This window comes from Gulbenkiania mobilis (assembly GCA_004346645.1).
Classification (GTDB): Bacteria; Pseudomonadota; Gammaproteobacteria; order Burkholderiales; family Chromobacteriaceae; genus Gulbenkiania; species Gulbenkiania mobilis.
Genome location: SMDA01000002.1, coordinates 1 through 110,362, shown reverse-complemented (window position 1 = coordinate 110,362; position 110,362 = coordinate 1). Strand labels below are relative to the sequence as shown.

Sequence of the window (110,362 nt, the reverse complement as noted above, 5' to 3'; positions counted from 1 at the left end):
GCGCTCAAGCCGGCGCTGCTGCCGGTGGTGTCGGTGATCGGGCCGCTGGCCATTTCTTCGATCACCTCCGCAGTGGTGACCGAGTCGGTGTTCTCGCTGCCCGGTCTTGGCAAGCTGATCGTCAACGGCGCCTCCAACCGCGACTACACGCTGGTGCTGGGCCTGGTGGTGCTGGTGACGGTCGTGGCCGTCCTTCTCAACCTTCTGGTCGATCTGGCTTATGCCCTGCTCGATCCCAAGATCCGTTACTGACCGGGGGCCGACCGATGCTTTTCCGTTCCAAACAGAGCGCCCTTGCCGGCACGCTGGATAACGCGCTCAACAATGCGCCGGTGGAAGGCCGCAGCCCCTGGGTGGATGCGCGTCGCCGCTTCTTCCGCAACAAGGCGGCGGTTGCCAGCATGATCATCCTTACCCTGATCACGCTGGCCTGTATCTTCGGGCCGATGGTCCTGCCGCACTCGTATGAGGATACCGACTGGGAGGCGATGAGCATGCCGCCCACCACGCTCAACATGCACTTCTTCGGTACCGACGAGCTGGGCCGTGACCTGCTGGTGCGCTGCCTGATCGGCGGCCGCATCTCGCTGATGGTGGGGCTGCTCGCCACGATCGCCTCGGTCACGATCGGCATTGTCTGGGGGGCCACGGCCGGCTTCATCGGCGGCAAGGTGGATGCCTTCATGATGCGCCTGGTGGACATGATGTATGCCGTGCCCTACCTGCTGATCGCCATCCTGATGGTGACGCTGCTGGGCCGCGAGTTCTACTTGGTGGTGCTGACGATCACCGTGTTCTCGTGGATGGACATGGCGCGGGTCGTACGAGGTCAGACACTGTCGATCAAGTCCAAGGAGTATGTGGAAGCAGCCCGTGCCATCGGCGTGTCCACCCCAAAACTGATCTTCCGGCATGTGGTGCCCAACCTGCTGGGCATCGTGGTGATCTACACCACGGTCACCGTGCCCGGCGTGATTCTGACCGAGTCGGTGCTGTCCTTCCTCGGACTGGGGGTTCAGGAGCCGATGACGAGCTGGGGCGTGCTGATCGAGGACGGTACCGGCGTGATGGAAACCACGCCGTGGATCCTGCTGTTCCCCGCCGGCCTGCTGTCGGTCACCCTTTACTGCGCCAACTACATCGGTGACGGCATGCGCGACGCGCTCGATCCGAAGGACCGATGAGAGAGAGACCATGAGCCTTTTGAAAGTGAACGACCTGGGCGTGCAATTTCAGACGCACGACGGTTTCGTCTACGCCGTGAACGGTGTGAACTTCGAGCTGGACCGTGGCCAGACGCTGGGTATCGTCGGGGAGTCGGGTTCGGGTAAAAGTCAGAGCGTGCTGGCGATGATGGGGTTGCTGGCCAAGAACGGCCGTACCACCGGCGAGGCGCTCTACAAGGGCAAGAACCTCCTGACCATGTCGCCGCGCGAGATGAACCGGATCCGCGGTGACCGCGTGTCGATGATTTTCCAGGACCCGATGACCTCGCTCAATCCGTACCTGACGGTCGAGCGCCAGATGACGGAAGTGCTGGAACTGCACAAGAACATGACACGCAAGGCCGCCAAGAAGCGTGCCATTGAACTTCTGGAGGCGGTACGTATCCCGGAAGCGGCGCGGCGCATCGACATGTATCCGCACGAGTTCTCCGGTGGCATGCGCCAGCGCGTGATGATTGCCATGGCGCTTCTGTGCGAGCCGGAGGTACTGATCGCCGACGAGCCGACCACCGCGCTGGACGTGACGGTACAGGCCCAGATCCTCAGCCTGCTGAAGGACCTGCAGCGTGACTTCGGCACTGCCATCATCATGATCACCCACGACCTGGGCGTGGTTGCTGGCTTGTGCGAAAACGTGATGGTGATGTATGGCGGGCGCGTGATGGAGTACGGTTCGGCCAACGACATCTTCTATCACCCCAGCCATCCCTACACCATTGGCCTTCTGGGCGCCCTGCCGCGTCTGGATCATGAAGGTGGCGAGCTGATGAGCATCCCGGGCAACCCGCCCAACATGGCCAACCTGCCCAAGGGCTGTCCGTTCTCCGAGCGGTGCAGCTTTGCATCGGAGCAGTGTGTCAACGAATTGCCGCCGCTGGTGCCGTCCACGGCAGGCAGTACCGTTCTGCGGGCCTGCCACCGGCCGGCCGAGCAGCTGGCCCAGCTGAGCGAGGAGGTGGTGCATGGCTGAGATCAAGAAGCGCGAACCGTTGCTGTCGGTCCGCAACATGAAGGTGCATTTCCAGGTTTCGGCCGGTGACAAGGCTTGGCCGTGGGCGCCCAAGAAAACGCTGAAGGCGGTGGATGGCGTCAGCTTCGACCTCTACCCGGGCGAAACGCTGGGGGTGGTGGGCGAGTCCGGCTGTGGCAAGTCCACCCTGTCGCGGGCCATCCTTAACCTGATCCCGGCCACCGATGGTGAAATCGTATGGATGGGCAAGGACCTGCGCCAGGGCACGGAGAAGGACTGGCACGCCGTGCGGCGCGACATTCAGATGATTTTCCAGGACCCGCTGGCATCGCTGAACCCGCGCATGACCATCGCCCAGATCATCGGCGAACCGCTACGCGTGCATCGACCGGAGCTGTCCGAAGCCGATGTGATGAAGCGCGTGCGCAGCATGATGGCCAAGGTGGGCCTGCGCGAGCAGATGATCAACCGCTATCCGCACGAGTTTTCCGGTGGCCAGTGCCAGCGCATCGGCATCGCCCGCGCCTTGATCCTGGAGCCGAAGCTGATCATCTGCGACGAGCCGGTATCGGCGCTGGATGTGTCGATCCAGGCGCAGATCATCAACCTGCTTAAGGAGCTGCAGCGTGAGATGGGCCTGGCGCTGATCTTCATTGCCCACGACCTGGCAGTGGTGAAGCACATCTCCGACCGTGTGCTGGTGATGTATCTGGGCCGAGAGATGGAGTTGGCCGAAAAGCAGGCGCTGTACGAGATGCCTACGCATCCGTACACCCGCGCGTTGCTGTCCGCCATTCCGATTCCCGACCCGGCGCTGGAGCGCCAGAAGGAAATCCAGATCCTGCAGGGCGATCTGCCTAGTCCGATCAACCCGCCTTCCGGCTGCGTGTTCCGCACCCGGTGCCCGCTGGCGATCGAGGCCTGCGGCGGGGAGGTGCCCAAACTGCGGCCTATCACGGACCGGACACGCGCCGCGTGCATCCGCGCCTGAGTTTGTCACCCGTAACGCCCTGCCACCCCGCAGGGCATTTTTTCCGTACGGAGGCCCTGTGAGAAAGATGCTCCGCCTGCTGCGAGCCGTACTGCTGGCCCTGCTCCCGGTGCACACAGCGCTGGCCGCCCCGCTGACCGTGGCGGTGGGGTTGGCCAAACCCCCTTACGTGGAAGCGGAGGCCAAGGGCGGGCTGGAAGTGGAACTGGTGGAGACCGCCCTGCGCCGGGCGGGCATGGAGCCACGGCTGCTGCCGATGCCGCCTGCCCGTGCGCTGGCCGACTTGGCCGTGGGGCGCATTGATGCGATGACCTCGCTGGGGCCTCAGGCAGACAGTGCGCTGTTCTACTCGCAGCCGGTGGTGCAGTACGTCAACAAGGCGATCACGCTCGCCCGGCAGGACATCACACTGCGTGGTCTGCCGGACTTGGCACGCTACCGTGTGGCCGCGTTCCAGAATGCCAGCCGACTTCTGGGCAGAGAGTTCGAGGGGCTGGCGCGCCAGCTGCCGCAGTATACCGAGTACGCCGATCAGGCCACCCAGCTGCGACTGCTCTACCGTGGGCGCGTGGACGTTGTGCTCTTGGATATCAACATCTTCCGGGCGCTGCGGGCACAGGAAAAGCTGCCGGATGAGGTCGCCCAGCCGCTGAGGGTGTTCGACCTCTTTCCGCCGCTGCCGCGCCATGTAGGGTTCTACCGCGTGACCGACCGGGACGCTTTCGACCGGGCCTTCAGTGGCATGGTGCGCGATGGCACCGTGCGCCAGATACTGCAGCGTTACCGGCAGCAGGGCCGTTACGATTTCTGAGAACGGACGGGCTTGGCCAGTGTGCGCAGCGCTTCGGCGACCGCGATCAGGCCGAAGCTGGCAGTTACCGGCATGCTGGCGCCGAACCCGGCGCAGGACAGCCCCTGCGGTCCGTGATCGTCCAGGTCGCACGCGGCCCGCTCCGGATAGACGAGCTGTTCGGTGGAGTAGACGCACGGCACCCGCATCTTTCGTCCGGGCGTGCGTTCGAAACCGTGGTGGCGGCGCAGGTTGTAGCGCAGCTTGGAGAGCAGGGGGTCGTAGGTGACCTCGGACAGGTCGGCCACGCGGATGCGTGTCGGATCCATCTGGCCGCCGGCACCGCCGCTGACGATGAAGGGCTGGCGGGTAGCCACGAAGCGGGCTGCCATGCGGGTCTTGATCTTCAGACTGTCGATGGCGTCGATGACGAAGTCGAAAGGTTGGCCGAAGAGCTGGTCGAGGTTGTCCTCAGTGACGAAATCCTCCACCTCGGTGACCCGGCACAGCGGATGGATGGCACGCACCCGTTCGGCCAGCGCGGTGACCTTGGCCATGCCGTAGCAGGGGTCCAGCGCCGGCAGTTGCCGGTTAGTGTTGGATTCCGCCACATTGTCCAGGTCGATCAGCGTCAGCGCGCCGATGCCGCTGCGGGCCAGAGCCTCCACCGCCCACGATCCCACGCCGCCCACTCCCACCACACAGACATGCGCGGTCATGAAACGGTCGAGCGCAGGCTGGCCGTAGAGGCGGGCAATGCCGCCGAAACGGCGGGCAAGATCGGCTGTGTGCATGAAGAATCCGTCCTTTCCAGAAGCGCGAAGCATACTGCAAGCAGCCCGGCCCAACCAGCCGTCCGCAGGCGGCTGTCACGCTGGCAACTTCCCGGGGGTCGGCTATGGTGGGAGAAGGCCCCATGAACCCAACGGTTCCGCTGGGGCCGGCTTTATCGTTAACGGGAGCGACCGATGAAACAGCCGAGATTTGATCTGGACCTCGACAAGCACTGCAATGCCACCGTGGTCATCGCCTGCGGCAATTGCGGCAGCGAGACCCGCCAGCACCTGCGCAGCCTGCAGCCCGACCACACCCTCCGTTGCCGGTGCGGCGCCGACATCTCCCTTGGGGCCGGCGCGCTGCAGCGCGCGCAGCAGCAGGTGGCGCACCTGAGGGTGGCCTACCGGCAGTAACGCCGACACTGCTGTTGCCCCGGTCCGCTTGGATGCTGGCACAATCGGTCTGAGCGACCGAATCGCAGTCCGACCTGTTCGCGGCGGCCCTCGTGGCCGCCGCCGGCGTTCCAGGTCTATCCTTTATGCGGAGCCTTCCATGCATACCATCGATGTACGCAGCGACACCGTCACCCAGCCCACACCCGCCATGCGCGAAGCCATGTTCACCGCTACCGTGGGCGACGACGTCTACGGCGACGACCCCACCGTGGTCGAACTGGAACGGCAGGCGGCCGTGCGGCTGGACAAGGAGGCGGCGTTGTTCGTGCCTTCCGGTACCTTCGGCAACCAGCTGGCCCTCTACACGCACTGCAACCGCGGCGACGAAGTCATCCTGGGCGACGATTGTCACATCGTCTGGCACGAGGCCGGCGCGGCGGCAGTGATCGCCGGGGTGCAGCTGCGCACCGTGGAAAGCCGCAAGGGCGTGCTGGACGCCGCAGCCATCGAGCAGCGCATCCGTGTGGGCGAGGACATCCACTGGCCTCGCACCGGGCTCATCTGCCTGGAAAACGCCCACTCCAATGGTCGGGTGATTCCGCTGGAGGCGATGCAGGCGGTGTGCCAGGTGGATCGGCGCCACAAGGTACCGGTGCATCTGGATGGAGCACGCGTGTTCAACGCCGCCACTGCACTGGGCTGCGACGTGCGCGAGATCACCCGTTACGCCGATACCGTGATGTTCTGCCTCTCCAAAGGGCTGGCAGCGCCGGTCGGCTCCATCCTGGCCGGCCCGGCGGATTTCATCGCCCGGGCACGGCGGCACCGCAAGCTGTTGGGCGGCGGGCTGCGTCAGGCCGGTGTGCTGGCGGCCCCCGGTCTGGTAGCCCTCAATGAAATGACGCGTCGCTTGGCCGAAGACCATGGCAACGCGCGCTACCTGGCCGAACAGCTGGCCCAGCTGCCAGGCATCGAGGTGCAGCTGGACGACGTGCAAATCAACATGGTGTGGTTCCGCTTCAGCGGGCATGTCTACACCACCGCGCTGATGGCCAGCCTTGCCGACGCCGGCATCCTGGCCAACCCGCCCGAGAATGGCATGATGCGCTTCGTCACCCACTGGCAGGTCGGCCGCGCCGAGGTGGACCGCGTGGTCGCGGCCGTGGCGGCCTACCTGGCGGGGGCGCAGTAGCGTGTCGCCGGCCACCGCCGCATTGCTCTTCGGTGTGGGGGGTGTGGCCGGTGTGCTCAATGCCGTGGCCGGAGGCGGAACGCTGTTGACGTTTCCGGCACTGGTGGCCGCCGGCTTGCCGCCTACGGTTGCCAACGCCACCAGTGCGGTGTCGCAATGGCCCGGCTATGTGGCGGCGAGCTGGGCCGGCCGCCAGACATTGCGGCAGCAGCCGCAGCGTGCCGGACTGATGTGGGCCAGCGCCTTGGGCGGACTGGCCGGCGGGCTACTGGTCACAGTGGTGTCGAATGCGGTGTTCGCCGGCTTGGTGCCCTGGCTCATCCTGCTGGCTACCGTACTGTTCTGGGCTGGGCCCCAACTGCCACGGCTGACCGGGACCAAACAGACCGCGCGACCTTGGCCGGCACCCTGCGTGTGGACGGCGCAGTTTGTCGCGGCGGTGTACGGCGGCTTTTTCGGTGGCGGTATGGGAATCATGATGCTGGCCCTGTTCGCGCTGGCGCTGCCTGGCCCGCTGGCCAGCCTCAACGCACTGAAGAACCTGATGTCGGTGCTGATCGCCGGCGTGGCGGTGATTGCCTTCGTCGTAGCCGGACTTGTCCACTGGCCCAGCGGCCTCGTCATGCTTGCCGGAGCGGTCAGCGGCGGCGTCTACGGTGCCCGGTTAGCGCAGCGCCTGCCTCTGCGGCTGTTGCGGGCGGTGGTGGTCGCTCTGGGCCTGGTGCTGAGTGCGGTCTTCTTCTGGCGCACCCTGCACTAAGACGCGGGTTGGCCGAAGCATGCGCGGGCGTGCTAACCTCGCCGCCGTTTCCCCTTTCGGCCAACCTTGCCATGCACCCCGAACACAACGACCCCCATCTCTGGCTGGAAGCGCTGGACAGCCCCGAAGCGCTGGACTGGGTGGCTGCCCGCAACGCCGCTACCCGCGCTACGCTGGATGCCGACCCGCGCTTTGCGCCGCTGGCCGAGGCCATCCTCGCCAACCTGCGCGACACCCGCCAGATCCCCTATTTTTCCGAACATGACGGTTGGCTGTACAACTTCCACCAGGACGAGACCCATCCGCGTGGCATCTACCGGCGCATGCCACTGGACGCCTACCGTACAGCCAGCCAAGCCTGGCAGACGGTGCTGGATGTCGATGCCCTCGCTGCGGCCGAGGGCGAGGATTGGTATCTGGATGGCGTGTCGCATTACACCCTGGCGCCCTCGCGGGCGCTCGTCAGTTTCACCCCGGGTGGAACGGATGCCAGCGTCACCCGCGAGTACGACCTTGAGACCGGCCGCTTCGTCGAAGGCGGCTTTGCCTTCCCGCTGGGCAAGAGCCAGGTAGCGTGGCGGGACGCGGACAGCGTGTTTGTCTGTCCGGGCTGGGAGGGGGCGGCCCTCACCCGGGCGGGCTACCCGCGTGAAGTGTGGCTGCTTGAGCGCGGGCAGGCGTGGGCCGGGGCCCGTCGTCTGTTCGCCGCCGACCGCAAGGCGATGATGGTGGCGGCTTGGCGCTTCCTCGACACCGGCGGCGAGCCGCTGGACATGCTGGAAGTCTCCGACAGCTTCTATGCCAAGCGCAGCATGCTGGTCACTGCCGAAGGCAGCCTGCTGCCGCTGGCCCTGCCACCCAAGGCTGACATCGAGGCCTGGAGTCACGGCACCCTGATCGTGAAGCTGGCCGAAGACTGGATACAGCAAGACCAGCACTGGCCGGCAGGGAGCCTCCTTGCGGTGCCGCTCGACCAGCAGACCGGCGTGCTGGGGAAGGCACATAGCCTGGTGGCGCCCGGCAGCCGACGTTCGGTGGAGGCGGTGGAAGCCTCGCTGACGCGTCTGGCGGTTACCGTGCTGGAAAACGTCAAGACGCGGTTGCAGGTATTCCGCTTTGACGATGGGCGCTGGCAGCCGGTGCCGGTCGAGGCCCCGGTCGACGGCGTGCTGGAGTTCGTGGATCAGCCGTGGCAGAGCGACGTGCTCTACTACAGTTACAGCGACTTTCTCACTCCAGCCGGGCTGTACCGCCTGGATCTTGCCCAAGGGGGCGCTGCAGAGTGCCTGCGGCGGCAGCCTGCCGCCTTTGACCCCACGCCCTTCGTGGCCGAGCAGTACAGCGCCAGCGCGCCCGACGGCACGGCGATTCCCTACTTCGTCGTACGCCCGCGCACGCTGGCCTTCGACGGACAGGCCCCGACCCTGCTGTACGGCTACGGTGGCTTCGAAGTGTCGATGCTGCCTTATTACCTCGACAACTTCGGCCCTCAGTGGCTGGAGAAGGGCGGCGTGTTCGTGGTGGCCAACATCCGTGGTGGCGGCGAATTCGGTCCGGCCTGGCATCAGGCGGCCCAGGGTGCGGCCCGACCGGTGAGCTTCGACGACTTCATCGCCGTGGCCGAGGACTTGATCGCGCGTGGCATCACTTCGCCACGCCGTCTGGGCATTGAGGGCGGCAGCAACGGCGGGCTGCTCGTGGGCGCGGCCATGGTGCGTCGCCCCGATCTGTTCAACGCTGTGGTGTGTGAGGTGCCGCTCCTGGACATGCTGCGCTATACCGAGCTTCTGGCCGGTGCCAGCTGGATCGACGAGTACGGTGACCCCTCCGACCCGGCCGATCGTGCCGCCCTGGCCGCCTACTCGCCCTACCACGGGCTTTCGGCCAACATGCGCTATCCGCGGGCACTCTTCACGACCAGCCGGCGCGACGACCGTGTCCATCCGGCGCATGCACGAAAGATGGTCGCCCGGCTGGAGGCGCTGGGACAGGCGGCCCTGCTCTACGAAAGCGAGGCCGGCGGCCATACCGGCAACGCTGGCCAAGCCGAGCTGGCCGAAGAGCTGGCACGGGTGCTGGTGTACCTCTACCGGCAGTTGATGGACTGAGCGGCTAGCGCCCGGGCGGGGGCGCTTGAAAGGCAGCGGGCGGTGTGCAAGAGTGTGGGGATGCCCGGCGGCCCCAGGCGGGCCCGACGGGCGCATACAGAGGAGAAACCAGAATGAAAACCGCCCAGGACATCGTGCTTTTCGGCCGCAGCGTTGCCCAGACCAGCGACACCTTCTGCGCCCCGGCCGAGCGACGCATTTCCGGTGGCTGCCAGCAGTCGATGAACAACTTTTACAGCGACGAAACCGGGCAGTTCCATGCCGGACTCTGGTCGGGCGGGGTGGGCGCGTGGCGGGTGAAGTACACCGAGCACGAGTTCTGCACCCTGCTCGAAGGACGGGTGCGCCTGACGGACACCGCGGGCCGCAGCGTGGAGCTGGCTGCCGGCGACCACTTCGTGATCCCGGCCGGCTTCGAGGGCATCTGGGAGGTGCTGGAGCCGGCCCGTAAAACCTACGCGGTGTTCGAAGTCGACCGTTGAACCCTAGGGTGCCCCAAGCGGGCACCCTGCATCAGCCTTCCTGCTCCAGAAAGGCTTCCAGGGCGGCCAGCCGCGTCTTCAGCGCGGCGACCTCCGCCTCCAGCGCGGCCACCCGGCCCGGCAATCCCACTTCGATCGCCTCTTGCGGCTGATACTCGGCAAAGCAGCCGCCCGGCCCGCACAGCAGGTGCGTCCAGCGGGCACCCCGCTCGCCAGGCTGCCGCGCCATCCGTTCCACCAGAGGCGGATACTTGTCGGCCAGCGCGGTAAGCGCCGTTTCCACTTCCTCGATGCCGCTGAAGCCATAGAGGCGTCCTGCCTTGGCGCGGATTTCGGCCGCTGTCTGCGGGCCACGCAGCATCAGCACCGCCAGCGCGGCCAGCCGGGCCCCGTCGATATTCCACACATAGGGCAGGCGATGCTCGTACTTGGCTACGCGGCTGCCTCCGGGCTGCCGCTCGCCCACCAGCTTCTGTGCCATCAGGCCGTCCAGCGCGGTGATGACGTCCGTTTCGGACAGTTGCAGCACGGGTTCGCGATTGGTCAGCTGGTTGCAGCCAGCCACGAGCGCGTTGAGCGTCATCGGGTAGGTGTCGGGGGTCAGTGCCTGCTTCTCGATCAGTACGCCCAGCACGCGTACTTCATGCAGGGTGAGGGTACGTTCTTCCATTGCGGTCTCCTGCGCAGTCATTCATCGAAGGGAAGAGGGCGGGACGCACGTGGCGGTAGCGGTGCTTGACAAGGCCCCGGCCGCTCGCCACCCTTCCTTCCCGTTTTATCCAGGATACCTTCCATGATCCGTGTCGATCTTCTCCTTGTCGAGCAGGGACTGGCCGCTTCGCGCACCGCCGCGCAGAACCTGATAGCTGCCGGCCGGGTCAGCCGTGTGGAGGGCGGCCGGGCCGAGCCGGTGGCCAAGCCCAGCCTGAAGCTCCCGCCCGATGCTGTGCTGGTGGTCCGCCCCGACCCCTCGGACCGTTTCGTGTCGCGTGGCGGTCTCAAGATGGAGGGCGCGCTGGCACGTGCGGGGCTGGATGTGACCGGCCTGTGCGTGCTGGATGTAGGGCAGTCCACTGGCGGCTTCACCGACTGCCTGCTGCAGGCAGGCGTGGACCGCGTGGTGGGGGTGGACGTGGGACATGGCCAGCTCGCCCAGAGGTTGGCCGAAGACGCGCGGGTGACCGCTTTCGAGGGCGTCAATGCCCGTGCCCTTGATCATGCGGCGCTGCTTTCGGCCAACGGTGGGCAACCCTTCGACCTTATGGTCTGTGATGTATCGTTCATCTCGCTGACGCTGGTGCTGCCGTCGGCCCTGCCACTGGTGCGGCCGGGTGGATGGCTGCTCTCGCTTGTCAAGCCACAGTTCGAAGTGGGCCGGGAAGGCTTGGGCCGTGGCGGGCTGGTGAAGGATGCCCGCCACTACCCGCTGGTGGAGAGGAAGATCCGCGATGCGGTGGTCGAGCTGGGTTACGAGGTGCTCGACTGGTTCGACAGCCCCATCACCGGTGGCGACGGCAACCGGGAGTTCTTCATCTTCGCACGTCGCCTGGCGTACTCAGAGTAAGGGCGGCCGGTCGGCCATGGCGCTGTCCGCTTCTTCCTGATCACCCCGGATCACCATCACCGGGCAGGGGGCCTCGCGCAGCACGGCTTCGGCAAAACTGCCCATCAGCAGGTGGCGCAGCCCGGTACGACCATGGGTGCCCAGCACCACCAAGTCCGCGCGTTCGCGTTCGGCAAACTGCACAAAAGCATGCGCCAGCGCGCCCTTGCCTTCCCAGGTTTCGCCTGCATGCAGATGGATACGGTGGCACCCCTCGTTGAGTGCCACTTTCTCGGCGGCCTCCAGTAACGCCTGGGCCGCCTGCCGGCCCGCCTCATGCAACTGATGATTGTCGCTGGTGCCGACGGTCCGGTTGGCCAGCGCCTGCAGGTCCACCACATGACACAGCGTCAGCCGTGCATCGACAGCCGCCGCCAGCCGTCCGGCCTGGCGCAGGGCCTGGACATTGCCCTGATGGTCGTCCACCGCCGCCACGATATGCCTGAACATGCTTGCCTCCTTGCCTCTTCCGGTATTGATCTGCCCAATCAGCATACACCCCTGCCGCGATGCGAAAAGCCGTGACACCCGCCTCCCTTGACCTAGGGCAACTGACGGCGAGCCGTAATTTCCGTAGAATAGGCGGCTTTGTTTTATGACAGAAGAATCTAGCCGACCGGCTTGCGGAAAGGACGACAGCTAAAGATGTGGGCATTGATCGCGGGGGTCGGAATCGGAGTAGTGCTGGCGGTGGTGGCAGGCCGCATGATCGCGGGACGCCGGCAGCCCCCGGGGCAGCGTGCTGCCGGCCGCCAGGATGTCCGCCCCACCCTGGCCCAGACCCAAACTCGGCCCATCGGCATCATGGACCACTCCACCGGCGAGGCCTATGGCCGCCTGCTGCGCGCCAGCCGAGGAGACCGTGCGCTGGCCGAGCAGTGGATTCAGGCCGAGCAGTTCCGTCATCCTGGCCTGGGTCGCGAAGCGGCCATCGAGCAGGTCGCAGCGCGCTTGCAGGCGCAGCGCAAGGGTCCTGCAGGCGGCTGAGTCCGCCCGGGGCACCTGCAACGGGAAAGCCACCCTCTCGGGTGGCTTTCCTTTTGGTACTCACCGCGGATCAGGCAGTATTGCGCAGGTAGCGCCGCTCCCACGGGGTGATCTCCTCGCGGAAGCATCCCAGCTCCAGCTCGCGCAGGGCCAGCAGCGCGGCGGTGAACGCTTCGCCGAATAGCCGGGTGGGGGCGTGCGACCCCTGCATTGCCTCCAGTGCCGCCTCCATCGAGCAGGGCAGCATGTCGCAGGGGCTCTCCTCGCGAAACACATTGCCTTGCACCGGCTCGGAGGGCGCGGTTTGGTCCTGGATGCCCAGCAGTCCCGCTCCGAGACTGGCGGCCAATGCCAGGTAGGGGTTGGCGTCGCAGCCCGGCAGGCGGTTCTCCACCCGTCGCGCAGCGGGCGGGGCCACCGGGATGCGCAGGCCCACCGACCGGTTATCCACCCCCCAGGAAAGGTTCACGGGGGCGGCCAGGCCCTTGGTGAAGCGCCGGTAGGAATTGGGGTTGGGACAGAAGAGCGGCATCAGCGCGCCCAGGTGTGTCTGAAGCCCGCCGATGTAATGATGGAAGAGGGCGGTCGGTGTGCCGTCAGCGTCGCTGAAGACATTCTGGCCGTTGGCATCCACCACGCTCTGGTGCAGATGCATTGAGCTGCCGGGTGCGCCGGCCAGCGGCTTGGCCATGCATACTGCCGTCAGGCCGTGACGTAGCGCGGTTTCCTTCAGTACATACTTGAAGAGAAAGGTCTGGTCGGCCAGTGCCAGCGCCTCGCCGTGCTTGAGGTTGATCTCGAACTGGCTCACACCCATCTCGTGCACATAGGTGTCGGTGCCAATGCCCAGCACCTCGCAGGCACGGTACAGATCGTCGAAGAAGTCTTCCAGCTCGTTGAGGGCACCTAGTGCGAAGGCCTCCTGGCCGGTCTCCACCCTGCCGCCACGCAGCTCGGGCGGCTGGAAAGGTGCATCGGGGTTGGCCGAAGGCCGGAACAGGTAGAACTCCAGCTCCGGTGCCACCACTGGCTGCAGACCCAGTCGGGCATAGCCCTCTAGCACGCGCCGCAGGGCAGAGCGCGGTGCGATCGGAGAGTAGCCGCCGTCGTGGTCCACGCAGTCGCACAATACCAGCGCCCGCGGCGTCTTGGCCCATGGCACCGGCCGCAGCGTGGAAAGGTCGGGTTCCAGCGTGACGTCCGGGTCGTGCTCGCCGTAAAAGCGATAGTCGGGGAAGTCGCCCGTGTAGGACTGGATGGCCACGGCACGCGCAATCGCCAGCCGCTGGCCTGCGAGGAAGGCGGCAGCCGGCAGCGTTTTGCCGCGTGGTACGCCGGTCATGTCGGGAAAGATCATCTCGACATCACGTACGGGGGGGCTTCTGAGCCAGGCTGCTGCCTCATCCGGCAGCACGCGTTCAGACATGGTGTTTCTCCGTTTTTATCGATGGATGTGGCGGGGCCTGTCGTCCGATGTCTGTTGTTTTTCTGGAGCAAAAGCTCCGGCCGATTATGCCATGCGCGCCACGGGGGGCAAGACCGGGTAGGCGGGCTGTCGTTTTTTGCGTAAAATCTTGCGCTTCGAACAGGAGGACCGACCATGTACCAGTCCGAATTCACCGCCTTCATGAAAGACTTCCTCGAGAAGCACCCGGAGGTGGAACAGGAGCGCCGCGAACTGCGTCTGACCTGGTGGGACCGCAAGCTGAATCTGGAGGATCTGCGCCGCTGGAAAGAGTCGCGTCTGCCGCAGAAAGGCTACGCCTACCAGCCGGAGTGAGGTGTCCGCCGCGCAGTCGGCGCCCGAAGAAACGCCCCTCGCGGGCGTTTTTGCTTTCAGGAACGAGGAAACGCATGACCCACCGCTCACTGCCGCTGGATGCAGCCCTGCACGACTATCTGCTTGCCATCGGCCTGACCGAGCCGCCGGTGATGGCGCGCTTGCGCTCCCATACCGCCGGGCACCGTCTGGCCAAGATGCAGATCGCGCCCGAGCAGGGGCAGTTCATGGGCTGGCTGACGCGCCTGACCGGGGTGCGTCGCTATCTGGAGATCGGCGTGTTTACCGGCTACAGCACCCTGGCGGTGGCGCTGGCCATGCCGCCCGAAGGAGAGGTAGTGGCCTGTGACGTCAGCGAGGCCTTCACTGATATCGCCCGGCAGTACTGGCAGGAAGCCGGCGTGGCCGACCGCATCAGCCTTCATCTGCAGCCGGCCAAGCTTACCTTGGAGACCTTGCTGGCCGAGGGGCAGGCAGGCAGTTTTGATCTGGCCTTCATCGACGCTGACAAGCCCGGCTATCCCGATTATTACGAAGCCTGCCTCCAACTGGTACGGCCCGGTGGTGTGATCGCGATTGACAACATCTTCCTCTCCGGCCGTGTCATGCAGCCGCAGGCGGACGATCCGCCAGGCGTGCACCTGATACATGCCTTCAACGCCCGACTGAGGGAAGACAACCGCATCCACCTGTGCGTGCTGCCGGTCGGGGACGGATTGACCCTTGCCATCCGGCGTTAAGATGGCCCATCCTCAGAAACTTTTATCGCACAGCCGGCGTCTCACCGGCTGTGCTCAACCCGGCCGGCGGGGGGATGATATGATCGCCCCGTTGTCCTTTGGCCCATTCGCATGCTGAACCGTCGCCCACGCCGCCAGATGAACCAGATGAACGTCGTCCCTTACATCGACGTGATGCTGGTGCTGCTGGTCATCTTCATGGTGACCGCTCCCATGTTCACCCCCGGGGTGATCGAAGTGCCCTCGGTGTCCAAAGCCCCGGCACTGGCCCAGAAGCCGGTGGAAGTGGCCATCGACGCCAGCGGCGCCATGACCGTACGTGTCGGTGAGACGTCCCGTCCGGTGGAATCCGTGGACACCTTGGCCGAAACGCTGCGCACGGTGCGCACCGACGACGCGCCGGTGGTGATTTCTGCCCACCGCGACCTCAAGTACGCCGATGTGGTCCGCGTGGCGGATGCGCTGCACATGGCCGGCATCAACAAGGTGGCCCTGACGGTGAAGCAGCCGTAATGACCAGGCAGCCTGTCGGGCCGGGCCTGGTATCCTGGCTGATTTCCCTGCTGTTGCACGCGGTGGTCATCGCGGGGTTGGCGCTGAGCGCTTTTCATGAGCCCGAGTTCGAGAAGCCGGTGCCCATGGCGCTGGAGCTCTGGACGAGTGCGCCACCTCCACCGGTCGATGAAACTGTGGTGCCGCAAACGGTCCCTGTCCGGCCAAAAGCGCCCGCGCCTGAAGTGGCCGCGCCCCCTAAGGCCGACATTCAGCTTGGCGAGCGGACGCCCCCCGCACGCAGCAGCGCCTCTGCCCCGGTGGCGATGGCCAAGGCGCCCGCACCCAAGCTGCGGCCAGCGCCCAGGCCCGAACCCACGCCCGAGCCGAAGCCTGTGCCGGCCAAGGTTCCGCCCAAGACGGATAGCAAGCCCGAACCCAAGCCGGCCCCCGGGGAGCGGAAGCCCGCCACCAAGCAGGTCGACACGCCGGCCAACCGGGGCAAGCAGACGGCCCCGCGCTACAACGCCGACGCCGACGAACTGCTGGCCGATCTTGGGAGCAACAATACCAGCCGCAAGCCCAACGGCCGCAGTGACCAGCCCGGTTCGGCCAACGGTGTGATGGGGGGCAGCCCCAGCGGCAAGGGAGTGGATGACAGCGGTTACAGCAGCAAGGTGGTCGCCCGCATCCGGCCGCTGATCCAGATTCCGCCAGACATGGAGGGCAACCCCAGCGCGGAAGTGGAGGTCACCATCCTGCCTACGCTGGAGGTACGCACCATCCGGCTGATCAAGTCCAGTGGTCATGCGGGCTACGATCAGGCCGTGCAGCAGGCCATCCGAGAGGCGCGGACATTCCCGCCGCTGCCGTCCGGAGCAGACCCCGCTGAGTACCGACGTTTCCGGCTGGTGTTCCGGCCGAAGTAAGCCCAGAGGCATCGCCTGTTTTCGAGGAAAAGCATGAAACCCTTCAGACTGTTGCTGACATTGGCTTGGGCGCTCGCCGCGCTCTGCATGCTGCCGGCTGCGCGGGCCGAAATGACGATCGAGATCGTCGGTGGCGGCACCAACCGTCACCCGATTGCCGTGGCCGCCTTTCAGGACGAGGCCAGCCGCGTGGGTGGCAACCTGACCCCCATCGTGCGCAGCGACCTGGACATGACCGGCTTCTTCCGTCAGATCAGCCCATCCGCAGTGCCCATGGCGCCGGCCGACCCCGCTTCACCGCCACTACCCGCCTGGCAGGCAGCCGGTGCGCAGTCACTGGCGCTGGGCCGAGTGGAGGATGCGGGTAACGGACAGGTACGCATCAGCTTCCGCCTGTTCGACACTGCCCAGCGCAAGCAGCTCACGGGTGGCACCTTCACCGTGCCGGTGGCACAGACGCGTGACGTGGCACACACCATCGCCGACATGATCTATCAGGCGCTTACCGGCCACCGCGGCCTCTTCAACACACGTATCGCCTACGTGCTGAAGTCCGGCCGCGAGTACCTGCTGCAGGTGTCCGATGTGGATGGTGCCCGTCCGCAGACCATCCTGCGCTCGCGCGAACCGATCATCTCGCCGTCCTGGTCGCCGGACGGCCGCCGTCTGGCCTATGTGTCGTTTGAAAGCCGCAAGCCGGTGGTCTGGGTGCAGGACTTGGCCACCGGCCAGCGCCGCGCTGTGGCCAACTTCAAGGGCAGCAATTCGGCACCCGCCTGGAGCCCGGACGGCACCCGCCTGGCCGTGGTGCTCACCACCAGCGGCAACTCGCAAGTGTATGTGATCGACGCCGCTGGCGGACAGGCCCGCAGGGTGACGCGCAGCGACGCCATCGACACCGAACCGACCTGGACGCCGGATGGCAATACCCTGCTGTTCGTCTCCGACCGTAGCGGCACGCCTCAGATCTACAGTGCGCCTGCTGGCGGCGGTGAAGCGCGGCGCCTGACATGGGAAGGCAGCTACAACGTCTCGCCCAAGGTCTCGCCCGACGGTCGCAGCTTCACCTACGTGCGACGCGAGGGCGGACGCTTCCGCGTGATCGTGCAGGACTTCGGCAGCAGCGACAGCCGCACGATTTCCGATGCCGCCTACAACGAGCGCCCCAGCTTCGCCCCTAACGGTCGCATGGTGCTGTATGCCAGCGACGAGGGGGGGCGCAGCGTCCTCTATGCCGCCAATCCCGATGGCTCCAGCCGTGTCCGTCTTGCCGTGATCAACGGCGATGTGCAGGACCCGGCCTGGGGTCCCTTCAACCAGCCGTAACCCCTTCGTCGTTCAACCCAAGGAGACCCCAGAATGAACTGGAAACACGTACTCGTCAGCACCGCTACCGTCACGCTGCTTGCCGCCTGCGCCAGCAAGCAGGCTCCGGCGCCCGTGACCGGCTCCACCGGCATGGACGGCCAGGCTTCCACCGTCACCCCGGGCACCGCCGGCCAGAACACCGTGGACCCGCTGCGTGACCCGAACAGCCCGCTGTCCCAGCGCAGCGTGTTCTTCGACTTCGACTCCAGCGTGGTCAAGGGCGACGGCCAGACCGTGGTCAACAACCATTCGGCGTACCTGAAGTCGAACAGCCAGCGCAAGGTGACCATCCAGGGCAATACCGACGTGCGCGGCAGCCGCGAGTACAACCTGGGTCTGGGGCAGCGCCGTGCAGAGAGCGTGAAGCGCGCCATGCAGGTACTGGGCGTTCCGGAGTCCCAACTCGAGGCCGTCAGCTTCGGCAAGGAAAAACCGCGTGCCACCGGCAACACCGAGGCCGACCACGCCCAGAACCGTCGTGCCGACATCGCTTACGACGGCGAGTAAACCGTATCTTGTGCCGGGCCGAGTGCCCGGCGGAACCGACCGGACATTCCGATGAAAAGGCTCGTTCCCTGCACCCTGCTTGTGGCGCTGCTGGCCGGCTGTGCCAGCACCAGCGATCTTGAAGAAACCCGGCGCCAGCTGGACCTCGTCAACCGGCAGGCGTCCACACGTCTGAGCGAGGTCGAGGCCAAGCTCGCCAATGAAAAGCTCCTCGAGATGGTGGGGCAGGTGGAGGCGATGAAGGCGGAGGTCACCCGCCTGCGCGGCGAGCTGGAAACCCAGCAATACGCCTTGGCCACCACCCAGAAGCGCCAGAACGACCTTTACAACGATCTGGACGGCCGGCTGACCCGGCTCGAGGGCGGCGGCAGCGCCACTTCGGCCGACCCGGCCGCGCCCGCCGCCCCGTCAGGGCCAGCGGCGACCACGCCCCCGGCCGTGCCGGTGCTCACCCCGGCCGCGCAGGACTACGACCGGGCGCTGGGTATGCTGCGCAATCGCGAGTTTCCGGCTGCCATCGACCTGCTGCGTCGGATCAGCGCCCAGTATCCTGCTACCCAACAGGGCATCGAGGCGCAGTACTGGCTAGGTGTGGCGCATACCGCGCTGCGCCAGTACGATGCGGCGATCGATATCCACCGCCGCTTTGCGGAGCAGCATCCGGATCATGCCAAGGCACCGGATGCCCTGCGCAACGTGGCCAACTGCCAGCGCGACCTCGGCCAGAACGACCAAGCCAAGGCCACCCTGCGCAAGCTGATCAAACAGTACCCGACGAGTGCGGCTGCCCAGAAGGCGCGGGAACTGTTGCCGCGTCTGTGATCGTAAGTTCTTCTCGCAGCACCGCTGACAGGCCGGCTTTTGCCGGCCTGTCGCCTTTTGGGTGTCCGTATCGGGAAAGTCTTTTCAGATCAAGATATAAAACGGTTATGGGGCAACCGGCGCTTCGGGTAAAATCGCCGTTTTCCCTTCCTTTGCGAGCCTTACGCCATGATCGAAGTCGGCATCGTGATGGGTAGCAACAGCGACTGGGAAGTCATGCAGAATGCTGCACGCGTTCTGAAAGACTTCGGTGTCGCGTTCGAAACCCGTGTCGTCTCCGCCCACCGCACGCCGGACCTGCTGTTCGAATATGCCGCCACCGCCGAGTCGCGCGGGCTGAAGGCCATCATCGCCGGGGCGGGGGGCGCAGCCCACCTGCCGGGCATGCTCGCCGCCAAGACGCATGTGCCCGTTCTGGGCGTGCCGGTGCCGTCGCGTTACCTGCGTGGCGAGGACTCGCTGCTTTCCATTGTGCAGATGCCCAAGGGCGTGCCGGTGGCTACCTTTGCCATTGGTGAGGCCGGTGCCGCCAATGCCGCGCTCTTTGCCGTGGCGATGCTGGGCAATACCAGCCCGACCTTGGCCGAAGCGCTCAAGGCCTTCCGCAGCCGACAGGAAGAGACCGTGCTGGCGATGACCCTGCCGGAGGTGGAGTGATGGCTGCCATCCTGCCGCCGGCCATGCTCGGTATCTTGGGGGGCGGTCAGCTCGGCCGCATGTTCACCGTGGCGGCCAAGACCATGGGCTACCGGGTGACAGTGCTCGACCCGGACCCGCAAGCGCCTGCCGCGGCGTATGCCGATGTGCATCTGGCCGCGCCGTACAACGATCCGGTGGCGCTCCAGACGCTGGCGTCCACCTGCGCGGCCGTCACCACCGAGTTCGAAAATGTCGATGCCGAGGCCATGCGCTGGCTGGGCGACCGGGTGCCGGTGTCACCTTCGGCTGACTGCGTGGCGATTGCACAGGACCGCATCGCCGAGAAGGCATGGATCAACCAAGCCGGGCTGCCGACCGCCCCTTACCAGGTGATCCGCACCGAAGGCGACCTGGACGCTGATCTGTCGGCTTGCCTGCCAGGCGTGCTCAAGACGGCGCGGCTGGGCTACGACGGCAAGGGCCAGGCCCGGGTGGCCACGGTGGAAGAAGCGCGCGCGGCCTTCGCCGCCATGGGCAAGGCGGCCTGCGTGCTAGAGAAGCGACTTGACCTCAAGACCGAGATTTCGGCCATCGTCACCCGAGTGAGCCATGCGCAGATGGCAGTGTTTCCGGTAGCGGAAAACCACCATGCCCACGGCATCCTGGATGTGTCCATCGTGCCGGCCCGGGTGGACCCACCACTGGCGGCACTGGCCCAGCTGATGGCGACGCGCTTGGCCGACGCACTCGACTACGTGGGGGTGCTGGCGGTGGAGTTCTTCGTGCTGGAGGACGGCAGCCTTGTGGTCAACGAAATGGCACCGCGTCCGCACAACTCCGGCCACTACACGCTGGATGCCTGCCTCACCGACCAGTTCCAGCAGCAGGTGCGAGCGATGTGCGGCCTGTTGCCGGGCCGCACCGATCTGTTGAGCCCGGTGGTCATGGTCAACCTGCTGGGGGACGTGTGGAAGGAAGACGGTGCCGAGCCGAACTGGTCGGTACTGATGGAGGCCCCCAATGCCCACCTGCATCTTTATGGCAAGGCGCAGGCGCGTCCTGGCCGCAAGATGGGGCACTTCACCGTGCTTTCGGCCAAGGTAGACGACGCCCTAGAGCAGGCTGAGGCGCTCAAGGACACCCTGTAGTCTGTAAGTGTTGTCGGCCAGAGCCACTTTACTCAGGCCGCGGCGGATCTTGAGCATGCCTGACGTTTCTGCACCGCCTTCTCCGGCGTCATGCCAAAGATCCGGAAGATGCGGCCTGTGTGTCAGGTGCCTGATCTGGGCGGCGTCTGGCGCGGCCTGTCGTGGGATGTCGAGCGGCCGGCAGAGTGTGTGCGGGCAGCGCCGCCTGCCAGAGCAATTGCAGCGAAGCGGCGTCGCTCGGCTTCCGTAACGCCGACGGCTATCTTCAAGCTGCAACAGCTTCGCTGCAGAGCTGTCTGGTCGCTGCCCGGAAACGGCCTTACGAAGGCAGGCAATGGTTTGACTGAAGCGCGGCCGCAAGAGTGATGCCGCGCCAGGATCAAGACGATCAATTTGATGAGAGACGTGTCATGACCGGTACCCCTACCACCCTGAAAAGCCTGAAGAAGATCTACTCGGGCAAGGTGCGCGATCTGTACGAGATCGACGACAAGCGCATGCTGATGGTTGCCACGGACCGCCTGTCGGCGTTCGACGTGATCCTGGACGACCCCATCCCCGGCAAGGGCCAGATACTCACTGCCATTTCCAACTTCTGGTTCGACACGCTGAAGGATGTGGTCCCCAATCACCTCACCGGCGATAAGGTGGAAGCGGTGGTGGCCGCCGACGAACTGCCCTTGGTCGAAGGCCGTGCGGTGGTAGCCAAGCGTCTGAAGCCGGTGATGATCGAGGCGGTGGTGCGTGGCTACCTGGCCGGCTCCGGATGGAAGGAGTACCAGAAATCCGGAACCGTGTGCGGCATCGCGCTACCGGCCGGACTGAAGGAAGCCAGCAAGCTGCCCGAGCCGATCTTCACGCCCTCTACCAAAGCAGCCGTGGGCGACCACGACGAGAACATCACCTTTGCCCAGTGCGAGGCCATCGTCGGTCGTGAACTGGCTGCCCAGGTACGCGACACTGCCATCCGCCTTTACAAGACCGCAGCCGAGTTCGCTGCCAGACGCGGCATCATCATCTGCGACACCAAGTTCGAGTTTGGCTTGGACGAGGCCGGGACGCTGACCCTGATGGATGAAGCCCTGACGCCCGACTCCAGCCGCTTCTGGCCGGCAGACAGTTACGCCGAAGGCACCAATCCGCCATCGTTCGACAAGCAGTTCGTGCGCGATTGGCTGGAGGCCTCCGGCTGGAACAAGCAGCCGCCCGCCCCGGCCGTGCCCCTGGACGTGCGCGAGAAGACCGCGGCCAAGTACCGTGAGGCGCTGGAACGCCTGACCGCACAGGCCTGACCGCCACCTGCGGGCCGCTTCGGCCAACCCTGCCCAAGCCGGGCAGGGGGCTGTGGCCCGGTTCCCCACCTTCTTGTGTCCGTGGCCGCCATGACCCTTGCCCAGCCTGTGCTGACAACCCCGCGCCTGCAGCTGGTTCCCGTTTCGCTCGGCTGGGCCCGTGCGCTTCTGGATTACCACCTGCGCAACCGCGACCATCTTTCTCCTTGGGACCCGGTCAGCGGCGACATGTACTACACCGAGCTGAACTGGACCATGCGTTGCCGGCAGCGCATGCGCGACTGGAGCGACGGCCGAGGGGCGGCGTACGTGCTGGTGCGGCCGGAGCAGCCGGGCGTGGTGGCCGGTGTGGTGCAGCTGTCCAATATTGTTCGCGGGCCGCTGCAGGCGGCGCATCTGAGCTATAGCATCGACGCCACGCTGGAGGGGAAAGGCTACATGCGCGAGGCTTTGGAAGCCGTGGTCGCGCTGGCTTTCGGCCCGCTGCGGCTGCATCGCCTGATGGCCAACTACCAGCCGCACAACGACCGCAGCGGGGGCCTTCTCAAGCGCCTCGGCTTTGTCGTGGAAGGTCGCGCCCCGGCGTACCTCTTCCTCAACGGTGCCTGGCGCGACCATGTCCTCACTGCCCGGGTAAACCCCGACTTCGACCCGGCCCAGCTTCTGGCATGAGGTGGCAGGCTGCTCAAACCCTTTGAAAAATTGGGGTTTTTGTCGCGCCTGCTTCGGGTAACATGGAGTCTCCCGAACTTGGCATGAGGTGAACATGACGCTGGATCCGGTCGTGCTCTTTTTCCTGCTGGGCCTGGCTGCTGCGCTGGCCCGCTCCGATCTGAAGCTTCCCCCCGCTCTTTACGAAACCCTTTCCGTCTTCCTGTTGATCGCCATCGGCCTCAAGGGCGGTGTAGCCCTGGCCAAGCTGGGCAGTGCCACCGTCCTGTGGCAGGCCCTGCTGGTCATCGGACTGTCGGCGCTTCTGGCGCTGGTGGCCTTCGGTGTACTGCGCTTGCGGCTGGCACGGCCGGACGCTGCCGCCACAGCCGCTCATTACGGCTCGGTCAGCGTGGTGACTTTCGCCGTGGCCAGCAGTTACCTGACCCGCCAGGGCATCTCCTACGAACCGCAGCTCACCGTCTTCCTCGCCGTGATGGAAATGCCGGCCCTGATCGTGGGCGTGGTGTTGGCCCGGCTGGGCGCGCAGGGCCAGGTCGCCTGGGGCCGCCTGGCGCACGAGGTGCTTCTTGGCAAGAGCATGGTGCTGTTGCTGGGCGGACTGCTGATCGGCTATCTGGCCGGGCCCGAGGGCATGAAGAGCCTGTCACCGTTATATGTGGACCTTTTCAAGCCGGTGTTGTCGCTGTTCCTGCTGGAAATGGGCTTGGTCACGGCCGGCAAGCTGGCCGGGCTGCGCGCGCAGGGCGTGTTCGTCGCCCTCTTTGCCCTGCTGACCCCGCCGGTGTTCGCGGTGGTGGGCGCGCTGACCGGGCAGGGGATGGGCCTGTCCACCGGCGGTGTGATGCTGCTGGCCACGCTGTGTGCCTCCTCCTCGTACATTGCCGCACCTGCTGCCATGCGCATCGCAGTGCCTGAGGCCAACCCCGCCGTCTCCTTGGCGGCAAGCCTGGGTGTCACCTTTCCCTTCAACCTGCTCGTGGGCATCCCGCTGTATGCATGGCTTGCCCGCACGCTGACCGCATGAGGCCAAGCCGATGACCTTCCACAGCAAGAAGCTGCTCACCATCGTCACCGAGTCTGTACTGGAGGGCCAGCTCGTCGAGGACATCCGTCGCCTGGGCGCCCACGGTTACACCGTGTGTGATGCCCGGGGCGGCGGCACCCACGGCGTGCAGGGCGGCGCCTGGAGCTTTGACGCCAACATCCGCATCGACGTGGTTTGCGACGAGGCGGTGGCTGGGGCGATTGCCGAGCGCTGCCGGTCGCGTTATCTGCCGCATTACGGAATGATCGTGTACGTTTCCGAGGTGGGCGTTTTGCGCCCGGAAAAATTCTGACAGGAACCCCCATGCAGACTTGGACGCTGCAGCGCGACGACGGCCACCACATCCAGGGCCGTGCCTGGCCCGCTGTAGGCGAACCCAGAGCGGTGGTGGTGATCAGCCATGGCCTCTCCGAGCATGGCGCCCGCTACGCCCCCATGGCCGAGGCCTTGGCCCACGCCGGTTACACTGTCTATGCCTATGACCATCGCGGACACGGCACCGGCGCGGCTGTGCCGGGGTGGTTGGCGGCCGAGGGCGGTTGGCAGAAGCTGGTGGACGATCTGGCCGCGGTTTGCGCCCTGGCCGAGCGTCAGGTGCCCGAGCGCCCCGTGGTGCTTTTCGGGCACAGCATGGGCAGCTTCGTGGCACGTCAATGCTTCGTGCAGTACGGACGGCAGCTGGCGGCGCTGGTGCTGTCTGCCACGGGCTACCGCCAGGCACCGCTCGCGCATGCCCTGCGCGCCCTCTCCAGGCTGTGCGGCCGCTGGTCCGGCCCGCAGCAGCCCAGCGTCTTTCTTACCCGCCTTGTCTTCGGCAGTTTCAACCTCGGGTTCTGGCCGGCGCACACGCCGCTGGACTGGCTGTCGCGCGACCGTGCGGCGGTGGCGGCCTATCAGGCGGATCCGCTGTGCGGTGCGCCGCCTTCAGCCGGCCTCTGGGCTGACCTGTTCGGCGGAATCATCGAACTGGAGCGGCTGGAGCGGCGCCCGCTGCCCTTGCCGCGCATCCCGGTGTATCTGGTGGCGGGCAGCCGTGACCCGGTCAGCCTGGGCCGCTTCGGGCTGGGCCAGCTGGCCCGCCGCTACCGCAGCCACGGTGTGAGCGATGTCACCGTGCGCGTCTACCGGGGCGGGCGGCACGAAATGCACAACGAAACCAACCGCCACGAAGTATTGGCCGATCTGCTGGCCTGGCTGAACAGCCGGCTGCGTCAGCGGTAACGGGCGTCAGCCACAAAGGGGTTGTGGCGCTTCTCGGCACCGATGGTGGTGAGCGGTCCATGGCCCGGAACCACCGTGGTTTCGTCCGGCAGCACGAAGAGCTTGCGGCGGATGGCATCGATCAGCTGCGCGTGGTTACCCATCGGAAAGTCGGTGCGCCCGATCGACCCCTGGAACAGCACGTCCCCCGCGATCAGCAGCGCCGACGGCGCGTGATGGAACACCACATGGCCCGGCGTGTGGCCCGGACAGTGCAGCACGGACAGCGTTTCGGCCCCCACCCCCACCGTATCCCCTTCGGCCAACCAGCGGTCCGGGGTCAGCGGAGCGCTGGGCGGGAAACCGAACAGCCGACCCTGGTCAGGCAACTGATCCAGCCAGAATCGCTCGCTTTCCTGCGGGCCTTCGATCTTCACCTTGCGGGCCGAGGCGAGGGCTGCCGCGCCGCCTGCGTGATCGATGTGCCCGTGGGTCAGCAGGATGCGCGCCAGTGTCAGCCCCTGCTGGTCGAGGTAATCGGCAAGGCGGTCGGTGTCGCCGCCCGGGTCCACCAGCGCCGCCTCGCGTGTGGCGTCACACCACAGCACGGTGCAGTTCTGCGCGAAAGGGGTTACCGGAATCAGGTGGTAGTGCAGGGCCATCGGCGTGTTCCTGTTATCGGATGAAGGTGTCAGTTGCGGCTGAGGGTGCGGTTCACCGCATCGCGCCAGCCGTGATAGAGCGCATTGCGCCGGTTGTCGGGCAGTGAGGGCGAGAACGCGGCAGCCCGCTGCCAGAGGGTTTCCAGAGCGTCGAGCGAGTCGAACACACCAGCGCCCAGCCCGGCAAGCCCCGCAGCCCCAAGGGCAGTGGTCTCGATCACCCGGGGGCGCTCAACCGGCACCGCCAGCATGTCAGCCAAGAATTGCATCAGCCAGTCGTTGGCCACCATTCCGCCGTCCACCCGCAGGGCATCCGGCGCTTCGGTGCCGTCGGCACGCATCGCTTCCATCAAGTCGCGCGTCTGGTAGCACACCGACTCCAAGGCCGCGCGCACGATGTGCGCGATGCCCGAGTCGCGGGTCAAACCGATGATGGCCCCTCGGGCCAGCGGGTCCCAGTAAGGCGCCCCCAGCCCGGTGAATGCCGGCACCAGATATACGCCGCCGGTGTGGTCGATGCCGCGTGCCAGTGCCTCGGTCTCGCCGGCATGGCCGATGAGGCGGATGGCATCGCGCAGCCATTGCACCGCCGCACCGGCAATGAAAATGCTGCCTTCCACGGCATACGTCGGCTGGCCCTCCAGGCGGTAGCAGACGGTGGACAGCAGCCGGTGCCGCGAGGCCACCACGGTGTCGCCGGTGTTCTGCACCATGAAGCAGCCAGTGCCGTAGGTGGACTTAACCCGGCCGGGCCGAAAGCATGCTTGACCGACGGTGGCGGCCTGCTGGTCGCCGGCCATGCCGGTAATCGGCAGGGGTGGGCCGAAGAGAGTGGTCGTGCCAAAAGGGTGGGCATTGTCGTACACCTCCGGGAGCAGGGCTCGCGGAATGTCGAACAGCGTCAGCAGTGTATCGTCCCAGCACTGGGAGTGGATGTTGAACAGCATGGTGCGCGCGGCGTTGGTGGCATCGGTGGCGTGTACCCGCCCTTCGGTCAGCCGCCACAGCAGAAAGCTGTCCAAGGTGCCAAAGGCGATCTCGCCCGCCTCGGCGCGCTGGCGCAGCCCCGGCAGCGTGTCCAGCAGCCAGCGGATCTTGGTGGCGGAAAAGTAAGGGTCGAGCACCAGGCCGGTTCGCGCTGTCACGGTGTCGCCGTGTCCGGCAGCGGCGAGCGCCTCGCACAGGCCTGCGGTACGACGGTCCTGCCAGACGATGGCGTGATACACCGGCTTGCCGGTGGCACGGTCCCACAGCACGGTGGTCTCGCGCTGGTTGGTGATGCCGATGGCCAGCGGTCGCTCTGGCGATTCGGCCAGGGCGGTGCGGCAGACCGCCAGCGTATCGCTCCAGATCCGCTCCGGGTCGTGTTCCACCCAGCCGGCGGCAGGAAAGATCTGCGGCAGCTCGCGCTGTGCACGGGCCACGACCTGTCCGGTGGTGTCGAAGACGATGGCACGGGTACTGGTGGTGCCTTGATCGATGGCAAGAAGCGTTCGGGTCATGGTGGTGCAAAGCCCTCCATCGCATGCTTCGGCGGGCGGCTGCATTTGCCGCCGGGGCCGGAGTATGTTAATTAATTAACGGTGATTTTTCGTTTGCGAACTGCCATGAGCCGCTCACCCCGTCACGACAAGATCCTGCAGCTGGTCCGCGAAAACGGCTTCATGCCGATCGAGGAGCTGGCAAGGCTGCTCGATGTCACCCCGCAAACCATCCGCCGCGACATCAACCAGTTGTGCGAAGCCAACTTGCTGCGGCGATACCACGGCGGTGCGGCTCTCGGCAACAGCGTGGAAAACGAAGACTACTTCGCGCGCAAAGGAAAATTGCAGAACGAAAAAGCCCATATCGCAGACATGATCGCCGACAGTATCCCCGATCATGCCTCCCTGTTCATGAGCATCGGTACCACCATCGAGGCGGTGGCCCAAGCCTTGGCCAATACCCACAAGGGCCTGCGTGTCATCACCAACAACATCCATGTGGCCTCCATCATGTCGGCCAACCCGGATTTTAACGTGATGATCACCTCCGGCGTGGTGCGTGCCTCCGACGGGGGCATTACCGGGGTGGCGACGCTGGACTTCATCAACCAGTTCAAGGTGGATTACGCCATCCTTGGCGTGTCTGGCATCGAGACCGACGGCTCCCTGCTCGACTTCGACTACCGCGAGGTACGCGTGGCCCAGGCCATGATGGCCAATGCCCGCCACCGCTATCTTGCCGCCGACCACAGCAAGTTCGGTCGCAACGCGCTGGTGCGCATGGGGCACATCAGCGACTTTCACGCCATCTTCACCGACGAACAGCCGCCCGAACCGCTGGCCAATCTTCTCGAGGAGCATAACGTGCGCGTCTTCCGCGCCGACCGGGGCGAGTCTGCCGCGCCGGCTCGCTAACCGCCCCTCCGCCTTCTGCCAGACCCGGCCGCCCGCCGCAAGCGGGGCCGGGTCTTGCGTTATACTGTCCGTTTTCCGCGCCAAGTTGTGACGTTGATGAATGTTTTTTATGAAGAAAGCGGCAGCTTCAAGGTAGGCAGCATCGTTGCCCGCAATGATGCGAGCCTGCAAGTGGACACCCAGCACGGCAAGCGCGCCAAGATCAAGGCCGCCAATGTGCTGCTGGAGTTCTCCTCCGATCTTGGCGCATTCCTGCCGGCTGCCGAAGCGCTGGCCGGAGAGCTTGATCTGGATTTCCTCTGGGCCTGTGCCCCCGACGACGACTTCGACTACCAGACGCTGGGGGCCGAGTATTTCGGCCATCTCCCAACCGCCATCGAGTCGGCGGCGCTGCTGATGAAGCTGATGGGCGCGCCGATGTACTTTTACAAGAAGGGACGCGGCCGCTTCAAGCGTGCACCGGAAGAGGCCCTGAAGGCGGCTTTGGCCGGTATCGAGAAGAAAAAGCGCGAGCAGGCGCAAATCGATGCCTGGGTTGTCGAGCTGGAGGCGGGGCAATTGCCGGATGCCCTGCGCCCGCACCTGATGACGCTCCTGTTCCGTCCGGACAAGAACACGCTGGAGTACAAGGCTTTCGATGCGGCCTGCCGCTCCCTGAACCTGCCGCCACTGCGCATGGCCGCCCGGGTGGGCGGCATTCCCTCCGTGCCAGAGTACCTGCTGGCCGGGTTCCTGATGGAGCACTTTCCGAAAGGGGCTGGCTTTGGCCCGCTGCCGCCGGTGAACGCGCCCGCTGACCTGCCGCTGGCCGAGGTGGAAGCCTTCTCCATCGACGATGCCGCCACCACCGAGATCGACGACGCGCTGTCGCTGGTGACGCTGCCCAATGGCAACCGGCGGGTGGGCATCCACATCGCCGCGCCCACTCTGGGCATCGCGCCGGGCTCGGAGGTGGAGAAGCTGGTGTTCAACCGGCTCTCCACCGTGTACTTCCCCGGTGACAAGATCACCATGCTGCCCGACTCGGTGGTGGAGGTGTTCACCCTGCAGGAAGGGGCTGCCTGTCCCGCAGTCAGCCTCTACGTCGAGGTCACTCCCGATTTCGAGCCCGTGGGCTTCGAGAACCGCATCGAGCGCGTGCGGATCGCCGCCAACCTGCGTCACGATCAGCTGGAACAGGTATTCAACGAGGAAACGTTGGCCGCCGCCGATGGCGGACCCGACTATCCTTTCAAGGATGCGCTGACCTGGCTGTGGAATTTCGCGGTGGCACTGGAGAAGCGCCGCGGCAAGCACGACCCGACCCGCCCGGTGCAGATGGACTACAGCTTTGCCATTGAGGACGGACGGGTGCTGATCACCCCGCGCCGCCGCGGTGCGCCGATGGACAAGCTCGTCTCCGAACTGATGATCCTGGCAAACAGCGAGTGGGGCCGCATGTTGGCCGAAGCAGGCATTCCCGCGATGTACCGCGCGCAAAGCATGGGCAAGGTGCGCATGACCACCAAGCCCGAGCCGCACATCGGGTTGGGTGTTGCGCAGTATGCCTGGGCGACCTCGCCGCTGCGCCGCGCCACCGATTTCGTCAACCAGCGTCAGCTGCTGGCAATGATTCGCGGCGAAAAGCCGGAGTTCGAGGAAGGCAACGCGATGCTGTTCGCCATCCTGCGGGATTTCGACGCCGCCTACAGTGCCTATCTGGGTTTTCAGGACCGGATGGAACACTTCTGGTGCCTGCGCTGGTTCACCCAAGAGGGAGTGACCGAGCCGACCGCCACCTTCATCAAGGAAGATCTGGTCCGTATCGATGGCCTGCCCCTGCGCCTGCGCGTGGGCGGGCTGCCGGAACTGACGGCTGGCGAGCGCATCCGGCTGCAGGTGGTGCGCATCGATGAACTGATGCAGGAGATCGAACTGCGCTATCTGGGACGGCTGGAGGCGCCTCCAGCACTCAGCGAGACCGCAGTCGGCTGACGCGGCCGCTTCGTCCCGTAATATGCATAACGCCCGGCTGGTCCGGGCGTTATGTCAAAGGCCAGTCAGACAAGTTCGTGCTGCACCGTGCACGCTGCGCGCAGCGCCGGCATCGCTTCGGCCAACCTTGCCGGGTCCAGCCCCAGACGCTGCACCACTGCCTGTGGCAGGGTTTCCAGCATCTCCGACTCGCTCATCTCCACGCCGAAACCCGCCACAAGGAACGAGGCCAGGCTGATCAGCGCCGCGTAGGGCGTGGCTTCTCCAGCCTCCAGCGGGTCATGCTGGTGGCGGATGGCTTCCTGCAGCAGCGGCGGGAAGTTCCATCGCCGGGCCAGCTCCGCCCCCACCTCGGTCAGGTCGATCCCCAGGGTGAGGCGCTCCACGCTCAGACGGTCGCTGCCCCCGGCCACCAGACGGTCCACATGGCTGGCCTCCACCGGCAGCGCGGCATGCAGCACCAGTTCCCCGATCTGTGCCAGAAGGCCGCAGGTATAGCCCAGCTGGGGTCCAGCCCGGCCAGGCGGGCCAGACCCTTGGCGGCATTGGCCCGACCCAGGCTGTGCTGCCAGAAGGCGGGCATGTCGAAGTGGGGCATGCGTACTGCCGCGTCGGTGATGCCCGAGGCAATCACCAGCATGCGCAGGTTGTCAAAGCCGAGCAGCACCACCGCCTCGTCCAGAGAGCCCTCCCTGCCCAGTCCGCCGAAACGCGCGGTGTTGGCCAGACGCAGCACGCGTGCGCTCAGCACCTGGTCCTGCGCTACCTTGTCGATGATGCTGTCGATGCTGACGGCCGTGTCCTGGAAGCTGGAGATCAGTTCCTGTACCACTTTCGGCACGCTGGGCAGGCGGCCGGACGCGCGTTCGAAGAGATGTGCTGCATCCATGATGATCCCCTCCGTCGAGATGTCGTTTTTCTTGAAAGCCAAGTGGCTGATTCGAGTGTAGGACAATCCAACATGTTGAGGAGATTTTTTTGCGCCTCAGCCGTGTGCGAGGGCTGCAGCCTCGGCAGCCAGGCGCGTGATGCGTGCCCAGTCGCGGGTACCGATCGCATCGTCCGGCGTCAGCCACGATCCGCCCACCGCCATTACGTTGGGCTGGGCCAGGTACTCGGCGGCATTGCCGGCGTGAATGCCGCCCGTGGGGCAGAAGCGCAGGTCGGGCAAGGGACCGGCCAGGGCCTGCAGCAGACGCACGCCCCCCACAGCCTCCGCCGGGAACAGCTTCTGCACCAGAAAGCCTTCGTCCTGCGCATGCATGGCTTCGGAGGGCGTGGCCACACCGGGGATGAAAGGTACGCCAGCGCTACGCGCGGCCGAGGCGAGTTCCGGCGTCAGGCCGGGGCTGACGCAGAACTGTGCTCCGGCATCCAGCGCCGCCTCCATCTGGGGTCGGGTGCGCAACGTGCCCGCCCCCACGATGACCTCGGGCAGCTCGTCCCGCATGCGGCGCATGGCGGCGAGCGCCGCCTTGGTGCGCAGCGTCACCTCGAGCACGGTCATGCCGCCAGCAACCAGCGCATGCGCCAGATCCACCGCCACGGCGGCATCGTTGACCACGATCACCGGAATCACCGGTCCCTTTCGCATCAGTGTCAAAGCATCCATTGCATTTCCTAGGCTGGGCCCCGTTACGCGGGGCAGTGTGTCATTGTGTCATTGGCCGGGGGCCGAGGAGGAGACCCAGTCCGGCAGAAGAAAAGTACTGGCACCTTCTTCGGCGGGGCCGGCCAGGCTGCGCAGTCCGGCGAAGAGTTCGCGTCCCAGCCCTTGGGCTGACGCGGCAAGGTTGGCCGAAGCGGGCGTGCGCTGCGCCCACGCGTCCGCCGTCACCTCCACCTCCAGCCGGCCGGCGTGGGCATCGATCCGGATCGGGTCACCGTCGCGGATACGGGCGAGCGGTCCGCCCTCGGCGGCCTCTGGGGTGAGATGGAGGGCTGCCGGCACCTTGCCGGATGCGCCGGACATACGGCCATCGGTGACCAATGCTACCCGGTGGCCCTGCCGCTGGAGCAGCGACAGGGTGGGCGTGAGCTTGTGCAATTCGGGCATGCCGTTGGCGCGAGGCCCTTGAAAAGGGAGTACGGCGACAAAGTCGGTGTTGAGCGCCCCCGCCCGGTAGGCGGCAATCAGGGCTTCCTGACTGGCAAACACGCGTGCCGGAGCCGAAACCTGCCAGTGGGCGGGGTCCACGGCCGACGTCTTGATCACCGCCCGGCCAAGGTTGCCGGTGAGAAGACGCAGTCCTCCCTCAGGTGAGAAGGGCCGGTGGGCCGGACGCAGCACTGTCTCGTCGCGGCTTTCGGCTGGTAGCGGCTCCCACGTCAGCCGCCCGTCGGGCGCGAGTGCCGGCGTGCCCAGATGTCGCCCGAGTCCCGGTCCGGAAACCGTCTGTACCGCATCATGCAGGCGGCCCGCAGCCAGGAGTTCGCGCAGCACGAAGCCCGCCCCCCCTGCCGCATGAAAGGCATTGACGTCGGCTTCACCGTTTGGATAAACCCGCGCCAGAAGGGGTACCACGCGGGAAAGCTCGTCAAAGTCGGTCCAATCGATGCGGATGCCGGCGACGCGGGCGATCGCCACCAGATGCAGGGTGTGATTGGTTGAGCCACCGGTTGCCAGCAGGGTGACGATGGCATTGACGAGCGTCTTTTCGTCCACCAGCTGCCCCACCGGCAGGAAGGCTTCGGGGCGCGTCAGGCCCAGCGCGGTGCGCGCGGCGGCACGCACCAGAGCCTCCCGTAGCGGCGTACCCGGCAGGACGAACGCGCTGCCCGGCAGGTGCAGCCCCATCGCCTCCATCAGCATCTGGTTGGAGTTGGCCGTGCCGTAGAAGGTGCAGGTGCCCGGGGCGTGGTAGCTGGCGGCCTCACTCTCCAGCAGGGTGGCACGGTCCACCCTTCCCGCCGTGTAAGCTTCGCGGATGCGGGCTTTTTCCGCATTCGGCAGGCCCGACGGCATGGGGCCGGCAGGGACGAAAACCGCCGGCAGATGCCCGAACGCCAGCGCGCCGATCAGCAGCCCGGGGACGATCTTGTCACACACGCCGAGGTAGAGTGCCGCATCGAACATGTTGTGCGACAGCGCCACCGCGGTGGAAAGCGCGATCACGTCGCGCGAGAACAGCGAGAGTTCCATGCCGGGCTGCCCCTGCGTGATGCCGTCGCACATGGCGGGCACGCCGCCGGCAAACTGCGCCGTGGCGCCCGCTCGCTCGGCCTCGTCCTTGATCCAGGCCGGAAAAGCGCTCAGAGGCTGGTGGGCCGACAGCATGTCATTGTAAGCGGAGACGATCGCCAGGTTGGGCGCCTCCTCTGCCCTCAGGCGCAGCTTGGCCGAAGCGGGCATGCCGGCAAAACCGTGCGCAAGGTTGGTGCAGGATAGATCGGCACGGTGGACGCGGCCGGCCCGGGCCGCCGCGGCGATGCGCGCCAGGTAGGCGGTGCGGGTCGGACGGCTGCGGGCAATGATGCGTTCGGTGACGGCAGCCACCACCGGATGCAGAGACATGGCAGGCTTCTCCATAAGGCTTTTCCTGAGCGTAGTGGCAGCCCGCGTGCCCTGCAACTGCCGGCCGGGCAGGTCGGATGCTAGGATGAAGCATGAACCCGTCCCTTGCCTTGCCCGACCTCTCGGCCGAACCGCTTCCTGCCTTCGACATGGTGCTTTTCGGGGGAACCGGCGACTTGGCTGCACGCAAGCTGCTGCCGGCGCTGCTGGCTGCGCACGCGGCAGGTGTGCTGCCGCACGATGCCCGCATCCTTGCGGTAGGCCGACGCGCACTCAGCCGCAAGCGCTACCTGGCCCAAGTGGCCGAGGCACTCAGGGCGCATGCCCCTTCCTGTCCGGATGCGCACGTGCTGGAGGCTTTCTGCCAGCGCCTGAGTTACTTGCGCCTGCCGGCGGGCGATACTGCCGGCTATGCTCGCCTCGCCGGGCGCCTGTCTCCGGAGGCGCGAGTCACCGTCTGCTACCTTGCCACGCCTCCCGACCAGTTTGCCGACATCTGCGCCGGTCTGGCTGCGGCCGGACTCAACGGACGTAATGTGCGGGTAGTGCTGGAGAAGCCGTTGGGCCGTGATCTGGCTTCCTCACGCGCGATCAACGCTGCGGTGGGCGAGCACTTCGGGGAAGACCAGCTCTACCGCATCGACCACTACCTGGGTAAGGAGTCGGTGCAGAACCTGATGGCGATCCGCTTTGCCAACGTGCTCTTCGAGCCCCTGTGGCGCCGCGAATGGATCCACCATGTGGAGATCACCATTGCCGAAACGCTGGGTGTGGAAGGGCGGGGCGCTTTCTACGACCGCACGGGTGCGCTGCGCGACATGGTGCAGAACCATCTGCTGCAACTGCTCTGCATCGTGGCGATGGAGCCGCCGGCCAGCCTGGACGCGGATGCCATCCGCGACGAGAAGCTCAAGGTGCTGCAGTCGCTGCGGCCGTTTGCCTCCGCGGAGGAGGTGGCCCGGCACACCGTGCGTGGCCAGTACCACGCCGGTGCCATTGATGGTGAGGCGGTGTGTGCCTATACCGACGAGGAGGCAGTGCCGGACGGAAGCCGCACCGAAACCTTCGTGGCCCTCCGGGCAGAGATCGGCAACTGGCGCTGGGCGGGCGTTCCCTTCTTCCTGCGCACCGGCAAGCGCCTGGCTGCGCGCACGGCACAGATCGTCATCAACTTCCGCGATGTGCCTCACCCCCTGTTCGCCATCCCGGCGGTTTGTCCGCGTGCCAACCGGCTGGTCATTCACCTGCAGCCTGAGGAAAGCATTCGGCTTTACCTGCATGCGAAGGAGCCGGGCGACGCGATGCGCCTGCAGCCGGCCTATCTGAACCTGGATTTCTACGAGATGTTCCGCATGCGCCGTGCCGATGCCTACGAGCGGCTGCTGCTGGACGTGGTACGCGGCCGGCTGTCGCTGTTCATGCGTCGTGACGAACTGGAACAGGCGTGGCGCTGGGTGGAGCCGGTATTGGCCGCTTGGGAGGCTACCGATGCGCGGCCCCGCCCCTATGTGGCCGGCAGTTGGGGGCCTGCGGCGGCCAGCGCGCTGCTGTCACAGGAGGGTGTGACCTGGCAGGAGGAGTGCTGACCATGCTGCCTTTTCACGACTACCCGGACCGCGCCAGCCGGGACTGTGCCTTGGCCGTCGATGTGGCAGCAAGGTTGGCCGAAGCCCTGCGCCGGACGGGGCAGGCGCGGCTGGACGTTTCCGGCGGGCGCTCGCCCGCCGGCTGGTTGCGTGCCCTGTCGCGGCAGCCCCTCGACTGGGGGCGCGTCACGGTCGGCCTGGTGGACGAGCGTTGCGTGCCTGCGGATCACCCGGACAGCAATGCTGCCTTGGTGCGTCGGGCCCTGCTGCAAGGGCCGGCTGCCGCGGCCGGTTTTAGGCCACTGTATGACGGGCACTCGGTCGGGCGCTCCCTGGCCGAGGCCGGTGCCAGCTTTATCCCGGCCGATGTGACCGTGCTGGGCATGGGCGAGGACGGCCATACCGCCTCGCTGTTTCCGGGCGCGGCCGGTCTTGAGGCCGCACTGTCCGGGCAGGGCCCAGCCTTCACCGTTATCGAGCCGCCCGCTGCAGCGCACCGTCGCCTCACCCAAACGTTGGCTGCCCTGCGCCGCTCCGGCTGGGTGGTGCTGAGCCTGGATGGGGCCGACAAGCGTGCCGTCTGGCAGGCAGCGCAGCGGGGTTGCGACCTGCCGGTGGCGCGCGTGCTCGGGGCGGTGCCTGCTGCGGAAGTGCGCTGGGCGCCCTGACGGGGTTGGCCGAAACCGGGCATGCGTTGACAGCTTACTTATCAGTAAGTATCGTCGGCAGATACCAAAGCATGCCGACGTCACGACACGCCGGCCAACACGAGGACCTATCATGACCGCGTATCCGCACCTGCTCGCCCCGCTCGACTTGGGCTTTACCACGCTGAAAAACCGAGTCCTGATGGGCTCGATGCATACCGGGCTCGAGGAAGCCCCGGACGGCTTCGAGAAGATGGCAGCTTTTTATGCCGAGCGTGCGGCCGGCGGCGTGGGCCTGATCGTGACCGGGGGCGTGGGGCCCAACGAAGAGGGGCGCGTGGCCGAAGGCGCGTCGATGCTGGCCGATGCCTCGGAGGTGCCGCACCACCGCATCGTGACCGACGCCGTCCATGCGGCTGGCGGCAAGATCGCCATGCAGATCCTGCACACTGGGCGCTACAGCTTTCAGGAAAAGCTGGTGTCCGCCTCGCCGATCTGCGCCCCCATCAACTTCTACCGGCCGCGCGAGATGTCCGAGGACGATATCCGCCGCACCATCGAAGATTTTGCCCGCTGTGCCCGGCTAGCCCAGGAGGCCGGTTACGACGGTGTGGAAGTGATGGGCTCGGAGGGCTACCTCATCAACCAGTTCATCGCCCGCCACACCAACAAGCGCACTGACGACTGGGGCGGCAGCTTCGAAAACCGTATTCGCTTCCCGCTGGAAGTGCTGCGCGCGGTACGGGCGGCGGTGGGGCCGGCATTCATCATCATTTACCGCCTGTCCATGCTGGACCTGGTCAACGACGGCAGTACGTGGGACGAGGTAGTGCATCTGGCGCAGGAGGTGGAAAAGGCCGGTGCCACCATCATCAATACCGGCATCGGCTGGCATGAGTCACGCATCCCCACCATCGCCACCATGGTGCCGCGCGCCGGGTTCGCCTGGGTTACCCGCAAGCTGATGGGCAAGGTCGGCATTCCCCTCGTCACCACCAACCGCATCAACGACCCGGCCGTGGCCGAAACGGTCCTCGCTGAAGGCTGTGCCGACATGGTGTCGATGGCACGGCCTTTTCTTGCTGACCCCGATTTCGTCAACAAGGCCGCCGAAGGCCGGGCCGACGAGATCAACACCTGCATCGCCTGCAACCAGGCCTGCCTGGACCACATTTTCCAGGGCAAGCTCACCAGCTGCTTGGTAAACCCACGCGCCTGTCGGGAGACTGAACTCAACTTCGCCCCCGCGGCCGTGCCCAAGAAACTGGCTGTGGTCGGTGCGGGGCCTGCCGGGCTGGCCTTTGCCACGCTGGCGGCAGAGCGCGGCCATGTTGTTACGCTGTTCGACGCGGCCGACGAAATCGGTGGCCAGTTCAACATTGCCAAGAAGGTGCCGGGCAAGGAAGAGTTTCACGAGACGCTGCGTTATTTCCGGCGGCGCCTGGAGGTAACCGGCGTGTCGGTACAGCTCGGGCGGCGGGTAGAGGCCGACGATCTGACTGGGTTTGACGAAGTGGTGCTCGCCACCGGTATTGTGCCGCGCGTGCCGCCGATACCGGGTATTGACCACCCGAAAGTGCTGAGCTACCTGGACGTACTCAAGCATGGCAAACCGGTCGGTCGCAGCGTGGCCATCATCGGTGCCGGCGGTATCGGTTTCGACACCGCAGAGTTCCTCACCCACGAGGGCGTTCCCCCTTCTCTGGACACCGAGGCCTTCCTGCGCGAATGGGGGGTGGACAGTACGGTTGCCGCCCCCGGGGGGCTGGCGCCCACCGGGCCACAGCCGCACCCCAGCCCGCGCAAGGTGTGGCTGCTGCAGCGCAAGCCGGCCAAACCGGGCGAAACGCTGGGCAAGACCACCGGTTGGATCCATCGCGCCAGCCTGAAGATGAAGGGCGTGGAAATGCTCGGCGGGGTGCAGTACGAACGTATCGACGACGCTGGCCTGCATATCATCTTCAAGGGGGAGCAGCAGGTGCTGCCGGTGGACAATGTGGTGATCTGTGCCGGGCAGGAGCCGCTCAGGGCCCTGCAGGCACCGCTGGAAGTGCGCGGCATTCCGGTGCACCTGATCGGTGGCGCGGACGTTGCCGCGGAGCTGGATGCCAAGCGCGCTATCGACCAGGGTGCACGGCTCGCCGCGGCCCTCTGACAGCAGCCTGACAGTCCTGCGGCCTGCTTCGGCCAACCTTGCAAGGTTGGCCGAAGCAGGCCTTTGTATTGGCAGCGCTTACAGCAGCGGTTCCACCGCCTGCGTCAGCGTCTTTTCCGACAACTTGCCCAGTAGCTTGCCCACCGGCTTGCCGCTACGGTCGAGAATCAGCGTGTACGGCAGGCCCCCAGCGGGATTGCCCAGGGCCTTCATCGTCTCCAAGGTGTCGGCGTCGCCCATCAGTACCGGATAACGGATGTGAAACAGCCGCAGGAAGGTCTTCACCTCGGCCGGGTTGTCCAGCGCGATGCCCACCACTTCCAGGCCACGGCCGGCGAAGCGGTCACGCAGGCTCTGCATCATCGGCATCTCCTCCCGGCAGGGGGTGCACCACGTGGCCCAGAAGTTCACCACTGTCACCTTGCCCCGGTAGGGCGCCAGCGAAGCGGACCGGCCGGAGAGGTCGGTGAAGCGGGCCGTATCCAGTGGCCCCGCCAAGGCGGCAGAGGAGAGAAGCGCGGCGGTCAGGAGACTCAGGCAGGTCTTGATCATGTCGTCATCATGCGGAAATGCCCGCGATTTGTGGTTCAAAATGCAGCGTTTTGGCTACGGGACGAGGATGGGTTCGGTTCACCGGGCCCGGCCATGATAAACTGGCCGATTGATTTTCGGTGAAGTGCGCATGTCCATCCTCGTCTGCGGGTCGATCGCCTACGATACCCTGTTCAGCTTCGAAGACCGATTCGACAACCATATTCTGCCCGACCAGCTGCACAAGATCTCCACGACCTTCAAGGTGCCCAGCATGCGCCGTGAATTTGGCGGCTGCGGGGGCAACATTGCCTACAATCTGGCGTTGCTGGGCGAGCGCCCGATCGTGATGGCAGCGGTGGGAGAGGATTTCGAACCCTACCGCATGCATCTGCGCCGGGTGGGCGTGGACGACCGGTTCGTCCGCACTGTGCGGGGAAAGTTCACCTCGCAGTGCTTTGGTATCGCCGACCGGGACGGCAACCAGTTGATGGCTTTCCATCCGGGCTCGATGGACGACGCGGTGCTCAACCACATGGACGTGCTGGAAGAGGATGTCCAAGTGGCCATCGTCGCCCCTTCGGGCCATGCTGCCTGCCTGCAGCACTGCAGAGAACTGGCCGAGCGCGGCACGCCCTTCATCTTCGACCCCGGCCAGGAACTGCCGCTGTTCAGTCGTGAGGAACTGCATGAACTGGTAGACCTGGCCAGTTATGTCACGCTCAACGACTACGAGAGCGAGCTGATGAAGGAGCGGGCCGGTCTGCCGGTGGAGGTGTTGCGTTACCGTGTGGAGGCGCTGGTCGTCACCCGAGGGGCGCAGGGCGCCGAGATCTACGCCGGGGACAGCGTGCACCTGATACCCCGGGCCGACACCGGACGGCCGCCTGTGGACCCGATGGGCTGCGGCGATGCCTTCCGCGCCGGCCTGCTGTACGGTTTACGCCACAGGCTGGGCTGGAAGGAAACCGGCCGCATCGCCAACGTGATGGGCGCGGTGAAGGTGGCAAGCCAAGGGCCGCAGAACCACCACATCGACCCGGAAGGGCTGGCCGAGCTCTACGAACACGCCTATGGGGAACCTTGGCCGCTCTGAGTGTCATCCCCTGTGCATCCCGGCCGCCTCCAGGGGCGGCCTTTGTCATCTGCGCGGGCTTGAATAAGCGCGGTGCAAGCCCCACCATCCAAAAATTACACCGCAGAACCCGCATTCACAGCCAGACGCTGGAAGGAATATCCATGGCCGTACCGCACCTGACCACCGCCCTGACCGGACCGCTATTGGAACTGGAAAGCCGCATCCTCGCGGCCCAGCCGCAGATCGAGCACTGGTTCCGCAGCCAGTGGAACGCACATGCCGTGCCGTTCTACGGGTCGGTAGACCTGCGCAACAGTGGTTTCAAGCTTGCGCCGGTGGACATGAACCTCTTTCCCGGCGGTTTCAACAACCTCAACCCGGACTTCACCCCGCTGGCCGTTCAGGCAGCCCAGAGCGCTGTCGAAAAGGTTTGCCCCGAAGCCCGCAGCCTGCTGCTGATCCCCGAGAACCACACACGCAACACCTTCTACCTGCAGAATGTGGCTACCCTGGTACATATCTTCGAGCAGGCCGGGCTGAAGGTGCGCCTGGGCACGCTGAACCCCCAGATCACCGCGCCCACCGAGCTGGTGGCTGCCAACGGTGCGCTGGTGACGGTGGAGCCGATCGTGCGTCATGGCAACCGTCTGACGCTGGCCGACGGTTTCAACCCCTGTGTCGTGCTGCTCAACAACGACCTCTCCTCCGGCCTGCCCGAACTGCTCAAGGGGCTGGAACAGCATCTGCTGCCGCCGTTGCATGCAGGCTGGGCCGTACGTCGCAAGACTAACCACTTTGCCGCTTACGATCGGGTGGCGGACGAGTTCGCCCGCCTGATCTCGATCGACCCCTGGCTGATCAATCCGTACTTCGCCCATTGCACCGGCCTGGATTTCCACGCGCGTCAGGGCGAGGACACCTTGGCCGAAACGGTAGAGACCATGCTGGCGAAAATCGCTGCCAAGTACCGCGAATATGGCATCGATCAGGAGCCGTTCGTGATCGTCAAGGCTGATGCCGGCACTTATGGCATGGGCGTGATGACGGTGAAGCACCCGGACGACGTGCGCGGCCTGAACCGCAAGGCACGCAACAAGATGGCCGTGGTGAAGGAAGGGCTGGAGGTCTCCGAGGTGATCGTGCAGGAGGGGGTGTATACCTTCGAGAGCATCGAGGACGCGGTGGCCGAGCCGGTGGTGTACATGATGGACCGCTTCGTCATCGGTGGTTTTTACCGGGTACATACCGGCCGCGGGGTGGACGAGAACCTCAACGCACCAGGCATGCAGTTCTTGCCGCTGTCGTTTGAGACCGCCTGTCTGCCGGACCGCAATGCAACGCCAGACTGCCCGCCCAACCGCTTCTATGCCTACGGCGTCATCGCCCGGCTGGCGCTTCTGGCCGCCGCACTGGAGCTGGAAGCCACCGATCCGGAGCGTGACTGAGTCTGCCCGATCCCGCTGGCAGCGCCTTGCCCGGCAGGGGCGGTGCCTGCCCCGACCCTGATCCGTCTGCCCGCCGTGCGGGCTGGCGGCTAACTTGGAGAGCCCCATGCGCATCCTGTTCATCGCCGATCCGCTGGAACAGTTCAAGATCTACAAGGACACCACCTTTGCGATGATGGAGGCAGCGGCTGCCCGCGGCCACGCCATCAGCGTATGTCAGGCACGCCATCTATCGGTAGAGAGCGGGCGGGTACTGGCTGATACCCGGTTGGTGACGCTCACGGGCAACAAGGACGCCTGGTTCCGGCTGGCCGACGCCGAGCAGCATCCGCTGTTTGCCTTTGACGCAGTGCTGATGCGCAAGGACCCGCCCTTCGACCTGGAGTACCTCTACGCCACCCAGCTGCTGACCCTGGCCGAGAGCCAAGGCGCGCATGTGTTCAACAGCGGGCAGGTGATGCGGGACTTCAATGAGAAGCTCGCCATCCTCAATTTCCCCGAGCTGACCGCGCCCACGCTCGTCACCGGCGAATCCGCCCGGCTGCGGGCTTTTGTGCGCCAGCATCAGGACGTGATCCTCAAGCCGCTGGACAGTATGGGCGGCGACAGCATCTTCCGCGTCAAGCCGGACGACCCCAACCTGTCGGTCATCATCGAAACCATCACCCTGCACGGCACACGCACGGTCATGGCGCAGCGCTACATCCCCGAGATTCGCGAGGGCGACAAGCGTATCCTGATCATCGGCGGCAAGCCGGTGGACCATTGCCTGGCGCGCGTGCCGCTGGCGGGCGAGACGCGCGGCAACCTCGCAGCCGGGGGGCGGGGCGAGGCGCGACCGCTCACCGCCCGCGACCGCGAGATTGCCGAAACGATTGGCCCGGAGCTGAAGAAGCGCGGCGTGCTCTTCGCCGGCGCGGACGTCATCGGCAACTATCTCACCGAAATCAACATTACCAGTCCGACCTGCTTCCGCGAGATCATGGACCAGACCGGCATCGATGTGGCCGGGCTGTTCATCGCGGCACTGGAGGAGGCGTGTGCACGCTGAGACGTCTTCGGCCAACCTTGACGGTAGCTGTGCTGGCGGCAGGGCTGGCCGGCTGCTCAGAGCCGGCCCCCTATCGGCAGGAGAGCTATGTTTTCGGCACCCGCGTCGAACTGACGATTGCCGGCACCCCTGAACCCGCTGCACGCAGTGCTGCGGCCGACGCCTTGGCGCTCTTGGACAGCCTGCATCAGCGTTGGCATGCCTGGCAGCCGGACAGCGAGGTGGCGGGGCTCAACCGGGCCTTTGCCGCCGGCCGCAGCGCCCCAGTGGCGCCGGATCTGGCTGGGCTGCTGCGCCAGGCACAGGAGTATGAAACCCGCGCCGACGGGCTGTTCAGTCCTGCCATCGGTGCCTTGGTGGCCCGCTGGGGCTTTCATGGCGACCACTACGCCAGCGCCCCCCCATCCGCTGATACTGTCAGGGTCTTGGCACGGCAGCAGCCACGGCTGGCCGACCTAACCTTCTCCGACAATCGTGTTGCCAGCCGTAACCCTGCCGTCCAGTTGGATCTGGGCGGTGTGGCCAAAGGCTGGGCGCTGGATGCGGTGCGCGCGCGCTGGGTTAAGGCTGGGTTAAGGTCTGCGCTGCTCAATATCGGCGGCAACATCCTGGCGCTTGGCCGCCATCCGGACGGTACCCCTTGGCGGGTGGGGCTGCAGCATCCGCGTGCGGCGGGTGCCATGGCGACGGTGACACTCGACGACGGTGAGGCGATCGGCACCTCGGGTGATTACCAGCGCTACTTCCTGGCGGCCGGTGGCCGGCGGTACTGCCATCTGATCGATCCGCGAGACGGTTCGGCCAACTGCAGGCTGCAGAGCACCACCGTGATCGTGCCGCCCTCCGCCGATGCCGGTGCCCGGTCGGATGCCGCTACCAAGCCGATCTACCTGGGTGGGGTGGCCTCGGCCATGTCCTATGCCCGACGCTTCGGGATCGAGGCGGTGCTCCTTGTTGACGGCCAAGGCGAGGTGTGGGTGTCGCCCGCGATGGCACGCCGTCTTGCCTGGCAGGCGAAGCCTTCACGCATTCATCTTCTGACTTAAGCCGGACCCGGTTCATGACTGATATTTCTTCTGCCGAAAGCCCCTACAAGGGCAAGACCGGCCTGCGGCGCCTGATCAATGCTTTCGGTTACTCGCTCGCGGGGCTGCGGGCCGCCTGGAGTCACGAAGACGCCTTTCGCCAGCTGGTGCTCTTGGCGCTGGTGCTGGTGCCGTTGGCTTGCCTGATGCCGCTGACCCCGGTGGTGCGGGCGCTCCTGATCGCCAGTTCACTGGTCACCCTGGTGATCGAGCTGCTCAACTCCGCGATCGAGGCTGCGGTGGATCATACTTCGCTGGCGCGCCATCCGCTCGCCAAGCGAGCCAAGGACATGGGCAGTGCCGCACAGCTCCTGGGCTTGCTGAACCTGGCAGTGATGTGGTCGGTACTGGTGATCTGGGCCTAGCTGTCGCTGCGCCGGTAAATCAGCCCGGGAAAGACGCGGATGCAGTGCCCGTCCGTTTTTACTTCGCCTTCAGGGCCCAGCAGGGTCCAGCACTGCTGCCCGCGGTGGAGGTAGCGGTATACCGGACAACCCGACCGGTAGCCGACCAGCTCGCGTCCGCTGAAGGCATCGGGTGAGAGCAGGGGACGCTCATTGTGCGCAAGGAACATGGCGGCCGCCTCGGCATCCAGCCCCGCCAGTTGCTCGCGGTCGGCTAGCACCAGCCCGATCAGGCTGGCCAGCAGCGCGAAGGGCAGCATGGCCCATGCTTCGAAAAGAAAGAACATCCCCGCCAGCACGGTGGCGCCGGTGAAGAAGAAGCCGCTGTCGGTTTTCATGTGCAGATCCCGAGTACGCCAAAGACCGGCGCGGAAGGTACGCTCCGCGTCAACGATAGCCTTGCCGGCAAGCGGAATGCCAAGGCAAGGCAGGTGTGGCTGTGCGCCCGGCAGACAGTCCGGAGCATGCAGGGATTATAGGTAGCGGACGGGAGCGGCCTGCCTTGTTTTCGCGCAAGCAGCCTGAAAGCAGAGAGCCTGATCCATATTGCCAAGGGCATGTGGACCAGGCTCTCCGGTAAGCCTCCCGGCGAGCGCGCCGGGGTCAGGCGTCGGTCGCCGGCAATTCGGTGCCCGGTGGTGCAATCACCTCGCTGTAGCCGCATTCCTTCTGCGGACAGACCTTTTCCGTACCACGACGCTTGGTGGTCTTGAGCGTCAGGATCGGCCAGCCGCATTTCGGGCACGACTCGGCGATCGGCGGGTTCCAGGTCGCGTATTTGCACTTGGGGTAGGTGTTGCAGCTGTAAAAGAGCTTGCCGTAACGGCTCTTGCGCTCGATCAGGTGGCCCGTCTTGCATTCGGGGCACACCACACCCGTATCCTTGGGCTTCTCCAAGGGCTCAATGTGCTTGCACTTGGGGTAGTTGGCGCAGCCGATGAACTTGCCGTAGCGCCCTTTCTTGATGTGCAGCTCTCCACCGCAGTCCGGGCAGACACGGCCCTCGATCACCGTGGGGGCTTCGGCCTCCTCGGCTGCCTGTTCGGCTGTCTCGCCAATATTGCGGGTGTAGTCGCAGTCGGGGTAGCCGGTACACGCGATGAAGCGTCCGCGTTTGCCGAACTTGATCGACAGGGGCTTGCCGCACTTGGGGCAGGCCTCATCCAGACTCTCGGTGGTGACTTCGGCACGGGAGATGCCTTCCTTCTCGGTGACCTGCTTCTTGAAGCCCTTCCAGAAGGTGTCCATCACCGGCACCCACTGGCGCTCACCGCTGGCGATCTCATCCAGCTGGTTCTCCAGTTTGGCGGTGAAGTTGTAGTCCACGTACTGGGCAAAATGTTCGGTCAGGAACTTGTTGACGATCTCTCCGGTGTCGGTGGGCACGAAGCGTTTTTTGTCCAGCGTGACGTATTCGCGGTCCTTCAGCGTGGAGATAATGCTGGCGTAGGTGGAAGGACGGCCGATGCCGTACTCTTCAAGGGCCTTCACCAGGCTGGCTTCGGAGAAGCGAGGTGGCGGCTGGGTGAAGTGCTGCTCGCCGTAGAGCTTGTCCACCGGTAGCGATTCGCCTTCCTCCAGGGCCGGCAGCTTGGCGTTGTCCTCGTCCTCTGCGTCGTCCACGTCCTCTTCGTACACCGCGAGAAAGCCGGCAAACACCAGTACTTGGCCGGTGGCGCGGAACACACCTTCGCCCACGGTGATGTCCACGCTGGTGGTGTCGAACTTGGCCGGAGCCATCTGGCAGGCCAGTGTGCGCTTCCAGATCATGTCGTAGAGCTTGAACTGTTCGGCGGTCAGGAAGGGCTTGACCGATTCGGGTGTGCGCAGGATGGAGGTTGGCCGAATGGCCTCGTGCGCCTCCTGCGCGTTCTTCGACTTGTTCTTGAACGCTACCGGATTCTTGGGCAGGAAGTCCGCGTCGAACTTTTGGCCGATGTAGTCGCGGATCTCCCCCACGGCCTCGTTGGCCAGTGCCACCGAGTCGGTACGCATGTAGGTGATCAGGCCGACGGTACCTTGGCCGACGTCCACGCCTTCATACAGCTGTTGGGCGGTGCGCATCGTGCGGTCGGTGGTCATGCCCAGCTTGCGCACTGCCTCCTGTTGCAGGGTGGAGGTGGTGAAGGGGGCCGCAGGGCTGCGGGTTTTCTTTTTCTTCTCGATCGCGCCCACCACGGCCGGGGCGTTGGCCAGGCGGGCCAGTACGGCTGCCTGCTCGGCCTCGGTGGGCAGGTCGAACTGCTCGAGCTTGCGTCCTGCCAGAGTGGTTAGCCGGGCCGTGAAGCGGGTGCGTCCCTTGTGGCTGTCCAGATGGATGGACCAATACTCCTGCTGGGTGAAGGCGCGGATCTCGTTCTCGCGCTCGCAGATCAGGCGTAGCGCTGGGCTCTGCACCCGTCCGGCAGAAAGCCCGCGGCGAATCTTCTTCCACAGCAGAGGCGAGAGATTGAAGCCCACCAGATAGTCCAGAGCACGGCGTGCCTGCTGGGCGTCCACCATATCCTGGGCGATCTGGCGCGGATGGGCGATGGCGTCGAGCACGGCGTTCTTGGTGATCTCGTGGAACACCACCCGCTGGGCGCGCTTACCCTTGAGTAGCTTCTTGCCTTCCAGGATCTGTACCAAGTGCCAGGAGATGGCCTCGCCTTCGCGGTCCGGGTCAGTGGCCAGATAGATATTCTCGGCCTCGTCCACCGCCTTGGCGATCGCATCCACATGCTTGGCGTTCTTGGGGATCAGCTGGTATTTCATGGCAAACCCCTTCTCCGGGTCTACCGCGCCGTTCTTCGGCACCAGATCGCGCACGTGGCCGTAGGAGGCGAGGACTTCGAAGTCCGGCCCCAGGTATTTCTTCAGGGTCTTCGCCTTAGAGGGCGACTCTACGATCAGGAGGCTCGAAGGCATGTCTCTTCGCTATTTCCCGGCCCGGTTCCGCCGGGCCGACACAGTCTGTATTCGAAAAATGAAACAAGAGCGCAATGGGCGCTCTTGTCGGACCGGACGGCCCGTTTCACAGAAGGAAGGGCGCGATGGTAAGCGCCCTTCGCCGCTTGTGACAAGTCATTGCATGGTCGGTTCGCCATGCACGGCATCCATCAGGGCCTCGCCCACCAGGAGTGGCAGTTCGGTCTTCTGCGTCCACAGCACCATCAGGGCCACCAGCTTGGCCGAAGGCAGGTTGATCTCGTCGCTGGAGAGGGCCAGAAGACGATCCACGACGATCTCGCGCTGCGCCGGACTGAGGGCTTCGTGGTCCTCCAGAAACTGCAGCAGACCGCGTACCTCGGTGGGCAGGCGCTCCTGCTCGCGCTCCGCATAGATGCGCATGCCGTGCGCCTCGTCGATGCGCGCATACGCACCCTGCGCATCGTTGTCGAGCGCATCCAGCCAGTTGAGGGCGTCATCGATTTCTTCGTCCTCGAAGCCGGCCGCAGTCAGCTGGCGCGCCAAGGCATCCCGGTCCGCGCAGGCGTCCGGGTCGTTGAACACTTCGAAAACGTAAGCCAGTACTTCAAACATCGGGTGTCACTTGCTCAGGAAAAGGGGTGGGGCAGGTACTGGCGCAGGGCGGGATGCTGTCAGCGCAGACGCTGGAAGCGCTGTCCGGGCAAACCGGCGATCAGGCCCGCCAGTTCCAGCTCGAGAAGCATCGCGTAAACGTCCCCGGCCGTCAACCCGAGTCGGTCTGCCAGCGTATCGGCCAAGATCGGGTCGTAGCCCATGCTTTCAAGCAGCCGCTGTGCGGTATCGGACAGCCCATCGGGCAGTTCGGGCATCGCAACCGCTGTGGGCGGAACGGCGGCAGAGGGCGGTGTCCGCCGGCGCAGCCGCGTCGGACCGAGCCGCCCGACTTCTTCCAGCACATCCTCTACCGTCTCCACCAGCTTGGCGCCTTCTTTGATCAGGCGGTGGCAGCCGCGCGCCTGGGCGTTGTGGATGGAGCCAGGAATGGCCAGCACCTCCCGCCCCGCCTCGGCGGCAAGGCGGGCAGTAATCAGCGATCCGGACTTGACGTTTGCTTCCACCACCAGACAGCCACGGGCCAGCCCGGCAATGATGCGATTGCGGCGCGGAAAGTTCTCCGCCAGGGGCTGCATGCCCAGTGGAAACTCGGACAGCAGCAGCCCTTCTTCGGCCAGCCGATGGGCCAAGGCACGGTTGGCCGAAGGGTAAACCCGGTCGATGCCCGTGCCGATGACGGCCACGGTTGAGGCCGCGCTGCCCAGGGCGCCCTCGTGCGCCGCGGTGTCGATGCCGCTGGCCAGCCCGCTGACGATGGTGTACCCGGACTCGGCAAGCCCGGCAGAAAAATCGCGGGCGATGCCTAGCCCCTGCGGTGTAGCGTTGCGGCTGCCCACCATGGCCAGCATCGGTCGGGAAAGGAGCTCACGCCGCCCACGTGCAAACAGCAGCGGCGGGGCCGCGCCCGCTTCGGCCAACTGGGCCGGGTAATCCGCGTCCAGCAGCGTCAACAGGCTGCACCCGGGCTGGCTGGCCCATGCCAAGGCCGCTTCCACATCAGGTTCAGAGACTTTTTCCTTCAGAGCCCGCGCGGCTGCGGGCCCGATCAGCGGCTCCAGCTGGTAGGGGCTGGCCGACACGGCGGCGGCGATGTCCCCGAAGGCCTGGATCAGCTTGAGGAAGCCGGCCGGACCGATGCCGGGCGTGAGCGCCGCCCGCAGCCATTCTACCGGCAGTGTCATTCGTCCACCGGGGCGGCCACTTCGTCGCCCACGTTCAGCGGAACCTGGCTTTCCATCACCAGGCCGTAGGCCACCTTGTCGAACACCCGGTAGATGAAGAGCTTGCCGCCCTGCTCGGTGGGCAGGCTGACCTTTTTCTTCTTACCGTCGCTGCCGGTCACCTCGACATCAGGGCCGCGCTTGAAGACGCCGAACACATGACCCACCTCTACACCCTGCTGGGCGCCCCGGTTGATCACCACGTTGTAATACTGTGCCGCCCCCGATACCCCGTTGTAGGTGGAAATGATCTTGCCGCGTACGCTCTCGTCCACCGGATGGGGTGCGTAGTGCACGAACAGGGCCCGCGGAGCCTTCACGAGACGGTCGCCCACGGCGATCTCCTCGGCCACGCGTTCCACGCGCAGCGTCTGCACTTCACCCTCCTTCTCCAGGCGCACGTCACCGCCGTACACCACCTCGTAGCCCAGCACTTCCTTGGTATCCGGGTCGGTCAGCGGCTTGTTCATGCGGTAAGCCTGCCATATTCCACCCTCGTCCAGGCCCTGGGCATACAGCCTGTCGCCTTGGCTGAGGATGACGCGGTCGTCCGGGCCGGCAATGATGCGTGGCGAGCGCGCGAACTCCGCTTCGCTGACCACCAGCGGCCGCTTGATGAAGGGTTCGATGACCTTGGCCGGGATGCTGGGCACTGCGCTGTCCGCATCCTCGATGCGGATGCGTGGCGAGAGCTTGACCACGCGCTGCCCGCCTTCGAGCGACAGCTGCGGCCGGCCGTTCACCCAACTGAGCACCAGCACTTCGCCCGGGTAGATGAGGTGTGGGTTGCGGACCTCGTCGCGGTTCATGCGCCACAGCTCCGGCCAGCGCCAGGGACTCTTGAGGTAACGCCCGGAAATGCCCCACAGGGTGTCGCCGCGCACCACGACATAGCGCGCCGGTGCGTCAGGCCGCAGGGTCAGCGTGTCGGCCAGCACGGGGAATGCGAGGCCCAAGGCCAGCGCAAGCGATATAATGCTTTTACGCATGAAAAGTGCCCCAATATTCAAAATTTGACGGGTGCGCCTGCACCCGAACGGCATAACTGTTCTCCGGCTGGCTATTATCAACGCCCCAGCCCGTCGGCGACAACGTGGAGCATGAGGAAAAATGGCGCTGTTAACCATTTTGCATTACCCAGACGAACGGCTGCATACCGTGGCCGCCCCCGTTGCCACCGTGGATGAGCGCATCCGCACCCTGATCGACGACATGGTCGAGACCATGTACGAAGCCAACGGAATCGGCCTTGCGGCGACGCAAGTAAATGTGCACGAGCGGGTGGTAGTGATCGACATCAGCGACGATCGCAGTGCGCCGATGGCCTTCGTCAATCCGGAAATCCTCGAGAGAGACGGAGAGACGGTGTATGAGGAAGGCTGCCTGTCGGTGCCCGGCATCTACGACAAGGTTACCCGTGCCGAGCGCGTGCGCGTGCGCGCCATCGGCCGCAACGGCGAAGCTTTCGAACTGGAGGCCGACGGCCTGCTGGCGATCTGCATTCAGCACGAGATCGACCATCTGGACGGTAAGGTGTTCGTCGAATACCTGTCCTCGCTCAAGCAAGAACGCATCCGCACCAAGCTGAAGAAACGCCAGAAACGCAACCTCTGACCACCCGGAAAGCGCGCATGAAACTGATCTTTGCCGGTACGCCGGAGTTTGCCGCCGCGGCACTGGCCGCCCTGATCGAGGCCGGCCACGAGATTGCGCTGGTGCTGACCCAGCCGGACCGTCCTGCCGGGCGCGGCATGAAGCTCAAGATGAGCCCGGTCAAGACACTGGCACTGGAGCATGGGCTGCCGGTGGCGCAGCCGCTCACCCTGAAAACCCCGGAAGCCCAGGCGCTGGTGCGTGATGTGGGCGCGGAAGTGATGGTGGTGGCTGCCTATGGGCTCATCCTGCCGCAGGCCGTACTGGACATTCCGGCACGCGGCTGCCTTAACATCCACGCCTCGCTGCTGCCGCGCTGGCGCGGCGCGGCGCCCATCCAGCGTGCGCTGCTGGCGGGCGATGCGCAGACCGGCATCACCATCATGCAGATGGATGCGGGTCTCGACACGGGCGACATGCTGCTGGTCCGGCCGCTTCGGATTGATCCGGAGGAAACAGCCGCCAGCCTGCACGACCGCTTGGCCGAAGCGGGTGCGGCCGCTATCGTCGAGGCGCTGGCGAACCTGCAGAGCCTGACTCCTGTCAAACAGCCAGACGAGGGGGTGACCTATGCCACCAAGCTGGTCAAGGAGGAAGCCCGCGTCGACTGGCTGCAGCCTGCCAGCGTTGTGGCGCGCGCCATCCGGGCCTACAACCCGGCGCCGGGTGCGCATGCCACCTTGGGAGGCGAGACGCTCAAGCTGTGGCATGCGGTGTCCTGTGAGGGGGACGGCGAGCCGGGCCGGGTGTTGCGGGCGGATACCGAGGGCATGGTGGTGGCATGTGGCGTGGGCGCGGTGCGTATCACCTGCCTGCAGGCCCCCGGGGGCAGGCGGCTGGCCGCGCGCGAGTTCGTTGCAGGCCGACCGGGGCTGGAGGGCGCCCGGTTTGATGCTGGCGGCGGATGAGACAACAACAATCTGGACAGGATGGTAAGACAATGGGATTGAACGGGATGAAGACGGCCGTGCTGATGGCGGCCATCGTGGCATTGTTCGGTGTGGTGGGCGCCATGCTGGGCGGCAAGACCGGCATGTTGCTGGCCTTGTTGTTGGGCGGGGCGATGAACGTCTGGGCCTACTGGAATTCGGACAAGATGGTGTTGCGCATGTACAACGCACAGGAGGTAGACGCCTCCACCGCCCCCGAACTCTACAACATGGTGGCCGAGCTGGCCGCTCGCGGCGGCATGCCGATGCCGCGCGTGTATGTCATCCACGAGGACCAGCCCAACGCTTTTGCAACCGGCCGTGATCCGGCCCACGCCGCCGTGGCGGCCACTACCGGCATCATGCGCCTGCTCGACTACCGCGAGCTGCGAGGCGTGATGGCACATGAGCTGGCACACGTCCGTCATCGCGATACGCTGATCTCTACCATCTCGGCCACGCTGGCCGGCGGCATCTCGGCCCTGGCCAACTTCGCGATGTTCTTTGGCGGTCGGGACGAGGAGGGCCGTCCGGTCAACCCGCTTGCCGGTCTGCTGGTGGCCATTCTGGCGCCGCTTGCGGCCAGCCTGATCCAGATGGCAATCTCGCGCGCGCGCGAATTCGAGGCCGACCGTGGTGGTGCCGAGCTGTCCGGCGACCCCCTGGCCCTGGCGTCGGCCCTGGGCAAGATCGAGTACTATGCCCAAGGGCTGCCGCTGCAGGCGGCCGAAGCCCACCCCGAAACCGCACAGATGATGATCATCAACCCGCTGTCCGGGGGAGGGATAAGTGGCCTGTTCCGCACCCATCCCCATACCGAGGAACGCATCGCGCGTCTGGAGGCCCTGGCGCAAGGGCGTCTCTGAAATACCTGATCCGGACGCCTGGCGTCCTTGTCCGGGCAGCCGCCCGCCGGCTGCCCTACCGAGGCCACTGCCCATGCGGCGGTGGCTGGTTTTTTTTGGAAGCTGCATGAGTTCTATTCAGCAACACGCCGCCGACATTCTGGCGGCGGTGGAAGACGGTCGCACCCTGACCGATGCCCTCGCCGACGCCCAGCAGCGCCTGGCCACCGAGCATGCCGGTAGTCGAGGCGCCCTGCAGGACATCGCCTACGGTGTTCTGCGCTACCGCTCCGAACTTCTCTGGATGCTGCGTCACCTGGTGCCGCGCGCCCTGCCCGAGCCTGCAGTAGAACGCCTGCTGCTCGTGGCCCTGTACCAGTTGGTGCATACACGCGCGGCTGCCTATGCCGTGGTCAACGAAACGGTGAACGCCGCAGCGCACCATGCCGGGGGGCGCTTCAAGGGGCTGGTCAACGGTGTGCTGCGCAATGCACTGCGACAGAAGGAAACGTTGGCCGAAGCCGCCCACAACGATCCTTTAGCGCGCTGGAATCACCCGCAGTGGTGGGTAGATCGCCTCAGGGTGGCCTATCCGCAGGATTGGCAGACCGTGCTGGCCGCTGGTAATACCCATCCGCCGATGACCCTGCGCGTCAATCACCGGCACGAGGCGGCTGCGGATTATGCCGCTCGCTTGGCTCAGGCTGGGCTGGAGTGCACTGTGCTGGACGGGCAGGCGCTGATGCTCGCGCGCCCTGTGCCGGTAAAAGAGTTGCCGGGGTTTGCCGACGGGCTGGTGTCGGTGCAGGACTGGGGGGCGCAACAGGCGGCCCACCGCCTGCAACTTGCCGACGGCCAGCGCGTTCTGGATGCCTGCGCGGCCCCGGGCGGCAAGACTGGCCACATGCTGGAGCTGGCTGACATTGAGCTGACCGCGCTCGACATCGACGCGGCCCGTCTGGAGCGGGTGCGCGAGAACCTGAACCGGCTGGGGCTGTCGGCGCTGACCGTGGCGGCCGATGCCGCCAGGCCCGACAGCTTCTGGGACGGCCGTCCCTACGACCGTATTCTCGCCGACGTGCCGTGCTCGGCCTCGGGCGTGGTGCGGCGTCACCCCGACATCAAGTGGTTGCGCCGACCGGAAGACTTCGCCCTGCTGGCCCGACAGCAGGCCGCGATGGTGGACGCGCTTTGGGGGCTGCTCGCGTCCGGTGGCAAAATGCTTTACGCTACCTGCTCGATTTTTCCCGAAGAAAACCGGCGGCAGCTGGACAGCTTCCTGTCCCGCCATGCCGATGCCACCTGTGAAGGCGACGAGCAACTGCTTCCTGGCCCCCGACATGACGGCTTTTATTACGCGCTGCTGGCAAAGGCTTAGCGTTCTGGCCGTACTGATGGCCTGCCTGGCCTTGCCTGCGCAGGCCGACACCATTGCCTCGCGCATGGCCGAAGCGGAGCTCGTTAACGGGCAGCTGGCCGTGGACACCCGCTTTGGCATCAAGCTGCCGCCTTCGCTGACCGAAGCCCTGGCACAGGGCGTCACGCTCACCTTCCGGCTGGAGTTCGAGTTGACCCGCCCCCGCATGGCCGCCTACTACCTCAATCTGCGCGACCTGTTCGACCCGCACGCTGCCATTGCCTACAAGATTGCCTATCAGACACTGACCAACCGCTATCGTGTGACGATCGGCGGCCTTTCCAGTTACTACGGCACCTTGGCCGAAGCGCTGGCCATGGTCGGGGCTATCCGCGGCTGGCGCGTGCTCGAGCCCGGTCAGCTCGCCGGGCTGGGCCCAGACGAGGTGGCCGGCAAGGTACGGCTGCAGCTGGACATCGCCGAGCTGCCCAAGCCCTTCCAGCTCAATGCGCTCGGGGCCTCGGACTGGTCCCTCTCCTCCGGGTGGGTCGGCCTCGGCATCCGGCGGGAGCCGAGCTGATGCGCTACGCCGCCATCGCCCTGGCGACGCTGTCGGCCATTCTCCTGTACCTGCTGGCACTGGCCACCGGCAACACTTCCAAGCTGGCCGAGTACTACTGGTGGGTGTTCGGGCTCAATGCCCTGCTGTTTGCCGCGCTGGCAGGGGTGGTAGCCCGGCAGATCCTCAAGCTGCGCCAGCGTGTGAAGAGTCGCGTGTTCGGTGCCAAGCTGGCCCAGCGCCTGGTGGTGATGTTTGCCGTGGTGGCGCTGGTGCCGGGTGCGCTAGTGTTCACCGTCTCCGCCCAGTTCCTCACCCGCAGCATCGAAAGTTGGTTCAACGTCAGCGTAGAGGCCGCGCTCGACCGCGGGCTCGATCTGGGCCGAAATGCCTTGGGCTACGTGCTGGAAGACGTTGGCCGAAAGAGCCGGGTGGTGCTGGACGACATCGATGCCACTTCCGATGTGCTGCTCCCCTCGCGGCTGGAGCGATTGCGCGAGCAGCTGGGGCTGTCGGAAATCGCCGTGTTCACCCGTAGCGGGCAGCTGGTGGGCTTTGCCGGGGTAGCCCTGGATCGCCTGCCGATGCCGCCGGGGCGTGATGCGGTACGCACCCTGCGGCCACGCCAACCGGTGCAGAGCATCGAGAACGGCCCTGACCAGCATCTCTACCTGAAGGTGCTGCTCGCCTACCGCACCGCCAGCAATGAAGCGCGCATCCTCCAAGTGCAGCAGGCCGCCCCGGAAACCATTGCCCGCGATGCCGAGCTGATCGAGCAGGCGCGCGCCGACTATCGCCAGTTGCTGCTGGCGCGCAGCGGGCTGACCACCTTCTACACCCTCACGCTTGCCCTGGCCTGTCTGCTGGCCCTGACCGCCGCGCTGGCTTTCGGACTCTTCCTGTCCGAGCGGCTGTCGGCCCCCTTGGCCGAACTGGCCGCAGGCACGCGCGCGGTGGCGCAAGGCGACTACTCGCGGCGCCACCCGGTCTACCGCCGCGACGAGCTGGGCATCCTCACCACGATGTTCAACCGTATGACGCAGCAGTTGGACGACGCGCGGCACCTGGCCGAGGAAAACCGCAGCCAACTGGAAGCGGGCAAGCTGTACCTGGAGAGTATTCTCACCAACCTCTCCGCCGGTGTGATGGCCTTCGACAGCGACTGGAAGCTGCGTGCGGCCAATACCAGTGCTGCGCGCATTCTGGCGGTGGACTTCAGCGAGCTCGCCCCCAGTGTCATGCCGGCCTGGGCCACCCGCGTGCCGGCCCTCTCGCCGCTGATCGACCTCATCCTTTCCGAAAGCCGAAAGCCTGGCAGCCACGACTGGCAGAAACAGCTCGGCTTCGAGGCGCCCCAAGGCGAACGCGCGCTGCTGGTGCGCGGTTCGTCCCTGCCCGAGAGCTATGGCAGCGGGCATGTGGTGGTGTTCGACGACATCACCGAACTGGCACGCGCCCAGCGCGATGCCGCCTGGGGGGAAGTGGCCAAGCGTCTGGCGCACGAGATCCGCAACCCGCTGACGCCCATTCAGCTGTCCGCCGAGCGGCTGGCGATGAAGCTCTCGGACAAGCTCGAACCGGCGGACGCCGACATGCTGCGCCGTTCCACCGACACCATCGTCAAACAGGTCACAGCGCTCAAGGGCATGGTAGATGCTTTCCGAGAATACGCACGCGCGCCGCGCACCCAGCTCAATCCGCTGGAGCTGAACGCACTGCTGCGCGAAGTGATGACGCTCTACGAGGCCCAGCCGGCCATCCGCGTCAGCCTGTCGGAAACCCCGCTGGAAATCATGGGGGATGCGGCGCTGCTGCGGCAGGTTGTACACAATCTCCTTCAGAATGCGCAGGATGCGGTCCTTGACGCTGGCATCCCGATCATTCAAATTAGCAGCCGAAAAGAAGGAAGAAGCGCGGTAATCTGCGTGGAGGACAATGGCCCCGGCTTCGGTGCCGACATCCTGCCGCGAGCCTTCGAACCGTATGTAACGAGCAAGACGAAGGGAACCGGGCTGGGGCTCGCCGTCGTCAAGAAGATCGTGGATGAGCACCACGGCCAGGTCACCCTGGTCAATGCCGAACCGCACGGTGCGCGCATTCTTCTCACCCTGCCATTGCTGGAGGCCTAATGCGAAGCAGCGATATTTTGATTGTCGACGACGAAATCGGCATCCGCGAACTGTTGTCCGAGATCCTGCAGGACGAGGGCTACACCATCGCGTTGGCCGAAAACGCCGAAGTCGCCCGTCAGTTGAGAAACCAGACGCGGCCGGCCCTGGTGTTGCTCGACATCTGGATGCCGGACTGCGATGGCGTCACGCTGCTCAAGGAATGGGCCAAGTCCGGCCAACTGAACATGCCGGTGGTCATGATGTCCGGCCACGCCAGCATTGACACCGCCGTGGAAGCCACCCGCATCGGTGCGTTCGATTTCTTGGAAAAGCCGATCGCGCTGCAGAAGCTGCTCTCCACCGTCCAGCGTGCCCTGAAATACGGTGACATGCAGGCCAATACCTCGCTCAACTTGGACAAGCTCGGCAAGAGCGAACCCATCCAGGAACTGAAACGCCAGCTGGAGCGTGTCTCCAAGGTGCGCTCGCCGGTGCTGCTGACGGGCGAGCCCGGCTCGGGCTTCGAACTGGTGGCACGCTTCTTTCACCAAGGCAACACTCCCTGGGTGACGCTGGGCAAGCCAGAGCAGCTGGCCGATGCGCCGCTGGAGCTGCTGCAGAAGGCCAACAATGGGGTACTGTTCCTGCCCGAGATCGGCCAGTATGGCCGGCGCGTGCAGCAGGGCCTGTTGTTCATGCTCTCCAAGCTCGACCGCTTCAACGTGCGGCTGGTGTGCTCCTGTAGTCGTCCGCTGCAAGAGCTGCTGGTGGACCCGGAGTGCGACAACCGGCTGCTGACCGCGCTCTCCAGCGTCATCGTCCCGATCCCCCCGCTGCGAGAGCACGCCGAAGACATCATCTTTGTTGCGGAGCAGATCCTGACCGAGCTGGTGGAATCCAAGCAGGTGCCGGGGCGCCGGCTGACCACATCCGCGCTCAATGCGCTGCGCCAGTACGACTGGCCGGGTAATCTCGAGCAGTTGCGCAGCATCATCAAGAGCCTGGCGCTGACGGCCGAAAGCGACGAGATCGACGCGGGCGAGGTCAACAAGGTGCTCGCCCAGTTTCGGCACGAAAAGCCGGTGGAGGAGACCGGCTTCGACTTCAACCTGCCACTGCGCGAGCTGCGCGAGCAACTGGAGCGTCGCTACTTCGAGTATCACATCGCCCTCGAGAACGGCAACATGAGCCGCGTCGCCCAGAAGGTGGGCCTCGAGCGCACCCACCTTTACCGCAAGCTCAAGCAGCTGGACATCAAGTTCATCCGCCGTACTGCAGAAGAATGACCCCGCCGGCCGCCTTGGGTGGCCGGTCTGCCCCGCTGCCTTCCATGAGCGAACTCTCCGACGCTGCGCTGCTGCGTTACAGCCGTCATCTCCTACTACCCCAGATCGACCTGACCGGTCAGGCCGCCCTGGCTGCCAGCCGCGTGCTGGTGGTGGGAGCGGGAGGTCTGGGTTCGCCGGTAGTGCTCTATCTCGCGGCCGCCGGCATCGGCACGCTGACGGTGGCCGATGCCGACACGGTGGCCCTGTCCAATCTGCAGCGCCAGATCGCCTTTGCCCAGGCCGACCTTGGCCGAAACAAGGCGGAGGCGGCGGCCGAACGCGCCCGGGCGCTGAACGATATGTGCCAGGTGGTGGCGCTGGACGAACGCCTGCAGGCAGCCCGTCTGACGACGCTGGTGGCGGCGCAGACGCTGGTGCTGGACTGCTCGGACAATTTTGCCACCCGCCACGCCGTGAACCGGGCGTGCTTTGCTGCCGGGGTGCCGCTGGTGTCGGGGGCTGCTGTGCGCACCGAAGGGCAGCTTGCGGTCTTCGATCCGGCCAATCCAGCCTCCCCTTGCTACCAGTGCCTGTTTCCCGATGAGGGCGATGAAGGTGACGGGCCCTGCGCGACCTTCGGTGTGCTGGCTCCGCTGGTGGGTGTGCTAGGCAGTCTGCAGGCGGTCGAGGCGGTCAAGTGGCTGGTGGGCGAGCGCGGCAGTGCCGGGCGTTTCTGGCGCTATGCCGCGTGGTCTGGCCACTTCAGTGAAACCCGCGTACCCCGCGACCCGGACTGCCCGGTATGCCGGCAGCGGTCATGAGCTGGCCCACGCGCCGCAAGACACGACCAGCACCCCCACCGCCAACGCAGCAGTCATCCGCTTCATACGTGGGTCGTGATCATGCCAGTAAGGGTGATGCCCACCCCCGCCAGATCGGCGTCGATGCCACTTTGGATGTGCAGAGCCACCGCGTCGGAAATTCCGGCCAGCTTGCCCGCCAAGGTAGTGTCCGTGTTGGTCGCGAACAGGTAGCTGCGAGCGTTAGCGGCAGCGGTTTCCCCTGTGTATAGCGAGTTAGCCAAACTGTTGTGAGCTAGAGAGTCGGTGAAGGCACTGGCAACAACCATCTTGTTGTTGATCTGCGCTTTGTCTGAGCCAACCGAGCCATTGAAGATCGCCATTGCTGCTCCCGCCAGCGAGACTTTGCCGGTATTGATCTGGTCAACCCAATAGTTCAGCCCCCCCGTATCCGCCGCACGGTTAAAAAGCTGGTGGTAGACGTTGCTGACTTGCTGATCGACCGAGGACGCCCCGTACAGCGCTTTCGATTCCGCCGAGTTGCCAAAGGAGTTGATGATCGCATCCAGATTGCCACCGCTTTTTTGCAGTTGATCCATCCAGTAGCTTTGGCCTGCCACATCCGCTGGACGACCGTAAAACGCGATGTAGGCGCCCTGCACCTGATCGGCCTGTACGTCGTGACCGGGAATCGGGGTTGGCCCTGGCACGGTCGGGCTGGCGCTTTGCAGTTGGTTCAACGTCGCGGTGGTCTGTGCCTGTGTCGCAGTCGGGGCGTTTGCCGCTGTAGTCAGCGCCGGGTCGTTCATGGCCGACACGAAAGACTGGCTGGTGGTCGGGGTGGTCGGTGTCGGAGTGCCATTGCCGGTGAAGATGTCCTTGACGATGATGTTTTGGCTGGTCGCCCAATTCGCCAGTTGCGTGGAGGTGATCAGGCCGTCCGCTACCGCCAGGTTGGCGATGATGACCATATCCGGCGTGAGCGCGGGCTGGTTCATATTGGTTGTGACCCAGCCCGCGATCATCGACTCCAGCGACTTCACCATAGTTGAAGTGACATGGGTTTGGATCAGTTGACCCTCTGGGGCAAACTCAGCGTAGTCGATGCTGCCATCGGCATTCAGTACGGCGGTCGGGGTAGTCATAGCTCGTCTCCTAGTGAAGTTTTGTTGATGAATTCATCATGCACTTTTGGCTTTGAGCAGCGCAAGTGCACGGCTTGCTTTGCTTTAGGCTGGTTCCACTACTCAAAGCAAGCCGTGTCAGGGTGGATTCACGGGCCGGTACGGGTACACGTCATACTCGTCGCCACATAGCAATTCCCGCCGCTGCCTTTCGCATACCACCAGCACGAGCAGCCGTTATTGCCGGAACAGACCGAACCGTCGCCATGTATCGCGCACGAATAGCCACTGTTGCTCCAGCAGGTCCATTCGCCACTGTTCTTGATATTGGTGGCCGTGTAGGTATGTGAGGTGTAGCCCGGCAGCACCGCACTACAAAAAGCCCCGCTGGGCGCGGGGCTGAAAGTTTGCGAAGCACGCCTGCTCAGGCCTTCAGCTTCTGCTCGATCAGACCGTTGAGTTCGGCAAAGTCCGGTACACCGACGTAGCGCTTGACGATGTTGCCTTCCTTGTCGATCAGTACCGAAGTGGGCGTCAGCTGCACGTCGCCGAAAGCCTTGGCAATGCTGCCTTGGGCATCCAGCGTGACGTGGAACGGCAGCTGGTGCGTGTCTACATAGGTCTTCACGTAGTTGGGCGGGTCGTAGCTCATGGCCACTGCCACCGTCTCAAAGCCACGGGGTGCATAACGCTCGTGGGTCTTCTTCAGTTCGGGCATTTCCTGGATGCACCCGGGGCAGCTGGTGGCCCAGAAGTTGACCAGCACCACCTTGCCCTTCAGGGATGCGGTGGAGGCGGTTTTGCCGGTGATCGAGGTGTAGGTGACCTCGGGTGCGGCATTTCCACCCGAAAGCAGCGTATAGCCAGCAAAGCCCGCCACCAGCACCACAGCCAGCGCAATCAGACCTTTTTTCATCTTCTTCCGTCTACAAAAAGTTGGCCGAACTGCCGGCTGCTCAGCCTTCCATCAGGTCTTCGAGCAACGTCTTGAGTTGGCCTTCGAGTTGAACAGCCTTGTCCTGCTTGGCGTCGTACACCACGAAGGTGACGTCCGCCTCGGCTACCACCTTGTCGGTGCCCGCCAGTTTCACGCACTGGTGGATCACCGCACTGCGGTTACCAACTGATTTGACGGTGGTTTCCACCGCCAGTTCATCGCCCATTGTAGCGGCTCGGCGGTAATCAATGTTGATGTTCACCACCACCAGCGCCAGGCCGGACTGCAGGAACCAGCCCAGGTCGCCACGCTCCTCGAAGAAGGTCCAGCGGGCCTCCTCCAGAAACTCCAGATAGCGGGCGTTATTGACATGCTGGTACAGGTCCAGGTGATAGCCGCGGACCTTGATCTTGGTGGTATGTGCCATGTTTTCCTCTGTGTGGATGTGTCGTCGGCGGTTCAGTCCGCCTGGGGAAGGTCGAAGGGCTCGAACTGCTCGCGCTCAAGCGGCGCGTCGACCAGGTCGGTCAGGATGGTGTGGATTTCCACATCGAACCAGACCGCGAAGGTGTCCGCATCCAGTGTGTCGGGCCAGAGCGCATCATCCTCGCACCAGTCCGACAGCTCGGCGGCGAACAGCGATTCCGCCCGCTCCATGATAAAGGCGAGCGCATCTTCGGCGTCGTCGTTGGGCGGGATCAACAGGGCATTGCTGTCACTGCGCAGGTCGTCCAGCGTCAGGCCCTCTGCGATGTTGCCCGGCAGGGCCTGCAGCCAGTCGAAGAACGGAGTACGCGGGCGGATCAGTGCGATGCTGCGGTTGACTTCGTACATGGTGTGGCTCCTAGGGGCAAAGGGCTATTGTCCGCTCATCCGGCTGTCCGTGGTGAACATCCAGCGTTTTTCGATCACCAGCGCGCCGTATTCGGCCGCCACACTGGCAGGTAGGGGCGGGAAGGGGGCTGCCATGCGCACGATGCGCCGTGCGGCCTCGTCCACCGCCGGGTTGCCGGAGGTCCGTACCACTGCCACCTTCTGCAGGCTGCCGTTGCGCCCGACCACCACCCGCAGTACCGGCCCGCCGGGTGTGGTGCGGGCTTCCTCAGGATAGTTGAGGGTGCCGATGCGCTCCACCTTCAGGATCCAGTCCTGCACATACTGCGCCCAGACCGCACCGCGTGCCGACACGCCATACACCGCTGTGCGGGGGCCGCTCTCCAGACTGTTGTCCTGCATATCGGTACCGCCTTCGCGCGCCAGCGTTGCCGCCTGGGCCAGCAGGGTGCTGGCGGTTACGGGCGCGCCTTTTGGCGTGGGCGCTTCGGCCAACCTGCGGTCCGGTCGGGCCGGGTCGCGCATCACCTTGGGCGGCGTGGCGGCCGGAGCGGGCGTTTCCGGCACCGGGGCGGCCTCAGGTCGGGGCGGGGGGGGCGGCGTCGCCGGGATGGGGGCAGGCAGGCGCCTGCTGGCCAGATGGTCGGGGCGGGATGTGTTGCCGCTGCCGGCACGCGATACAGGCGCCACACGTTCGGTGGCAGGAGGATGCACTTTGTCAGGCGGTTGCAGGCGGATGTCGATCTGGCGCGCCCGGAACGGTGCTGCGCCCGAATCTTCCTGCTTGCGGGGCCCGGCCGGAATAAGCAGCAGGGCGTGCAGCAGTAGTGACGCGAGCAGGGCGGGAAACAGCAATCCGGAGCGCTCGGAAAAAAGGGATCGGGTCATGGCTGCAGAAAGGGCCGGGCCCGCAGGCCCAGCCGCAGTGGTTATTTTTCCAGCAGGCTACGCAGCATCCAGGCCGTCTTTTCGTGCGTCTGCAGACGCTGCGTCAGCAGGTCGGCGGTAGGCTCGTCTTCGGCACGGCCGGCCACATCGAACAGCCCGCGAGCCGTGCGGCACAGGGTTTCATGACCCTCGACCAGCTGACGGATCATGTCTTCGGCGCGCGGTACGCCTTCCGCCTCGGGAATCGAGGTCAGGCGCGCATAGTCGGCGTAGCTGCCGGGTGCGTAGTGGCCCAGGGCACGGATGCGCTCGGCAATCAGGTCCACTGCCAGCGAAAGCTCGTTGTACTGGGTCTCGAACATCAGGTGGAGCGTGTTGAACATCGGTCCGGTCACGTTCCAGTGGAAGTTGTGCGTCTTCAGGTACAGGGTGTAGGTGTCGGCCAGCAGGCGCGACAGTCCTTGAGCGATCTCGGCGCGGTCCTGTTCGTTGATTCCGATATCCATGACAAAAGCCTCCTTGTTTGCTGTAGCAGGCGCTACCTAAAATGAAGCCCCATTTTACAGGGTTCATGCATGAAAACCTGGCTTGCCGTACAGGACGGCACCCTGCGCATCACACTCTACGTGCAGCCTGGCGCCCGCAAGACCGAACTGGCCGGAGAGCACGACGGTGCACTCAAGATCCGTCTGGCGGCACCGCCGGTGGACGGCAAGGCCAACGCCGCCTTGGTGCTGTGGTTGGCCGAAGCGCTGGGGGTCCCCCGGCGCTGCGTCTGCCTGGTGTCCGGTGAGCGTAGTCGGAATAAGCTGCTGGTCGTGGATGCCCCTATTACCGCTGACGAGGTGGTGGCCCGCTTGGCGGGCTAGTGCAGGCGGCGGTTCGGGTCCTGTGTGTCGTCCACGCGGGTGTATTCTCCTTCGATCACGCCCTCAGGCGCCGAGGGGCCGCCGGGCCCCGGGGGGCGCAGCTTGGGGCCGGCCAAGGGCAGCAGCAACAGCACCGCCAGCACGTCGCTGATCACGCCCGGGATCAGGAACAGCAGCCCGGCCAAGAGGTAGCGCACCGGCCACAGTAGCGAATAGAGTGACACGCGTTCGCCCTGGCGGAACATCGCTCCCAGCGTGAGCAGTGTTCCCACACGCTGGTTGCGCAGCATGGCCAAACCGAGCACGCCGGTGAACAATAGCCATAGCAGCGTCGGGCCGCCGCCGATGCGGTCGGCCAGCATCACCAGCCCGGCGATTTCCAGAAACGGGTACAACAGCAGAAACAGCAGCAATCCACGCATGAGGTCAGGAAACGATGAAAGGGTTGATGGTCGTTTGTAACATGCCCGACGCCGATGTTGCCAGCCGCATAGCGCGCCAGCTTGTCGAAGAGCAACTGGCCGCCTGCGTCAACTGCCTGTCGCCGGTGGCCTCGGTGTACCGATGGCAGGGCAAGGTGGAAACTGCCACCGAAGTGCCCCTGCTGATCAAGACCACAGAGGATGCCTATCCGGCGCTGGAAACCCGGCTTTTGGCATTGCATCCGTACGATGTGCCGGAAATCATTGCCCTGCCGGTGGTGGCCGGCCTGCCCGCCTATCTTGCGTGGCTGGAGTCGGAAGTCCTTAAGACGCCTGCCGCCGGCTGAGGTTCAGTCCGGCGCATGAAAAAAAAGTTGACGCCCTGCTGACCCGTCTGTATAGTTGCGGACTCTCGAGGGTCGTTAGCTCAGCTGGTAGAGCAGCGGACTTTTAATCCGTTGGTCGCAAGTTCGAATCTTGCACGACCCACCACGAGACCCAACCGAATGCGGTTGAGGGTCGTTAGCTCAGCTGGTAGAGCAGCGGACTTTTAATCCGTTGGTCGCAAGTTCGAATCTTGCACGACCCACCAAGTTTCAAGCAAAAAGCCCGGTCCACGCGACCGGGCTTTTTGTCTTTCCGCTGCGCAAGGCCACGGCTGCATGCCGCTCTCCCCCTCCCGTACGGTAGGTCTGCTGTGACGTGCCTGCGAGGTGCACACGCCTGCCGCCTGGGGCTATTTTATCAGCGTTCTGGGGCGTGGGCCGGTACAAGAGGCCCCGCCTTACAAGGCTGCCTGCCGCGCCAGACGGGTCTGTTTTCCAGGCCGGCATCGCGCACTTTGAGAAGATAGGGTGCGGAGAGTCATCGCCCAAGGCGTGCGCGAATGGCTGCGGCCGATCGTGCTTGAGGCAGCGCGCGGCTGGGGCCGATAATGGGTGGATATAACGTTCTGGAGGCGGTATGCACGGTTGGAAAGTGGGTGCGCTGGGCCTGTGGGCGCTGGCGGCTACGGCAGTGGCGCAGGATGTGGATTCGGTCCTGCTTTCTGCGCAGATGGGCTATCAGTCGGCCAGCAGCCGATTACAGCAGGCCAAGAGCCGGCAAACGCAGGCGCAGGGGGCGCGTCAGACGGCAGAAAGCCGGCTGGCGGATGCGCAAGCGGCACTTGCGCGGGCGCAGGCGGAAGAAACGGCTGCGGGCACCGAGGTGATGGCAGCGCAGTCGGCCATGGAGCAGGCGACGGCGGCATTGCAGCGTGCGTGGCAGCAGAAGGAGTCTGCCCAGTAAGGGGGCGGCGTCCGCGTCGGGGGCTTGGCCTAGGCTGTGAGGACCTGGCCGTTCCGGGCGGTCGTGTCGTCAGGGGCTGACGGACGGCTGGGGGCGCAACTGGCGATAGCGGGCCAGGTCGGCTTCCATGCGGCTGCGCAGCTGCACGGCTTCCTGCTGGCGCTGCATCAGCTGTTGGTCGAGGTCGCGCTGCTCTTGGGCGGCAATACGGCGGTTGGTGTCCAGCGCGGGAGGAACAGCCTTGTTCTGGCGGCGAAAGCCGGCTGCGTCGCGCTCGTAGTCAGCCAGCCGCCGCGCCAGGGCCTCGCGTCGCAGTTGCAGGGCGTTGATGCCGGACTGCACGGTGCCGATCTGGCGTTCCCGCTCCCGTCGCAAGTCCGCCTCGGTGCGGTAGCTTTCCAGGAGGACTTTGTCCTGGCGCGCCTCCAGGCGGAGGCGTTCTTCCTCGGCCTTGCGCGCGGCCGCGGCCGCCTCCCGCGCCTGGCGCGCCTCGGGGGTCTCGGCGGGCTGCCGCACCATACCTTGGTGGCTGAGCTCGGCGGTGCCGGAGCGGGGGGGCTGGATGGGCGGGTGGTCGCTGTACTGCACACGCCCGCTTTCATCCATCCATTTGTAGAGACCCGGCTGGGCTTGTGCAGTGACGGCCAGTGCCAGAAGCAGCAGGCCGGTATGCAGTCTCATGATCAGTTTTCCACACCATAGCGGGCACGATAGGCGCGTACCGCTTCAAGGTTGGCCGAAAGGGCCGGGCTTTCGCTGAGGAAGGCCATCAGGTCCTTCAGGGTAGCGATGGCGACCACGGGCAGCCCGTATTCCTGTTCCACTTCCTGTACGGCAGACAGCGTACCCGTACCGCGCTCCATGCGGTCCAGCGCAATGGCCACGCCTGCCGGGGTGGCACCTGCGTCGCGGATCATGCGCACGGATTCACGCACCGAGGTGCCGGCGGTGATGACGTCATCGATGATCAGCACGCGGCCCTGCAGCGGTGCGCCCACCAGTACCCCGCCTTCTCCGTGATCCTTGGCTTCCTTGCGGTTGTAGGCAAAGGGCACGTTGCGCCCGCGCTCGGCCAAGGCCATGCTGGTGGCGGCTGCCAGGATGATGCCCTTGTACGCCGGCCCGAACAGCATGTCGTAGCCGATGCCGCTCGCTTCGATGGCGCTGGCGTAAAAACGCGACAGGGCAAGAGTGCTGGCGCCATCGTTGAACAGGCCGGCATTGAAAAAGTACGGCGACTGGCGGCCGGCCTTGGTGGTGAACTCGCCGAAGCGCAAAACCTGCCGCTCCAGGGCAAAACGAATAAAATCCTGGCGAAAATCGCTCATCGCATTCCTCATACACGTCGTCCGTCCGGCTTTGCCGGGCGCGCCGGCAAGCATATCACGGGAGACTGTCTTGCTTCGAATCGTTTCGGCCAACCTCAACGGGGTGCGCTCGGCCCACAAGAAGGGCTTCTTCGAATGGCTGCCCACGCTGGATGCCGACATCGTCTGCGTGCAGGAACTGAAGGCCCAGCACTGCGATCTGGAAGACGGGCACCGCCGCTGCCACCTACTGGACGGGCATTTCCACTGTGCGCAGAAGAAGGGTTACAGCGGTGTGGGCATCTACACCCGCCATGTGCCCGACAGGGTGGTGGAGGGGCTGGGCGTGCCGGAGTTCGACAGCGAGGGCCGGTACCTCCAGATGGATTTCGGCAACCTGAGCGTGGTGTCGCTCTACCTGCCATCGGGTTCGTCCAGCGAGGAGCGCCAGACCGTGAAGTTCGCCTTTCTGGAGCGCTTCTTGCCACACCTCGAAAGCCTGTACCGTTGTGGGCGCGAGGTGGTGATCTGCGGCGACTGGAACATCGCGCACCGCGAGATCGACCTGAAGAACTGGAAGGGCAACCTGAAGAACTCCGGCTTCCTGCCCGAGGAGCGGGCCTGGATGACACACCTGTTTGAACAGGTGGGCTGGGTGGATGTGTGGCGCACGCTGTACCCCGAAGCGCCGGGCTATACCTGGTGGAGCAACCGCGGGCAGGCCTATGCCAAGGACGTTGGATGGCGCATCGACTACCACGTGGCTACGCCCGGCTTGTCGGCAGCGGCCCGCTCGGGGCAGATTTACAAGGACGTGCGGTTCTCGGACCATGCACCGCTGATCGTGGATTACGACTGGAAGCTCTAGCATGTTCAACGATGACGAAGACACCACCCTGATCACGGTACCCGGCTGGGGTGACTCCGGTCCCGGGCACTGGCAGAGCCTGTGGGAGCGGGGTTATCCGCTGTCGCGGCGCGTGGTGCAGGATGACTGGCTGTACCCCGAACGCACACTCTGGGTGGCAAGGTTGGCCGAAACGGTGGCCGACACGCCGGGCCGCATCGTGCTGGCCGCCCACAGCCTGGGCTGCCACACGGTGGTGGCGTGGGCCGCAGGGCTGTCCCTGCGCGCAGCCGCCCGCATCCGCGGAGCACTGCTGGTGGCGCCGCCGGCGCTGCCGATCGCCGAGGCCGCAGTGCGCGCGGCTGGCGAGCTGCCGGAGGGGGCGCCCCTGCCGGCCTTTGCCGGATTCGAGACCGCCGCTACCATACCCCTGCCGTTTGCCGCCACACTGGTGGCCAGCCGTAACGACCCCTTCTGTCCGTGGGCAGAGGCCGAGGGCTTGGCGCGCCTGTGGCGGGCCGAGCTGGAGGATGCCGGCGAGGCAGGGCACATCAGCACGGCGTGGGGATATGGCAGTTGGCCGGCCGGACAGCGTCTGGTGCAGCGATATATACTCTGAATGTCTACCAGCCCGGATGCCGCCATGACCCTGTCGTCCATCAATGCCGCCGCACCGGCCTGCCGCCAATGCGAGGCCGCGCCTCCATTGGGTTTTGAGTTCACCATGGCCTTTCAGCCGATCGTGGATGTGGAGCGGCGCGAGGTATTCGCCTACGAGGCTCTGGTGCGCGGCCTGGCCGGTGAACCGGCAGCCGACATCCTGGCGCAGGTCAACGACGACAACCGCTACCGCTTCGACCAGGTCTGCCGCGTCAAGGCGGTGGCCCTGGCCGCCCGCGCTGGCCTGACGGCGAAACTCAGCATCAACTTCATGCCCAACGCGGTCTACAATGCGGCGACCTGTATCCGGGCTACTCTCCAGGCCGCGGCCGAGCACGGCTTTCCGGTGGAAAACATCATCTTCGAGGTGGCCGAATCAGAAAAGGCTACGGATCAGGCACACCTGAAGAGCATCATTGCCGAATACCAGCGGCGCGGATTCGCCACCGCCATCGACGACTTCGGCTCCGGCTATTCCGGGCTCAACTTCCTAGCCGATTTCCAGCCCGACTTCATCAAGCTGGACATGGCGCTGGTGCGCAACCTGCACCTGCATCCTCCGCGCCAATCCATCGTCCGTCATCTGGTCACCCTGGCGCACGAACTGAACATCCAGCTGGTGGCCGAAGGGGTGGAAACGGTGGAAGAATTCGGCTTCCTGCGTGGGCTGGGGATCCGGCTCTTCCAAGGCTTCCTCTTTGCACGGCCTGCTTTCGAAACCTTCGAACCCGTGCTGGATTGGCCTGACTGATCCTGCAGGCGGATGCAAAAAGGCAGGCCATCGGCCTGCCTTTCTAACGTACATTCCCCCCGGGCCTCATGCGTCCCCAGTAGCCACAGGGCGCGCCGGGTCCGCGCACCATTCGCTCCACGAGCCTGGGTAAAGCACGCTGCCCTGCAGGCCGGCCAGCTCCAGGGCTAACTGGTTGACGCACGCGGTCACGCCCGAGCCACACTGGTGTACCACTCCGTTCGCATCGCTACGCTCGCCCAGCAGCGCCAGCCATTCCTGTCGCAGTACTTCAGGCGCCTTGAAGCGTCCCTGCGCATCCAGGTTGTCCCGGAAGAAGCGGTTGCGCGCACCGGGAATATGGCCACCCACCGGGTCCAGGGTTTCGTTTTCCCCGCGGAAGCGGTCCGGGCTGCGGGCGTCCACCACCGTCAGGCGCGTGCTGCCCAGCGCGTCGAGGATGTCCTCGGCACGGACAGTATCCACCAAGGGTGCCCGGATGCTGAATCGGGTGCTGCGTCGGGGTGCGCGCTCGGTGCTGACCGGATAGCCAGCCTCCAGCCACGCCCCATAGCCGCCGTCCAAGACAGCCACCGGTGCATGGCCCAACCAGCGCAGCAGCCACCACGCCCGGGCGGCAAACATGCCGCCACTGTCATCGTAGGCTACCACCTGCGTGTCGGTACCGATGCCCATGGCGCCCAGGTCGACCGCCAGGCGCTGGGCATCCGGCAGCGGGTGACGGCCGTTCTGACCATTGCAAGTGCCGGAGAGGTGGTAATCCAGGTTGAGGTAATGCGCGCCGGGGATGCGGCCGGCCTCGTAAGCTTGCAGGCCGTATTCCGGGTCGTCGAGCTTGAAACGACAATCGAGGATGACCCAGTCCGGCTGGCGGGTTTCGGCCAAGGTCCGGGCATCGATAAGGTGGGTGTGCATGGCAATCCTTCCTCTGGGCGCCCGCGGGGCGCGAACCGTCTTGCCATGAGTCTGCCCGCAGGCGGCACCGGAAAGGGTGCTTACGGGCAGACGCATGCCTCCCTATAGCCTAGCGGGCACGGCGTTGCCCGGCAACCCGCGCCAGTCAGGCCGTCAGGTGGCGACGCAGGCGCCGGACCAGGTCGTCTGTGGGTGGCACGTGGCCGTCGCGCTGGCGCGCCGCCCAGATCGGCGCCGGAAAATGGGCGTCGCCGGCAAAGCGTGCGATCACATGCCAGTGCAGGTGGGGTACCACGTTGCCCAGACTCGCGAGGTTGATCTTATCCGGAGAGAGTTCGGTGCGCAGCGCCGCTTCCACCCGCCACACCCAGTCCATCAGGTGGGCGCGGTCGGACGGGGATAGATCGGTCATCTCGCGCACGTGATCGTGCCAGATCACACGACAGAAGCCTGGGTAGTCGGGCTCGCTCGTGACGAGTACTACCGTCAGTCGATCGTCACGGTAGAGTTCGGGAAAAGCTGAGGGGGCGCATAGTTCGCAGGGCATGAGGCGGACCTTCAGGGAGGAAACTCCGCCATTCTAGGCAGACGCGGGGGTTCGGCCAACCTGTTGCCCGGCCTCGGGGTGCCACAGGTGACGGGCTAGGTCCACCGTGCCCCGTGCTTGCAGAGTCACCCCTTCGGCCTCCAGCAGCGCGCGCTGCCAATCGGCGCTCTCGGTGCCGGGCCGAGCGATGCGTCCGCACGCGCCCACCACCCGGTGCCAAGGCAGGGCGCCCTGTGGCGCGGTACCCAAGAGACGCCCGACATGTCTGGCATGGCGCGGGTAGCCTGCCAGTTCGGCCACGCGGCCGTAGGTCAGGACCTTGCCGGGGGGGATGGCGGCGATCAGCGCGGTAACGGCGCGTTGAAATTCAGGTGACATGCAAGGGGGGGATGGAAGTAAAGCGGCCAGCGTAGCGCAAAACGCATCGGGCCGGCAGAGGCCGGCCCGATGCGTCCTGGTGGCAGGCTTATTTCTCCACAAAGGCGCGCTCGATGGCGTAATGCCCCGGCTCGCCCATGCGCGGGCTTTCCTGGAAGCCCATGCCGTCGAGGATTTCGCACAGGTCGGAGAGCATGGACGGGCTGCCGCAGATCAGAACACGGTCGTTTTCCGGGTTCATCTGCGGAAGGCCGATGTCCGCCGCCAGCTTGCCGCTGGTGATGAGGTCGGTCAGTCGGCCCTGGTTGCGGAAGGGCTCGCGGGTCACCGTGGGGTAGTAGATCAGCTTCTCGCGCACGACGTCACCAAAGAACTCGTTGTGCGGCAGTTCGTTGGTGATGTAATCGTGGTAGCCCAGCTCGCTCACCCAGCGCACGCCGTGCGTCAGGATGATCTTGTCGTAGCGGTCGTACACGTCCGGATCGCGGATGATGGACATGAAAGGCGCAAGGCCAGTGCCGGTGGAAAGCAGGTAGAGGTTCTTGCCCGGCAGCAGGTTGTCCTGCACCAGCGTACCCGTCGGCTTCTTGCTCACCAGTACGGTGTCGCCCACCTGCAGGTGCTGCAGGCGTGAGGTGAGGGGGCCGTCCTGCACCTTGATGCTGTAGAACTCGAGGTTATCCTCGTAGTTGGCGCTGACGATGGAATAGGCGCGCATCAGCGGCTTGCCGTTCACTTCCAGGCCGATCATAACGAACTGGCCGTTGATGAAGCGGAGCCCGGCGTCTCGCGTGCAGGTAAAGCTGAACAGCGTGTCGTTCCAGTGGTGCACGCTGAGGACGCGCTCGGCAGTCAGGTTGGCGTTGGGGGAGGACATGCGTCGTTAACCTAAGTCTGAATGAAATCGAAAGCGCCTGCCGGATTGTCAGGCGCTGCAAGCCGTTCTCATTATATCGAAATGTAATCCGTCACGGCGGTCCGGGCCGGATCATGCCTCAAAAGGACGGCACAAAACCTTGACCGGAATCATAACCGGTTCAGACAACGGCGGCAGAAACCGTTGTCTCTGTTTTTAGAAGCCGGGGTTATTTGCCGTCAGAAGAAGCCAGCGCTGCCAGGCAGCGCTGCAGGGGCTGAACGGTAACCGGGCCGGGAGCACTCAAGCGCGCCCAGACCCAGGCGTGATGCATGCGGATGGACCCGGCAGACAGGTGCGGGCGGTCCTGTGTGGTGTGCCCGTCCTCCAGCACCGTCACCCGGTAGCCACGCGCGGCCGCACTGCGCACGCTGGTATCGATGCAGAACTCGGTGGCATAGCCCCCGATCCAGAGGCTGTCCACCTGTCTTGCGGCGAGCTCGGCCTGCAGAGGGGTGTCTAGGAAGCTGTCGCAGGCGGTCTTGGCGATGTAGAGGTCGCCGGAACGGGCGTCCAGCCCGCTGTGCAGCGCCCACTTCGCGCTGTCACGCGGCAGCTCATCCGCATCCTCATGTCGTACAAATATTACCGGCCACCCTTGGGCGCGGGCGGTGCCGATGGCGGCATTGAGAATGGCCAAGGTGGCGTCGGCCTGATGTGCGGCGGGTGGGCCGACGATCAGACCGTGCTGGAAGTCGATGACGAGAAGGGCCACGCGGGGCATGGGGCGCTCTGGGATGAAGGTCCGATGTACCGCCAAGCGGAGCGCAGGATCAGTCGCCGATGGTGTAGACAATGGTTACCACCACCCGTGCCTTCTTCTCGATGGTGGACTTGTCATACGCACCGCCGTAGTCGTCGGCGGCATCGCTTTCACCTTGGGCAGGCAGGATGTAGAACGCCCCCTGCTGGGCCGAAACCATGCTGCCTACCCGGGTGTCGCCGGTCTTGGCGAACTCTTCGGCGCGGGCACGGGCGTTGCGGGTTGCCGCGCCGATCAGTGACATCTTGATCGATTCCAGCCCGGACACCAGATACTGTGCTGGCTGTGCCTCCAGCTGCAGGCCGCCAGCCTGCAGGTTGAGCAGGGCTTTTTCGGTGGTGGCGATCTGGCGCACGTTGCGGCTGGTGAGCCGATAAGGCTGGTGGGCGCGATAGTGGCTGATCTCGTCGAGCTGGCGGCCTTCGGCATCCTTGCGGAACACAGGCTCGAAGGTTTCGTTGCCGGTTTCGATCTGCGGGCCGCTATAGCCCTGAACACGGATGAAGTCGCGCACCGCAGGCTGCTGGCTGCGCAGGTTGGCCAGCGCATCGGCGATGGTGGCGCCGCTTCCGTTCAGCGTGAACGAGAAGCTACCCTGGTCTGCGGTGACCGGCTTCTCGGCCAGCCCCTTGACGGTGATGGACTGTTTGCCGAGGGCCTGGCGGGCCTGGTGTCCAAGGATGTAGGCACCGCCCGCGAGGCCGGCAGCCAGGGTCACCCCCAGTGCGACAAGTGCGGCGGCAAGCAGGCCGGTACGGGGTGCGGATTCAGGCATCACGGCTTCCTCTGAGGACAATGGCCGTTAGCCTAGCAGGTTGCCGGCGCAGGGGAAGCGTTCGCGGCAGTCCTGCCAGGTTGGCCGAAGCAGACCGTGGTGCCGGGTGCGGCTGTGGCCTGCTGTACGCTTACAGCAGCACGCGCTCGATACCGCCGTTGCGTGCCTTTTCCACGTAATCCTTCATCCAGTTGTCGCCCAGGATGTGCTTGGCCATCTCCACCACGATGTAGTCGGCCTGGGTGCCGGTGTCGTCACTGTAGCGCGCAAGGCCCTGCAGGCAGGACGGACAGGAAGTAAGGATTTTTACCGGCTTGTCGCTGGCGCCGACCTTGGCCAAGTCCTTGGTGATTTCCTCCTCCTTGCGGAAGCGGACCTGGGTGGCGATGTCGGGGCGGCTGGCGGCAAAGGTACCGGATTCGCCACAGCAACGGTCGTTCTGCACCACGCCTTCGCCCATGAGGGCGTTGACCACCTTGATCGGCTGGTAGGCCTTCATCGGTGTGTGGCAGGGGTCGTGGTACATGTACTTCTGACCATGCACCCCTTCCAGCTTCAGGCCCTTTTCCATCAGGTATTCGTGGATGTCGATGATGCGGCAGCCAGGGAAGATGTCTTCGAAGCGGTAGTTGGCCAGCTGGTCGTAGCAGGTGCCGCAGCTGACCACCACGGTCTTGATGTCGAGGTAGTTCAGCGTGTTGGCCATGCGGTGGAACAGCACGCGGTTCTCGGTGGTGATCTCGTCGCCCTTGTCCTTGTAGCCGGCGCTGGTCTGCGGGTAGCCGCAGCACAGGTAGCCCGGCGGCAGTACGGTCTGCGTGCCCACGTGCCACAACATCGCCTGGGTGGCGAGGCCCACCTGGCTGAACAGGCGCTCCGAACCGCAACCGGGGAAGTAGAACACCGCTTCGGCGTCTTCGCTGACCTTCGGATTGCGGATCACCGGAATCACGTTGGCGTCTTCCACGTCCAGCAGCGCGCGCGCGGTCTTTTTGGGCAGGCCGCCCGGCATCGGCTTGTTGATGAAGTGGATCACCTGCGCCTTTACCTCCGGCTTGCCGGTGGTGGCTGGCGGTTGCGCCGTCTGGCGTCCGGTCAGGCCCAGTTTCTTGCCGATGGTGTTGCCCAAGCGTTGCAGCTTGTAGGCGCCGCCGACCAGTCCGGTGCGGATGCCTTTGATGGTGGCCGGGTCCTTGGCGGTGAGGAAGGCCATGCCCAGCGCGGTGCCCGGATTGAACTTCTTGTTGCCGGTCTTGCGCAGGAAGTTGCGCATGGCGACCGACACATCGCCGAAGTCGATTTTCACCGGACACGGCTTCACGCAGCGGTGGCATACAGTGCAGTGGTCGGCCACATCGGACAGCTCTTCAAAGTGCTTGAGGCTGACGCCGCGGCGGGTCTGCTCCTCGTACAGGAAGGCTTCGGTCAGCAGGCCCACGCCCAGAATCTTGTTGCGCGGGCTGTACAGCAGGTTGGCACGCGGTACGTGGGTGGAGCATACCGGTTTGCATTTGCCGCAACGCAGGCAGTCTTTCACCATGTCCGAAATCTGGCCGATGTCGGACTGCTCCAGGATCAGCGATTCGGCGCCCAGCAGCGAGAACGACGGCGTGTAGGCCATGCTGAGGTCGGCGCCTGGTAGCAGCTTGCCACGGTTGAAGTGGCCGTTGGGGTCGACGCGCGCCTTGTAGTCGCGGAACGGCTGGATTTCTTCTTCGGTGAGAAACTCCAGCTTGGTGATGCCGATGCCGTGCTCGCCGGAGATGACGCCGTTCAGGCTGCGTGCCAGTTTCATGATGCGCTCCACCGCACGGTGCGCGGCCTGCAGCATGTCGTAGTCGTCGGAGTTGACCGGGATGTTGGTGTGCACGTTGCCGTCGCCCGCGTGCATGTGCAGCGCCACGAACACTCGGCCCCGCAGCACCTTCTGTTGCAGCCGGCGCACCGCCTCCATCACCGGCGCATCGCTCTTGCCGGCAAACAGCGCCTCAAGGTCGGCCAGTAGCTCGCGCTTCCAGCTCACGCGCAGGCGAAAATCGCGCATGGCGATGAAGAGGCTGGCCCCAAGGTTGGCCGAAGCGTCCTCCAGCGGGGCCTGGGGCCAGCGGGCGGTGTACTCGGCCAGCGGACTGTCCAGATTGTCCCACATCCACTGCCAGCGGGTGCGCACCGCAGTAATCAGTTCCAGCGCGGTTTCGCGGCGGTCGCCGATCAGTTCGTCGGCGGAAATGCTGCCGCCTTCGGTATCCACCGGCAGACGGCCGTGGAAGAATTCGGCGAGCTGGTCCAGTAGGCGGATCTTGCTGGCAATGGACAGCTCGATGTTGATGCGTTCGATGCCGTCGCTGTAATCGCCCAGGCGGTCCAGCGGAATCACCACGTCTTCGTTGATCTTGAAGGCGTTGGTGTGGCGGGCGATGGCGGCGGTACGGCTGCGGTCCAGCCAGAACTTCTTGCGCGCCTCGGGCGTCACCGCGATGAAGCCTTCGCCACGCCGTGCATTGGCGTAGCGCACCACTTGGCTGGCGGCTTCGGCCACCGCGTTTTCATCGTCGGACACGATGTCGGCGATCAGCACCATCTTCGGCCGACCCTTGCTCTTGGCTTTGGTGGCGTAGCCCACCGCGCGCACGTAGCGCCAGTCCAGGTGCTCCAGGCCGGCCAGCTGCACGCCAGCCGCCAGCCCGGCACCGCCGGGCTTGAAGTAGTCGGTGATCTCCACAATCGCCGGTGTGGCTTCGGCCACGGTGCCGAAGAACTCCAGACAGACGGTGCGGATATGCGCCGGCATGCGGTGCAGTACGAAGCGCGCGCTGGTGATGATGCCGTCAGTGCCTTCTTTCTGCACGCCGGGCAGGCCGGCGAGGAACTTGTCGGTCACATCCTTCCCAAGGCCTACCTTGCGGAAGGCCGGACCGGGGATGACTAGGTCTTCAGTGCTGATGACGGTGATGCCGTCCTCCTGCAGGCGCGTGACGCGGAAGGTGGCACTGTCCACATCATGGATTTTGCCGTAGTTGTGGCCGATGCGTTCCACGAACATCCAGTTGCCATCCGGGTCCACCATCTTCCAGCTGGCCAGGTTGTCCAGCGTGGTGCCCCACAGCACGGCCTTCTTGCCGCCGGCGTTCATCGCGATGTTGCCGCCGATACAGGAGGCTTCGGCCGAGGTCGGGTCCACGGCAAACACCAGCCCGGCAGCACCGGCGGCTTCCGCCACGCGGGCAGTGACTACGCCGGCGCCGCACTGGATGGTGGCGCGCTTACCGTCCAGCCCCGGCAGTTCGACGAATTCCACACCGTGGTGCTGGTCGAGTTTTTCGGTGTTGATGACGGCGCTCATGCGGTCCAGCGGCACGGCACCGCCGGTGTAGCCGGTACCGCCGCCACGCGGGATGATTGTCAGGCCCAGCTCGATGCACCCCTTCACCAGTGGGGCGATCTCGGCCTCGGTATCCGGACACAGCACCACGAAGGGATATTCCACGCGCCAGTCGGTGGCATCGGTGACGTGCGACACCCGGGCCAGGCCGTCGAAGAGAATGTTGTCGCGGCGGGTGATCCGTCCCAGCCGCTTGAGGATCGCGGCACGCAGCGCGCGCGTCTGGGCGAACTGGCCCTCGAAACGGTCCACTGCCTCGCGCGCGGCGGCGATCATCCGTCCCACCTTATCGTTGCCTTCGCGCCGCTTCTCGATTTCCGTCAGTCGGTGGTGGAGGGCGCTGGCCAGGGCACTCAGGCGCTTTGGGTTGTCCAGCAGGTCGTCCACCAGATAGGGGTTGCGGTCGACGACCCAGATATCGCCCAGCACTTCGAACAACATGCGTGCGGAGCGGCCTGTCCTGCGCTCGCCGCGCAGTTCCTCCAGCAGCTGCCACATCGGTGCGCCCAACAGGCGGATGACGATCTCGCGGTCGGAATACGAGGTGTAGTTGTACGGGATTTCCCGTACGCGGGTGGGGGTGGGGGTGCTCATTTGTCCTGAAACTGCCGGGATTAAGAAATTTTTTCCCCAATATACGCGAAATGTTGCGACGCGAAAAATGCCGTGTCCGTCAGGGGGTGATGTCTTGATTTGAAGGAGTTTTTAGCGCGACGTGGCGCAGCGCACATCCAGGAAACGACGGCAGCGAGTGGTGCCGTGGGATGCAGCGAGCGGCCCCTTAGAGCCGGCTGGCGGCCAGGGTTTCGGCCAGACGGGTAGCTTCGAACAGGCTGCCCGGATCGGCACGGCCAGTCCCGGCGAGGTCCAGCGCCGTGCCATGGTCCACCGAGGTGCGGATGATCGGCAGGCCCAGCGTGATGTTGATGCCCGCACCAAAGCTGGCGTACTTGAGCACCGGCAGTCCCTGGTCGTGGTACATCGCCAGTACTGCGTCGGCTTTCTCGAGGTGATGCGGCTGGAACAGTGTGTCGGCCGGAAGCGGGCCGGTTAGCTGGAGGCCGCGGGTACGCAGCAGGGCCAGCACCGGTTCGATGACCTCGATCTCCTCGCGTCCCATGTGCCCGCCCTCGCCCGCATGCGGGTTGAGGCCGGCCACCAGAATGCGCGGCGCTTCCAGCCCGAACTTGGATACCAGATCCTGATGCAGGATGGTGATCACCTCCTGCAGCACTTCACGGCTGAGGGCATCGGCCACCTCGCGCAGTGGCAGGTGGGTGGTGGCGAGCGCCACGCGCAGCCCGGCCCCGGCCAGCATCATCACCACCCTTGGCGTGCCGGTGCGTTCTGCCAGATACTCGGTGTGCCCGGTGAAGGGAACGCCGCCCTCGTTGATCACGCCCTTATGTACCGGGGCGGTTACCATCGCATCGAAGGTGTGGTTGAGGCAGCCGTCGATCGCCGCGTCCAGCGTGTTCAGGACGTAGGAGGCATTGACCGGGTCGGTCCTGCCGGCCTGAACAGGACCGGATAGCGGGCAGTGAAGGATTTCCAGCGTGCCGGGCGGCGGGTCGTTTTCCGGACGGAAGGGAAGGAGCGTAACGCTCAGGCCGAGTGTGCGTGCGCGTGCCTCGATCAGCCCGGTATCGGCCACCAGCACCATACGCGCGCCCACGCCGCTTTCGGGCAGTCGCAGCACCAGGTCGGGGCCGATGCCGGCCGGTTCGCCTGGGGTGATCGCCAGGCACGCCCGGCGCTGGCCTGCCTCCGCACCAGCGGCCAGGCCGCTCAGCGGATCGGGCCGGTAGGGCAGGGGACGGGCACCGGCGTGCCGGGCAGACATAGGCTTACTTCTCTTCGAGCCGGTCTTCGACAAAGGCCGCATCGCGGATCTGACGTACCCAGTCGGCGTAGGCCTGATCGATCTTGCGGGTGCGGATCTGCTGACGCACCAGCATACGCTCACGTTCGCTGGAGACATCCTGGGTGCGCTTGCCTTCTACCAGGATCAGGTGCCAGCCGAAGGGGCTACGCACCGGCTCGGACACGCTGCCTTGGGGCAGGCTGACCATCACTTTCTCGAAGTCGGGCACGGTGTCGCCCAGGTTTACCCAGCCCAGGTCGCCACCCTTGGTGTTGCTGGCGTCCTCGGAGTACAGCCGCGCCATCTCGGCAAAGCTGGCACCACGCTGAATGCGGTCGCGGATCTGTACCAGGCGTGCGCGGGCGTCGGCATCGGAGACGGCCTCGTTGGCCCGGATCAGGATGTGGCGGGTATGGTACTGTTCGGCCATCACCGGGCCGCTCTGGTCGCGCTTCTCTTCCATGCGGAAGATGTAGAACCCCTGTGCAGTGCGGATGAGTCCGGTGTTCTCGCCTGGCTTGAGCTTGTCCAGCATCTGCACCAGCTCGGTGGGCAGGCTGTTGGCCGGCCGCCACCCCAAGTCACCGCCCTGCAGAGCATTGGGGCCGTCCGAGTAGCTGGCAGCCACCTTGGCAAAGGGCTGACCGCTGCGCAGTTCGGCCAGAGCCTGGCCAGCCTTCTGCTGCAGCGTCTCGATCTGCTTGGCATCCGCCCGCTCCGGCACGCTCACCAAGATGGCAGAAATGCGGAACTCCCCCCGATGCGCGGTGCCGCTGCTCTTGAGCACCTGCTCGATCTCGGTGTCGGTGACTGTCACGCGCGCTTCCACCTCGCGCTCACGCAGCTTGGCGACCAGCATCTGGCGGCGCAGGTCCTCGCGGAAGCGATCGAGGCTGACGCCCTCCTTGGCCAGCTGGGCTTCCAGGGCCGGGATATCCATCTTGTTCTGCTGGGCCACGCGTGCGATGGCCTGATCCAGCTCGGCCGGGTCCACGGTTACGCCGTTGTTCTGGGCGAACTGCACCTGCGCTTCCTCGGTGATCATCTGCTCCAGTACCTGGCGCGCCAGCACGCTCTGCTCGGGCGGGGAGATCTTGCGGGCGGCAAGGTTGGCCGAAGCCTCCGCCATGCGCTGCTTGAGCTGAAGCTCGGTGATGACGCTCTTGTTGACGACCGCCACGATGCGGTCCACCGGGCGTACCGGCGCAGCCGCGACGGCGCTGCCGAGCGCGGCAGCCAGAATCAGGGCAAGCAGGGATTTCTTCATGGTCATTGACGGGTCTCGTTGATCGGGCTGTAGCCGGGAATCGAAAGACGCAGCACGTCGAGCGGGTTGTTGCCGATGCCGCCCAGGTCCTTGAGTTCCAGCTGGAAGAACACGGCGTTCTTGGTGTGCGTCAGGTCGGTGACGTACCGCTGTCCCACTACACGCACGCCCCAGCAGCCGTCGTTGTACTCGAAGCCTGCCAGCTGCTCAAGCGCTTTCTTGTCACGCAGCGAGTAGTTGTAGCGGCCGACGGCGTACCACTTGCGCGCCAGCGGCCACTGGAAGGCCAAGTCCACCTGGCGCAGCGTATCGCGCTGGCCCGAGCCGCCCACCTCTTCGTCGCGGTCATAACGGTAGCGCACGCTGGCGGTCTTGCCCGGGGCGGGCGAGTACTGCAGGCGCAGGTTGTAACGCTCGGTCTTGCCCAGCTCCTCGTTGTACTGATAGGCGCTGTCGAAGCTCCACTTGCGTGTCAGCTCGCCGCTGGCACCGAAGAGGAAGTCCGAGCCCGATGTCCGGCGTTCCTGCTCGGTGCCTGCCAGGGTGATGTCGTCTTTGCGGAAGTAGTAGCGCTTGCCGGCCGTCACGCGCAGCACTTCGCGGCCGTCCGCCGTGTCGAGGAGGCGCGAGGACAGGGCCGCGGTCAGCTGGTTGGCCCCGTTGATGCGGTCGTTGCCCGAGAAGCGGTTTTCGGTAAAGAGCTGGGCATAGCTGAAGTCGTTTTCCGACGTGTCGAAGTTCGGCAGGTCGTTCTGGCGCTCGGTGGGGATGTACACATAGTAGAGCCGGGGCTGCAGCGTCTGTACATAGCTGTTGCCGCGCCAGGTGACGTCGCGTTCGAAGTTCAGGCCGCTGTCGGTACTGAAGATCGGCAGCGTGCGGCTGGTGGTGCGGGCCGGCTGACTGCCGAAGCCTTCCAGATCGTAATAGGTGGCGTGCACCCCGAACTTAGGGCGCACGAAACCCCAGCTGCGGTCGAAGTTCCAGGTGACCGAGGGATAGGCCACCAGACGGCTGCCCTCCTGCTTGCTGCTATGCGCGAAGCGCGTCAACTCGCCGTAAAAGTTGGCGCTGAGGTTGTACGGCAGGTACTGGAAGGCATTAGTGGTCAGTTGCGGCAACCGGGCGTAGGGCTCGTCCACCGGCGTCACCGGATCCTGCAGCGTCTGGTAGCGCTGCAGCTTCAGCTGCGAACTCATGCCGCCCCCGTTCCAGCTGTAGTGATGGTTGAACCAGGCTTCACGCACCAGGTTGACGTTGGAGGCCACCGACTCGCGGTCACCGAAGTCGCGGAAGTAGTCGTCGTCGGAGACGTAGTTGAGGTTGTAGCCGAAGTTGAGGTTCCAGGGCAGCGTCTGTGTGTGCTGGGCATGCCAGGCGAAGCGCGAGCCACCACGGACCTGGTCGTCAGGTGTCTGGTCGGTGGAGATCAGCCCGCTGTAGTCAGGGCGCAGATAGCGGAACTCGGCCCCGAGGCGCGCGCCGCGCTTGAAGTTCATGCGTGGCGTCAGCGTGAGGTCATAGTTGGGTGCCAGGTTGAAATAGTACGGAAGGCTGATCTCGCTTTCGCTGCCGGTGCGGAAGGTGGGCACCAGAAAGCCCGACTTGCGGCGGTTGTCGAGCGGGAAGTCGATCCACGGCGTGTAGAGGATGGGCACGCCTTGGAACTCCAGCCGGGCATTGCGCGCCACGCCGACGTTGGTGTTGTAGTCCAGGTCGATGGTGCGGGCCTTGATGTACCAGGAGTCGTCGTTCGGTTCGCAGGTGTTGGCGCGCGCCCGGTTGAGGCGATAGCGGTTCGGCCCGCGGAAATCCAGGGTGTCGCCGTCACCGCGGATCTGGCGGCCGTTCTGGTTGGCCGAAAAGGATGGGTCGTCGGCATTGCCGGTACGCGTGTCCAGCGCATAGTCCAGATCGCTGCCCTCCACCCGGGCGCCGGGTTCGGTCAGGACGAAGCGCTTGCCTGCGCGTGCCTGGCTGCGCGCCTGGTAGTAGTCGAGCCAGTCTGCCTCGATGCGCTCGTCGTCACGGGTGACGACGACATTGCCGCGTGCCTTGACCGCCACATCGGTCTGGCCTTCGACCGTATCGGCCGAAAGAACGGTCTGGCCGGGCGCGGCGGCAGGGGTTTCGATGGGCGGGAGCGGCGTGTCGTCTGCACGGGCCGGCAGGGCAAAGGCGCAGGCGAGCGCCAGCGCGAGCGGGGACAGACGGAATGGTTTCATGCACAAAGCCATATCTCGCGGGCTGGGAGGCAGTATAAAATTGCCCCATTCTATCAGCACCGCACTGAACCGACATGCCGCGAGAACAGGCCCTTGAAATGTGGCTGGCCACCCAGTTCCCAGATACCCCCTTCCGCGTCGAGTTTGCCGCCGCGGATGCGGACTTCCGTCGCTACTTCCGCGTGCTGCTGCCGGATGGCAGTACCCGCATCGCCATGGATGCCCCGCCGGAGCACATGAACACCGATCCGTACGTTGCGGTACGCGAGGTGTTCGCCATGGTCAACGTGCCCAAGATCCTCGCCCGCGACCGCGAGCAGGGCTTCATGCTTCTTGAGGACCTTGGGCGCGTCACCTTCCTCGCCGCCCTGGAGCATGACCCGCGGCCCGAGGTGCACCGCACGCTGTTGCTCGAAGCCATCGACACTCTGGTGACGCTGCAGGGCGCCAGTCGGCCTGGCGTGCTGCCGGAGTACGACCGTGCCCTCCTGGTGCGCGAACTCAACCTGTTTCCGGAGTGGTTCGCCGGCAAGGAACTGGGCAAGCCCTTCACCTTCGCGCAGCGGCAGCTGTGGGACGCCACGCTGTCGGTGCTGCTGCCACGCATCGAGGCCCAGCCGCGGGTGTTCGTGCACCGCGATTTCATCGTGCGTAACCTGATGCTCACCCCGGGTCGCCCCGGCGTGCTGGACTTCCAGGACGCGGTGTACGGCCCGGTCACTTACGACCTGGTGTCGCTGCTGCGCGATGCCTTCATCGAGTGGGAAGAAGCCTTCGTGCTGGACCTGGTTGTTCGCTACTGGGAGAAGGCACGGGCCGCCGGCCTGCCGGTCAACCCGGACATCGATGCCTTCTGGCAAGACTTCGAATGGATGGGCGTGCAGCGCCACCTGAAGGTGGCTGGCATCTTCGCCCGCCTCTACCACCGTGACGGCAAGGACAAGTACCGCGGCGAGATCCCACGGTTCGTGCGCTACCTCAAGAAGGCGGCCCGGCGCTATGGCGAACTGGCACCGCTTTACCAACTGCTGCTGCAACTGGTGGGACGGGACGCCACCGATGAAGCCATCGACAGCAGTTTCTCCGCCACTCGGCTCGCCTGAGGCGCGCCATGCACGCGATGATCCTCGCGGCCGGACGCGGCGAGCGCATGCGGCCGCTGACCGACACCACGCCCAAGCCGCTGCTGCCAGTGGCCGGGCAGGCGCTCATCGTCTGGCACATCCGGCGCCTGGCCGCGGCCGGTTTCGGCACCCTGGCGATCAACCACGCCTGGCTCGGGGCGCGCATCGAGGCCGCCTTGGGAGATGGCGCGGCTTGGGGCGTGCGCATCCACTACTCGCCCGAGTCCACCGCGCTGGAGACGGCCGGTGGGATCGCCACCGCGCTGCCGCTTCTGGGAACGGGCCCCTTTGCCGTCATCAACGGTGACGTGTTCAGCGACTTCGCCCTGGAGCGGCTGGCCACGGCGGCAGCGCAGCTGGATGGCCAGTCGCGCCTGGCGCATCTGGTACTGGTGCCCAACCCGCCACATCACCCAGGTGGCGACTTCGGCCTGTTGCCCACGGGTACGCTGTCCGCCGACCCGGCCGATGGCGAGGGCCTGACCTTTGCCGGCATCGGCGTCTATCACCCGGCCCTGTTCGCTGGCGTGGCCGCCGGCCAGCCCGCCCGGCTGGCACCGCTGCTGCGCGACGCGATGCGGCGTGGCCAAGTGAGTGGCGAAGCGCACCGCGGCGTGTGGATCGACGTCGGCACCCCGGAGCGTCTGGCCGAAGCCGACGCCATCGCCCGCCACTGGGCCCGCACGTGAAGCGCCGCATCCTTGGCATCGACCCGGGCAGCCGCATCTGTGGCTTTGGGGTGATTGACATTGTGGGCAGCCAGCGTCATTACGTGGCCTCGGGCGCCATCCGTACTCCGCAGGGCGCCAGCCTGGCCGAACGGGTGAAGGTGCTGGTGGATGGCATCCATCAGGTCATCGACACCTACCAGCCCACCGAGGCAGCGCTGGAGCAGGTGTTCGTCAACGTCAACCCGGCCGCCACGCTGATGCTGGGCCAGGCGCGGGGTGCCTGCATGACCGCGCTGGTACTCAAGGGGCTGCCGGTGGCCGAATACACCGCGCTGCAGGTGAAGCAGTCTGTCGTCGGCCAAGGCAAAGCGCCCAAGGAGCAGGTGCAGTTCATGGTGGTGACCATGCTCAACCTCTCGGGCACGCCGCAGGCCGACGCGGCCGACGCGCTGGCAGTGGCGCTGGCCCACGCCAACCACAGCGGTGGTGCGATCGGCCAGCTGGCGCGCTCCGGCCTGCGCGTCAAGGGCGGTCGCCTGGTCTAGGGCCGACCCGGAAAACCTGTTTTCGGGCAAGGCGATCCGCCTGTGTCTGTGCCACGCTTCGGCCAACCTCTCCAGATACAGGAGCCTGCAATGTGGAACGAGTATGCGATCGCCCGTGCCCTGCACGTGCTTGCGGTGGTGATGTGGATCGGTGGCGTGGGGTTCGTCACCACCGTGCTGATTCCCGCCTTGCGCCGGCGTTTTCCCCCTGAAGCCCAGTACGGCATGTTTGAAACCGTCGAGCACCGCTTCGGCGCGCAAGCCCGTTTCTGGGTGCTGCTGACACTGGCCAGCGCTGTGTGGATGCTGCATGTCACCGACGGCTGGGCACGGTTGCGCGATACCGGCTGGCTGCACCTGATGCTGGTAGCGTGGCTGCCGTTCTTCCTGATGCTTTTCGTACTGGAACCGCTGCTGGTGCACCGATGGCTGAAGATGCGGGCAGGCCGCGATCCGGCGGGTACGATGCAAAGGGTGGCCTGGCTGCACTGGGCGCTGCTGGGTCTGTCGCTGGCGGCAGTGCTGGCCGGGGTAGTGGGGGCGCATGGCGGCTGGCGCCTCTGACTGAAAACGGATGGTTGGCCACGGTAATGGGGGTCGGGTTATGCTCACGGGGTAATGCCTGCCGAGGAGCCCGCCATGCTGTCTGCCCGCCCTGTGCCCGTCGAACCGCACCCTGCCCGATACGCGCATCGCGCCCAGCGCTGGTTCTTTGCCACCCGACCGGCTTTTCTCTCCCTTTCACTGGGGGGCGTGATGATGGGGCTTGCCGCTGCCGGCCCCGCCCTGCGGGACGGTTGGCCGAAGGCGGCACTGGCGACGCTGCTGGCGCTGCTGTGCCATGCGGCGGCCAATGTCATCAACGACGTGGCGGACGATGCCAATGGTACCGATGCCGCCAATGTCACGCGTCTTTACCCTTATACCGGGGGCAGCCGCTTCATTCAGAACGGCGTGCTCTCGCGATGCGAGATGCAGGCGCTGGCCTGGGTGCTGTTCGCGGCCGTGCTTGCCGGAGGACTACTGCTGACCTGGCTGTCCGGCTGGATGTGCGGAGTGATCGGGCTGGTGGGGGTGATGCTCGCCTGGGGCTACTCGGCACCCCCCTTGCGGCTGAATAGTCGTGGTCTGGGGGAGGTGGCCCTGTGTCTAGCCTTCGGCCTGGTGCCCCTAGGGGCCTGCAGCCTGTTCCTGCCCCGGCTGCCGGGCCCGCTCTGGCCGGCAGCGGGTGCCTATGGGCTCTTGGCCTGCGCGCTGCTGTTCGTCAATCAGCTGGCCGACCGCCCGGCCGATGCGCTGGCGGGCAAGCACCACTGGGGTGTGCGCCTGTCCGGCAAGGCTGCTGCAACCGTCTTCGTGTTGCTCAACGCCGGCGCGCTGCTGCTGGCGGGTCTGGCCGGGCTGCCTCTCTGGCTGTGCAGCCTGCTTGCCGTGGCTACTTGCAATGCGTGGCGGCTGCGTCCGGTGCTCGTCGGACCCACGGCAGGCTTGCGTCCGGCGATTCACTGGTCCATCCTCGCGGCCAACCTCTATCCGCTTCTGGCGGCCTTGGCGCTGCTAACCCGACGCTGAGCCCGCCCATTCCAAGGAACTTCCTGCATGATCGGACGACTGACCGGCACGCTGCTCGAAAAGCTGCCGCCCCAGATCACGGTGGATGTCAACGGTGTCGGCTATGACGTCGACGTGACGATGACCACCTTCTACCAGCTGCCCGCACTGGGCCAGAAGACCACGCTCTACACCCATCTGGTAATCCGTGAGGACGCCCATCTGCTTTACGGCTTTGGCAGCCGCGAAGAGCGGGAAACCTTCCGCCAGCTGATCCGCATCACCGGGGTCGGTGCCAAGATCGCTCTGGCGATCCTGTCGGGCATGACCGCGGACGAGCTGGCGGTGGCGGTGGCGCAGGAGGACGTCAAGCGGCTTTCCAGCGTGCCCGGCATCGGCAAGAAGACCGCCGAGCGGCTGGTGCTGGAGCTGCGCGGTAAGCTCTCGCCCTCGGGGCTGGCGGGCTCGCCGGGCGGTTTGCCCTTTGTCACCACGGCGGACGAGAAGAACGATATCGTCAACGCGCTGCTGGCGCTGGGGTACAACGAGAAGGAAGCCGCAGCGGCCACCAAAACCCTGCCGGTCGAGGTCTCGGTCAGCGATGGCGTGCGACTGGCGCTCAAGAACCTGATGAAAGGCTGATACCTTCATCCCGTTGGCGTCCGCCCCTGCACGGCGACGGACGCCGGCGTGCTCAACCACCGGGCGACAGCCTCGCCCCTGCAGGAGGACAGGACATGTCCAATGTGGCCGTACTCATCGATGCGGATAATGTTTCACCGGGCTGGATCGAAGATGTGCTGGAGGAAGCGGGCAAGCTGGGCGTGCTGGCGCTCAAGCGGGTCTACGGCGACTTCAGCCGGCACGAGAAGGCCTGGCGCGATCTGTGCGCCCGGTTTGCCATCCACCCCATCCAGCAGTTTCCCAACACCAAGGGCAAGAATGCTTCGGACATCGCACTGGTGATCGATGCGATGGACATGCTGCACTCCGGGCGCTACCACAGCTTCTGCCTGATCTCGAGTGACAGCGATTTCTCCCGGTTGGCGACGCGCCTGCGCGAGGACGGGCTGGAGGTATGGGGCTTCGGGGAGGAAAAGACACCGGCCGCCTTCGTCAATGCCTGCAGCAAGTTCGTCTATGTAGAGGTGCTGGGGCTGGACGAGGAAGTGAAGTCCACCGAGGAAACCCGGAGCGGTCCGAGCAGCGAGCGAGCGGGCGTCGCCGAGCCGGTGGCCCGGGTGCTGCGCCCCCTGGACCGCAAGCTGCGGGCTCAGTTCAAAAAGGCAATCGAGAGCATGAGCGACGACGAGGGCTGGGCCGATCTGGGTGGCGTGGGCAGCCTGATCGGCCAGTGGATGCCCGAGTTTGATGCCCGCAACTACGGCTTCACCAAGCTCTCGGAACTGGCGGTCAAGTGCGGCTGGTTCGAGGTGGATAAGGCCAGCCAGGGGCGCGGCGGTGTCTCCATCCGGCTCAAGCCGTCGGAGGCGGGCCGCCGCACCGCCCGCTAGCGGCCCGTCAGGCTGCCGCGGCGCGCCCCTGCTCCAGCCAGGCGGCAAGCTCGGCCACGGTGAGCTGGGGCAGGCCCTGCTGCAGGGCATAGGCCGTCAACTGTGGGCCGCGCATCATCGTACCGTCAGGGTTCATCAGCTCGCACAGCACGCCGGCAGGGCGAAATCCGGCCAGGCGGGCCAGCTCCACGGCCGCTTCGGTATGGCCTCGGCGCTCGCGCAGCCTGCCGGGGCGGGCCACGATGGGATAAACATGGCCCGGACGCACCAGATCCTGGGGCCTGGCATCCACTGCCATGGCCGCGCGGATAGTGGTCACCCGGTCGGCGGCCGAGACTCCGGTGGTCACGCCCTCGGCTGCCTCGATGGCCACAGTGAACTGAGTGCCGTAGCGGCTGCCGTTGTGTGCGGCCATCGGCGGCAGCGCCAACCGTTCGGCGTGTTCCTGCGTGATGCACAGGCAGACGATGCCGCTGCCATCCCGGATCATGCGTGCCATTTCGGGCGCGGTCAGCATTTCCGCCACCAGGATCAGGTTGGCTTCATTCTCGCGGTCGGCATCGTCGGAGACGATGACGGGTAGCCCCCGGCGCAGGGCGGACAGGGCCTGTTCGATGCGCTGGGTGGTAAGGTCGGTGGATAGGGTCATGGAAACGGTCCTCAAGTTGAGATCGAGAAACACGTCCCGCAGGCGTGAGACGGACGGCACAGAGCCACCCGCTGCGCAAGCGCGCATACGACACAAAGCCCGGAGCGCGAGCGGTCCGGGTAAGGCGTCGTCTTCTTTCATCCGGACTGTTACCGTCGGCCCTGGCCTCTCACCAGATCTGCTGACCCCCTGCCGCAGGGCAGGGGCGCTCGCGGGCTCGGTCTTGCGACCATACCGCCGGTGGGGAGTTGCACCCCGCCCCGAAGACGTCAGCCGTCCGGCACCCGGACGGCTGTGTGCAGTATACCAGTGGTAACATTCCCCCATTGCACGCGAGCCACTTTCCATGATCCAGACCGACAACCTTACCGGCGGCGCCCCAGAGCGCCGTTTGGTCACCCAGCAGAGCCTGTCCGCGCAGGAGGAGGCCCTGGAGCGGGCCTTGCGGCCCAAGGCACTCGACGAGTACGTGGGCCAGAAGAAGGCCCGTGAACAGTTGGAAATCTTCATCGAAGCGGCCAAGAAGCGCGGCGAGGCGCTGGACCACGTGCTGCTGTTTGGGCCGCCGGGTCTGGGCAAGACCACGCTTGCACACATTGTAGCGCGCGAGATGGGTGTGAACCTGCGTCAGACCAGCGGGCCGGTGCTGGAGCGGGCCGGCGACCTGGCGGCACTGCTGACCAACCTGGAGCCGCACGATGTGCTGTTTATCGACGAGATCCACCGGCTCTCGCCGGTGGTGGAGGAAATTCTCTACCCGGCGCTGGAGGATTACCAGATCGACATCATGATCGGCGAAGGGCCGGCCGCCCGCTCGGTCAAGATCGATCTGCCGCCGTTCACGCTGGTGGGGGCCACCACCCGCGCCGGCATGCTCACCAACCCGCTGCGCGACCGCTTCGGGATCGTGGCGCGGCTGGAGTTCTATACCGCCGAGGAGCTGACACGGATCGTCACCCGTTCTGCGGGGCTGCTGAACGTCACCTTGGCCGAAGACGGTGCCTTCGAGGTGGCGCGCCGCTCACGGGGTACGCCTCGCATCGCCAACCGACTGCTGCGCCGCGTGCGCGATTATGCCGAAGTAAAGGCGGACGGGACCGTGACCGCCGCCGTGGCGGATGCGGCGCTGGCCATGCTAGATGTGGATCCGGCCGGACTCGACGTGATGGACCGCAAATTGCTCGGTGCCATACTGGAGAAATTTGGCGGCGGGCCGGTGGGACTGGACAACGTGGCCGCCGCCATCGGCGAATCCACCGATACCATTGAGGACGTCATCGAGCCCTTCCTGATCCAGCAGGGCTATCTGCAGCGCACGCCACGGGGCCGCATGGCCACCTCGCTGGCCTACACACACTTCGGCCTGCCCGTGCGCGACTGAGCACACTGACAGGTGCCGTGGGCGTCCGGACACATCGACAGGGGGCAGAACATGAAGAATGCGATGCTGATCATCCGTACCGGGCAGCCGCCTGCGCCGGTGGGGGCGCGTCTGGGGCAGTTCGCTGACTGGCTGCGGCGCGAGTTTGCCGACTGCGACCGTGCTTGGCAGGAAGTGCATGTGGCCGCTGGCGAGCCTCTGCCGCCAGTGGCGAACTGTGCCGGGGCCGTCATCACCGGTTCGCCCGCCATGGTTACCGACCATCTGCCGTGGAGCGAGGCTACCGCTGCCTGGATTCGGGAGGCCGTGGCCGCCGAGGTGCCACTGCTGGGTATCTGCTATGGTCACCAGCTGATCGCCTACGCGCTGGGCGGTGAGGTGGGCTACCATCCGGACGGCCCTGAAGTAGGCGTGGTGGACATTCAGCTGAAGCCGGCTGCGGGCAAGGACGCGCTGTTCCACGACTTGCCGCCCGTGCTGCAGGCCAACGTGATCCACTGGCAGACGGTGCTGCGGTTGCCGCCCGGGGCAGTCCATCTGGCCGGCAATGCCTACGAGCCGCACCATGCCTACCGTTGCGGTAGCGCCTGGGGGGTGCAGTTCCACCCAGAGTTCGATCAGGCCGCGATGGCTGGCTATATCGAAACCCTGGCGGAGCGGCTACGCAACGCCAACCGCGACCCGGACGTGCTGCTCGATGCGCTCCGGCCCACGCCCATGGCGGGCAACCTGCTTGCCCGCTTCAGCCAGCTGGTCTGCCGACGTCGCAACGCAGATGCCTGAAGCCGCCTAGCGGGCCCGGGCCATCCATCCCCCCGGTGGTCGGTCCGATCCTCGCCTTTTCCTGACCGTGAACCCATGGTGATGCACGTCTCCGCAGGGCGGCGCCGTGACATACCCTCACCCTCCATCCTCATTAACTCCCGCATCGGTGCGGTGGACAGGCGTTATAGCTCACCCGGCAAGGCGTACGGCGAGCACAGCGGCCAGCGCGCGTTGATGTGTTTGACCGGCAGCACCGACAGAGTGCAGCGTTGCCAGTACTTGCGTTGGCATGGCCGCTGACTTCTTGGGACGCACCCACGAGGAGGTCAGCACCAAACCAGCCCGTGAGCTACCTGCTAGCGCAAGGCCCCTGTCTGGGCCGGCAGTGCTATGGTGGCGGCTGCTCACCCGCCACCGCGGTGTCGGACGAGGCACCGCACGGCGTCAGCTCGCCTCCCACGTCGGCAAGATGGATCTGACTGATGCGGACCTCATGGTCGAGTGCGGGGTCATCGCTGGGTTGGCCGAAGAGAGCCACGTTATAGCCACACGCAACGAAGAGAGCCCGCGTGCGGATCAGGAAATTCTGGTGGGCCGGGCGGTCCTCATTCCCCTTGCCGAAACCGTCCGCTCCGCACGTAAAGCGCAGTATCCGGCCATGCAGCGTTGGCTGCGGTCCACCCCCGTCCAGGGTCGTGAGTACGCGTTCGCGTGGGGGAGGCAGTGCACATTCAGGGTGTTGTGGGGTTTCCTTACGATCCCACGACTTCGCGTTCGCGTAGAGGAATACGGTACAGCGTGCCCGCGGCCAAGGCGCCTGGGGCCGCAGGCAGGTACAGGACAAGCGCTCATGGCAGCCTCCGCATGGACAGCGGGGCGCGTGCGCTGCGGGGCGGACGGGCGCATGGCAAAATGCAGGCTTTCATCTTCAGCGTGGCTTTCATGTACAGGATCGGCATAGACCTAGGCGGCACCAAGATCGAGCTGGTCGCCCTCGCCGGCGATGGTGAGGTCCGCCTGCGCCAGCGCGTTCCCACCCCACAGGGTGACTATGCGGGTACCTTGGATGCCATCGCCGCACTCGTGCGGGGCGCAGAGGCCGAGATCGGTGGTGACTATACAGTAGGCATCGGCACTCCCGGCGCGCCTTCACAGTCGGGCGGCCGCATGAAGAACTGCAATTCCACCTGTCTGAATGGCCAGCCTTTCCAGGCGGATATCGAGGCGCTGCTACAGCGGCCAGTGCGACTGGCCAACGATGCCAACTGCTTTACCCTTTCCGAAGCCATCGATGGCGCCGGAAAGGATGCACGCGCGGTGTTCGGCGTCATCCTGGGCACCGGTGTCGGCGGCGGGATGGTGCTGGAGGGTAGGCTGTGGCAGGGAGCCAACCACATCGCTGGCGAGTGGGGGCACATGCCGCTGCCGCTGCCCGAGGCGTCCGATCTGCCACTGCCTGGCTGCTACTGCGGCCGCCATGGCTGCGTGGAGGCTTACCTGTCTGGGCCGGCCCTGCAGGCCCAGTACGCCGCGCAGACCGGGCTGACTGCTACCCCAGCGGAGATCGCCACCTTGGCCGAAGGCAATGCCCAGTGCGCCATGGCGGTTCTGGAAACCTACGAGCGCCGCTTGGGACGCGCCCTTGCCCAAGTGGTAAACCTCTTCGATCCCGAGGTCATCGTGCTTGGGGGCGGGCTCTCCAATCTGGCCCGTCTCTATCGCACCCTACCGGAATACATGGCCCCGCATGTGTTCTCCGACACCGTGCTCACCCGCATCGTGCCGCCGCTGCATGGCGACAGCTCGGGCGTGCGTGGCGCGGCCTGGCTGTGGGCCCCGGTAACGGGGTGACGTGCGGCCGGCCGGGTGCGTACAATTCCGGTCAGCTCTTCACTTTTCAGGATGGACACCATGTTTTTCGCACTGATGGCCGCCACGTTTGCCGTGGCACTGCTTACCTCGCTCGTTACCGCCCGCTTCTTCGATGCGGCCGTCAACAAGATTCTTGCGCGCATCGTGGGGGCCGACCTGGCCGATGCGTGGCGGCGCTACCTGCGCTTTGCAATCGTGGTGGTGGGGGTGTCGGGCGGCGTACGCCTGTGGGAGCTGGAGAAATACATCACCGCTACACGCGAATCGGCCGCACTGGAGCTGAACGGCATGCGCTGGACACTCGAGATCTATCGCACGCTGATCGAAAGCCTGCAGAGCATTGCCTGGATGATGCTGCTCTTTTTCCTGTGCGCGATGATCGCTTACGTTATCGTGCGGGCGATCGAGCTTAAGCACCAGCGGCCGGAAGAGTAAGCTGCGTCTGGCGGTACACGAAAAAGGTTGCCTGTAAGGCAACCTTTTTCGTTTGGGGCGGGCTGTCTTAGCTACCGATCTTGAGCGCGGTCCACAGCCGGTTGAGCTCGCGCCGGCTCTTTACGTCCAGGTCCTTCAGCGGGACATATCTGCCCGCGGACGGGTTGAGCATGATCACCGGGTTCTTGCGGATCTCCGGCTGGAAGAAGGCTTCCGCAGCCTGTACCGGGTTGGTGGCGCCGATCTGGTTGGAGATGCCTGCGGCATTGCGACCGTCCAGCATGAAGTTGATGAACTTGTGGGCCAGATCCGGGCGCGGGGCATCCTTGAGCACGGTCATGTTATCCACGGCCAGGATGTTGCCCTCCTTCTGCGGCCGGTAGGCAAGGGTGAATGGCCGTTTGGCGCTGCGCGCATCCTGCTGTGCCTGGAACAGGTCGTTGGAATAGCCGTGGGCCACCCAGACGTTGCCCACCGTCAGTTCCTTGATGTAGCTCTGGTTGTTGAAGGCGGCCCAGTAAGGCTTGGCCTTGCGGATCACCTCGGCCGCTGCCTGCCAGTCTTCGGGGCGGGTGGTATTCGGGTCACGTCCGAGATAGAGCAGGGCGGCCGCCATCAGCTCGCGCTGGCTGTCCAGCACCGTCACCTTGCCCTTGATCTTGGCCAGCACGGCCGGATCGAAGATCAGTGCCCAGCTGTCTGCCTTATCCAGTACCCCTGCCTTCTTGAGCTGGGTTTCGTTGTAGCCGATCAGCGTCAGCGAGACCACGGTGGGGGCCGCATAACGGTTGCCCGGGTCGAAGGGGTCGTTTAGCTTCAGGTAGCCGGGATTCAGGTTCTTCCAGTTGGGCAACTGCGCCTTGTTCAGTGGCGCCAGCCGTCCCTGCTTGAGCAAGGTGCTGACTGCGAAGGCGGTCGGAAACACCATGTCATAGCCTTTGGCGCCGGCCGCCAGCTTGGCCAGCATCTCCTCGTTGTCGCCGTAGTAGTCCTGCACCAGCTTGCAGTTGCAATACTGTTCAAAACGTTTGGCGGTATCGGCAGACAGGGCGTTGTTCCAGTTGTAGATGTGCAGAACGTCCTGAGCCTGGGCCGCGCCCGCATTCAGAGCCATAAGCGCTAAAAAAGCGAGCTTTTTCATAGAGTTTGATCCTCGTCAAAAAAGGCACTGCTGTTTATAAAATCAAAACCCCCGTCCGGCTGGACAGGGGCTGAAGGCGTCTGGGCGCCGGTCCGGAAGCCTGGGTGTCTGCTGCAGGCCTCCGGGAAACTTCAGTGCTGGGCCACCATATTGTCCCGGTGGATGAGCTCCGGCTCCACCAGGTAGCCCAGCGTGGGTTCGATGTCGCGGGTAGGCTTGCGCATGATCTGCCGTGCTTCGTCGGAGCTGTAGTTCACCAAGCCCCGGGCCACTTCCTGTCCCGAGGGGTCCACGCAGGCCACGCAGTCGCCGCGCAGAAAGTGACCGTCCACCGCCATCACGCCGATCGGCAGCAGGCTGGTGCCGCGTTCGCGGATGGCTTCGGCTGCGCCGGCATCCAGGGTCAGCCTGCCGGCTAGCTGCAGGTGGTCGGCCAGCCACTGCTTGCGAGCGGCCATGCGGCTGGTAGGTGGTACGAGCTGGGTGCCAATGGCCTCGCCGTCTGCCAGACGTGACAATACTTCGCGTTCGCGGCCGCAGGCGATCACCGTGGCGGCGCCACTGCGGGCGGCACGCTTGGCCGCAAGGATCTTTGTGATCATGCCGCCGGTGCCGACGCTGGAGCCTGCGCCCCCGGCCATGTCCTCCAGGGCCACATCACCGGCGCGGGCTTCGTGCACCAAGCACGCTTCAGGGTGCTTGCGCGGGTCTGCCGTGTACAGGCCCTGCTGGTCGGTGAGGATCACCAGGGCGTCGGCCTCGATCAGGTTCGTCACCAAGGCCCCGAGCGTGTCGTTGTCGCCGAAGCGGATCTCGTTGGTCACCACCGTATCGTTCTCGTTGATGATCGGGACCACGTTCAAGTTCAGCAGGGTGTGCAGGGTACTGCGTGCGTTCAGATAACGCGTCCGGTCCGCCAGGTCCTCGTGCGTCAGAAGTACCTGCGCCGTCTTCAGGCCATACTCACGAAAAGCACTCTCGTAGGCTTGGCACAGCCCCATCTGGCCGACGGCCGCAGCGGCTTGCAACTCGTGCACCGCCTTGGGGCGCCGTGCCCAGCCCAAGCGCTGGCAGCCTTCGGCGATCGCACCGGAGGAGACGAGCACCACGGCCTTGCCGCGGCGCTTGAGCTCGGCAATCTCCGCAGCCCAGCGCGCCAGTGCGGCCAAGTCCAGGCCCTTGCCGTCATTAGTGACGAGGCTGGAGCCGACCTTGATCACCAGCCTCTGGGCGGCATGAATCACCGAGTGCATCTTGAACCATCCTTGAACGTCAAAGCTGCGAGTGTACCCCAAACCTATCGGCCGGGCGCCCTCAGAAATGGGCGCTGTCCTGGAACTCCATCAGCTGGTAGTGCGGGGTCTGCCGATCCAGGCGGGTGCTGCGCACCAAGCGTTCGTCCCCGTCCTCCTGCAGGCGGAATTCGCGCAACCGGCTGAACAGCCGTCCCGGCAGCAGCAGCAGCGGAGGCCGCCCCAGCTTGGTGATGCCAGGCAGCTTGAGTGCTGGCTGCAGTGTATCGGCCTGATGGGTGATGGTGGGCATGGCCAGCACCGGCACCGGAAGCCGGCCGAGCACCTCCACGCCGCATTCCAGCAGGTCGCTGTCCGCCGGCAGGGCCACCCATCGGATCACGCACAGGGTGCAGGCCGTGGGCTTGGCCGGCGGGTGTAGCAACAGCAGCTCGCCTACGCGCAGGCTGTAACCTTGGCTGTGACCGCGCAGCAGGAAACCGAGCGGGCTCTGGTTGACCACCTCCATCTGGGCCGGCTTGACGAAGGGTACGCCCGGCAGTGGCCGCCCCGCCTGGGCCTGCAGGTATTGCCAGATCGGTATCAGTTGCGAGATGGCTGCCACCCGCTCCCCCAAGGGCAGACGGGTATGCCGCCGGCGGGGAGGGTGGCGCCATTCATGGGTCAGGCGCCGCACCAGCGCCAGCTCGGTTTCCACCGGGCCGCTCGCCGGGCTACTGCCCTTTATCTGCTCCAGCTGCATCTGCCGTTCATGCAGGTGTTCGGCCAACCTGCTGACATCGAGCAGCCAGTCGGCCTGCTGGCTGCCTTCGCCGCCAAGCCAGCGAGGGGGGGTGTCGTGGTTGCAGTGGACGTAGAAGCCCGCCATGGGTCCCGCCAGCTCTTCGACCGGGATCAGGCAGGCACTGGAGGCATATTGGAGGATGATCTGCTGCGCCGGGTAGAACTCAGCCTCCGTCAGTCCCTTGCTGGGGGTGATGCCCATCAGCAGGATCTGCAGGTACAGCACCTCAAGCGTGTCCTCCACAATGGAGGGCCTGTCAGCCCAGCCTGCCTCGCGCACGGTGCAGTAGATGGTATGGCAGTCATGCCAGAAGCCTTCACCCACGCTGGCGTAATGGCCGGCCGCGATGTAGATGATCTGCCGCGCCGTCAACAGGGTGTAGGCGGCCAGGTCGATCTTGGGCTGATCGCGCTCCAGAAAGCCCCGCTTGGCCAGCCGGTCGCTCAGGGCACGCTTGAAGCCGGTGTGCAGCGCCACGAAGAGCTGCAGCCCCAGGCGGGTGGCCTGCCGGGCACGCATCGATGTGGTTGGATCTCCCTGCTGCATCTCGCCTTCCAGCGCCGGATAGTAATGGTCGATGGTGGCCAGGTACTGCAGCAGCAGCCGGTAGCGCACGGTGCAGTCCAGGGGTACACGGTTAAGCTGGCTGAGGGCCTCGACCAGCTGGCGACCACAGTCGGTCAGGCGCGTGAACGGTAGCGTGGACAGCCAGTCCTGCAACTGCGCAGGCTCGGTCATGGCCAGGCTCGGGTCCTGGTCGGTCGGGGGGAGGGTCAGGGCAAGTGGATCCACACGGCTGCCGTTTGCGTAAGGGGACTGTCGATGTCGTTATGAATTCCGGGTAAGCGTCAAGCTTACGGGAGCGCCGGGCCGCTGTCGACGGTTGCCGTGGTCTGCCCCAGCCTGTCCAGCGTACGCAGTGTGGCGGCGGCCAGGTGCTGCATCTCCTCGGGGGCGAGGATGTAGGGCGGCATAAAATACACCGTACGGCCAATCGGACGCAGCAGTACGCCTTCCTCCAGCATCGCCTGGAAAAAGGCTTGGGCAAAGTCGGGGCGATCCGTTTCCACGTCAAAAGCCCAGATCATCCCGCAATGGCGGAAATGTCGGACAGAGGGATGGCGGGCCACCGGTTCCAGCAGCCGGCTGAAGCAGGCCGCACGTGCCTGGTTGGCCGAAAGCACATCTTCGGACGCAAAGATATCCAGCACCTCGAGCGCCGCGCGGCACGCCAGCGCATTGCCGGTGTAGCTGTGCGAATGCAAGAACCCCCGGGTGACGTCGTCATCATAGAAGGCCTGATAAACCATATCGCTGGTCAGCACGCAGGAGAGGGGTAGGTAACCGCCGGTCAGCCCTTTGGAGAGGCAGACGAAGTCAGGCAGGATGTCCGCCTGCTGGTAGGCAAACAGGCTGCCCGTGCGGCCGAAGCCCACGGCAATCTCGTCGGCGATCAGGTGCACACGGTAGCGGTCGCACAGGCGGCGGGCTGTCGCAAGATAGCTGGGGTCGTACATCGCCATGCCCGCTGCGCCCTGGACCAGTGGCTCCACGATCAAGGCGGCGATCTCGCTGGCGTGCGCTTCCAGCAGTGCCTCCAGCCCCTGGGCGGCCCGTGTGGCAACATCGGCTGCCGTCTCGCCGGCTTCGGCCAACCTGGCGTCCGGCGAGGGTGCACGCAGGCCAGGTTGCAGCAGTGGCGCATAGGTGCGCGAGAACAGCGGGACGTCGGTCACGCCGAGGGCGCCCACGGTCTCACCGTGGTAGCTGTTCTCCAGGCTGACGAAGCGTGTTTTTCCTGGCTCACCACGGTTCTGCCAGAAGTGAAAGCTCATCTTGAGCGCAATCTCCACCGCGCTGGCACCGTCCGAGCCGTAGAAGGCGTGCCCCAATCCTGTCAGTGCGCCCAGCCGTTCCGAAAGCTCCACCACCGGGCGATGGGTGAACCCCGCGAGGATGACATGTTCCAGTTCGTCCAGCTGGGCCTTCAAGGCAGCCTTCATGCGAGGATGGTTGTGCCCGAACAAATTCACCCACCAAGAACTGACCGCATCGAGATAGCGACGCCCCTCGAAGTCCTCCAGCCACACCCCCTCGGCGCGGGCCACCGGAATCAGCGGCAGGGTTTCATGCCGCTTCATCTGCGTGCAGGGGTGCCATACCGCTGCCCGGCTGCGTTCAAGCCATGCCTCATTACTCATACGAAAGCTCCTGACAACAGGCCCGCCATGCTAGCACGTCTCCAGTCACCGCCCCTGCTTGTCAATGTCGTAAATAAGGTACCTGACAAAAATCGTCAGGTGTGGACCACTGACGACAGGTATGTAACGAGGCTGCCTCATGAAAACGCATGAAAAACAGCAGTTTGCCGTTCTGGCATGATCCGTGCATGATCAACGCCGTACTTCGAGAGGCCACCATGCACGACCAGCAACAAGGTTTTACCCTGATCGAACTGATGATCGTCGTGGCGATTATTGGTATTCTGGCGGCGATCGCGATTCCGGCTTATCAGGATTACACTCGCCGGGCCTATCTTACTGAAGCCTTGGGCCTGGCCAGCGCAGCAAAGCATGCAGTGGAAGAGTTTCATGCTGCAAAAGGGTTCTGGCCGGCAAGCAATGCCTCTGCAGGATTGTCAGCGCCCGAAAGCTATGCCGGTGCTTCGGTGAATGCGCTGGAGGTGCGGGCATCCGGCACTGAAATGCTTATTGCAGTGCTGCTTAACGAGAAGGTCGCCAGCGGGGCTGAAGCTTGGCTGATCCCTCAGGTCGCTAGCGGGGGCTATTTCTGGCGGTGTACGGGTTCTTCTGCAGAAATAAGGCGGTTGATGCCAACTAACTGCAGGGAATAGTTTTTTAGACAAAACGAGGACGCAATGATGAAAAAAGTACAGCAGGGCTTTACCCTGATCGAGCTGATGATTGTGGTGGCCATTATTGGTATTCTGGCCGCCATCGCCATTCCGGCTTATCAGGACTACACCAAGCGCGCTCATGTCAGCGAAGGCTTGACGCTCGCGGCAGCTGCCAAAACGGCCATGACTGAGTATTACTCGACGAAAGGCACCTTCCACGCATCGGGTGGTGTCGCAGCCAGCAACGGTACTTATGGATTGCCGGAACCCACATCTATTACCGGTAATGCCGTAGAAAGTGTCACGGCAACCAGCACGAGTGCAAGCCAAGGAACGATTACTATTGAGTACAAACCTGTAGTCGATGCAACTAAGAAACAGTTGGTTTTGACTGGTATCGCTTCGGGTGGCAGCATTGCCTGGAATTGCAGCGCTTCTGGCACCACTGCTGTTGAAGCTAAGTGGGTACCGAGTAACTGCCGCTAATGCTATTTAAGACCTGCTAAGCGCCCGATCAGGGCGCTTTTTTATTTTTATGAACAACGAAAAATACAGATCACTTGGGATGGCTGTGGGGCTTGGCATCGTCCTCATCATCGCCTTCAACAATGTATGGAGATTTTCCCCTCTCCCGGATGCCTTGACGGACATGCTGGCCGTGTCCGGACTGATGGTGTTGCTTTTGATGCCAAGGCAAGAAGGCGCACGTGAAAGTCAGTGTTCTCAACTGCCGTATGCAGCTTTGGTGATGGTCCTGTTGATGGTCGTGGCTGTCATTGCAGGCCGAAGATCCGACTTTCTCAGTGGACAGGCTGTTCTGGTACTGAGTGCGGGCGCCATCGGAAGTCAGGTTTTTTTCCGGGAAGCGGCAGACAACGGTAAAGAGCGTCTTGTAACCCTGGTAGCCCATCTGCTTGTCTTCGGTGCCTTAGGACAGGCCTTGGTAGGGGTCGCGCAGGCCTTGGGGCTTGCTTCCTTGGCCCGGGGCTGGCTGGTAGTGGACGCCATGAACCCCACAGGCAACATCATGGGCAACATTGGACAGCGTAACCAGTTCGCCCATTATCTGGGATGGGGAATGATCGCCGCCTGCTATCTGCACGCACACGGTCGCTTGCGCACCGTGCTTTTCCTTCCTGCGATCGCATTCCTGACGTTGGTGATGGGGTGGTCGGGCTCGCGTCTGGTGCTCGCCTACGGCCTGGGGTTTGGCCTGCTGGCCTTGCTGTGGGCAGTGCGCGCACGCCAGGATGCGACCGTGCAGCAGTTCGGCAAGGCCGCGGCCTGGGCGGTGATGGCCATCGCCTTCACGCAGTTTTTCATGCAGGAAATCAATCAGGGACTGTCCGCCCTTGGTCTGCCCCTGCATCTGTCCAGCGGTGCGGACCGATTGATGGATGCGGGTTTTGGTGCGCGGCGGCGAGTGGAGTGGACTAAGGCGTGGATGGTGTTCCAGACGCATCCCTGGTTTGGCGTGGGCTGGGGTGGCTATGCGGCACAGAGTGTCTGGCTGGAAGCCTACGGCGGCCTGCCCAAGGTACCCGAGAGCGCTCTCTTCACCCACAGCCATAACCTGATCTTCCAGCTGTTGGCCGAAACAGGCATCGTCGGTACCCTGATCGTGGTGGGGGGGCTGCTCCTCTGCCTGCTGCCTTATTTCCGCAAGGGCGAGACGACGCCGGAAAACCTGTTCCTGATCAGCATGGCCATGGTGACGCTGGGACATTCGATGTTTGAATACCCGTTGTGGTACCTGCCTTTCCTCTTGGGACTATGCTTGGTGCTGGCCCTGTCACCGCTTCGGCCCATCACGCTGGAGATCCGCCCGGCCCTACGGCGTCTGCTGGGAGGCAGCCTGGTTCTGGCCATGGGTGTCTATCTGGCCACCGGCCTGCCCAACTTCTGGAAACTGGTGGCGTACAACATTCCGGCGCCCTCGGTGGCCGAGAACGAGCAGCGTATTGCCCAGCTGGAACGCATCGGGCTGAACCCTGTCTGGCGTTACGATGCAGACATGGTGCTGGCCAATTATCTGGTTCCCAGCGCCGAGTATGTGAATATCAAGCTTGCCAAACTCGAGCCCCTCCTGAAATACCGCCCTTATGTCAACCTGCTGTTGAAGGTGGCAATGCTGCGGGCGTACAAGGGCGATGCTGCGGGCGCTCGCGACTTGGTGGTGCAGGCAATTGCCGCGTACCCCGATGCACTGCCGTTCATCTTCGGGATGCTGCACAGCCAGAAGCATCCGGCCTTAGTGCCCCTGCAACGCCTGTCTGAGACGGCGCTTGCCACGTATCAGCGTGAGGGCGCCCTGGCCGCAGTCAACACTGTGGCTGCGCCCGTCAGCCGGACCTTGCTGTTCTGACCGTTGGCGCACCTGCTCGCATTTCATGTAGCGGGCGGCTGCGCTATCCTTCTCCCTTTTGTCTCCCAATCCTGCTCCCATGCTGCCGCGTAACGCTGTATTGCAATGCCTGCCCAGCTTGGCCCTGTTCGCCTGGGCTCTGATCGCTATCGTGCCCTTCGCGTCACGCGTGCACTATGTCCCCCTGCCGCAGTACTTCGGTGAGATCAACGTAGTGTGGCTGACAGCGCTGGCAGGAGCATGTCTGCTGTTGGCGGGGCAGGGGCTGCGCCAGTTACCGGCTGCCGCTGTGTGGATGCTGGGGCTGGCTGCCTACTGGCAGGCGCAGGTGTGGCTGGTGCCGCTGGTGTTTCCCGGGCTCAATTCCGCCACGGCACTGGCCTTTGTGGCGCTGGCCGTCTTGGCGTTAGTGACGGCTCAGCTCAAGCTGCACTTCGGTACTTCCAGGGTGCTGACAGCGCTGGCCTGGGCGTTGGTGGCCGGCGCGATCGTCCAGTCCCTGATCGGCTTTTGCCAGTTGACCGGGTTGGCGCAGGTGATGGGTGGGGTGCTGTTCTATGATCACAGTCATCCGACCACCAACGTCTTCGGGCATATCGGCCAGCGCAACCAGTATGCGCATTACCTGATGTGGGGTCTGCTGTGTGGGGTCTACCTGCATGTGACCGGTCAGATGTCGCGCAAATGGCTGATCGTGCTTACGCTATGGCTGTCTGCCATGCTGGCTTGGGCCGGTTCGCGGACGGTACTGTTGTACCTGGTGGCCGAGGTGGCCCTTGCCGGAATATGGTACTGGCGGGCGCGCACCTACACTGTGCGGCGCATGCTGGGGGTGGTGACTGCGGTGGCCGGATGTGTGCTGCTGTTCCAACTGCTGCTGCCGCTCTTCAATCAGCTGCTGTCTTGGCTGATGGCCTCGCAAGTCACCGGTGCCAGCGGCATAGAGCGACTGGCCAGCAACAGTGATGGCATGGGCTCGCGTCGGCTGGGGGAGATGCACAAGGCGTGGCTGGTGTTCCGCGATGCGCCCTGGTTCGGCGCCGGCTGGTCGCAGTTTGCCGTACAGAGCGTACGACTGCAGACACTGCCGGCGTTCGCCGCGGCCGGCTACAACAGCGGCCTCTTTACGCATTGTCACAACCTTATCCTGCAGCTGCTCGCCGAAACCGGGCTGGCCGGTACCCTCTTGGCGGTGGGGGGCTTTTTTCTGTTGCTGATCCCGTTCTTCCGTCAGCCCGCCACGGTGGAAACCCTGCTGCCGGTGATGGCGCTGTCCGTCAGCTTCATCCATAGCCTGCTGGAGTACCCCCTGTGGTACCTGTATTTCCTGGCCGTGTGCGTCATCTGGCTGACGCTAGCGCCGGGCCGGGTACTGCGCCTGCCGCGTGCCGGCAGTCTGGCAACAGGGGCCGCCCTGCTGTTGGTCGGTGTGCTCTCCGTGATGACCATGCCGCGCTACTGGGAGCTGGTCGACTTGTATACACCGACTGGCAACCCCGGGCGGGATGCCGTTCGCGTGAACCGGCTGGAGGCGATCGTACGCGACGAACCGATGTTTGCCTTTCACGCGCTCAACACGCTCGACAATTACCTGCCCCCCACGCGTGAGCACCTCTCGGAAAAGCGTCACTGGATTACTCTGCTGGCAGCGTTCCGGCCCTATCCGGACGTGATGCTCAAGAAGGCGCAGCTCGAAGCGCTGGCCGGGGAAGGCAGGTTGGCCGAAGCCACCTTGCGCACGAGCCTGGCTTCGTTTCCGACGTATGCCGGGGACTACTACAACGCCCTGCCCGAGAGCGAACCCGCGTACGAAGGCCTTCGGGTAGTGGCCAGCGAGGTCTATGACCGTCTGCCCGCGCAGTATCGCTAGACCCTGGTACCCATGAAAAAAGCCCCTCACGGAGGGGCTTTTTGTTTCATCGGCACCATGCCTGTTAGATCACCACGGCTTCGCCTTGGGCCACCAGCGCTGTCTTCATCTTGGTCAGGGCCTTGGCCTCGATCTGACGGATGCGTTCGGCAGAGACACCGAATTCCGCTGCCAGATCGTGTAGGGTACGGCCACCGTCATCGGCCAGCCAACGAGCTTCGATGATCTTGCGGCTACGGTCGTCCAAGGTCTCCAGCGCCGACACCAGCCCTTCGCTCTGAAGATGGTCATACGCCTTGCGCTCGATCTCGCGCACCGGCTCATGCTCGCTGTCGGCCAGCCAGTCGATCGGGGCAAAGCTCTCGTCGTCGCCTTCTTCGGCCATGAGTGCCACGTCATGGCCCGTCATGCGGGTTTCCATTTCGTGCACTTCCTCAGGCTTCACGCCCAGTTCTTCGGCAATCTGGCGCGCTTCCTTGTCGGTAAGCGCCGAGAACCCCTGCTTCATGCTACGCAGGTTGAAGAACAACTTGCGTTGCGGCTTGGTGGTGGCGATGCGTACCAGACGCCAGTTGCGCAGGATGAATTCATGGATCTCGGCCTTGATCCAGTGAATGGCAAACGAGAACAGGCGCACACCGCGGCCGGGCTCAAAGCGTTTCACCGCCTTCATCAGGCCGATGTTGCCTTCCTGGATGAGGTCGGCCTGCGGCAGTCCATAGCCGGAGTAGCCACGGGCAATCGATACGACAACGCGCAGATGCGACAGCACCAGCTTGCGCGCAGCATCCAGGTCGCTTTCGACCCGGAAGCGGGTGGCAAGCGCATTCTCTTCCTCGGCGGTCAGCATCGGAATGCTGTTCACGGTCTGGATGTACTGCTCCAGGCTGCCGCTGGTGGAAGGAACGGGCAATGCGAAAGTGGCGGTCATGTAACGGATTACCTCCTTGATGGGTAATGCAATTTTAGCACTCGGATTGGACGAGTGCCAGAATCGCAAGTTCCGCTGACAATGGTATTTCTCTATCGCCGTGATAGCAGAAAACCCTTATGGCTGAGCCGGTCAGGACGACTCGATCTGGCGCAGCTGGTGGTCGGCCGCGAGGCGGGCGCCGAGCATGGCAAGGAGGGCAGAGACAGCCATCACCCCCAGAAGTTCGGCGGGACGCAGGCCATGCAGGTCAACATGTTCATTATAAAGCTGGGCGAACTGGCTGACCGCAGGGCCGGCAATGGCTACCAGCCATTCCGTGAGGCCCCAGGCGATCAGAGTGGCCAGCACCGCCTGCCATACCGCGTGGTAGAGGAAGGGGCGGCGGATGAAGCTGTCGGTGGCGCCGATCAGCTTGGAGACCTCGATTTCCTCGCGTCGGGCCAGAATCTGCATGCGGATAGTGTTATGGGTGATCAGAACCAGGGCCACCCCTAGCACACCGGCCAGCAGCCACGTCAGGTGGCGTCCCAGCTCCAGCAGGCTGTAGAGCCGTTTTGCCCAGTCGGCATCGAACTGGGCGCTTTCCACCATCGGCAGACCAGACAGTTCCTTCTGCAGCATTTCAAGTGCCTGTGGCTCTGCATCGCGGGGCTCGACGATGAAGGCATCGGGGAGGGGGTTGCCTTCCAGGCCTTCGGCCAACCCTGTCAGAGCGTTGCGTTTTTCCAGATCCGCCAGTGCCTGGGCCTTGCTCACAAAGTGGTAGCGGGCCACCCTGGGATGGCCGCGTAGCGTGCGGTCCACGGCGGCGATATCGGCCTCTTCGGCGCTCGTCTCCATGAAAAGCGAGATTTGCGGGCTGGCGGTGAGCTTGCCCAGCCAGCCCTGCAGGCTGTTGATGCCCACGTACAGCGACAGCGGCAGGGCGAGGGCCACCGACAGCATCAGGAGGTTCAGCAGGCTGCCGAAAGGCTGGCGCAGGATCTTGTGCAGGGCCTGGCGGGCACTCTGAAGATGCAGAAAAAGAAAGTGCTTCATGTGGCAAACTGTCCTTCTCGCAGGCGGATGATGCGGCGTCCGTAATCTTCCATCAGGGTTTCGTCGTGTGCCGAAATCACAACGGTCACGCCCACCTGATGGAAGGATTTGAACAGCTCCATGATGTCGAGCGCGTAGGCGCGGTCCAGGTTGGCCGAAGGCTCGTCAGCCAACAGGATGCTTGGACGGTGCACCACTGCCCGGGCGATGCACAGGCGCTGCTGTTCACCTCCGGACAGGCGGATGGGCATCACTCTCTCCTTGCCACCCAGTCCCACCTTGTCCAGCGCCGCACGCACCCGTCGGGTGGCTTCACGCCGGTCAAAGCCGATGATGTCCAGCGGCAGGACGGTGTTGTCGAACACGTTGCGGTCGAACAGGATTTTGTGGTCTTGAAAGACCAGTCCGATGTGCTGGCGCACGTAGGGCAACTGGCTACGCCGCAGGCGAGAAAGGTTGTGACCGTTGACCATCACCCGTCCACTGGTGGCGCGCTCGATGCCGGCGATCAGCTTGAGCAGGGTGGACTTGCCGGCGCCGGAGTGGCCGGCCAAGAAGGCCATTTCACCGCTCTCGATGGTGAACGACAGATTCTTAAGGGCGTCGATCCCACCCGGGTAGCGCTTGGTGACCTGATCGAACTGGATCATCGGCGGTTCCTCATGCGTTTTTACCGCAGGGCCGTTTGGCCGTGCAGGCAATGTGTTCCATCAATCGAACAGGGCATCCACATAGTCGCGGGCGCTGAAGGGGCGCAGGTCGTCGATGCTCTCGCCCACGCCGATGAAGCGCAACGGCACCGGGTGCTGCTTGGCAATGGCTGCGATCACGCCGCCCTTGGCGGTGCCGTCGAGCTTGGTAAGAATCAGGCCGGTCAGGCCCAAAGCCTCGTCAAAGGCCTTCACCTGGTTGAGCGCGTTCTGACCGATGTTGGCATCCAGCACCAGCACCACCTCGTGCGGGGCATCCGGTCGTGCCTTCTGGATCACGCGCTTGACCTTGCGGATCTCTTCCATCAAATGCAGTTGGGTCGGCAGCCGGCCGGCGGTATCGGCCAGGACAATGTCAATGCCGCGGGCCTCGGCGGCCTTGATGGCATCGAAGCATACCGCTGCCGCATCGCCGCCCTGCTGGGCGATCACGGTGACGTTGTTGCGCTCGCCCCAGGCCATCAGCTGTTCGCGGGCGGCCGCGCGGAAAGTGTCCCCCGCAGCGAGCAGCACGCTCTTGCCCTGGCTTTGGTAATACTTTGCCAGCTTGCCGATGCTGGTGGTCTTGCCTGCTCCGTTCACGCCGGCAAGCATGATGACGAAGGGCTTCTTCGCTTCCACCTGCAGTGGTTTCTCCAGCGGCTCGATCAGGTCGGCCAGCGCATCCTTCAGGGCGCCTTTGAGTTCGCTGGCGTCCTTCAGACCACGTAGAGAAACCCGCTCGCGCACATCCTTGAGCAGGTGGGTGGTCGCGTCCACACCCATGTCAGCGGTCAGCAAGACGGTTTCCAGCTCTTCGTAGAGGTCTTCATCGATCTTGCCTCCACCGAAAAGGCCTGCCAGCGACTTGCCCAGCTTGTCGCGGGTCTTGGAGAGACCGGCCTTCAGCCGCTCGGTCCAGCTTGGGCGGCGGGCGGGTTCCGGTGCGGCAGGCGCAGGAGAGGAAGGCTCCACGGCGCTGGTCTTGAGCTGGCCGGCCCCGCTGGTTTTGTCCGCTTCGTCCGCGGCCCTGGGCAAGGGCGCAGTCGGGACCGTCACTGTGGGGGCGGCCTCGGGCGCCGGCGTGGGGGCAGGGGCCGCTGCGTCTGTCTCGGGGCTGGGCTCCGGCTGTTTTTCCGGCTGGGCGGGCGGGGGGGTTTTCTTCTTGAAGAAACTAAACATGCTTTGTCACGGTCAAGGGGATGGCGTAAAAATGCTGAAATTGTATCGCTAAAATCGATCGGGAAAGAGAGAACACGCCATGCATCGCTTGGCCCTATCTGCCGTGGCCCTGTTTCTGGGCCTGGCCCGGCCTGTTCTGGCCAATCCGTATGAAGCCGTGCTCGACAACGGCATGAAAGTGATCGTGAAGGAAGACCACCGTGCACCGGTGGCAGTATCGCAGCTCTGGTACCGAGTGGGCAGTGTGGACGAAGTCAACGGCCGCACCGGCTTGTCGCACCTGCTCGAACACATGATGTTCAAGGGTACGCAGAAGGTCCCCGCTGGCGAGTTCAGTCGTCTGATCGCGGCCGCCGGCGGCAAGGACAATGCCTTCACCAGCCGCGACCACACAGTGTACTTCCAGCAGCTGGCTGCCGACCGGCTGCCACTGGCGCTCCAGTTGGAATCCGACCGGATGGCCAACCTCGCCTTCAAGGATGAGGCGTTCAACAGCGAGCTGAACGTCGTGAAGGAAGAGCGCCGCTGGCGCACCGACGACCAGCCGACCGGGCGCCTGTACGAAGCGCTCTACGCCGGCGCCTTCATTGCCAGCCCGGTCCGTACCCCCGTGATCGGCTGGATGGGCGATCTGGACAGCATGAAGCCTGACGACCTGCGTGCCTGGTACCGCCAGTGGTATGTGCCCAACAACGCCACCTTGGTGGTGGTGGGCGACGTAAAAGCGGAGGAGGTGCTTGCCCAAGCCCGTGCCGCCTTTGGAGGGCTGGCCGGACGTACCCTGCCCGAGCGACGGCCGCAGCCGGAGCCGCCCCAGAACGGCATCCGTCGTCTGAGTGTGAAGGCTCCTTCCGAGTTGCCGTACCTGGCGCTTGCCTGGAAAGCCCCCCGACTGGAGCGTATCGACCAGTCCGAGCCCTACGCCTACGCCATGCTCGCCTCACTGCTGGATGGCCTGGATGCCTCGCGGCTGCCGCGGCGGCTGGTACGCGAGCAGGCGGTCGCCACCAGCGTGTCGGCCAGCTACGACATGCTCACCCGGGCCGGAGCGCTGTTCACCGTGATCGGAGTGCCTGCACAAGGCGTGGCACCGGCCCGCCTCGAAAAGGCCATCCGCGCCGAACTGGATCGCATCGCCCGAGAAGGGGTGAGCGCGGCCGAGCTCGAACGGGTGCGTCGCCAGGTCGAAGCGGCACGGATTTACGAGAAGGACTCGATGTTTGCACAAGCCATGCAGATCGGCACGGTGGAATCGCTGGGTTTTTCCTGGCGGGACGAGCCGGAGTTCGTGCGGCGTCTGACGGCCGTCACCTCGCAGCAGGTCCAGGCCGTGGCCAGGGGGCTGAAGGACGATGACCTGACCGTGGTGACACTGGTGCCCCAACCGTTGCCCAAGGGGGCACCCAAGTCCATGCCGATGGAAGGAGGAGACAGTCATGGCGTTCGCTAAGCGTACCACCGCGCAGGTTGGCCGAAGCGGCTGGTTGGTCGCGCTGTTCTTGGCGGTCATGGCGGTGCCCGTTGCCAGTGCCGTGGAGATCCGGCACTGGCAGCAGCCCGATGGCGCACGGGTCTATTTCGTCGAGAGCCACGCCAACCCCATCCTCGACATCCATGTCGCCTTCGATGCTGGCAGCCGGCGCGACCCAGCCGACAAGCCCGGCCTTGCCTCCATGACGGCTGCCCTCCTGGACGCCGGCACGCGCAGCCTGAGCGAAGAACGTCTGCGTGAGCGCCTGGCCGATGCGGCTGCGTCGCTCTCCACCGATGCCGGGCTGGAGTCGGCTGGCATCCGGCTGCGGACCCTGTCCCGTGCGCCCGAGCGCAATGCCGCGCTTGATGTGCTGCGAGCTGTGATCAGCCAGCCGGTGTTCCCGCCTGCGGTGTTCGAACGGGAGAAACGCCGCGCCATCGAAGGGCAGCGCCAGCAGGAAACCGACGCCAGCTACCTCGCCGACCGCGCACTGGAGCGGCAGATCTACGGTCAGCATCCTTACGGGCGGGAGGCCGCGGTGGATGTAACCACGCTTACCCGACTGCAGCGTGCGGACGTGCTGGCCTTCTGGCGTAGCCACTACCGGCCGCAATCGGCAGTGATCTCGATCGTCGGCGACCTGAACGAAGGGGCGGCGCGCCAGCTTGCCGCGACTCTGCTGACGGGTCTGCCCAAAGGAGGCGCGCCTTTACCGCCGGTTCCGGCCGTTCCGCTATCTTCGGCCAACCCTGCGCCGGTTTACCTGCCCCATCCGGGCAGTCAGGCGCACGTGGCCGCCGGGCTACCCCTCTTTACCCGCAATGATCCCGACTACTTCCCGCTGATGGTGGGCAACTACATCCTCGGCGGGGGCGGGTTCGACGCCCGCCTCATGAAGGAACTGCGCGACAAGCGGGGGCTGACCTATGGCGCATCGAGCGAACTGGTCCCGTATCAGGAAGCCGGCCCCTTCAGCATCGGCTTTTCCACGCGCAAGGACCAGGCCAGAAGCGCCCTGGGTGTGATGCAGGAAACGCTGCGCACCTTCATCGAACAAGGCCCTACTCAGGCCGAACTCGATCAGGCGCGTGCCAACATCGTGGGCGGCTTCCCCCTGCGGTTCGACAGCAACGCCAAACTGCTGGGCTATCTGGCTGTGATCGGCTGGTACCGGCTGCCGCTCGACTTCCTGGACCGCTACCCGCGTGAAGTGGAGAAGGTCACGGTGGAAAGCGTGCGTGAGGCGTGGCGCCGCCGGGTGGACCCCTCCCGCATGGCCACCGTGGTGGTGGGCGCCACACCCTGATGGCTTTGCAAGGCAAAACGGCGACGAGGGCGGGCGGTTCCATGTAAACTGCCCGCTTTGTCGCACGCACGCCCCTTTCCTGCATGAGCAACCAGCGCAACAAGGTGCGGATCATCGGCGGACAGTACCGCCGGCGTCTGCTCTCCTTCCCCGAAGCGGCCGGCCTTCGGCCAACCTCCGACCGCGTCCGTGAAACCCTTTTCAACTGGCTGGGGCAGGACCTCACGGGCCGCACCTGCCTCGACCTGTTCGCCGGTAGCGGAGCACTGGGGTTTGAAGCGGCCTCGCGCCACGCGCGGCGCGTACTGATGGTGGAAAAGAACCGCGTAACAGCGGAAAGCCTGCGTGCCAATGGTGTCCTGCTCGGCGCCACTGCGGTGGAGATCATCCAAGGCGATGCCCTCGGTTTCCTCGCCCGCAGTCGTGACACTTTCGACGTCATTTTCCTTGATCCGCCGTTCGGCTCGGAGCTGCTGGCCCAGGTTCTGCCGCACGTCAAGGCGCGGCTTGCCCCGGCTGGGGCACTCTATATAGAGAGCGGACAGGAGGAAGACCCGGGGCCCGAATGGGTATGTCTGCGTCAGGATCGCGCTGGCGCCGTGCACTACGGGCTCTGGCAGCGCGCCCTTACGGACGGCGTGCTCGACCTCGAACCGGCCGCGAACGGCCCCACATAACGATATAACGGGTCGGACTTGCTGATGCGCCGCACCCGGTGACAGAATCCATCCTTGAAAAATACTTGAGGAATTTACTATGTCTTTGCTGATTACCGACGAATGCATCAACTGTGACGTCTGTGAGCCCGAATGCCCGAACAACGCCATCGCCCAGGGTGAGGAAATCTACGAGATCGACCCCAACCTCTGTACGCAGTGCGTCGGGCACTACGACGAACCGCAATGCCAGCAGGTCTGTCCGGTGGACTGCATCCTGATCGACCCGGCTCACCCCGAAACCCCGGAAGAGCTTCATCAGAAGTACTTGGTCATCACTGGCAAGGCATGAAGCAGGCTAAGCCGTTGAGCCGGAAGGAAAAGCCCCGTGGAAGCGGGGCTTTCTGTTGTTAAATCGTCGAACGCCGGTCAAAAAACATGAAAAAAAATGCAAAAAGCTGTTGACGGTCCTGCGGCTCATCTATAACATTCGGGTCTCTTTCAGGAGGGATTCCCGAGCGGTCAAAGGGATCAGACTGTAAATCTGACGGCTCTGCCTTCGAAGGTTCGAATCCTTCTCCCTCCACCAGAATACTTTAAAGCGTCTTGGCGGCGTGCAGCTCAAGTCGTCCGCTCCAGGCGGGTGTAGCTCAATGGTAGAGCAGAAGCCTTCCAAGCTTACGACGAGGGTTCGATTCCCTTCACCCGCTCCAAGCGATTTAGTGCCTGTTAAGGGCCCATGTAGCTCAGGGGTAGAGCACTCCCTTGGTAAGGGAGAGGTCGGCAGTTCAATTCTGCCCATGGGCACCATCGATCAAACCTTGTTTTCGAATTCAGGGAAATTGCCATGGCTAAGGAAAAGTTCGAGCGGACGAAACCGCACGTAAACGTTGGCACCATTGGTCACGTTGACCATGGTAAGACCACGCTGACCGCAGCGATCACCACGATTCTGTCGAAGAAATTCGGTGGCGAAGCCAAGGGTTACGACCAGATCGACAGCGCGCCGGAAGAAAAGGCCCGCGGTATTACGATTAACACCGCGCACGTAGAATACGAAACCGAGACCCGCCACTACGCACACGTAGACTGCCCGGGTCACGCCGACTACGTTAAGAACATGATTACCGGTGCTGCCCAGATGGACGGCGCCATTCTGGTGTGCTCGGCCGCTGACGGTCCGATGCCGCAGACCCGCGAACACATCCTGCTGGCCCGCCAGGTGGGTGTACCGTACATCATCGTGTTCCTGAACAAGTGCGACATGGTTGATGACGAAGAGCTGCTTGAGCTGGTGGAAATGGAAGTGCGCGACCTGCTGTCGTCGTACGATTTCCCGGGCGACGATCTGCCGATTATCAAAGGCTCGGCACTGAAGGCCCTGGAAGGCGATCAGTCCGAAATCGGCGAACCGGCAATCTTCCGTCTTGCTGATGCGCTGGACTCCTACATCCCGACGCCGGAGCGTGCTATCGACAAGCCGTTCCTGCTGCCGATCGAAGACGTGTTCTCGATCTCGGGTCGCGGTACCGTAGTGACTGGTCGTGTAGAGCGCGGCATCATCAAGGTCGGCGAAGAAATCGAAATCGTTGGTCTGAAAGCCACCACCAAGACCACCTGCACCGGCGT

The 110,362-nt window shown here is 64.9% G+C and carries 114 protein-coding genes, 5 tRNA genes, 1 pseudogene and 1 riboswitch (1 of these 121 cut by a window edge); of the genes and pseudogenes, 75 read left to right on the top strand and 45 right to left on the bottom strand.

Annotated elements, in window-relative coordinates; all coding sequences use genetic code 11:
- From oppB to EV669_RS03340, 5 genes are all read left to right on the top strand, one after another.
- Positions 1-252 carry the end of an oligopeptide ABC transporter permease OppB gene (gene oppB, locus EV669_RS03360; protein WP_055433955.1) on the top strand. The gene continues 669 nt to the left of window position 1, outside the view, so 252 of the gene's 921 nt are visible here — the last part of the coding sequence; the start codon falls outside the window, past its left edge; it ends in the stop codon at positions 250-252.
- Positions 253-266: 14 nt separating this feature from the next.
- Positions 267-1,184: an ABC transporter permease subunit gene (locus tag EV669_RS03355; RefSeq protein WP_054285196.1), complete on the top strand. Its 918-nt coding sequence runs from the start codon at positions 267-269 to the stop codon at positions 1,182-1,184.
- Positions 1,185-1,194: 10 nt separating this feature from the next.
- Complete coding sequence (locus EV669_RS03350; RefSeq protein WP_132097882.1) at positions 1,195-2,196, top strand: oligopeptide/dipeptide ABC transporter ATP-binding protein; 1,002 nt, start codon at positions 1,195-1,197, stop codon at positions 2,194-2,196.
- On the top strand, positions 2,189-3,187 hold the full coding sequence (oppF, locus tag EV669_RS03345; protein ID WP_054285194.1) for a murein tripeptide/oligopeptide ABC transporter ATP binding protein OppF: 999 nt from the start codon (positions 2,189-2,191) through the stop codon (positions 3,185-3,187). The genes EV669_RS03350 and oppF overlap by 8 nt, the downstream gene beginning before the upstream one ends.
- 67 nt (positions 3,188-3,254) lie before the next feature.
- Positions 3,255-3,998, top strand: coding sequence for a substrate-binding periplasmic protein (locus EV669_RS03340; RefSeq protein ID WP_054285193.1), 744 nt, complete (start codon positions 3,255-3,257; stop codon positions 3,996-3,998).
- On the opposite strand, the gene EV669_RS03335 is transcribed toward EV669_RS03340, so the two are convergent.
- A complete protein-coding gene (locus tag EV669_RS03335) occupies positions 3,986-4,771 on the bottom strand; it encodes a tRNA threonylcarbamoyladenosine dehydratase (RefSeq protein WP_054285192.1) in 786 nt (261 codons plus the stop codon). The two genes, EV669_RS03340 and EV669_RS03335, sit on opposite strands and share 13 nt — an antisense overlap.
- 174 nt (positions 4,772-4,945) lie before the next feature.
- Here EV669_RS03335 and EV669_RS03330 point away from each other — a divergent pair, with 174 nt between their 5' ends.
- From EV669_RS03330 to EV669_RS03310, 5 genes are all read left to right on the top strand, one after another.
- Positions 4,946-5,167, top strand: coding sequence for a hypothetical protein (locus EV669_RS03330; RefSeq protein WP_132097881.1), 222 nt, complete (start codon positions 4,946-4,948; stop codon positions 5,165-5,167).
- A 139-nt stretch (positions 5,168-5,306) separates the two neighbouring features.
- Positions 5,307-6,341: a low-specificity L-threonine aldolase gene (gene ltaE / locus EV669_RS03325; RefSeq protein WP_132097880.1), complete on the top strand. Its 1,035-nt coding sequence runs from the start codon at positions 5,307-5,309 to the stop codon at positions 6,339-6,341.
- Between the two features lies 1 nt (position 6,342).
- On the top strand, positions 6,343-7,101 hold the full coding sequence (locus EV669_RS03320) for a sulfite exporter TauE/SafE family protein (RefSeq protein WP_132097879.1): 759 nt from the start codon (positions 6,343-6,345) through the stop codon (positions 7,099-7,101).
- Between the two features lie 29 nt (positions 7,102-7,130).
- Complete coding sequence (locus EV669_RS03315) at positions 7,131-9,209, top strand: prolyl oligopeptidase family serine peptidase (protein WP_318271293.1); 2,079 nt, start codon at positions 7,131-7,133, stop codon at positions 9,207-9,209.
- 113 nt (positions 9,210-9,322) lie between these two features.
- Entirely contained in the window at positions 9,323-9,691 is a 369-nt protein-coding gene (locus tag EV669_RS03310; protein WP_054285187.1) for a cupin domain-containing protein, read from the top strand.
- A 31-nt stretch (positions 9,692-9,722) separates the two neighbouring features.
- On the opposite strand, the gene EV669_RS03305 is transcribed toward EV669_RS03310, so the two are convergent.
- Complete coding sequence (locus EV669_RS03305) at positions 9,723-10,361, bottom strand: YceH family protein (RefSeq protein WP_054285186.1); 639 nt, start codon at positions 10,359-10,361, stop codon at positions 9,723-9,725.
- Between the two features lie 123 nt (positions 10,362-10,484).
- On the opposite strand from EV669_RS03305, the gene EV669_RS03300 reads away from it, so the two are divergent.
- Complete coding sequence (locus tag EV669_RS03300) at positions 10,485-11,255, top strand: TlyA family RNA methyltransferase (protein WP_054285185.1); 771 nt, start codon at positions 10,485-10,487, stop codon at positions 11,253-11,255.
- Here EV669_RS03300 and EV669_RS03295 read toward each other — a convergent pair.
- On the bottom strand, positions 11,247-11,744 hold the full coding sequence (locus EV669_RS03295; RefSeq protein WP_165922689.1) for a universal stress protein: 498 nt from the start codon (positions 11,742-11,744) through the stop codon (positions 11,247-11,249). The genes EV669_RS03300 and EV669_RS03295 overlap by 9 nt on opposite strands.
- 195 nt (positions 11,745-11,939) lie before the next feature.
- Between EV669_RS03295 and EV669_RS03290 the strand changes: the two genes are divergently transcribed.
- Positions 11,940-12,281 carry a hypothetical protein gene (locus EV669_RS03290; protein ID WP_132097876.1) on the top strand — a complete coding sequence of 114 codons (342 nt, stop codon included), beginning with the start codon at positions 11,940-11,942 and terminating at the stop codon, positions 12,279-12,281.
- Between the two features lie 70 nt (positions 12,282-12,351).
- On the opposite strand, the gene EV669_RS03285 is transcribed toward EV669_RS03290, so the two are convergent.
- Positions 12,352-13,707, bottom strand: a complete 1,356-nt coding sequence (locus EV669_RS03285) for a glutamine synthetase family protein (RefSeq protein WP_054285182.1) — start codon at positions 13,705-13,707, stop codon at positions 12,352-12,354.
- A 174-nt stretch (positions 13,708-13,881) separates the two neighbouring features.
- Between EV669_RS03285 and EV669_RS03280 the strand changes: the two genes are divergently transcribed.
- The 14 genes from EV669_RS03280 to EV669_RS03215 all read left to right on the top strand — a co-directional run bounded on the left by EV669_RS03280 (position 13,882) and on the right by EV669_RS03215 (position 24,939).
- Positions 13,882-14,061, top strand: a complete 180-nt coding sequence (locus tag EV669_RS03280; RefSeq protein WP_054285181.1) for a DUF3460 family protein — start codon at positions 13,882-13,884, stop codon at positions 14,059-14,061.
- A 74-nt stretch (positions 14,062-14,135) separates the two neighbouring features.
- Positions 14,136-14,801 carry a class I SAM-dependent methyltransferase gene (locus EV669_RS03275; RefSeq protein WP_132097875.1) on the top strand — a complete coding sequence of 222 codons (666 nt, stop codon included), beginning with the start codon at positions 14,136-14,138 and terminating at the stop codon, positions 14,799-14,801.
- Positions 14,802-14,912: 111 nt separating this feature from the next.
- Entirely contained in the window at positions 14,913-15,314 is a 402-nt protein-coding gene (locus EV669_RS03270; protein WP_054285179.1) for a biopolymer transporter ExbD, read from the top strand.
- On the top strand, positions 15,314-16,222 hold the full coding sequence (locus EV669_RS03265) for a cell envelope integrity protein TolA (RefSeq protein WP_132097874.1): 909 nt from the start codon (positions 15,314-15,316) through the stop codon (positions 16,220-16,222). Before EV669_RS03270 ends, EV669_RS03265 begins: the two co-directional genes overlap by 1 nt.
- 33 nt (positions 16,223-16,255) lie before the next feature.
- The gene (gene tolB, locus EV669_RS03260) at positions 16,256-17,548 is read left to right on the top strand and encodes a Tol-Pal system beta propeller repeat protein TolB (protein WP_132097873.1); all 1,293 of its coding nucleotides are present in this window, start codon (positions 16,256-16,258) and stop codon (positions 17,546-17,548) included.
- 33 nt (positions 17,549-17,581) lie between these two features.
- Positions 17,582-18,097: a peptidoglycan-associated lipoprotein Pal gene (pal, locus tag EV669_RS03255; protein ID WP_055433966.1), complete on the top strand. Its 516-nt coding sequence runs from the start codon at positions 17,582-17,584 to the stop codon at positions 18,095-18,097.
- Positions 18,098-18,148: 51 nt separating this feature from the next.
- A complete protein-coding gene (gene ybgF / locus EV669_RS03250; RefSeq protein ID WP_054285175.1) occupies positions 18,149-18,919 on the top strand; it encodes a tol-pal system protein YbgF in 771 nt (256 codons plus the stop codon).
- Positions 18,920-19,087: 168 nt separating this feature from the next.
- Positions 19,088-19,576, top strand: coding sequence for a 5-(carboxyamino)imidazole ribonucleotide mutase (purE, locus tag EV669_RS03245; protein ID WP_055433967.1), 489 nt, complete (start codon positions 19,088-19,090; stop codon positions 19,574-19,576).
- Positions 19,576-20,706 carry a 5-(carboxyamino)imidazole ribonucleotide synthase gene (locus tag EV669_RS03240; RefSeq protein ID WP_054285173.1) on the top strand — a complete coding sequence of 377 codons (1,131 nt, stop codon included), beginning with the start codon at positions 19,576-19,578 and terminating at the stop codon, positions 20,704-20,706. Before purE ends, EV669_RS03240 begins: the two co-directional genes overlap by 1 nt.
- A gap of 410 nt (positions 20,707-21,116) precedes the next feature.
- Positions 21,117-21,998 (top strand): phosphoribosylaminoimidazolesuccinocarboxamide synthase, encoded by an 882-nt coding sequence (locus EV669_RS03235; RefSeq protein WP_132097872.1) that lies wholly within the window; start codon positions 21,117-21,119, stop codon positions 21,996-21,998.
- A gap of 90 nt (positions 21,999-22,088) precedes the next feature.
- Positions 22,089-22,670: a GNAT family N-acetyltransferase gene (locus EV669_RS03230; protein WP_054285171.1), complete on the top strand. Its 582-nt coding sequence runs from the start codon at positions 22,089-22,091 to the stop codon at positions 22,668-22,670.
- Between the two features lie 94 nt (positions 22,671-22,764).
- A complete protein-coding gene (locus tag EV669_RS03225; RefSeq protein ID WP_132097871.1) occupies positions 22,765-23,697 on the top strand; it encodes a sodium-dependent bicarbonate transport family permease in 933 nt (310 codons plus the stop codon).
- Positions 23,698-23,707: 10 nt separating this feature from the next.
- Positions 23,708-24,010 (top strand): P-II family nitrogen regulator, encoded by a 303-nt coding sequence (locus EV669_RS03220; RefSeq protein ID WP_054285170.1) that lies wholly within the window; start codon positions 23,708-23,710, stop codon positions 24,008-24,010.
- Between the two features lie 11 nt (positions 24,011-24,021).
- Positions 24,022-24,939: an alpha/beta fold hydrolase gene (locus EV669_RS03215; protein ID WP_054285169.1), complete on the top strand. Its 918-nt coding sequence runs from the start codon at positions 24,022-24,024 to the stop codon at positions 24,937-24,939.
- Here EV669_RS03215 and EV669_RS03210 read toward each other — a convergent pair.
- Together EV669_RS03210 and glpK are read right to left on the bottom strand one after the other, a co-directional pair.
- Positions 24,930-25,580 (bottom strand): MBL fold metallo-hydrolase, encoded by a 651-nt coding sequence (locus EV669_RS03210; RefSeq protein WP_055433969.1) that lies wholly within the window; start codon positions 25,578-25,580, stop codon positions 24,930-24,932. The genes EV669_RS03215 and EV669_RS03210 overlap by 10 nt on opposite strands.
- A gap of 29 nt (positions 25,581-25,609) precedes the next feature.
- On the bottom strand, positions 25,610-27,082 hold the full coding sequence (gene glpK, locus EV669_RS03205; protein WP_132097870.1) for a glycerol kinase GlpK: 1,473 nt from the start codon (positions 27,080-27,082) through the stop codon (positions 25,610-25,612).
- 105 nt (positions 27,083-27,187) lie between these two features.
- Between glpK and EV669_RS03200 the strand changes: the two genes are divergently transcribed.
- Together EV669_RS03200 and EV669_RS03195 are read left to right on the top strand one after the other, a co-directional pair.
- On the top strand, positions 27,188-27,979 hold the full coding sequence (locus EV669_RS03200) for a DeoR/GlpR family DNA-binding transcription regulator (RefSeq protein ID WP_054285166.1): 792 nt from the start codon (positions 27,188-27,190) through the stop codon (positions 27,977-27,979).
- Positions 27,980-28,075: 96 nt separating this feature from the next.
- The gene (locus tag EV669_RS03195; protein ID WP_055433970.1) at positions 28,076-29,953 is read left to right on the top strand and encodes a ribonuclease catalytic domain-containing protein; all 1,878 of its coding nucleotides are present in this window, start codon (positions 28,076-28,078) and stop codon (positions 29,951-29,953) included.
- Positions 29,954-30,018: 65 nt separating this feature from the next.
- Here EV669_RS03195 and EV669_RS03190 read toward each other — a convergent pair.
- From EV669_RS03190 to edd, 3 genes and pseudogenes are all read right to left on the bottom strand, one after another.
- Positions 30,019-30,842: pseudogene (locus EV669_RS03190) on the bottom strand (HDOD domain-containing protein).
- A gap of 96 nt (positions 30,843-30,938) precedes the next feature.
- The gene (eda, locus tag EV669_RS03185; RefSeq protein WP_054285163.1) at positions 30,939-31,565 is read right to left on the bottom strand and encodes a bifunctional 4-hydroxy-2-oxoglutarate aldolase/2-dehydro-3-deoxy-phosphogluconate aldolase; all 627 of its coding nucleotides are present in this window, start codon (positions 31,563-31,565) and stop codon (positions 30,939-30,941) included.
- Between the two features lie 48 nt (positions 31,566-31,613).
- Positions 31,614-33,467, bottom strand: coding sequence for a phosphogluconate dehydratase (gene edd / locus EV669_RS03180; RefSeq protein ID WP_132097869.1), 1,854 nt, complete (start codon positions 33,465-33,467; stop codon positions 31,614-31,616).
- A 92-nt stretch (positions 33,468-33,559) separates the two neighbouring features.
- Between edd and zwf the strand changes: the two genes are divergently transcribed.
- From zwf to EV669_RS03165, 3 genes are all read left to right on the top strand, one after another.
- Positions 33,560-35,053 carry a glucose-6-phosphate dehydrogenase gene (zwf, locus tag EV669_RS03175; protein WP_318271292.1) on the top strand — a complete coding sequence of 498 codons (1,494 nt, stop codon included), beginning with the start codon at positions 33,560-33,562 and terminating at the stop codon, positions 35,051-35,053.
- A 2-nt stretch (positions 35,054-35,055) separates the two neighbouring features.
- Entirely contained in the window at positions 35,056-35,721 is a 666-nt protein-coding gene (gene pgl, locus EV669_RS03170; protein WP_055434050.1) for a 6-phosphogluconolactonase, read from the top strand.
- A gap of 112 nt (positions 35,722-35,833) precedes the next feature.
- Positions 35,834-37,855, top strand: a complete 2,022-nt coding sequence (locus tag EV669_RS03165; RefSeq protein ID WP_132097868.1) for an NADPH-dependent 2,4-dienoyl-CoA reductase — start codon at positions 35,834-35,836, stop codon at positions 37,853-37,855.
- Positions 37,856-37,933: 78 nt separating this feature from the next.
- On the opposite strand, the gene EV669_RS03160 is transcribed toward EV669_RS03165, so the two are convergent.
- Positions 37,934-38,407 (bottom strand): TlpA family protein disulfide reductase, encoded by a 474-nt coding sequence (locus EV669_RS03160; RefSeq protein WP_054285160.1) that lies wholly within the window; start codon positions 38,405-38,407, stop codon positions 37,934-37,936.
- Positions 38,408-38,537: 130 nt separating this feature from the next.
- Here EV669_RS03160 and EV669_RS03155 point away from each other — a divergent pair, with 130 nt between their 5' ends.
- The 5 genes from EV669_RS03155 (at position 38,538) to EV669_RS03135 (ending at position 43,410) form a co-directional block, all read left to right on the top strand.
- On the top strand, positions 38,538-39,482 hold the full coding sequence (locus EV669_RS03155) for a carbohydrate kinase family protein (protein ID WP_132097867.1): 945 nt from the start codon (positions 38,538-38,540) through the stop codon (positions 39,480-39,482).
- A 143-nt stretch (positions 39,483-39,625) separates the two neighbouring features.
- Positions 39,626-40,909 (top strand): glutamate--cysteine ligase, encoded by a 1,284-nt coding sequence (gene gshA / locus EV669_RS03150; protein WP_055433977.1) that lies wholly within the window; start codon positions 39,626-39,628, stop codon positions 40,907-40,909.
- Positions 40,910-41,015: 106 nt separating this feature from the next.
- Positions 41,016-41,960, top strand: a complete 945-nt coding sequence (gshB, locus tag EV669_RS03145; protein WP_132097866.1) for a glutathione synthase — start codon at positions 41,016-41,018, stop codon at positions 41,958-41,960.
- The gene (locus EV669_RS03140) at positions 41,948-43,006 is read left to right on the top strand and encodes an FAD:protein FMN transferase (RefSeq protein WP_207913770.1); all 1,059 of its coding nucleotides are present in this window, start codon (positions 41,948-41,950) and stop codon (positions 43,004-43,006) included. The genes gshB and EV669_RS03140 overlap by 13 nt, the downstream gene beginning before the upstream one ends.
- Positions 43,007-43,020: 14 nt before the next feature.
- Positions 43,021-43,410, top strand: coding sequence for a diacylglycerol kinase (locus EV669_RS03135; protein ID WP_165922688.1), 390 nt, complete (start codon positions 43,021-43,023; stop codon positions 43,408-43,410).
- On the opposite strand, the gene EV669_RS03130 is transcribed toward EV669_RS03135, so the two are convergent.
- The 5 genes from EV669_RS03130 to EV669_RS03110 all read right to left on the bottom strand — a co-directional run bounded on the left by EV669_RS03130 (position 43,407) and on the right by EV669_RS03110 (position 49,183).
- Positions 43,407-43,787 carry a hypothetical protein gene (locus EV669_RS03130; RefSeq protein ID WP_132097865.1) on the bottom strand — a complete coding sequence of 127 codons (381 nt, stop codon included), beginning with the start codon at positions 43,785-43,787 and terminating at the stop codon, positions 43,407-43,409. The two genes, EV669_RS03135 and EV669_RS03130, sit on opposite strands and share 4 nt — an antisense overlap.
- Before the next feature lie 265 nt (positions 43,788-44,052).
- The gene (topA, locus tag EV669_RS03125) at positions 44,053-46,356 is read right to left on the bottom strand and encodes a type I DNA topoisomerase (protein ID WP_132097864.1); all 2,304 of its coding nucleotides are present in this window, start codon (positions 46,354-46,356) and stop codon (positions 44,053-44,055) included.
- A gap of 156 nt (positions 46,357-46,512) precedes the next feature.
- Positions 46,513-46,971 carry a DUF494 family protein gene (locus EV669_RS03120; RefSeq protein ID WP_054285153.1) on the bottom strand — a complete coding sequence of 153 codons (459 nt, stop codon included), beginning with the start codon at positions 46,969-46,971 and terminating at the stop codon, positions 46,513-46,515.
- Between the two features lie 59 nt (positions 46,972-47,030).
- Positions 47,031-48,155, bottom strand: a complete 1,125-nt coding sequence (gene dprA, locus EV669_RS03115; RefSeq protein WP_132097863.1) for a DNA-processing protein DprA — start codon at positions 48,153-48,155, stop codon at positions 47,031-47,033.
- Positions 48,152-49,183 carry a LysM peptidoglycan-binding domain-containing protein gene (locus EV669_RS03110; RefSeq protein WP_132097862.1) on the bottom strand — a complete coding sequence of 344 codons (1,032 nt, stop codon included), beginning with the start codon at positions 49,181-49,183 and terminating at the stop codon, positions 48,152-48,154. The genes dprA and EV669_RS03110 overlap by 4 nt, the downstream gene beginning before the upstream one ends.
- Positions 49,184-49,304: 121 nt before the next feature.
- Here EV669_RS03110 and def point away from each other — a divergent pair, with 121 nt between their 5' ends.
- The 8 genes from def to EV669_RS03070 all read left to right on the top strand — a co-directional run bounded on the left by def (position 49,305) and on the right by EV669_RS03070 (position 57,737).
- Positions 49,305-49,808, top strand: a complete 504-nt coding sequence (gene def, locus EV669_RS03105) for a peptide deformylase (RefSeq protein WP_054285150.1) — start codon at positions 49,305-49,307, stop codon at positions 49,806-49,808.
- Between the two features lie 17 nt (positions 49,809-49,825).
- On the top strand, positions 49,826-50,755 hold the full coding sequence (gene fmt, locus EV669_RS03100) for a methionyl-tRNA formyltransferase (RefSeq protein WP_132097861.1): 930 nt from the start codon (positions 49,826-49,828) through the stop codon (positions 50,753-50,755).
- 32 nt (positions 50,756-50,787) lie between these two features.
- Positions 50,788-51,642 (top strand): zinc metalloprotease HtpX, encoded by an 855-nt coding sequence (gene htpX, locus EV669_RS03095; RefSeq protein ID WP_055433983.1) that lies wholly within the window; start codon positions 50,788-50,790, stop codon positions 51,640-51,642.
- A 106-nt stretch (positions 51,643-51,748) separates the two neighbouring features.
- A complete protein-coding gene (gene rsmB / locus EV669_RS03090; RefSeq protein ID WP_055433984.1) occupies positions 51,749-52,999 on the top strand; it encodes a 16S rRNA (cytosine(967)-C(5))-methyltransferase RsmB in 1,251 nt (416 codons plus the stop codon).
- A complete protein-coding gene (locus EV669_RS03085) occupies positions 52,962-53,558 on the top strand; it encodes a DUF4390 domain-containing protein (protein WP_054285146.1) in 597 nt (198 codons plus the stop codon). The genes rsmB and EV669_RS03085 overlap by 38 nt, the downstream gene beginning before the upstream one ends.
- Positions 53,558-55,666 (top strand): sensor histidine kinase, encoded by a 2,109-nt coding sequence (locus tag EV669_RS03080; RefSeq protein WP_054285145.1) that lies wholly within the window; start codon positions 53,558-53,560, stop codon positions 55,664-55,666. Before EV669_RS03085 ends, EV669_RS03080 begins: the two co-directional genes overlap by 1 nt.
- A complete protein-coding gene (locus EV669_RS03075) occupies positions 55,666-56,934 on the top strand; it encodes a sigma-54-dependent transcriptional regulator (protein WP_054285144.1) in 1,269 nt (422 codons plus the stop codon). The genes EV669_RS03080 and EV669_RS03075 overlap by 1 nt, the downstream gene beginning before the upstream one ends.
- Before the next feature lie 44 nt (positions 56,935-56,978).
- Entirely contained in the window at positions 56,979-57,737 is a 759-nt protein-coding gene (locus EV669_RS03070) for a HesA/MoeB/ThiF family protein (protein ID WP_055433985.1), read from the top strand.
- Positions 57,738-57,799: 62 nt separating this feature from the next.
- Here EV669_RS03070 and EV669_RS03065 read toward each other — a convergent pair whose 3' ends face one another.
- From EV669_RS03065 to EV669_RS03040, 6 genes are all read right to left on the bottom strand, one after another.
- Positions 57,800-58,861, bottom strand: coding sequence for a DUF4214 domain-containing protein (locus tag EV669_RS03065; protein WP_132097860.1), 1,062 nt, complete (start codon positions 58,859-58,861; stop codon positions 57,800-57,802).
- Positions 58,862-59,264: 403 nt separating this feature from the next.
- Entirely contained in the window at positions 59,265-59,756 is a 492-nt protein-coding gene (locus EV669_RS03060) for a peroxiredoxin family protein (RefSeq protein ID WP_054285142.1), read from the bottom strand.
- Positions 59,757-59,796: 40 nt separating this feature from the next.
- The gene (locus EV669_RS03055; RefSeq protein ID WP_055433986.1) at positions 59,797-60,204 is read right to left on the bottom strand and encodes an acyl-CoA thioesterase; all 408 of its coding nucleotides are present in this window, start codon (positions 60,202-60,204) and stop codon (positions 59,797-59,799) included.
- Positions 60,205-60,236: 32 nt separating this feature from the next.
- Positions 60,237-60,611, bottom strand: a complete 375-nt coding sequence (locus EV669_RS03050; protein WP_055433987.1) for a hypothetical protein — start codon at positions 60,609-60,611, stop codon at positions 60,237-60,239.
- A gap of 24 nt (positions 60,612-60,635) precedes the next feature.
- The gene (locus tag EV669_RS03045; RefSeq protein ID WP_132097859.1) at positions 60,636-61,499 is read right to left on the bottom strand and encodes an energy transducer TonB; all 864 of its coding nucleotides are present in this window, start codon (positions 61,497-61,499) and stop codon (positions 60,636-60,638) included.
- A 41-nt stretch (positions 61,500-61,540) separates the two neighbouring features.
- Positions 61,541-62,005, bottom strand: a complete 465-nt coding sequence (locus tag EV669_RS03040; protein ID WP_054286805.1) for a Dps family protein — start codon at positions 62,003-62,005, stop codon at positions 61,541-61,543.
- Positions 62,006-62,074: 69 nt separating this feature from the next.
- Between EV669_RS03040 and EV669_RS03035 the strand changes: the two genes are divergently transcribed.
- Positions 62,075-62,368: a DUF167 domain-containing protein gene (locus EV669_RS03035; protein ID WP_054286804.1), complete on the top strand. Its 294-nt coding sequence runs from the start codon at positions 62,075-62,077 to the stop codon at positions 62,366-62,368.
- Here EV669_RS03035 and EV669_RS03030 read toward each other — a convergent pair.
- Positions 62,365-62,790 carry an FxsA family protein gene (locus tag EV669_RS03030; RefSeq protein ID WP_054286803.1) on the bottom strand — a complete coding sequence of 142 codons (426 nt, stop codon included), beginning with the start codon at positions 62,788-62,790 and terminating at the stop codon, positions 62,365-62,367. The two genes, EV669_RS03035 and EV669_RS03030, sit on opposite strands and share 4 nt — an antisense overlap.
- 14 nt (positions 62,791-62,804) lie before the next feature.
- On the opposite strand from EV669_RS03030, the gene cutA reads away from it, so the two are divergent.
- From cutA to EV669_RS03010, 4 genes are all read left to right on the top strand, one after another.
- On the top strand, positions 62,805-63,137 hold the full coding sequence (gene cutA / locus EV669_RS03025) for a divalent-cation tolerance protein CutA (protein WP_132097858.1): 333 nt from the start codon (positions 62,805-62,807) through the stop codon (positions 63,135-63,137).
- A 69-nt stretch (positions 63,138-63,206) separates the two neighbouring features.
- Positions 63,207-63,282: transfer RNA gene (locus EV669_RS03020), tRNA-Lys, on the top strand.
- A gap of 24 nt (positions 63,283-63,306) precedes the next feature.
- Positions 63,307-63,382 (top strand) — tRNA-Lys (locus EV669_RS03015).
- A 371-nt stretch (positions 63,383-63,753) separates the two neighbouring features.
- Positions 63,754-64,080, top strand: coding sequence for a hypothetical protein (locus tag EV669_RS03010; RefSeq protein WP_055433990.1), 327 nt, complete (start codon positions 63,754-63,756; stop codon positions 64,078-64,080).
- A 69-nt stretch (positions 64,081-64,149) separates the two neighbouring features.
- Here the strand turns inward: EV669_RS03010 and EV669_RS03005 are convergent, their stop codons facing one another.
- The gene (locus tag EV669_RS03005) at positions 64,150-64,761 is read right to left on the bottom strand and encodes a DUF4124 domain-containing protein (RefSeq protein WP_132097857.1); all 612 of its coding nucleotides are present in this window, start codon (positions 64,759-64,761) and stop codon (positions 64,150-64,152) included.
- A gap of 2 nt (positions 64,762-64,763) precedes the next feature.
- Positions 64,764-65,408, bottom strand: a complete 645-nt coding sequence (gene pyrE, locus EV669_RS03000) for an orotate phosphoribosyltransferase (protein ID WP_132097856.1) — start codon at positions 65,406-65,408, stop codon at positions 64,764-64,766.
- A 70-nt stretch (positions 65,409-65,478) separates the two neighbouring features.
- Here pyrE and EV669_RS02995 point away from each other — a divergent pair, with 70 nt between their 5' ends.
- The 3 genes from EV669_RS02995 to EV669_RS02985 are packed head-to-tail and all read left to right on the top strand — an operon-like array spanning position 65,479 to position 67,645.
- A complete protein-coding gene (locus tag EV669_RS02995) occupies positions 65,479-66,255 on the top strand; it encodes an exodeoxyribonuclease III (RefSeq protein WP_055433992.1) in 777 nt (258 codons plus the stop codon).
- A gap of 1 nt (position 66,256) precedes the next feature.
- The gene (locus tag EV669_RS02990) at positions 66,257-66,853 is read left to right on the top strand and encodes an RBBP9/YdeN family alpha/beta hydrolase (protein WP_132097855.1); all 597 of its coding nucleotides are present in this window, start codon (positions 66,257-66,259) and stop codon (positions 66,851-66,853) included.
- A 24-nt stretch (positions 66,854-66,877) separates the two neighbouring features.
- Complete coding sequence (locus tag EV669_RS02985; RefSeq protein WP_165922687.1) at positions 66,878-67,645, top strand: EAL domain-containing protein; 768 nt, start codon at positions 66,878-66,880, stop codon at positions 67,643-67,645.
- Between the two features lie 66 nt (positions 67,646-67,711).
- On the opposite strand, the gene EV669_RS02980 is transcribed toward EV669_RS02985, so the two are convergent.
- The 10 genes from EV669_RS02980 to EV669_RS02935 all read right to left on the bottom strand — a co-directional run bounded on the left by EV669_RS02980 (position 67,712) and on the right by EV669_RS02935 (position 80,677).
- On the bottom strand, positions 67,712-68,560 hold the full coding sequence (locus EV669_RS02980) for a sulfurtransferase (RefSeq protein ID WP_132097854.1): 849 nt from the start codon (positions 68,558-68,560) through the stop codon (positions 67,712-67,714).
- 145 nt (positions 68,561-68,705) lie between these two features.
- Positions 68,706-69,107: an HIT family protein gene (locus EV669_RS02975; RefSeq protein WP_055433994.1), complete on the bottom strand. Its 402-nt coding sequence runs from the start codon at positions 69,105-69,107 to the stop codon at positions 68,706-68,708.
- 33 nt (positions 69,108-69,140) lie between these two features.
- The gene (locus EV669_RS02970) at positions 69,141-69,485 is read right to left on the bottom strand and encodes an MGMT family protein (protein ID WP_132097853.1); all 345 of its coding nucleotides are present in this window, start codon (positions 69,483-69,485) and stop codon (positions 69,141-69,143) included.
- A gap of 88 nt (positions 69,486-69,573) precedes the next feature.
- On the bottom strand, positions 69,574-70,362 hold the full coding sequence (locus tag EV669_RS02965; RefSeq protein WP_132097852.1) for a ferredoxin--NADP reductase: 789 nt from the start codon (positions 70,360-70,362) through the stop codon (positions 69,574-69,576).
- Between the two features lie 208 nt (positions 70,363-70,570).
- Positions 70,571-71,125, bottom strand: coding sequence for an isochorismatase family protein (locus tag EV669_RS02960; RefSeq protein ID WP_132097851.1), 555 nt, complete (start codon positions 71,123-71,125; stop codon positions 70,571-70,573).
- Positions 71,126-71,174: 49 nt separating this feature from the next.
- Positions 71,175-71,939 (bottom strand): SIMPL domain-containing protein, encoded by a 765-nt coding sequence (locus EV669_RS02955; RefSeq protein ID WP_054286790.1) that lies wholly within the window; start codon positions 71,937-71,939, stop codon positions 71,175-71,177.
- Positions 71,940-72,069: 130 nt separating this feature from the next.
- Entirely contained in the window at positions 72,070-75,915 is a 3,846-nt protein-coding gene (locus EV669_RS02950) for a DUF3683 domain-containing protein (protein WP_132097850.1), read from the bottom strand.
- 187 nt (positions 75,916-76,102) lie between these two features.
- Complete coding sequence (gene pdxA, locus EV669_RS02945) at positions 76,103-77,164, bottom strand: 4-hydroxythreonine-4-phosphate dehydrogenase PdxA (protein WP_083460602.1); 1,062 nt, start codon at positions 77,162-77,164, stop codon at positions 76,103-76,105.
- 4 nt (positions 77,165-77,168) lie between these two features.
- Positions 77,169-78,458, bottom strand: coding sequence for a peptidylprolyl isomerase (locus tag EV669_RS02940; protein ID WP_054286788.1), 1,290 nt, complete (start codon positions 78,456-78,458; stop codon positions 77,169-77,171).
- Entirely contained in the window at positions 78,455-80,677 is a 2,223-nt protein-coding gene (locus EV669_RS02935; RefSeq protein ID WP_054286787.1) for an LPS-assembly protein LptD, read from the bottom strand. The genes EV669_RS02940 and EV669_RS02935 overlap by 4 nt, the downstream gene beginning before the upstream one ends.
- A gap of 74 nt (positions 80,678-80,751) precedes the next feature.
- Here EV669_RS02935 and amgK point away from each other — a divergent pair, with 74 nt between their 5' ends.
- The 7 genes from amgK to EV669_RS02900 all read left to right on the top strand — a co-directional run bounded on the left by amgK (position 80,752) and on the right by EV669_RS02900 (position 86,082).
- On the top strand, positions 80,752-81,780 hold the full coding sequence (amgK, locus tag EV669_RS02930) for an N-acetylmuramate/N-acetylglucosamine kinase AmgK (protein WP_132097849.1): 1,029 nt from the start codon (positions 80,752-80,754) through the stop codon (positions 81,778-81,780).
- An 8-nt stretch (positions 81,781-81,788) separates the two neighbouring features.
- Positions 81,789-82,490 (top strand): N-acetylmuramate alpha-1-phosphate uridylyltransferase MurU, encoded by a 702-nt coding sequence (gene murU / locus EV669_RS02925; protein ID WP_055433999.1) that lies wholly within the window; start codon positions 81,789-81,791, stop codon positions 82,488-82,490.
- Positions 82,487-83,017 (top strand): crossover junction endodeoxyribonuclease RuvC, encoded by a 531-nt coding sequence (ruvC, locus tag EV669_RS02920; RefSeq protein WP_054286784.1) that lies wholly within the window; start codon positions 82,487-82,489, stop codon positions 83,015-83,017. Before murU ends, ruvC begins: the two co-directional genes overlap by 4 nt.
- Positions 83,018-83,107: 90 nt before the next feature.
- Positions 83,108-83,581, top strand: coding sequence for a hypothetical protein (locus EV669_RS02915; protein ID WP_054286783.1), 474 nt, complete (start codon positions 83,108-83,110; stop codon positions 83,579-83,581).
- A 75-nt stretch (positions 83,582-83,656) separates the two neighbouring features.
- Positions 83,657-84,589, top strand: a complete 933-nt coding sequence (locus tag EV669_RS02910; RefSeq protein ID WP_165922686.1) for a prenyltransferase — start codon at positions 83,657-83,659, stop codon at positions 84,587-84,589.
- A gap of 27 nt (positions 84,590-84,616) precedes the next feature.
- Entirely contained in the window at positions 84,617-85,210 is a 594-nt protein-coding gene (ruvA, locus tag EV669_RS02905; RefSeq protein ID WP_132097847.1) for a Holliday junction branch migration protein RuvA, read from the top strand.
- 95 nt (positions 85,211-85,305) lie between these two features.
- Positions 85,306-86,082: an NYN domain-containing protein gene (locus EV669_RS02900; RefSeq protein ID WP_054286780.1), complete on the top strand. Its 777-nt coding sequence runs from the start codon at positions 85,306-85,308 to the stop codon at positions 86,080-86,082.
- Between the two features lie 7 nt (positions 86,083-86,089).
- Here the strand turns inward: EV669_RS02900 and ribB are convergent, their stop codons facing one another.
- A complete protein-coding gene (ribB, locus tag EV669_RS02895; RefSeq protein ID WP_132097846.1) occupies positions 86,090-86,731 on the bottom strand; it encodes a 3,4-dihydroxy-2-butanone-4-phosphate synthase in 642 nt (213 codons plus the stop codon).
- 125 nt (positions 86,732-86,856) lie between these two features.
- A riboswitch (FMN riboswitch) is annotated at positions 86,857-87,003 on the bottom strand.
- Between the two features lie 74 nt (positions 87,004-87,077).
- Between ribB and ruvB the strand changes: the two genes are divergently transcribed.
- Positions 87,078-88,112 (top strand): Holliday junction branch migration DNA helicase RuvB, encoded by a 1,035-nt coding sequence (gene ruvB, locus EV669_RS02890; protein ID WP_054286778.1) that lies wholly within the window; start codon positions 87,078-87,080, stop codon positions 88,110-88,112.
- Positions 88,113-88,163: 51 nt separating this feature from the next.
- Entirely contained in the window at positions 88,164-88,895 is a 732-nt protein-coding gene (locus EV669_RS02885) for a glutamine amidotransferase (protein WP_132097845.1), read from the top strand.
- A 370-nt stretch (positions 88,896-89,265) separates the two neighbouring features.
- On the opposite strand, the gene EV669_RS14015 is transcribed toward EV669_RS02885, so the two are convergent.
- Positions 89,266-89,415 carry a hypothetical protein gene (locus EV669_RS14015; protein ID WP_156340752.1) on the bottom strand — a complete coding sequence of 50 codons (150 nt, stop codon included), beginning with the start codon at positions 89,413-89,415 and terminating at the stop codon, positions 89,266-89,268.
- Positions 89,416-89,789: 374 nt separating this feature from the next.
- On the opposite strand from EV669_RS14015, the gene EV669_RS02880 reads away from it, so the two are divergent.
- Together EV669_RS02880 and EV669_RS02875 are read left to right on the top strand one after the other, a co-directional pair.
- A complete protein-coding gene (locus tag EV669_RS02880) occupies positions 89,790-90,728 on the top strand; it encodes an ROK family protein (RefSeq protein ID WP_318271290.1) in 939 nt (312 codons plus the stop codon).
- 60 nt (positions 90,729-90,788) lie between these two features.
- A complete protein-coding gene (locus EV669_RS02875; RefSeq protein WP_054286808.1) occupies positions 90,789-91,184 on the top strand; it encodes a hypothetical protein in 396 nt (131 codons plus the stop codon).
- A gap of 67 nt (positions 91,185-91,251) precedes the next feature.
- Here EV669_RS02875 and EV669_RS02870 read toward each other — a convergent pair whose 3' ends face one another.
- The 4 genes from EV669_RS02870 to bioA all read right to left on the bottom strand — a co-directional run bounded on the left by EV669_RS02870 (position 91,252) and on the right by bioA (position 96,563).
- On the bottom strand, positions 91,252-92,325 hold the full coding sequence (locus EV669_RS02870; protein ID WP_054286776.1) for an ABC transporter substrate-binding protein: 1,074 nt from the start codon (positions 92,323-92,325) through the stop codon (positions 91,252-91,254).
- 131 nt (positions 92,326-92,456) lie between these two features.
- A complete protein-coding gene (gene proB / locus EV669_RS02865) occupies positions 92,457-93,578 on the bottom strand; it encodes a glutamate 5-kinase (RefSeq protein WP_054286775.1) in 1,122 nt (373 codons plus the stop codon).
- Between the two features lie 61 nt (positions 93,579-93,639).
- Positions 93,640-95,154 (bottom strand): hypothetical protein, encoded by a 1,515-nt coding sequence (locus tag EV669_RS02860; RefSeq protein ID WP_132097844.1) that lies wholly within the window; start codon positions 95,152-95,154, stop codon positions 93,640-93,642.
- Positions 95,155-95,216: 62 nt separating this feature from the next.
- Positions 95,217-96,563, bottom strand: a complete 1,347-nt coding sequence (gene bioA / locus EV669_RS02855; RefSeq protein WP_054286773.1) for an adenosylmethionine--8-amino-7-oxononanoate transaminase — start codon at positions 96,561-96,563, stop codon at positions 95,217-95,219.
- Positions 96,564-96,712: 149 nt separating this feature from the next.
- On the opposite strand from bioA, the gene EV669_RS02850 reads away from it, so the two are divergent.
- Entirely contained in the window at positions 96,713-97,216 is a 504-nt protein-coding gene (locus tag EV669_RS02850) for a pilin (protein ID WP_207913769.1), read from the top strand.
- A 27-nt stretch (positions 97,217-97,243) separates the two neighbouring features.
- A complete protein-coding gene (locus EV669_RS02845; RefSeq protein ID WP_165922708.1) occupies positions 97,244-97,705 on the top strand; it encodes a pilin in 462 nt (153 codons plus the stop codon).
- Between the two features lie 70 nt (positions 97,706-97,775).
- Here EV669_RS02845 and EV669_RS14010 read toward each other — a convergent pair whose 3' ends face one another.
- Positions 97,776-98,129 carry a hypothetical protein gene (locus EV669_RS14010; RefSeq protein WP_165922685.1) on the bottom strand — a complete coding sequence of 118 codons (354 nt, stop codon included), beginning with the start codon at positions 98,127-98,129 and terminating at the stop codon, positions 97,776-97,778.
- Between the two features lie 30 nt (positions 98,130-98,159).
- Here EV669_RS14010 and EV669_RS02840 point away from each other — a divergent pair, with 30 nt between their 5' ends.
- Together EV669_RS02840 and EV669_RS02835 are read left to right on the top strand one after the other, a co-directional pair.
- Positions 98,160-99,584, top strand: a complete 1,425-nt coding sequence (locus EV669_RS02840; protein WP_165922684.1) for a PglL family O-oligosaccharyltransferase — start codon at positions 98,160-98,162, stop codon at positions 99,582-99,584.
- A 79-nt stretch (positions 99,585-99,663) separates the two neighbouring features.
- On the top strand, positions 99,664-101,454 hold the full coding sequence (locus EV669_RS02835; protein ID WP_132097841.1) for a PglL family O-oligosaccharyltransferase: 1,791 nt from the start codon (positions 99,664-99,666) through the stop codon (positions 101,452-101,454).
- 64 nt (positions 101,455-101,518) lie between these two features.
- Here EV669_RS02835 and rpoH read toward each other — a convergent pair whose 3' ends face one another.
- The 4 genes from rpoH to ftsY all read right to left on the bottom strand — a co-directional run bounded on the left by rpoH (position 101,519) and on the right by ftsY (position 105,297).
- Positions 101,519-102,385, bottom strand: a complete 867-nt coding sequence (rpoH, locus tag EV669_RS02830) for an RNA polymerase sigma factor RpoH (RefSeq protein WP_054286769.1) — start codon at positions 102,383-102,385, stop codon at positions 101,519-101,521.
- 132 nt (positions 102,386-102,517) lie between these two features.
- Positions 102,518-103,426, bottom strand: coding sequence for a permease-like cell division protein FtsX (ftsX, locus tag EV669_RS02825; protein ID WP_055434006.1), 909 nt, complete (start codon positions 103,424-103,426; stop codon positions 102,518-102,520).
- On the bottom strand, positions 103,423-104,076 hold the full coding sequence (gene ftsE / locus EV669_RS02820; protein WP_055434007.1) for a cell division ATP-binding protein FtsE: 654 nt from the start codon (positions 104,074-104,076) through the stop codon (positions 103,423-103,425). The genes ftsX and ftsE overlap by 4 nt, the downstream gene beginning before the upstream one ends.
- 60 nt (positions 104,077-104,136) lie before the next feature.
- Positions 104,137-105,297 carry a signal recognition particle-docking protein FtsY gene (ftsY, locus tag EV669_RS02815; protein ID WP_132097840.1) on the bottom strand — a complete coding sequence of 387 codons (1,161 nt, stop codon included), beginning with the start codon at positions 105,295-105,297 and terminating at the stop codon, positions 104,137-104,139.
- A gap of 79 nt (positions 105,298-105,376) precedes the next feature.
- On the opposite strand from ftsY, the gene EV669_RS02810 reads away from it, so the two are divergent.
- The 8 genes from EV669_RS02810 to EV669_RS02775 form a co-directional block, all read left to right on the top strand.
- Positions 105,377-106,747, top strand: coding sequence for a M16 family metallopeptidase (locus EV669_RS02810; RefSeq protein WP_132097839.1), 1,371 nt, complete (start codon positions 105,377-105,379; stop codon positions 106,745-106,747).
- Positions 106,734-108,077, top strand: a complete 1,344-nt coding sequence (locus EV669_RS02805) for a M16 family metallopeptidase (protein WP_132097838.1) — start codon at positions 106,734-106,736, stop codon at positions 108,075-108,077. The genes EV669_RS02810 and EV669_RS02805 overlap by 14 nt, the downstream gene beginning before the upstream one ends.
- Before the next feature lie 83 nt (positions 108,078-108,160).
- A complete protein-coding gene (rsmD, locus tag EV669_RS02800) occupies positions 108,161-108,754 on the top strand; it encodes a 16S rRNA (guanine(966)-N(2))-methyltransferase RsmD (RefSeq protein ID WP_132097837.1) in 594 nt (197 codons plus the stop codon).
- A gap of 79 nt (positions 108,755-108,833) precedes the next feature.
- A complete protein-coding gene (locus EV669_RS02795; protein WP_132097836.1) occupies positions 108,834-109,085 on the top strand; it encodes a YfhL family 4Fe-4S dicluster ferredoxin in 252 nt (83 codons plus the stop codon).
- A 152-nt stretch (positions 109,086-109,237) separates the two neighbouring features.
- Positions 109,238-109,322 (top strand) — tRNA-Tyr (locus tag EV669_RS02790).
- 50 nt (positions 109,323-109,372) lie between these two features.
- A tRNA-Gly gene (locus EV669_RS02785) sits at positions 109,373-109,446 on the top strand.
- Between the two features lie 22 nt (positions 109,447-109,468).
- Positions 109,469-109,543, top strand: a tRNA-Thr gene (locus EV669_RS02780).
- 37 nt (positions 109,544-109,580) lie between these two features.
- Positions 109,581-110,362 (top strand): elongation factor Tu (locus tag EV669_RS02775; RefSeq protein ID WP_132097835.1); only part of this gene is annotated, 782 nt, incomplete at its 3' end.

Bases quoted from the DNA above. Each gene is read 5' to 3' on its own strand.
- htpX (WP_055433983.1), top strand. From the start codon at position 50,788: ATGGGATTGAACGGGATGAAGACGGCCGTGCTGATGGCGGCCATCGTG.
- EV669_RS02965 (WP_132097852.1), bottom strand. From the start codon at position 70,362: ATGTCCTCCCCCAACGCCAACCTGACTGCCGAGCGCGTCCTCAGCGTG.
- EV669_RS03135 (WP_165922688.1), top strand. From the start codon at position 43,021: ATGACTGATATTTCTTCTGCCGAAAGCCCCTACAAGGGCAAGACCGGC.
- dprA (WP_132097863.1), bottom strand. From the start codon at position 48,155: ATGACACTGCCGGTAGAATGGCTGCGGGCGGCGCTCACGCCCGGCATC.
- EV669_RS03195 (WP_055433970.1), top strand. From the start codon at position 28,076: ATGAATGTTTTTTATGAAGAAAGCGGCAGCTTCAAGGTAGGCAGCATC.
- EV669_RS03215 (WP_054285169.1), top strand. From the start codon at position 24,022: ATGCAGACTTGGACGCTGCAGCGCGACGACGGCCACCACATCCAGGGC.
- EV669_RS03355 (WP_054285196.1), top strand. From the start codon at position 267: ATGCTTTTCCGTTCCAAACAGAGCGCCCTTGCCGGCACGCTGGATAAC.
- EV669_RS02870 (WP_054286776.1), bottom strand. From the start codon at position 92,325: ATGAAAAAGCTCGCTTTTTTAGCGCTTATGGCTCTGAATGCGGGCGCG.
- EV669_RS02955 (WP_054286790.1), bottom strand. From the start codon at position 71,939: ATGCCTGAATCCGCACCCCGTACCGGCCTGCTTGCCGCCGCACTTGTC.
- EV669_RS03290 (WP_132097876.1), top strand. From the start codon at position 11,940: ATGTGGGCATTGATCGCGGGGGTCGGAATCGGAGTAGTGCTGGCGGTG.
- EV669_RS03240 (WP_054285173.1), top strand. From the start codon at position 19,576: ATGGCTGCCATCCTGCCGCCGGCCATGCTCGGTATCTTGGGGGGCGGT.
- EV669_RS03005 (WP_132097857.1), bottom strand. From the start codon at position 64,761: ATGAGACTGCATACCGGCCTGCTGCTTCTGGCACTGGCCGTCACTGCA.
- EV669_RS03055 (WP_055433986.1), bottom strand. From the start codon at position 60,204: ATGGCACATACCACCAAGATCAAGGTCCGCGGCTATCACCTGGACCTG.
- EV669_RS02985 (WP_165922687.1), top strand. From the start codon at position 66,878: ATGACCCTGTCGTCCATCAATGCCGCCGCACCGGCCTGCCGCCAATGC.
- pgl (WP_055434050.1), top strand. From the start codon at position 35,056: ATGCTGCCTTTTCACGACTACCCGGACCGCGCCAGCCGGGACTGTGCC.
- EV669_RS03110 (WP_132097862.1), bottom strand. From the start codon at position 49,183: ATGCGTAAAAGCATTATATCGCTTGCGCTGGCCTTGGGCCTCGCATTC.
- ltaE (WP_132097880.1), top strand. From the start codon at position 5,307: ATGCATACCATCGATGTACGCAGCGACACCGTCACCCAGCCCACACCC.
- def (WP_054285150.1), top strand. From the start codon at position 49,305: ATGGCGCTGTTAACCATTTTGCATTACCCAGACGAACGGCTGCATACC.
- EV669_RS03220 (WP_054285170.1), top strand. From the start codon at position 23,708: ATGACCTTCCACAGCAAGAAGCTGCTCACCATCGTCACCGAGTCTGTA.
- ribB (WP_132097846.1), bottom strand. From the start codon at position 86,731: ATGACCCTATCCACCGACCTTACCACCCAGCGCATCGAACAGGCCCTG.
- EV669_RS02885 (WP_132097845.1), top strand. From the start codon at position 88,164: ATGAAGAATGCGATGCTGATCATCCGTACCGGGCAGCCGCCTGCGCCG.
- EV669_RS03065 (WP_132097860.1), bottom strand. From the start codon at position 58,861: ATGACTACCCCGACCGCCGTACTGAATGCCGATGGCAGCATCGACTAC.
- cutA (WP_132097858.1), top strand. From the start codon at position 62,805: ATGAAAGGGTTGATGGTCGTTTGTAACATGCCCGACGCCGATGTTGCC.
- pal (WP_055433966.1), top strand. From the start codon at position 17,582: ATGAACTGGAAACACGTACTCGTCAGCACCGCTACCGTCACGCTGCTT.
- EV669_RS03075 (WP_054285144.1), top strand. From the start codon at position 55,666: ATGCGAAGCAGCGATATTTTGATTGTCGACGACGAAATCGGCATCCGC.
- EV669_RS14010 (WP_165922685.1), bottom strand. From the start codon at position 98,129: ATGGGCTACCAGGGTTACAAGACGCTCTTTACCGTTGTCTGCCGCTTC.
- gshB (WP_132097866.1), top strand. From the start codon at position 41,016: ATGCGCATCCTGTTCATCGCCGATCCGCTGGAACAGTTCAAGATCTAC.
- EV669_RS02970 (WP_132097853.1), bottom strand. From the start codon at position 69,485: ATGTCACCTGAATTTCAACGCGCCGTTACCGCGCTGATCGCCGCCATC.
- EV669_RS02795 (WP_132097836.1), top strand. From the start codon at position 108,834: ATGTCTTTGCTGATTACCGACGAATGCATCAACTGTGACGTCTGTGAG.
- ftsX (WP_055434006.1), bottom strand. From the start codon at position 103,426: ATGAAGCACTTTCTTTTTCTGCATCTTCAGAGTGCCCGCCAGGCCCTG.
- EV669_RS02940 (WP_054286788.1), bottom strand. From the start codon at position 78,458: ATGACCATGAAGAAATCCCTGCTTGCCCTGATTCTGGCTGCCGCGCTC.
- glpK (WP_132097870.1), bottom strand. From the start codon at position 27,082: ATGACCCGAACGCTTCTTGCCATCGATCAAGGCACCACCAGTACCCGT.
- murU (WP_055433999.1), top strand. From the start codon at position 81,789: ATGCACGCGATGATCCTCGCGGCCGGACGCGGCGAGCGCATGCGGCCG.
- EV669_RS03030 (WP_054286803.1), bottom strand. From the start codon at position 62,790: ATGCGTGGATTGCTGCTGTTTCTGCTGTTGTACCCGTTTCTGGAAATC.
- EV669_RS03060 (WP_054285142.1), bottom strand. From the start codon at position 59,756: ATGAAAAAAGGTCTGATTGCGCTGGCTGTGGTGCTGGTGGCGGGCTTT.
- gshA (WP_055433977.1), top strand. From the start codon at position 39,626: ATGGCCGTACCGCACCTGACCACCGCCCTGACCGGACCGCTATTGGAA.
- EV669_RS03305 (WP_054285186.1), bottom strand. From the start codon at position 10,361: ATGGAAGAACGTACCCTCACCCTGCATGAAGTACGCGTGCTGGGCGTA.
- bioA (WP_054286773.1), bottom strand. From the start codon at position 96,563: ATGAGTAATGAGGCATGGCTTGAACGCAGCCGGGCAGCGGTATGGCAC.
- EV669_RS03120 (WP_054285153.1), bottom strand. From the start codon at position 46,971: ATGTTTGAAGTACTGGCTTACGTTTTCGAAGTGTTCAACGACCCGGAC.
- topA (WP_132097864.1), bottom strand. From the start codon at position 46,356: ATGCCTTCGAGCCTCCTGATCGTAGAGTCGCCCTCTAAGGCGAAGACC.
- zwf (WP_318271292.1), top strand. From the start codon at position 33,560: ATGAACCCGTCCCTTGCCTTGCCCGACCTCTCGGCCGAACCGCTTCCT.
- EV669_RS02915 (WP_054286783.1), top strand. From the start codon at position 83,108: ATGTGGAACGAGTATGCGATCGCCCGTGCCCTGCACGTGCTTGCGGTG.
- EV669_RS03050 (WP_055433987.1), bottom strand. From the start codon at position 60,611: ATGTACGAAGTCAACCGCAGCATCGCACTGATCCGCCCGCGTACTCCG.
- EV669_RS03045 (WP_132097859.1), bottom strand. From the start codon at position 61,499: ATGACCCGATCCCTTTTTTCCGAGCGCTCCGGATTGCTGTTTCCCGCC.
- ybgF (WP_054285175.1), top strand. From the start codon at position 18,149: ATGAAAAGGCTCGTTCCCTGCACCCTGCTTGTGGCGCTGCTGGCCGGC.
- EV669_RS03035 (WP_054286804.1), top strand. From the start codon at position 62,075: ATGAAAACCTGGCTTGCCGTACAGGACGGCACCCTGCGCATCACACTC.
- EV669_RS02850 (WP_207913769.1), top strand. From the start codon at position 96,713: ATGAAAAACAGCAGTTTGCCGTTCTGGCATGATCCGTGCATGATCAAC.
- EV669_RS03350 (WP_132097882.1), top strand. From the start codon at position 1,195: ATGAGCCTTTTGAAAGTGAACGACCTGGGCGTGCAATTTCAGACGCAC.
- ftsY (WP_132097840.1), bottom strand. From the start codon at position 105,297: ATGTTTAGTTTCTTCAAGAAGAAAACCCCCCCGCCCGCCCAGCCGGAA.
- rsmB (WP_055433984.1), top strand. From the start codon at position 51,749: ATGAGTTCTATTCAGCAACACGCCGCCGACATTCTGGCGGCGGTGGAA.
- EV669_RS03235 (WP_132097872.1), top strand. From the start codon at position 21,117: ATGACCGGTACCCCTACCACCCTGAAAAGCCTGAAGAAGATCTACTCG.
- EV669_RS03210 (WP_055433969.1), bottom strand. From the start codon at position 25,580: ATGGCCCTGCACTACCACCTGATTCCGGTAACCCCTTTCGCGCAGAAC.
- EV669_RS02875 (WP_054286808.1), top strand. From the start codon at position 90,789: ATGTTTTTCGCACTGATGGCCGCCACGTTTGCCGTGGCACTGCTTACC.
- EV669_RS03330 (WP_132097881.1), top strand. From the start codon at position 4,946: ATGAAACAGCCGAGATTTGATCTGGACCTCGACAAGCACTGCAATGCC.
- EV669_RS03270 (WP_054285179.1), top strand. From the start codon at position 14,913: ATGCTGAACCGTCGCCCACGCCGCCAGATGAACCAGATGAACGTCGTC.
- EV669_RS02805 (WP_132097838.1), top strand. From the start codon at position 106,734: ATGGCGTTCGCTAAGCGTACCACCGCGCAGGTTGGCCGAAGCGGCTGG.
- ruvB (WP_054286778.1), top strand. From the start codon at position 87,078: ATGATCCAGACCGACAACCTTACCGGCGGCGCCCCAGAGCGCCGTTTG.
- pdxA (WP_083460602.1), bottom strand. From the start codon at position 77,164: ATGTCTGCCCGGCACGCCGGTGCCCGTCCCCTGCCCTACCGGCCCGAT.
- EV669_RS02910 (WP_165922686.1), top strand. From the start codon at position 83,657: ATGCTGTCTGCCCGCCCTGTGCCCGTCGAACCGCACCCTGCCCGATAC.
- EV669_RS03295 (WP_165922689.1), bottom strand. From the start codon at position 11,744: ATGTTCAGGCATATCGTGGCGGCGGTGGACGACCATCAGGGCAATGTC.
- amgK (WP_132097849.1), top strand. From the start codon at position 80,752: ATGCCGCGAGAACAGGCCCTTGAAATGTGGCTGGCCACCCAGTTCCCA.
- EV669_RS02950 (WP_132097850.1), bottom strand. From the start codon at position 75,915: ATGAGCACCCCCACCCCCACCCGCGTACGGGAAATCCCGTACAACTAC.
- EV669_RS02975 (WP_055433994.1), bottom strand. From the start codon at position 69,107: ATGCCCTGCGAACTATGCGCCCCCTCAGCTTTTCCCGAACTCTACCGT.
- EV669_RS02990 (WP_132097855.1), top strand. From the start codon at position 66,257: ATGTTCAACGATGACGAAGACACCACCCTGATCACGGTACCCGGCTGG.
- EV669_RS03275 (WP_132097875.1), top strand. From the start codon at position 14,136: ATGACCCACCGCTCACTGCCGCTGGATGCAGCCCTGCACGACTATCTG.
- EV669_RS03070 (WP_055433985.1), top strand. From the start codon at position 56,979: ATGAGCGAACTCTCCGACGCTGCGCTGCTGCGTTACAGCCGTCATCTC.
- ruvA (WP_132097847.1), top strand. From the start codon at position 84,617: ATGATCGGACGACTGACCGGCACGCTGCTCGAAAAGCTGCCGCCCCAG.
- EV669_RS02810 (WP_132097839.1), top strand. From the start codon at position 105,377: ATGCATCGCTTGGCCCTATCTGCCGTGGCCCTGTTTCTGGGCCTGGCC.
- eda (WP_054285163.1), bottom strand. From the start codon at position 31,565: ATGGATGCTTTGACACTGATGCGAAAGGGACCGGTGATTCCGGTGATC.
- rpoH (WP_054286769.1), bottom strand. From the start codon at position 102,385: ATGACCGCCACTTTCGCATTGCCCGTTCCTTCCACCAGCGGCAGCCTG.
- EV669_RS03160 (WP_054285160.1), bottom strand. From the start codon at position 38,407: ATGATCAAGACCTGCCTGAGTCTCCTGACCGCCGCGCTTCTCTCCTCT.
- EV669_RS03265 (WP_132097874.1), top strand. From the start codon at position 15,314: ATGACCAGGCAGCCTGTCGGGCCGGGCCTGGTATCCTGGCTGATTTCC.
- EV669_RS03225 (WP_132097871.1), top strand. From the start codon at position 22,765: ATGACGCTGGATCCGGTCGTGCTCTTTTTCCTGCTGGGCCTGGCTGCT.
- EV669_RS03310 (WP_054285187.1), top strand. From the start codon at position 9,323: ATGAAAACCGCCCAGGACATCGTGCTTTTCGGCCGCAGCGTTGCCCAG.
- tolB (WP_132097873.1), top strand. From the start codon at position 16,256: ATGAAACCCTTCAGACTGTTGCTGACATTGGCTTGGGCGCTCGCCGCG.
- EV669_RS03040 (WP_054286805.1), bottom strand. From the start codon at position 62,005: ATGGATATCGGAATCAACGAACAGGACCGCGCCGAGATCGCTCAAGGA.
- oppF (WP_054285194.1), top strand. From the start codon at position 2,189: ATGGCTGAGATCAAGAAGCGCGAACCGTTGCTGTCGGTCCGCAACATG.
- proB (WP_054286775.1), bottom strand. From the start codon at position 93,578: ATGCACTCGGTGATTCATGCCGCCCAGAGGCTGGTGATCAAGGTCGGC.
- edd (WP_132097869.1), bottom strand. From the start codon at position 33,467: ATGTCTCTGCATCCGGTGGTGGCTGCCGTCACCGAACGCATCATTGCC.
- EV669_RS02900 (WP_054286780.1), top strand. From the start codon at position 85,306: ATGTCCAATGTGGCCGTACTCATCGATGCGGATAATGTTTCACCGGGC.
- EV669_RS02835 (WP_132097841.1), top strand. From the start codon at position 99,664: ATGCTGCCGCGTAACGCTGTATTGCAATGCCTGCCCAGCTTGGCCCTG.
- EV669_RS03280 (WP_054285181.1), top strand. From the start codon at position 13,882: ATGTACCAGTCCGAATTCACCGCCTTCATGAAAGACTTCCTCGAGAAG.
- EV669_RS03080 (WP_054285145.1), top strand. From the start codon at position 53,558: ATGCGCTACGCCGCCATCGCCCTGGCGACGCTGTCGGCCATTCTCCTG.
- ftsE (WP_055434007.1), bottom strand. From the start codon at position 104,076: ATGATCCAGTTCGATCAGGTCACCAAGCGCTACCCGGGTGGGATCGAC.
- EV669_RS03155 (WP_132097867.1), top strand. From the start codon at position 38,538: ATGTCCATCCTCGTCTGCGGGTCGATCGCCTACGATACCCTGTTCAGC.
- EV669_RS03010 (WP_055433990.1), top strand. From the start codon at position 63,754: ATGCACGGTTGGAAAGTGGGTGCGCTGGGCCTGTGGGCGCTGGCGGCT.
- EV669_RS03335 (WP_054285192.1), bottom strand. From the start codon at position 4,771: ATGCACACAGCCGATCTTGCCCGCCGTTTCGGCGGCATTGCCCGCCTC.
- EV669_RS03340 (WP_054285193.1), top strand. From the start codon at position 3,255: ATGCTCCGCCTGCTGCGAGCCGTACTGCTGGCCCTGCTCCCGGTGCAC.
- purE (WP_055433967.1), top strand. From the start codon at position 19,088: ATGATCGAAGTCGGCATCGTGATGGGTAGCAACAGCGACTGGGAAGTC.
- EV669_RS02980 (WP_132097854.1), bottom strand. From the start codon at position 68,560: ATGCACACCCACCTTATCGATGCCCGGACCTTGGCCGAAACCCGCCAG.
- EV669_RS03230 (WP_054285171.1), top strand. From the start codon at position 22,089: ATGACCCTTGCCCAGCCTGTGCTGACAACCCCGCGCCTGCAGCTGGTT.
- EV669_RS03165 (WP_132097868.1), top strand. From the start codon at position 35,834: ATGACCGCGTATCCGCACCTGCTCGCCCCGCTCGACTTGGGCTTTACC.
- EV669_RS02935 (WP_054286787.1), bottom strand. From the start codon at position 80,677: ATGAAACCATTCCGTCTGTCCCCGCTCGCGCTGGCGCTCGCCTGCGCC.
- EV669_RS02880 (WP_318271290.1), top strand. From the start codon at position 89,790: ATGCAGGCTTTCATCTTCAGCGTGGCTTTCATGTACAGGATCGGCATA.
- EV669_RS03085 (WP_054285146.1), top strand. From the start codon at position 52,962: ATGACGGCTTTTATTACGCGCTGCTGGCAAAGGCTTAGCGTTCTGGCC.
- rsmD (WP_132097837.1), top strand. From the start codon at position 108,161: ATGAGCAACCAGCGCAACAAGGTGCGGATCATCGGCGGACAGTACCGC.
- fmt (WP_132097861.1), top strand. From the start codon at position 49,826: ATGAAACTGATCTTTGCCGGTACGCCGGAGTTTGCCGCCGCGGCACTG.
- EV669_RS03300 (WP_054285185.1), top strand. From the start codon at position 10,485: ATGATCCGTGTCGATCTTCTCCTTGTCGAGCAGGGACTGGCCGCTTCG.
- EV669_RS03285 (WP_054285182.1), bottom strand. From the start codon at position 13,707: ATGTCTGAACGCGTGCTGCCGGATGAGGCAGCAGCCTGGCTCAGAAGC.
- EV669_RS02845 (WP_165922708.1), top strand. From the start codon at position 97,244: ATGAAAAAAGTACAGCAGGGCTTTACCCTGATCGAGCTGATGATTGTG.
- pyrE (WP_132097856.1), bottom strand. From the start codon at position 65,408: ATGAGCGATTTTCGCCAGGATTTTATTCGTTTTGCCCTGGAGCGGCAG.
- EV669_RS03200 (WP_054285166.1), top strand. From the start codon at position 27,188: ATGAGCCGCTCACCCCGTCACGACAAGATCCTGCAGCTGGTCCGCGAA.
- EV669_RS03130 (WP_132097865.1), bottom strand. From the start codon at position 43,787: ATGAAAACCGACAGCGGCTTCTTCTTCACCGGCGCCACCGTGCTGGCG.
- EV669_RS02960 (WP_132097851.1), bottom strand. From the start codon at position 71,125: ATGCCCCGCGTGGCCCTTCTCGTCATCGACTTCCAGCACGGTCTGATC.